The organism is Streptomyces sp. NPDC001880 (assembly GCF_053594575.1).
In genome coordinates this window covers 20898-133269 of record NZ_JBSFET010000013.1, presented here as the reverse complement: position 1 = coordinate 133269, position 112372 = coordinate 20898, and the positions used below count along the sequence as shown (strand labels likewise).

The window sequence follows — 112372 nt, the reverse complement described above, 5'->3', positions numbered from 1 at the left end:
GACGGCCTGGGAGGTGGCGGTGACGGCACTCAAGGACGCGACGGCGATAGCCGGCATAGGACAGACGGCCTTCGCGAAACAACTGCCGGAGTCCGAGAAGACCTTGGCCTGCCGGGCCATCGTCGCGGCGCTCGACGACGCGGGCATCGCCGCGTCGGAGGTGGACGCGTTCGCCTCGTACACGATGGAGGAGACCGACGAGGTCGAGGTCGCCAAGGCCGTCGGGGCCGGCGACGTCACCTTCTTCAGCAAGGTGGGGTTCGGCGGCGGCGGCTCCTGCGCGACGATCGCGCATCTCGCCGCCGCGGTGGCGACGGGGCAGGCGAGCGTCGGGGTCGCCTGGCGGTCGCGGAAGCGGGGGTCGGGGCCCCGGCCCTGGAAGAACACCGCGGTGCAACTGCCCACCCCCGCCCAGTGGACCCGCCCGTACGGGCTGCTGCGGCCGGCCGACGAGATCGGAATGCTGGCCCGGCGGTACATGCACGAGTACGGGGCGACCCGCGACCACCTGTTCAACGTCGCCCTCGCCTGCCGCAACCGCGCCAACCAGAACCCGGACGCGGTGATGTACGAACGGCCGCTGACCCGCGACATGTATATGACCTCGCGGTGGATCAGCGAGCCGCTCTGCCTCTTCGACAACTGCCTGGAGACGGACGGGGCACTGGCCTGCGTCATCGTCTCCGCCGAGCGGGCCCGGGACTGCCGGCAGAAGCCCGTCTACATCCACTCCGTCGCCCAGGGACTGCCCGCCCAGCACCACGGGATGGTCAACTACTGGAACGACGACCCGCTCAGCGGGCCCGCCTGGACGGCCGCCCGGCAGCTGTGGAAACAGGCCGACTTCGGCCCGGACGATGTCGATGTGGCGCAGATCTACGACGCGTTCACCCCGCTCATCCCGCTCTCCCTGGAGGGCTACGGCTTCTGCGGGCGCGGCGAGGGCGCCGCGTTCACCGAGGGCGGGGCGCTGGAGAGCGGCGGGCGGCTGCCCATCAACACCGGGGGCGGCGGGCTCAGCGAGGCGTATGTGCATGGCTTCAACCTGATCAACGAGGGCGTCAAGCAGCTGCGCGGCGTCTCCACCGCCCAGGTCCCGGATGCCGGGACCTGCCTGGTCACCGCCGGTGAGGGCGTGCCCACATCCGCCGTACTGCTGAGGAGTTGAGGAGTTGACCGGGATGGATGCTCTGCTGCTGCCCGTCGTGGACGAGGACGGCGCCCCCTTCTGGGAGTACGCGGCCCGCGGCGAACTCCGCGTCCAGGCGTGCGCCGACCAGGAGTGCGGACGGCTCCGCTTCCCGCCCCGGCCGTGCTGCCCGCACTGCCAGTCCTTCGAGAGCGAGTGGCGGCCGATGAGCGGACGCGGCCGCATCTGGTCCTACGTGCTGCCGCATCCGCCGCTGCTGCCCGCGTATGCCGCGCAGGCCCCGTACAACGCCGTCGTGGTCGAGCTGGCGGACGCGCCGCAGATCCGGCTGGTGGGGAATGTGGTGAGCGGTCCGGACGCCCCGCTGGACTCGGTCGATCCGGGGCGGCTGCGGATCGGCGCGCCGGTGCGGGCGGTGTTCTGCCCGGCCGGTCCCGGGGTGACCCTGGTGCGCTGGCTGCTGGAGCGGTGAGGGGCGATGGCACTGCGCACGGAGACGGACAAGGAGACCGGGGTCGCGCTCGTCACCCTCGACCGGCCCAGGAGGCTCAACGCGATCGACCTGGTCACGGCCGGTGAACTGGCAGCCGTCTGGCGGGCGTTCCGCTTCGACGACGGGGTGCGAGCAGTGGTTCTCACCGGTGCGGGCGGCCGGGCCTTCTGCACCGGGATCGACCGGGACGTGGACGTGCCGCAGCCCTCGTCCCCGTATACGATCGACGATCCGCTGCTCACGATCGGGCCGAAGGCGAACGACCTGTGGAAGCCGGTGATCGCGGCCGTGGAGGGGATGGCCTGCGGCGGGGCGTTCTATCTGCTGGGCGAGGCGGAGTTCGTGATCGCGTCCGAGGAGGCGACGTTCTTCGACCCGCACACGACGTACGGCATGGTCAGCGCCTACGAGGCGATCTCCATGGCGCAGCGGATGCCGTTCGGCGAGGTGGCCCGGATGTCGCTGATGGGGACGGCCGAGCGGGTCTCGGCCCGTCGCGCGTACGAGACCGGGCTGGTCAGCGAGGTGACGGCGCCCGGCGGCGCGGTGGACGCGGCGCTGCGGGCGGCGGGTGTGATCGCCTCGTACCCGACTCAGGCGGTGCAGGGGACGGTACGGGCGGTGTGGTCCGCGCGGGAGGCGGCCAGAGCGCAGGCCATGGCCCACGCCCCGCACCTCATCGCACTCGGCAATCTGCCGCCGGAGCGGCAGGCCGAACTGTTCCGGGGGCGGGGCACGGGCGGATTCCGGACACGCTGACGGACCGGCCGACGGGGCGGCAGGTCAGTGGGTCAGTAGCTCAGCTCGGCCTCGACCCGGCAGTTCTTCACCTGGGAGACCTTGCGCGGGCTGTCCATCGGCACGGAGAGGGTCACGGTGTCGCCGCCCTCGGCGTCCACGGTGGCGTAACCGGTGTCGATAGCGTTGCCGCGTGCGTTGAGGAAGGCCACCTCGACCTCGTAGGTGTGGGAGCCGGAGGCGTTGGCGGTGAGCTTGACGGTGGAGGTGGTGACGGCCTTGCGCTTGCCCTTGCGGGGCTGGGCGCAGCGGAGGACGTACGCCTCGGGCGCGTCGGACGCCGTGGTGCTCGGGGTCGCCGTCGCGTAGTCCGTACCGCCGGAGGAGCTGCTCGACGAGTCGTAGTCATCGTCGTCGTAGTCGCTGCTGTCGTAGCTGCCGTTGCTCTTCTTGGAGTTGGAACAGCCACCGCCGCTGCTGCTCGACCCCCCGCTCTTGCTCTTGCCACTGCGGCCGCCGTGGCTGGAGGTGGAGAAGCCGGTGAGGGCGAGTACCACCACGACCAGTACCGCGGAAAGCTTTATGTGCTGCCGCATCATCGATGCAGCCCCCCTTGTGTTGTTGTCCGTCTCTGCAGTTGTCGAACGACCGTGCGTCACGCCAGGGTCTCTCGTTCGGATCATGCCGGGCTCGCGTGCCCCGGCACCGCGCCCTGATCCGGCCTGACCCGAACGAGAGACCCTAGCGCAAGGTGGCGAGCCCCAGGGGCCGGGCGTAGCGTCGAGGCCGTGAGCGGTGCAGAGCTGTGACACCGGTCCACGCACGCGCAGGAGGCCGATGGTGATGCGCAACGTCCTGGGCTCGGTGCTCGCTCTCGTCGGAGCGGCGGCTGCCGTGCTGAGCCCCTTCCGTGGCTGGTACGACGGTCGCCTCGGGCGCCACTACCGGATCGAGGAACTGTTCACCGGCATCACCCCTGGCCGGCCCGGTCCGCCGGACTCGATCCTGCTCGCGTTCCTCTTCGCCGCCCTGCTGACGGTGGTCGGTGTGGTGCTGCGGTCACGGCTGCTGGTGGCGGCCGCGGGTGCGGTGGTGCTCGGGTTCACCGTGCTGTGGATGGTGCGCCAGGGGCAGGCGCTGGGCAGTCCGGCGGTCGCGGGCGACGGTTCCGGGCTGCGGTGGGGAGTGGCCGAGGCGGCGGCGGGCGGGGTGCTGCTGCTGGTGGGTGCGGCGGTGATGTCCGGGCGGCGGACCGGTCACGGGACGCGCGATCAGCCGTACGCGGCACCCGGCTCGGAGAACCCGGACACCTGGCCGCCGACGCAGGAGCCGGGACCGTCCGTGCAGACGAGCACGCTGCCGGAGCCCGAGCCGGAGCCGTACACGGGGCCGGACCCGGCGGCCCGCCGCCCGGACGAGGGCCCGGACGCCGACGGGCGCCCGAACCGCTGAGGCCCGCCGCGGTCTACGCCCTGGCCCGGCCGCCCGTACCCGTGCCCTTCAGCGCGTCCAGCGCGTACACGCAGCGGTCCTTGCTGCACGCGTACACGACGCCGCCCTGCGCCACCGGCGACCCCGTGATCTCGCCGCCCGTCGCCAGCTTCCAGCGGAGCTGGCCGCCCGCCGCGTCCAAGGTGTACAGGACGTGGTCGGCGGAGCCGAAGTGGACCCGGCCGTCGGCGACCACCGGGGCGCCCACCACCTCGCCGCCCGCCGCGAACCGCCACTTCGGGGTGCCGGTGACCGCGTCGAGCGTGTACAGCGCGCTGCCGCTGCCGACATGGACGTTTCCGGCCGTCACCAGGACCGGTTCGATCGACTGGCGGGCCTCCGTGGCGATGCGCCAGCGGTCCTTGCCGGTCGAGGCGTCGATCGCGTACACCGTGCCGAGGTAGTCGGCGAGGTACACACCGCCGCCGGTGACGGCGGGGCCGGGCACGAACGCGGGCGGGGAGAGGAAGACGGCGGGCGACTCGAAGTGCCAGCGCACATGGCCGGACACGTTGTCCACGGCCAGGACCCGGGCCCCGGCGCTGACGTAGACGAAGCCGTCCGGGGCCGCGGTCACCCGGACCGGCACACCGCCGCAGGAGGCCGCGTCGCCGATGGGGTACGACCAGCGCTCGATGCCGGTACGGGCGTCGACGGCGCGCAGCCGGGCGTCCTGCCAGAGGTAGACCGTGCCGTCGTGGATCACGGGTCCCGCCTCCGCCGTCTCGAAGTCGGTCTGCAGTCCGGCGCTCTCCCACAGCTTCTCGCCCGTGGAGGCCTCCCAGGCCTGGACGCCGCCGCCCCGGGTGCCGGTGACGACGGTGCCGCGGTCGGCCTTGAGGGAGTAGACCCAGGCGTCCGTCTGGAGCCGCCAGCGCTCGGCGCCGGTCGCCGCGTCCAGGGCGTACAGGGACGGCCCGTCGGAGGCGTGGATACGGCCGCCCTCGACGGTCATCACCCAGGCCACGTCCCGGGTCTTGAACTGGCGGCGCCCGTTGCCGACGTCCAGGGCGTGCACCTCGAACGACGTGACGTAGAGGAGGTCCCCGGCGACGACGGGGGTACCCCACACGTCGTTGGACATCCGGAACCGCCAGGGCCGCCAGCGGTCCGGGCCGGGCGGGGGCTCCGGCGGTTGCGCGGGGCCGGGCACGGGGGCGGAGACGGGGGCGGTGGGGGCGGAACCGTTCACCCCGGCGGGCGGGCGCACCCAGCCGGTCGCGGGGCCCGCGTCCGCGGTGGTCGTGGCGGTGGCCCGTACGTCCTGGGCGCGCGGGCCGGGGCCGATCGGCACCTTCGCACCGGGCAGCCGCACCGGACCGCCCGCGTCGGGCGCGGGAGCCGGACCGGGCTGCGGGCCGGCGGCCGAGCGCAGGTCTCCGCCGCTGCGCCAGGCGGTGTCCCGGTCGACGCCCGGCGGCTGCGGGGGCGGCGGCGGCACCGGGACGGGCGCGGCGGTCTTCCGGCCGCCGCGGCGCTGCTCGATCATCGCGGTGGCGGAGGTCGGCAGCCACGCCGAGGCCGTACCGCTGTCGTCGCCGCCGGAGGCGAAGAGGTGCGGGGCCAGCTGGGCCTGGAGGTCGGCGGGGGTGGGCCGCAGACCGGCGTCCATCTGCATGCAGGACTCGATCAGCGGCCGCAGCTCGCCGGGCAGGCCCTCCAGGTCGGGGCCCTCGCGCAGCAGCATGAAGACCGTCTCGACGGGGTTGGCGCCGTGGAAGGGCGCATGGCCGGTGGCGGCGAAGACGAGGGTGGAGCCGAGCGAGAAGATGTCGCTGGCGCCGGTGACGCTGCGCGAGTCCCTGGCCTGTTCGGGCGACATGTAGGCGGGCGTGCCCACGGCGACGTTCGTCATGGTCAGCCGGGTGTTGGAGACCCCGGACGCGATCCCGAAGTCGATCACCCGGGGGCCGTCCTCGACGACGAGCACGTTCGACGGCTTCATGTCGCGGTGGACGAGCCCCGCTCCGTGGATCGACTGCAGCGCCTCGGCGATACCGGCGGCCAGCCAGCGCACCGCCTGGACCGGCATGGGCCCGCACTCGCTCACGATCTCTTCCAGCGAGGGGGCCGGCACATAGGCGGTGGCCAGCCACGGCACGGCGGCACGCGCGTCGGCGTCCACCACCGCAGCGGTGTAGAAGCCGCTGACGGCGCGGGCGGCCTCCACCTCGCGCGTGAAGCGGACCCGGAACAGCTGGTCCTCGGCGAGCTCCGTACGGACCGTCTTGATCGCCACGCGTCGGCCCGAAGCCGAGCGGGCGAGATAGACCAGCCCCATGCCGCCGGCCCCGAGCCGTCCCAGCACCTCGAACGGGCCGATCCGCCTCGGGTCGTGCTGCGTCAGCTGCTCCACCACTTGCCCTGCCACCTCCCCGTACGGGCCTCAGCAACAGAAGCCCGCGAAAACCCGCCCTGTACGGCGTCTCACCACTGGGCACCACCCGGCGGTGCGCTCCCCCGATTCTTCCTGGCTGAGGCCCTGGTTGCGAACCCGGGGGCGGATCGGGGTGTCACAGCTCACTCTGCCCCGTTCTCGGACACAAGGGGCTGAAATACAGCGAAGACGGCGCCCTGATCGTCCTGGAGGACCGCCATCCGCCCGTACGGGATGTCGAAGGGCGGTGCGGAGATCCGGCCGCCGAGGCGTACGGCGTGCCCGGCCGTGCTGTTGCAGTCCTCGACGGCGAAGTAGCTGAGGAAGTAGCTGGGCAGTTCCGCCGGGAAGGCGTCGGTGATGACCCTGCGCCCGGCGACCGCGGTGTCCGGTCCGGGCTCGGTGCCCGCCGGGGACCACATCCGGAATTCGGGGGCGGGGCCGGCCGCAACGGGTTCGCGCTGCTCGTCCCGCTCCTCCTGCTCGTCCCGCTCCTCCCGCTCCTCCCGCTCGTCCGCGCCGGGTTCACCGGGTTCGCCGGGTTCACCGGGTTCGGCGGGTTCGGCGGGTTCACCGGGTTCGGCGGGTTCGGCGGGTTCGGCGGGTTCACCAGGTTCGGCGTCCAGGTCGAGGTCGGTGCTCTGGAAGCCGAAGACCTGCTCGTAGAAGGCGTCCACCTGGTCCTTGTGGCGGGTGTGGACCTCGGCCCAGCAGAAGGAGCCGGGTTCGTTCTGCTTCTCGAAGCCCTCGCGGTCACCGGCCTGCCAGAGCCCGAAGACCGCTCCGCCGGGATCGGCCGCCTGGGCGAGGATTCCGGCCCGGCCGGCCCGGACCGGCTCGGTGATCACCTGGCCGCCCGCCTCCCTGATCCGGGCGACGGACGTGACGATGTCGTCGGTGGCGAAGTAGATCCCCCAGGCGGTGGGCATCCGGCCGTCCTGCTTGGCAGCGAGCGCGGCGACGAGCTTCCCGCCGCTGCAGGCGTCCGCGTACGGCCCCTCACCGGCCCGGAAGGTCCAGCCGAACAGCTCGCCGTAGAAGCGCTTGCCCGCTTCCAGGTCGGGAAGCTGCGCATCCACCCAGCACGGCGCGGATGGTGCGAATGCGGCCATGGGCCCGGGTCCTTCCGTGATCACGCGTCGCTCGCGATTCGCGCAGTGTCGCTCGTCACAGCCAACGTAACCGCGGGTCGCGCGCATCGCGCCCCGACCCCTCCCTATCGAACTGATTTTCGACGCGCTTCGACGGAAGACTTCCATGCTCACGGCATCACGGAAAGTTATCCACGGAAGTTATCCACAGGCTGTTGATAAGACTTGTCACTCCATGGTTCACTCCAGGTGCGCATGCGTCGAAATCCGGCCACTGCCCCCGCCGCGCCTGCGGTGATCCCCATTTGCAGTCGGCCGAATCGCGCTCCGATCACCCCTCGGTAAGCTGACGGCATGACAGGACAAGTGCGCACCGTCGACGGCCGCGTGGCCGGTCGACGCGGACAGGCGACGCGGCAGAAGCTGCTCGACTGCCTCAGCGAGATGCTCAGCTCCTCACCGTACCGGGACGTCAAAGTCATCGACGTCGCCCGGAAGGCGGGGACTTCACCCGCGACCTTCTACCAGTACTTCCCCGATGTCGAGGGCGCCGTCCTCGAAATCGCCGAGGAAATGGCCAAGGAGGGTGCCGGGTTGACCGAACTGGTCGCCGGCCGCTCCTGGGTCGGCAAGGCCGGCTGGCAGACAGCCGAGGAACTGGTCGAGGGATTCCTCGACTTCTGGCGGCACCACGACGCGATCCTGCGCGTGGTCGACCTCGGTGCGGCCGAGGGCGACAAGCGGTTCTACAAGATCCGCATGAAGATCCTGAACTCGGTCACCAACTCCCTCACCGATTCGGTGAAGGAGCTCCAGGCCAGGGGCAAGGTCGACAAGGAGGTCAGCGCCGCGGCGATGGCGGGCTCGCTGGTCGCGATGCTGGCCGCCGTCGCCTCGCACCAGAAGGGCTTTACGACCTGGGGTGTGAAGCAGGCCGAACTCAAGCCGAACCTCGCCCTGTTGGTACATCTGGGCATCACCGGCAGGAAGCCGACGAGGTAGCACCGGCGCCGACGGCCCGCCCCCACCGGGTATCGCGCGGCCGTCCCGGGCGCCCCAGGTCCTGTCTCACCGACGGCGGGCCACACATGTGGTCCGCCATCGGTGCACCCGGACCGATTCGGGAACCGCCGCGTTCAGGCGGCACCCCCGTTCAGGAACCGTCCCGTTCAAAACCGTCGCGTTCAGAAGCCGCGTTCAGGAGCCGTCGCGCCCGCGCAGTCTGAAGAGCCGGATCTCCCGGTCGACCCGCTCCTGGTAAGTCGCGTAAGGCGGCCAGAACTTCAGCGCCGCCCGCCACGCCTCGTCCCGCTCGGCACCAGCCAGCAGCGTGGCGTGCACCGGAATGTCCCGGCCCCGCCAGTTGACGACCGCCTCGTCGGGACCGGCCAGCAGATTCGCGGTCCAGGCAGGGTGCCCGGTACGGCCGAAGTTGCTGCCGACCAGAATCCAGCTCTGCTCCGCCCCCGCCTCCGGCATGCAGGCCAGCGGAGTGGTTCTGAGCTGCCCGCTCCTCGCCCCCGGCACCATCAGGATCAGCCCCGGCAGCATCCGGGAGCTGAGCAGCACCCTGCCGCGCGTGAGCCGGTGCACCGTACGGTCCATGGCGGGAACGACATGCGGGGCGATCCTCGCGAACGCGCGGGTGGAGGAGACCTTCTGGATCAGCCGGACACCGGGCGCCATCAGACCGCCATCCGTCCGGCCGGTCCCGGGACGGCCGGCTTCGTCGTCGGCCCCGTAGCCGATCCCGCCGCCTGCCTCGTCACCGCCCCCGCCACCGATCCCGCCGCCACCCCGTTCACCGCTCCCGCGAACAGCCCGGCCCGCTGCGCCGCGTGGTCACGGAGCCGGTGGACGGGACCGAAGAGCAGTTCGTCGGCCGCGGCCCGCTTGAAGTACAGATGCGCCTCGTGCTCCCAGGTGAAGCCGAGCCCGCCGTGCAGCTGGACGGCCTCGCCGGTGGTGGTCCGGAGCGCCTCCAGGGCCTGGGCGAGGGCGAGCCCCCCGGCATCGGCCGGGTCCCAGGCCGCGTAGTACGCCGCGGAGCGGGCCGCCTGCACCCATACGTACAGGTCCGCGAGGCGATGCTTCACGGCCTGGAAGGAGCCGATCGCCCGGCCGAACTGCTCGCGCGCCTTGACGTATTCGACCGTCCGCTCCAGCGCGCCCGCCGCCGCCCCCACCGCCTGGGCGGCGAGCAGCGCGGCAGTCGGGTGACCGGCCGCGGCGAGTGCGCCACCGATGTCCATGGCGTCGTCCGCGCCGAGGAGTTCGGCCTCGGTGTCGCGGAGTTCGACCCGGGCCAGCGGGCGGGTCTCGTCGAGCGAGGTGCTGCGGTTGCGGACGACTCCGGCCGCCGTGTCCGGGCGGACCAGGAAGAGAAGCGTACGGCTGCGCGGGAAGCCTCCGGCGTGGGCCGCGACCAGGAGGAGTCCGGCGCTGTGCCCGTCGAGCACCTGGGCCGCCTCCCCGTACAGCCGCCAGCCCGCCGCGCCGGCGACCGGCCTGGCCTGCATCCCGCCCGCCCGGCCGCCGCCCGCCCAGGCTCCGTCGGCTCCGTCGGCGGTGAGGCCGAGGGCGGTGGCGAGCGAGCCGCCGGGGACGGCCAGGGTCGCGGTCAGCTCACCGGCCGCGATGCGCGGCAGCAGGGCGGCGCGCTGGGTGTCGGTGCCGAGTGCGGCGATCAGGGGCGCGGCGAGTGCGGCGGTGGCGATCAGGGGCGAGGGCAGCAGGGCGCGGCCCGTCTCCTCACAGGCGACGGCGAGCTCGGTGAGACCGCAGCCGACGCCTCCGTACTCCTGCGGGAGGGCGAGTCCGGGCAGCCCGAGGTCCTGGGCGAGGCGGCGCCACAGCTCCGCGTCGTACCCGTCGGCGGTGCGCACGGCGCTTTTGACGTCGTCGGGTGCGCAGCGGGCGGCCAGCAGTTCGCGCAAGGTGCGGCGGATCTCGTCCTGTTCCGCGGTGAAGGCGGCATCCATCGGCGGACTCCTTCCCCTCAGGGGCCGGAAGCCCCTGATCTGACGGTGCGTCATGCTAGGGCCGAATCCCCGAGATGCCCAGAGCTGCGCACGGGAGGCAGCCGCGGATCCCCGCCCCGCCGGACGGTCCCCCCGCACCCGGATCTGATGTACCGTCAGATTCATGCCTTCTTCCCACCGCAAGGTCGCTGTCGTCGGCATATCCCTCGCCGACTGCGGACGCGTAGAGACGGCCACGCCGTACGCCCTGCACGCCCAGGCCGCCCGTCGGGCGCTGGCCGATTCGGGGCTGGACCGGTCCGTCGTCGACGGTTTCGCCTCCGCCGGGCTCGGCACGCTCGCCCCGGTCGAGGTCGCCGAGTACCTGGGCCTGAAGCCGACCTGGGTGGATTCCACCGCGGTCGGCGGATCGACCTGGGAGGTGATGGCGGCCCACGCAGCGGATGCGATCGCGGCGGGGCACGCCAATGCCGTACTGCTGGTGTACGGGTCGACGGCGCGCGCGGACATCAAGGCGGGTCGCCGGACCTCCAACCTCTCCTTCGGGGCGCGCGGCCCGCTCCAGTTCGAGGTGCCGTACGGGCACTCGCTGATCGCCAAGTACGCGATGGCCGCCCGCCGTCACATGCACGAGTACGGGACGACCCTGGAGCAGCTCGCCGAGGTCGCGGTCCAGGCGAGGGCGAACGCGGCTGCCAACCCGGACGCGATGTTCCGGGACCCGGTCACGGTGGACGAGGTGCTGTCGGGGCCGATGATCGCGGACCCGTTCACCAAGCTGCACTGCTGCATCCGCAGCGACGGCGGCTGTGCGGTGCTGCTGGCCGCCGAGGAGTACGTGGCGGACACGGCGAAGGCGCCGGTGTGGATCCTCGGCACGGGCGAGCACGTCTCGCACTCCACCATGTCCGAGTGGGACGACTTCACGGTCTCCCCGGCGGCGGTCTCGGGCCGCCTGGCGTTCGAGCGGGCCGGGGTGCGGCCCTCGGACATCGATCTCGCCGAGCTCTACGACGCGTTCACCTACATGACGCTGGTGACACTGGAGGATCTGGGTTTCTGCGCCAAGGGCGAGGGCGGCGCGTTCGTGGAGAAGGGCCGGACCGGGCTCACCGGCGAGCTGCCGGTGAACACCGACGGCGGCGGCCTGTCCGCCTGCCATCCCGGGATGCGCGGGCTGTTCCTGCTGGTGGAGGCGGTACGCCAACTGCGCGGCGAGGCGGGCGAACGCCAGGTGCGCAGGGCGGGCGGCCGGCTCCCGGAGCTGGCGGTGGCATCGGGGACGGGCGGCTGGTTCTGCTCGTCGGGGACGGTGGTGCTGGGGCGAGGGTGAGGGTACGGGGCTCCGTGGCCGGCCGGGTCACACCGGGACGACGGTGAGGGCCCCTCCAGCCCCTTGGAATCGGCCGCGTTGCGCGTGTAGAGCGGCAGCCCCCTGACCGAGGCGATGGACGCGATCATCAGGTCCATGCGCCGGGGCCGGGGATCATGCCGGGCGGCGATCACCAGCGCCACCAGGCTCCCGTAGCGGGCCGCGGCCTCCCCGTCGAAGGGAAGCGGCTCGAAGTCGGCCACCGAGGCACCGAGCTTCTCCATCCGGGCCACCCGCACACCGGGGTCTCGGGCCATGGCCACACCCTGCTGGAGCTCGGCCATCGTCACGGCGGTGAGCGCCGGGAGGACGGGCAGATCCTCCGCACGCGGCAGATCGAGGAACCGGCTCGCCCGCCCCGTACCGGGCGTGCGCTGCAATGGGGGCATGACCGACGCACACCAGAGCTTCCTGGACCTGCTCCATGCCCAGCGTGTCTGGGAAGTGGAGCTTCCCGGCTTCGATCCGGCCGCCGCGCCGCCGGCCCCGCTCGCTCTCTTCCACCGCTGGTTCGCCGAGGCGGTGGCCGCCGGGCAGGCGGAGCCGCACACCATGTCGCTGGCCACCACGGACGCCGAGGGGCACCCCGATGTGCGGACGCTGATGCTGCACGACGCGGACGAGCGCGGCTGGCACTTCGCCACCCACCGCACCAGCGCGAAGGGCCGCCAGCTCGCCGCCCGGCCGTACGCGGCGCTCGGCTTCTACTGGCCGGCGCAGGGCCGGCAGGTGCGGGTGCGGGGGCCGGTCACCGCATGCGCACCCGACGAGAGCCTGGCCGATCTGCACGCCCGCTCGACCGGTGCGCTGGCAGCCGCGCTGACCGGCTCGCAGAGCGAGGTGCTGAGCTCACTGGAGGAGCTGACCCGCACCGCCGACGCCGCCTGGGAGCGGGCGCGGGCCGAACCGGACGCAGAGGTCGCGACCTGGACCCGGTACGTGGTCGAGGCACGGGAGGTCGAGTTCTTCCAGGGCGACGCGGCGCGCAGGCACGTACGGCTGCGCTACCGCAGGCAGGACGCGCACTGGACCCGGGAACTGCTCTGGCCGTAGGACCTCCGGCCCACCCGTGCCCGTACGGAACCTGCCGTACGGGCACGGCCCGGCGGCCCGTCAGCCGAGGCTGATCGCCTGCACCGGGCAGACCCGGGCGGCCTCCTTCACCGTGGCGCCGTCCAGGGCCTCTTCGTAACCGGGCAGCAGTTCGCTGAACCCGTCGTCGTCCTGGGTGAACACCTTCGGTGCGGTGAGCGCGCACTGGCCCGCACCGATGCACCGGTCCTTGTCGATACTGATCCGCATTCCGGCAGAGCCTTCCGGTCGCATTCCGATCACCATGTTCCGATCACCATGTCACGGGTAGTTCGAGCAGCCCCTGAATGGTGTCACCGGGCTTGAACGGGATTTCTTCAGCGGGTACCGCGAGCCGCAGACCGGGAAAACGGTCGAAAAGCGCGGGCAGTGCGATCTCCAGCTCGGCACGGGCCAGATTCTGGCCCAGGCACTGATGGACCCCGAAGCCGAAAGCGACGTGATTGCGCGCGTTCCGCCCGAGGTCCAGTTCGTCCGGGGACGGATAGACGGTCTCGTCCCGGTTGATCACCGACGTGGTCAGGACGACACCGTCCCCCGCACGGATGGTCACCCCGCCCACCTCGATGTCCTCGACGGCCACCCGCGAGATTCCGTCGGCGATGGACAGGAAGCGGAGCAGTTCCTCGACCGCCGAACCCATCAGGCCCTCGGACTCGCGCATCCGGGCGAGCTGATCGGGATGCTGGAGCAGCGTGAACGTACCGAGCGAGATCATGTTCGCGGTCGTCTCGTGCCCGGCGACGAGCAGGATCTGGGCCAGCCGCACCAGCTCGACGTGGTCCACTCCACCGGTCTCCAGCTGCTTGACGATGAGCTCGTCGAGCAGCCCTTCGCCGGGGGCGGCCCGCTTCTGCTCGATCAGCACCCGGAAGTAGTCGTCGAGCTCGTCCCGAGCCGCCTCGACATCCGCCGCCGCCGGACCGCGGAGCAGCTTGCGCGACTGCGCCTCGAAGAACTCGTGGTCCTCGTAGGGCACCCCGAGCAGGGCACAGATGACCATGGACGGTACGGGCAGGGCGAAGGCGTCGACCAGATCGGTCGGCGGGCCCTGCTCGGCCATCGCGTCGAGCAGCCGGTCCACTGTCTCCCGGATCTGCGGCCGGAGCGCAGCCGTCCGCTTGACCGTGAAGCTCGGGATCAGCATCCGGCGCTGGGCGTTGTGCTCCGGGTCGTCGACGCCGAGCAGCTCGACGCGGCGCAGCTTGCTCGAAGCCAGCCGCTCGGCGAAGAACGGGAACGCGGGGTTCTCCCGGTCGGACGACAGCCGCTGGTCCACCAGGAGCGAACGCGCCTCGGCGTGCCCGGTCACCAGCCACACCGTGCGGCCGTCGAAGAGCCTGGCGGGAGACACGGGCCGCTGCTCCCGGTGCTCGCGATATCCCGTCGGCGGGTGGTAGGGACAGGTGCGGTTCTGCGGAAAGGAGACGGTCTCGGCATCTGCCATGACGGACCTCGCAAAGAGAGGGGGGAGTCCTACCGATCTCCACTCACTAGATGCCTGGGGCACCTAATGGGTCCAGGTGGTGTTCGGCCAAATGTCCTCGGGGAGATCCATTTTCCGCCCGCCGGGCCGAGCGAGCATTTCGAGCCACCCGGTTGCCTACGCGTTCCTTGTGAAAGGGGCAAGATGGAAGGCATCAGGGTGACTGGAGGCGAAAATGAGCCGAGCCCTTTCCCGCACCCGCACGGGCACCCGTTCCCGTTACGCCCCGGACAGCGGGCTGACCACACGCATGGTCGGCACCATGTTCCTGATCGGCCTGTTGTACGTGGTCCTGGTCGGCGTACTGCTCGCCGTGCTGCGCGGCGCCTGGCCGATCGTCCTGATCTTCGTGGGCGGCATGTTCATCGCGCAGTTCTGGTTCAGCGACCGCATCGCGGCGTTCAGCATGGGGGCCCGTGAGGTCACCCCGGAGGAGGCGCCGGAGCTGCACGGCGCCGTCGACCGGATCTGCGCTCTTGCCGATATGCCGAAACCACGCGTGGCCATCGCGCGGAGCGACGTGCCGAACGCCTTCGCGACCGGCCGCAGCGAGAAGACCGCGCTCGTCTGCGCCACCACCGGGCTTCTGCGCAGACTGGAGCCCCCGGAGCTGGAGGGCGTGCTCGCGCACGAGATGTCGCATGTCGCACACCGCGATGTCGCCGTCATGACGATCGCCTCGTTCCTCGGCGTGCTCGCCGGCGTCATCACCCGGGTCGCGCTGTGGGGCGGGCTCTCCCGCAACAGCCGCAGCAACGACCCGGTCGGCATCGCGATCATGCTGATCCCGCTGGTCAGCGCTGTCGTGTACGCCCTGAGCTTCCTGCTGACCCGGCTGCTCTCCCGCTACCGCGAACTCTCCGCCGACCGTACCGCCGCCCTGCTCACCGGCCGCCCCTCCGCGCTCGCCTCCGCGCTGACCAAGGTGACCGGTCAGATGGCCCGCATCCCGACCGAGGACCTGCGCAAGGCGGAGCCGTACAACGCCTTCTACTTCGTCCCTGCGTTCTCCTCCAAGGAGAGCCTGAGCCGGCTGCTCTCCTCCCACCCGACCCTCGAACAGCGCCTGGACCAGCTGGCCCGCATCTCCGCCGACCTCGCCCGTCCGTGAGCAACGCCCGAAGCGACGCCCGGAACAACGCCGACGCGACGCCCGGAGGAACACCCTCCCCGTCCCCGCAAGGAGCGACGCCCCATGGGTCTTCTCGACACCATCCTCGGCCGCAGCAAGCCGGTCCGCCCCGACCTCGACGAGCTCTTCGCCGTACCCTCCGCCGCCCTCACCCTCCAGGCGGGCGCGGGCTTCACACCGACCGGTCTCGGCTCGGTCTGCTTCGCGGGCGTCGAGGGCGGCGCCTTCGCCCGCCTCCAGCAGGACGTACGCGAGCTGCTCGACGCCGACACCGGCCGCGGTGGCCTCCCGGTGGAGTTCAGCCAGGACGCGTACGGCTACACCTGGCTGCTCTCCCGCCGTCCGGCCGACGACACCGCCACCCTGGTCAACGACCTGCACGCGGTCAACACCCTGCTCCAGGACGGCGGGTTCGGCCCGCACCTGCTCTGCTCGCTGGTCGGCTTCCGGGACGAGCGGGACCGGCCGCTGGCCCTGGTCTACCTCTACAAGCGCGGCACCTTCTATCCCTTCGCCCCGCTGCCCGGCGGCGGCGAGAAGCGGGACAACCAGCTGGAGTTGCAGGTCAGGGCGGCACTCGGGGACGACCTGCGGATGGAGAAGGACCTTGCCCGGTGGTTCCCGGTGTGGGGGGCTCCGGGGCTGTGACGCGGGAGGGCCGGACAGGCACTGACCGAACAGGCCGTCCGGGGCTGTGACGCGGGAGGGCCGGACAGGCACTGACCGAACAGGCCGTCCGGGCCGCAGCGCGCTGCGCCACCACTGGGATCCAGGGCTCCCCCGCCCGTATCATCGCTTCCATGACTGCTGAGCCCGCCCGTTCCGCCGCCCGCATGCGTGCTTCGGATGCCGATCGCGAAGCGGTGGTAGAGCAGTTGCGCGAGGCGGCCGCCGAGGGCCGTATCGACATGGACGAGCTGGACACCCGGCTCGGGCAGGCGCTCTCCGCCAAGACCTACGCCGAACTGGCGCCCCTCACCGAGGACCTGGTCCCCATCGAGGTGGCCGCCGGCGAGCCGCTGGTCCTCAAGGGCGGCATGCACGGTGTGACGCGCTCGGGCGTCTGGAAGGTCCCCCCGGTGATACACGCCAAGGGCGGCATCGGCGGCGTCCGGATCGACTTCACCCGCGCCGAGTGCCGGCTGCGCGAGATCGCACTGGAAGTACGCGGCGAGATGGCCGGGGTGAAGATCGTGATCCCGGAGGGCTGGACCGTGCACACCGACAACCTGGACCAGGGAATCGGCGGCCTGAAGGACAAGACCACCGAAGCGCGGACCCCCGGCGCCCCGCTCCTGCGGCTGACGGGCTCCTGCGGCATGGGCGGTGTGGTCGTACGCCACCCGAACTTCCTCGAACGACGCAAGCTGCGCGCCATCGAATCCTGAGAGCGCGCCCGGCGAAGCGCACTCAGCAGTCTCCGGGGTGGAAGACCGGAACGGCCTCCTCCCCCTCCTCCTGACGGAAGCCCACCCGCAGCGCCATGCCGATGGCGAGAGCGGACTCCTCGCACCCCACGATCTCCGTCATCATCCGCGGCCCCTCGGCCAGGTCGACCACCGCGGCGACATACGGAACGCGGGCGCCGAACGGCGGCAGGTCGTTGCGGTGGACGACGGACCAGGTGTAGAGCGTGGCGTCCCCGCTCGCCGGCTCCCAGGCGACGTCCTCGCTCCAGCAGTGCGGGCAGAACTCTCGCGGGTAGTGGTGCGCGCGTCCGCAGGCGCGGCAACGGCGCAGCAGCAACTGCCCCCGGGCGGCGGCGTCCCAGTACGGGCGGCTGAAGGCGTCGGGCTCGGGGAGGTCGAAACGTACGGCGGCCGCGGTCACAGGAAGAGTCCGATCGCTTCGTCGAGGGACCAGGTCTGCCAGGACATCGCGAACAGCGCGACGAGCGAGATGAGCGCCATCATCGTGTTCTGCCCCTGCTCGGCCCAGTCGTGGATCATCAGCACCAGATAGAGAAGGTTGAGGAGGAGCCCCGCGACCAGTGCGACGGGGGTGAGGAAGCCGGCGATCAGGCCGAGCCCGAGGGCGAGTTCGGCGTATACGACGATGTAGGCCATGACCTTGGGGCGCGGGGCGACGATCCGCCGGAATCCGGTGCGCACGGCCGCCCAGCGGTGCTTGCCCGCGACGTCCGCGGCCCAGGCGATGCCCGTGCCGCGCTCGAACCAGCCCTTCTTGTCCTTGTGCCGCCAGCTCTCCAGCCACCACAGGCCGAGGCCTATCCGGAGAACGGCGAGCCACTCGGCTCCGCCGAGCCAGATCGTCTGCATGGGGCCTCCCATGGCCTCCCGTTCGCTGAACCTGACGGTACGTCAGTTCACCCGATGGTGAGCGAATCACGCAAGAGGCATGCAGGGAGCACCCAGGAAGTGCGCAGGAAGTGGCCATAATTCGGCAAATGGCTTAGAGGTCGCGCGCATCCTCTTGAACGCGTGATCAATTCGCAATCGATTCCGGTCTTGACCGAGACCCATCAACCGGGTGCGCGATTACGCTCCGAACCATGCCCGACAGCGCCCCTACCGCCGGTAGCTCCATATCGGCCCAGACCGGCCTCACCGAGAACCGGCCCGTATACGTCATCGGTGGCGGTCCGGGCGGTCTCGCCGCCGCCGCGGCCCTGCGCGAGCTGGGCGTACGAGCGGTCGTACTGGAGAAGTCCGGGAACGTGGGAGCGTCCTGGCGCCGTCACTACGACCGGCTGCACCTCCACACCACCCGGCGCCGGTCGGCGCTGCCGGGGCTCGCGATGCCTCGCCGGTTCGGGCGCTGGGTGTCCAGGGACGATGTGGTGCGCTATCTGGACAAGTACGCCGAGCACCATGAGCTGGAGGTGGTGACGGGCGTCGAGGTGTCCCGGGTCGACCGCGCCCCGGACGGCAGGAGCTGGCAGCTGACCGCGACCGGCGGCCGGATGCTGACCGGCCGGGCCGTCGTCGTCGCCACCGGCTTCAACCACACCCCGCGCATCCCCGACTGGTCCGGACTCGACTCCTTCACCGGCGATCTGGTCCACGCCTGCGAGTACCGCAATCCCGCCCCGTATGCGGGCAAGGACGTCCTGGTCGTCGGCATCGGCAACACGGGCGCTGAGATCGCCGTCGACCTGGTCGAGGGCGGGGCGTCCCGGGTACGGATCGCCGTGCGCACCGTGCCGCACATCGTGCGCCGCTCGACCGCGGGCTGGCCCGCCCAGTCGACCGCCGTCCTGGTGCGCAGGCTGCCGGTCCGGCTGGTCGACCGGGCCGCGGGCCTGATGGCCAGGGTCGCCGTGCCCGACCTCGCCGCGCAGGGCCTGCCGCGCCCGGACACGGGCCTGTACTCACGGGTCAAGGACGGCGCCATCCCGGTGCAGGACGTGGGGCTGATCGACGCGGTGAAGCGCGGCCGGGTGGTGCCGGTGGCGGCCGTGGAGTCGTTCGACGGGGACACGGTCGTGCTGGCCGACGGCGAGCGGATCACCCCGGACGCGGTGATCGCGGCGACCGGCTACCGGCGGGGGCTGGAGGGCCTGGTCGGCCACCTGGACGTACTGGACGCCCGGGGCCGGCCGGTGGTCCACGGCGCCCGCACCCCCAAGCAGGCTCCCGGCCTGTACTTCACCGGCTTCACCAACCCGATCAGCGGCATGCTGCGCGAACTGGCCCTGGACGCGAGGAAGATCGCGAAGAGGCTGGCCCGCCGGGGCTGAGGCCGCGTGGGCCGCCGCTTGCCGAATGGGTCGCCGCTTCCGGAAACGACCGGCATGCCGATACCCGTACGCGCCGTCGCGCACCGGCCGTTGACCGCCGACGCGCGGGGCCCCTGCGCCTCGAAGCCCGCCATGCCGGCTGCGGTGAAGCGGGCCATGGCGTAGTCGTCCTCATCCGCCAGGTCAGTGCGGCTCCGCCCCCGGGCTGGTGCCGCGGCAGACAACGTTCGCCCCGTCGCGCAAACGTTGCCTGCCGCGGCACCAGGTGTACCCGGCCACCCGCCGACCGCGAACGAGTGCGATCGAGCGGAGAGAGCTGACGTGGTGCGGGGCCACTACTGCCAGGTCGCCGTGTCGGGGTCGATTCCGTGAGCGCGAGCGGCCTCGTCGATGATCTGCCGGAACCAGGAGGCCAGCCCGGCACGAACGCCGTCGTAGTGGGCCGCGAAGCCCGGGTCGGACTCGAACATTCGCCCAAGACACACCTGCATCTGCCGCGTGAGCGGGAAGAAGTTCGAGAAGACCTCGCGGTGGCGCTTGACGAGCGCGTTCGCCTCCGGACTGCCCGGAGCGACGCCCTGGTCCAGCGCATCGCCCAGATCACGCTGGAGCGTGGACATCGCCTCGGAGAGAGTCCGCCACTGTTCGCGCGTGCGGGAGGCGGAGCGTTCGGCGAACTGCGCCCACTGCGGGGAGTCTCCCCAGACGACGCGGGCCTGTCCCGGTCCGCGCGGATCCCAGTCCGGACCGAACGTTGCCGACTGCTCTTCGTCGCTCAGGAGGATTCCGCGTTCGTGTGCCTCGGCCATCCGTTCCAGGCGTTCGTCGAGCTGTTGCAGGTCGTGCATCCGCTCGGCGAGCTGGGAGCGTTGCTCACGCAAGGTGGCGCCGATCTCGGTGGTCGCGTCGTCGAGAACCCCGCGGATCGCATCCAATCCGAGGCCGATCTCTCGATAGGCGACGATCCGGTGCAGCCGCTGCAGGTCCGCGTCGGTGTAGCGGCGGTACCCGGCCGCGGTGCGGACAGATGGCGACGCCAGGCCGATCTCGTCCCAGTGGTGCAACGTGCGGACGGTCACCCCCAGGAGCTCGGCAGCCGCGCCCACCGTGAGACCGCCGTCGAGCTCGGGATCAGTCATGAACGCCATTGTCGCCTTCACCCATTGATTTCGGGGCGACGATCCCGACCGATTCGAGATCGCGTGCCTCCCGGCTGCCGGGAACGAGGCGCTTCGCGGCGGTGAACACGACCCGCGCCCGCTCGGGCGTGATCACTTCGATGTCGCGAGTGTTCCACGGAGTGTCACGCGGGCCGGTAACGCTATCGGCAACGAGTCCACGACACGCCTCGACGAGCTGATCGACCTCGCTCAGGACACACGAGAAACTCACGCTCATCGCCGGCACCTGTGTCTGCGCGGAACCACCCTCCGCCGGGACGAGCAACACGTCCTGGAACGCCCACCGGCGCAGGTGTACCACCTGGCCGGGAATGCTGAACAACTCGAAGAACCCGAGCCCTCGCACCCAGAAGTCCGTGGACACGGCCAGATCCGACGTCGGAATCGTCACGAACGCCGGCATTCCGTAGATGCCGTGAAACGGCTCCGGCGCAACCGCATCCGGCCCGGGAGTGGGCACGGGGCTCATCTCAAACGCGTTGAAGAAATCGCTCATGCACCTCATCGTTGACCCTCACGCAACGTGAGGGTCAACCCCAGCAGCAGATGCACCGACCTCTTGGCCGGGTACACCCACCAGGCGGCCTCCTTCAGGTCGGATCGGCACTCGCGGCAGCGGCCCGGCTCGGGGGCGCGGAAGGCCCGGTCGCAGCCGTCGCAGTTCTGCAGGGGGCTCGGCGCGGCGCGGCCACTTCGACCGGGGCGGTGGGCAGGGGTGGCGGCAGGAGGGTGGTGAGACGGTGAGTGAGCAGGCCCGCCGGACGTGCCGGCGGTTCTGGCAGGTCCGCGACGAGGGTGCGGCGTACGCCGATGCGGGGGTCGTCGACTCGTCGGCACCCGGCTCTCGTCCAGCCTTTGCCTGCACACCCATTCCTGACGAGCCGTCAGTTCAGTAACCTGACAGAGCGTCAGCTTTTGGCTGGCCGGGCACGATCACCCGACGGACCTAGAGCAGGAGTGGGCGGAACGATGCTTGGATCGACTCACGGCACCCTCACCACCGACTTCCGCGCCAGGGTGGTGGCCTGCGGCGAAGAGCCGCACGCCGCCGTCCACAGCATGACGGTCGATGCCGCCACGGAGTGCGTCCTGGACGTCAGCGGCCGGCCGCTGCACGCGGCCGTACCGGACCTGGACCGGTTCTTCCGGCCCGGGTCCGTGGCCGTCGTCGGCGCGTCCGACACCGAGGGACGGCCCAACACCGGCATCACCCGGCAGCTGATCGGCTGGGCCGAGCGGGTCGGGGCACGGCTGTATCCCGTGCACCCCACCAGGAAGTCCGTGTTCGGGCGGGCTTGTTCTCCTTCCGTCGCGGAGCTGCCGGAGCAGGTCGATCTGGCGGTGCTGCTGGTCGGCGATCCGCTCCCGGTGATCGAGGAACTCGCGCAGGCCAAGGTGCGGTTCGCGGTCGCCTTCGCCTCCGGGTTCGCCGAGACCGGGGAGGAGGGCGCCGCCGCCCAGGCACGGCTGGCCACGGCGGTGGAACGGTCCGGGCTGCGGCTGCTCGGGCCGAACACCAACCTCAACGCCTTCGAGAAGTTCCGGGACGATCTGGACGGGCCGGCCATCGCGCTGATCACCCAGTCCGGCCACCAGGGCCGCCCCGTCTACACCCTTCAGGAGCTGGGTGTGCGGCTCTCCCACTGGGCACCCACGGGCAACGAGGCGGATCTGGAGACCGCCGATTTCATCTCGTACTTCTCGCAGCGCCCCGAGGTCGGGGCCATCGCATGTTATGTGGAGGGGCTCAAGGACGGGCGCTCCTTCCTGCTGGCCGCGGACCGGGCGGCGCGGGCCGGGGTCCCGGTCGTGGCGGTCAAGGTGGGGCGTACGGAGACGGGGGCCAGGATGGCCGCGTCACACACCGGCAAGCTGACCGGCGCCGACCAGGTGGTGGACGCGGCGATGCGGCAGTTCGGTGTGATCCGGGTGGACGGGCTCGACGAGCTCCAGGACACCGCGGCGCTGCTCGCGCGGGCACGTAAGCCGCAGGCCGAGGGGGTCGTCGTGTATTCGATCTCGGGTGGCACGGGCGCGCACTTCTCGGACCTGGCGACCGGGGCCGGGCTGAGCCTGCCCACCCTCTCCGAGGCGAAGCAGCGCGAGCTGCACGAGTGGATCCCCGGCTATCTGAACGTGGCGAATCCGGTCGACAACGGCGGTCATCCGGTCGGCGACTGGCGCGGCCGGAAGATCATCGACGCGATACTCGCCGACCCGGACGTCGGAGTGCTGATCTGCCCGATCACCGGCCCCTTCCCCCCGATGAGCGACAAGCTCGCGCAGGACCTGGTGGACGCGGCGGAGACCACGGACAAGCTGGTGTGCGTGGTGTGGGGCTCGCCCGTGGGCACGGAGGAGGCGTACCGCACGACGCTGCTCGGCTCGTCCCGCGTCGCCACCTTCCGCACCTTCGGCAACTGCATCACCGCCGTGAAGGCCTACCTGGACCACCACCGGTTCGCCGCCTCCTACCGCTCCCCCTTCGACGAGGCGCCCCGCACGCCCTCGCCCTCGTTCCGCAAGGCGCAGGCACTGCTGCGTCCGGGCCACCAGCTGAGCGAGCACGCGGCGAAGCAGCTGCTGCGGGCGTACGGAATCCGCGTACCGCGCGAGCAGTTGGTGACCAGCGCCGCGGCGTCCGTCCGGGCCGCGGGGCTGGTCGGCTACCCGGTGGTCATGAAGGCGTCGGGCGCCCGGCTCGCGCACAAGACCGAACTGGGCCTGGTCAAGGTCGGGCTCACCTCCGCGAGCCAGGTGCGCGACGCGTACCGCGAACTGACCGACATCGCGCGGTACGAGGGCGTCGAGCTGGACGGGATCCTGGTCTGCCAGATGGTCGAGCGGGGCGTCGAGATGGTCGTCGGCGTCACTCAGGACGCGCTGTTCGGGCCGACGGTGACGGTCGGTCTCGGTGGCGTGCTGGTCGAGGTGCTGCACGACGCGGCGGTGCGGGTGCCGCCGTTCGGCGAGGACCAGGCGCGGTCGATGCTGGGCGAACTGCGCGGCCGGGCACTGCTGGAGGGCGTGCGCGGAGGTCCGCCGGTGGATGTGGACGCGCTCGTCGAGGTCGTGCTGCGGGTGCAGCGGATGGCGCTGGAACTGGGCGACGACCTCACCGAACTGGACATCAACCCGCTGATGGTGCTGGGCCGGGGGCAGGGCGCGGTGGCGCTGGACGCGCTCGCCGTCTGCCGCTGACCGGTCGTTCCCCAGCCGGCCGCGCCGCCGTCGGCGCCATCGCCCGACCCACCCGACCAGGAGCTGCCTCATGCCGTCCTCCCCCGAAGACATCACCGAGTCCGCCGACCCGCTCCACTCATGGGTACTGCACGCCACCGACAACGGCGTCTGCTGGATCACGCTCAACCGTCCCGAGGCGATGAACGCCGTCACCTGGGAGCAGCGGGAACGCGTCATCGGCCTGCTCGCCGAGGCCTCCGCCGACCCGGCGGTCCGGGCCGTCGTCCTCACCGCCACCGGCCGCGGTTTCTGTGCGGGCGCCGACCTGCGCGGTGCCCCGGCGACCGGCGAGCGGGTGCCGGGCGATGTGGCCCGTACGATCCGGCTCGGCGCGCAGCGGCTGATCGCCGCGGTCCTGGACTGCGAGAAGCCCGTCGTCGCGGCCGTCAACGGCACGGCGGCCGGCATCGGCGCCCACCTGGCGTTCGCCTGCGATCTGGTGCTGGCCGCCGAATCGGCGAAGTTCATCGAGGTGTTCGTACGCCGGGGTCTCGTGCCCGACGGCGGTGGCGCGTATCTGCTGCCGCGGCTGATCGGCCCGCAGCGCGCCAAGGAGCTGATGTTCTTCGGCGATTCGCTCCCGGCGGCGGAGGCACAACGACTGGGGCTGGTCAACCGGGTCGTACCGGACGGCGAGTTGGCGGATACCGCTCGGGCGTGGGCGCAGCGGCTGGCCGAGGGGCCGACCCGCTCGATCGCTCTCACCAAGCAGCTCGTCAACGCGTCGATGGACGCCGACCGCGCGACGGCCTTCGCCGCCGAGGCCATGGCCCAGGAGATCAACATGACGACGCAGGACGCCAACGAGGGCGTGGCGAGCTTCGTGGAACGGCGGGCGCCGAAGTACCGGGGGATCTAGGGCGTGTTTCGCCCTGTCACGCGGGTGACAGGGCGCTGGTGTCCAGGTCGAACGGACGCGCACTGGTCATGTCGGCATCTCCTCCCGCTCAGCCGCTCCGACCACTCAGAGCAACGGCCCGCAACCCGGTGCGGTCGCCATCGGGTGCGCTCACCCCGGGCCGTGCGGCTGAGGGATTCCCGGGCGCGGTACTGCTCCTCGCGGGCGCGGTTCATCTCCAGGACCATGCCGAACGACCGGCCGCCGAGGATCAGGCGGCGCGGTGGGTCCGGCAGGGCGGCCAGGCGCAGGAGCGCGGGGGCCGCCTCGCTCGGGTCCGGGCCCGCGTCGTCGCCCCACATCTCCGTCAGGCGGGTGCGTCGTCGTGGGCGGGGTCGGGAGCGGTCGCCGTGGTGTCGGAGGTGAACAGGCCCGTGGCGTAGCCGCCCATCTGCACGACGGTGACCTTGATCCCGAACTGCTCGACGTGACTTTCGGCAGTGTCGGGGCGCTCGGCGGCTGCGTACGGTCGTCCGGGTGGAGAGAGTGATGTCGATCGGTGCGGTCCGGCGAACCCTTGTCGCGCCGGGGAATCTTCTGGCCGTCGGCGCGGCGGTCTGTGTCGGGCTGAGCGCGGTCAGCGCGTGGTGGGCGCTGCCCGCTGCCGCGGCGGCGTTCTTCGCGGGCCGGGAGCCGGGGAGGACCGGGCCCGTGGTCCTCGTGCTCGTCGCGTTGGTGGCCGGCGGGGTGGTGGCGGTGGCCCTGGTGCCGTCCTGGCTGCTGATGGCGGGGCGGTACGTCGCGGTGGTGGCGGTGGCGGCGATGCTGCCGTGGTTCGCGGGGCGCTTCTGGCGCCAGTACCAGGAGCTCGTCCGGGCGGGCTGGGAGCGGGCGGCTCGGCTGGAGCGCGAACAGCAGCTCGTCGCCGAGCAGGCCCGGTCCCGCGAACGGGCCCGGATCGCCCAGGACATGCACGATGTCCTCGGGCACGACCTCAGTCTCATCGCCCTGTCGGCCGGCGCCCTCAAGCTGACCCCCGGACTCGACGAGGCGCACCGGGCCGCGGCCGGGGAGATCCGGGCCCGCGCGGCGGCGTCCGTGGAGCGGCTCGGCGAGGTGATCGGCCTGCTGCGCGAGGAGACGGACGACGAGCCGCCGCAGCCGCCCGGCACCGGCATTCCCCGGCTGGTCGAGGAGGCCGCGGCCGCCGGGCTCGCGGTGGGCCTGCGGGTCGAGGGGGACGCCGGCGCCCTGCCCGAGTCGGCCGCACGCGCCGCCCACCGGGTGGTCCAGGAGGCCCTGACCAACGCGGCCAAGCACGCGCCGCGGGCGCCGGTGGAGGTGCGGGTGACGCACACGGCCGAGGCGACGACGGTACGGGTGGAGAACGGGCCCGCCCCCGCACCGGCCCGCGCCGAGGACGTACCGGGCACCGGGCGGGGGCTGATCGGGCTCGACGAACGGGTGCGGCTGACCGGTGGCACCTTCACCCACGGCCCGTACGGGGGCGGCTTCGCCGTCACCGCACGGATTCCGCACGCCCCGCCCGCCCTCCGGCCGCCCGCCGCACCGCGGCCCACCCCGCCGCCCCTGCCCCCGGAGCACCGGCACGCCCGCAGCCGCGCCCGCCGGGCACTGGCCCTCGCGGTGGTGCTGCCCCTGGTGGCATGGGCGGGGCTGAGCGGAGCCCTGATGGCCTGGGACATCCGCTCGGCCCAGCTCTCCGTGCTGGACCCCGGCGACTACGCCCGGCTGCGGGTGGGACAGGATCGGGATGCGGTCGAGCGGCTGCTGCCCGACCGGGAGACCACGCAGCGGCCGGTGGCCGGGGAACCGGAGGGAGAGGGCATCGGATGCGCGTACTACGCGATGACGGCGGACCGCTTCGACGACCGGTCCGGGGACGCCTACCGGCTCTGCTTCCGGGACGGCCGGCTGATGTCCAAGGAGGCCCTGACCCCATGAGCGCGCCCCACGCAGAAGGAACGGTGAGCGGACGGTGATCCGGGTGCTGATCGCCGACGACGAGCCGATGATCCGCGCGGGGGTGCGCTCCGTGCTGTCCACCGACCCGGACATCGACGTCGTCGCCGAGGCCGCCGACGGACACGACGCCGTGGAGCTGGTACGCCGCCACCGCCCGGACGTCGCCGTGCTCGACATCCGGATGCCCGGGACGAACGGCATCGAGGCGGCGGCCGAGATCCGGCGCACCGTGCCGCGGACGGGGGTCGTGATGCTCACGACCTTCGGCGAGGACGACTACATCCTCCAGGCGCTCGGAGGCGGCGCCGCCGGTTTCCTGATCAAGTCGGGCGAGCCCGAGGAACTGATCGCGGGGGTCCGCGCGGTGGCCGACGGGGCCGCCTATCTGTCACCGAAGGTCGCGGCGCGGGTCGTCGCCCATCTCTCGGCGACGGGTGCGGGCGCCCTGGCCGGCCGGCGCACCGCCGCCCGGGAACGGGTCGGCGCTCTCACCGCCCGGGAACGCGACGTACTGGCCTTCCTCGGCAGCGGGCTGTCCAACGGGCAGATCGCCCGGCGGCTCCATCTGGTGGAAGGGACGGTCAAGGCGCACGTGAGCTCCATCCTGGCCCGGCTGGGCGTGGACAACCGGGCCGCCGCGGCCGTCGTCGCCCACGAGGCCGGAATCGTCGCGCCCGCGCAGCCGCCGCTCGATCGCTGACGCCGCACTCCGGGCGAGCGGCAGGAACGCGAGCAGTACGGCCGCCACCACCGAGGCCCCCAGGACCGCGCCGGCCAGCACGTCGTGCGGATAGTGCGCCCCCACCGCGACCCGCAGCAGGGCCGCCACCGCGCCCACCGGCAGGGTGACGGCGGCCAGGCGCGGGCGCAGCACGGCCAGGCCCACCGCGAGGCCGGCGGCCAGGGTGGCATGGTTGCTCGGGAAGGACCAGTCGCCGGGCGGCGGGCACTCGGCGGCCGTCTCCGCGATGCCGTGCAGGGCCCGGCAGGGGCGCTCCTCGTCCACCACCAGCTTCGTCGCCTCACTGACCGCGTACGCCGTCACGGTGCCGATGCCGGTGAGCACGGTGCCGGCGGACATCCGGGTGTCCCCCCGGCGTACGGCGCTCCACCAGGCCCACACCAGCAGCAGGCCGAGGACCACCAGGGTGCCGTCGGTGGCCGCCTCCAGCAGCGGTCCCGTCCAGGAGGGCGCGTCGGCCACCGCCCGGTTCACCGAGCGGTAGACGGAGGCCGAGGCGCCGTCCGTCACCTCCACGGCACGGTCCGTACCCAGTCCGCCCGGGGCGAGCGCCAGGACGGCCGCCGCCCCTGCGGCCAGGGCGGCGCAGGCGAGCAGGGGCCTCGGCTGCCCGGTCCGGGTTCTGCTTCCGGTTTCTCGTCTCATGGGAGGTGAACCTAGGGGCGGCGGGAGGTCGCGGACCCGGGCCGAACGGCAGGGTTCACCCCTGACGATCGTCAGGGGTGAACCCTGCTCGCGGGACTGCTGCCCGGCGTCCGCCGCTCCCGGCCCTGCGCGCGGTGCGCCTCGCCCGGATCGCCTGGTCCCAGGCAGGGCCATGCACCCTCCGCGCACCGGCATGTTCAAGCTGCCGGTCCACGCGCCTTCCCATCTGATGGAGTGTCAGCTCTAATCGAAGGATGATGGGACACGCAGGCATGGCCGCCATCGCCGTCCGGTACCTCAGGTCCGTCGGCGCCGCCACCACCGCCGGACCGGCACCGGTCGATCCGCTGCCGCGCCCGCATCTGCGAGCCGTGGCCGACGGTGAGCGGCCGCCCGTGGACCCGGGCGAATTCCGCCGCGTGCTGGGGAGCTTCGCCAGCGGCGTCACCATCGTCACCGCGCACGACCCGGACGACGCGCAGGGCCCGGCGGGCTTCGCCTGCCAGTCGTTCGCCTCGCTCTCCCTCGACCCGCCACTGGTCACGTTCATGGTCGCCCGTACGTCGACGACCTGGCCGCGCATCGCACGCGCCGGGGTCTTCTGCGTCAACATCCTCGGCGCGGGCCAGGGCGCGCTGTGCCGGAGCTTCGCGGTGAGCGGCGCGGACAAGTTCGCGGGGGTGGCGTACGCACCCGCCCCGGTGACCGGGTCTCCGCTGCTGGACTCCGTACCGGCCTGGGTCGACTGCCGCATCCAGGCCGTCCACACCGGGGGCGACCATCTGATCGTCGTCGGCCGGGTGGAGGCACTGGGCGCGGTGGACGAGGCCGATCCGCTGCTGTTCCACCGGGGGGTGTTCGGGCGCTTCGGGCCCCTCGACGGGTGAGCGCGCGGTGAGCGCGCACCGGGGCCCCACCCCGTGACACACGCAGCCCGAAGGGCCCGTCGTCGGCCGGGCCCGACGACGGTGTCCGACGGCGCCTTCACCCGGCGGATCCCAGTGCCGTCGGCGCCGCCGTCGCACACAGCGCCCCCGACGCGTACCGGACCACGTCGTACGAGCCAGCGGTGAGGGGTCGGGGCGCTCCCCTCGGCCCGGTCCACCCGGAGGGCGGGCTCACCGGCGAACCGGCCGCCGCACCTTCCGCGCCAGGAAAAGGGCCTGAGGGGCGCCGCCCGGGGGGGGTCAGAACACCAGCACGCCCCGTGCCACCCGGCCGTGGTGCGCGTCGTCCGCCGCCTTGGCGAAGTCCTCCACCGGGTAGGTGGCGGTGACGAGTTCGTCCAGGAGCAGCCGGCCCTCCCGGTACAGCTCCGCGTAGAGCGCGATGTCGCGCTGCGGGCGCGAGGAGCCGTAGCGGCAGCCGAGGATCGACTTGTCCAGGTACATCGACGAGACGAGGAACGAGGCCTCCGCCGTCGCGGCCGGGACGCCCAGCAGGATCGCCTGGCCGTGCCGGTCCAGCAGGTCGATCGCGGTACGGATCAGTTCCGTACGGCCCACGCACTCGAAGGCGTGGTCGGCGCCGCCCGGCAGAATCTCCCGCACGCCGTCCGCCGAGGTCAGGAAGTGCGTCGCGCCGAACTGCCGGGCCGCCGCCTCCTTCGCCGGGTTGGCGTCGACGGCGACGATCGTCAGCGCGCCCGCGATCCGGGCGCCCTGGATCACATTGAGCCCGATGCCGCCGGTGCCGATGACCACGACCGTGTCGCCCCGGTCGACCTTCGCCCGGTTGAGCACGGCTCCGACGCCCGTCAGCACCCCGCAGCCGATCAGGGCCGCGGAGGTCAGCGGGATGTCCGCCGGGATCTTCACCGCCTGCACGGCCTTGACCAGGGTCCGTTCGGCGAAGGCCGAGTTGGACGCGAACTGGTACAGCGGCTTGCCGCGCCGTACGAACGGCTGCCCCGGCATCCCGATCGCCTTGCGGCACATGGTCGGGCGCCCCCGGTCGCACTGGGCGCAGGCCCCGCAGTTGGCCAGTGTGGACAGCGACACATGGTCGCCGGGCTTCACATGGGAGACGCCCGCGCCGACCGCCTCGACCACGCCCGCGCCCTCGTGCCCGAGCACCACCGGCGACGGGAACGGGATCGTCCCGTCGATGACCGAGAGGTCGCTGTGGCACAGCCCGGCCGCGGCCACCCTCACCAGCACCTCGCCGGGGCCCGGACCGCGTATCTCCAGATCGTCGACGACCTCGGTCCGCTTGCCGTCGAAGACGACGCCTCTCATCTCGGCTCCCTCGGTAGGCCGAGCACCCGCTCGGCGATGATGTTCCGCTGGATCTCGTCCGAGCCGCCGTAGATGGTGTCGGACCGGGTGAACAGGAACAGGCGCTGTGCCTCGTCGAGTCCGTACGGTTCCTTCGCCGACCAGTCGTCCGGGCCGACGGCCGCCGCCGCGCCCCTGACCTGCACGGCCAGCTCGCCCAGCCGCTTGTGCCAGCCGCCCCAGAGCAGTTTGGCCACGCTGGGCGCGCCGGGGTCGCCGGTGGAGCCGAGGGTGCGCAGGGCGTTCCAGCGCATGGTCCGCAGCTGGGCCCACTGGTGTACGAGGCGTTCGCGCAGGACCGGGTCGGTGACGGCGCCGCTGTCGACGGCCGTGCGGACCACCCGGTCCAGTTCGGCGGCGAAGCCGATCTGCTGGACGAGCGTGGAGACGCCGCGCTCCAGGGCCAGCAGGCCCATGGCGACGGTCCAGCCGTTGCCCTCGCCGCCGACGCACTCCTCGGCGTGCGCCCCGTCGAAGAAGACCTCGTTGAACTCGCTGGTCCCCGACATCTGACGGATCGGCCGCACCTCGATCCTGCCGGGCTGGTCCATCGGCACGAGCAGGAACGACAGGCCGTGGTGCCGGCGGGAGCCCGGCTCCGTACGGGCCAGCACGAAGCACCAGTCGGCCTCCTGCGCGAGCGACGTCCAGATCTTCTGCCCGGTCACGCGGTGGCCGCCGGTGCTCCGGTCGGGCACCGCGGCCGTGCGGACCGCGGCGAGGTCCGATCCGGCGTCCGGCTCGCTGTACCCCTGGCACCAGAGCGCGTCGCCGCGTGCCACGGCGGGCAGGAAGCGGCGCTGCTGTTCCTCGCTGCCGTAGGCGATCAGGGTCGGGGCGAGGAGGTTCTCGCCGATGTGGCCGACCCGGGCGGGGGCGGCGGCGCGGGCGTACTCCTCGGCCCAGACGACCTGCTGGGTGAGGGTCGCACGGCGGTTGCCGTGACCGGCGCCGTGGCTCTCCCAGCCGAGGCCGACCCAGCCGTCGCGGCCCAGTTCGCGCTCCCAGGCGCGGCGGACCGCGAAGCCCTCGTGCTCGCTGCCGGGTCCGCCGGTGCCGGCCGCCGCCGCGTACGCGCCGACGAGGTGCGCTTCCAGCCAGGCACGGGCTTCCTCGCGGAAGGCGGTGTCGTCGGGGCCGAAGCTGAAGTCCACGGTGCCTCCTGACCGTTGCCGCTCGCCGTCCAGGGCCTCACGCGTTCGGCCGGGCCTTCGCCGCCGCCGCCGCGGCCATCTCCTCCAGCCGGGCCAGCATCGGCATCGGGTCGGTGCCCACCGTCCCCGGCAGGAAGTCCGCGATCCGTTCCGGGGTCCACGCCCCCTCCACGTATCCGGCCCGCAGCTCCCTCGGCTGGGCCCAGACCGCGATCTTCGGCCCCGCCACCGTGTACACCTGGCCGGTGATCTTCTCCTGGCGGGCCCGGTCGCTGAGCAGGTAGACGACGAGCGCCGCCACGTCCTCCGGCTCGCCGATCTCCTTGAGTTCCATGGGGACGTTGGCGGACATCCGGGTGCGGGCGACCGGGGCGACGGCGTTGGCCGTGACGCCGTACTTGTGCAGGCCGAGCGCCGCGCTCCGGACCAGCGAGATGATCCCGCCCTTCGCGGCGCTGTAGTTGGCCTGGGCGACGCTGCCCTGGTGGTTGCCGCTGGTGAAGCCGATCAGGGTGCCGCCGCCGTCCTGCTTGCGCATCACCGCCGACGCGGCCCGGAAGACGGTGAAGGTGCCCTTGAGGTGGGTGGCGACCACCGGGTCCCACTCCTCCTCGGACATGTTGAACAGCATCCGTTCCCGCAGGATCCCGGCCACGCAGACGACCCCGTCGATCCGCCCGAACCGTGCGAGCGCCGTGTCCACGATCCGCTGTCCGCCGGCCATCGTGGAAATGTCGTCGGCGACCGCCACCGCCTCGCCGCCCGCCGCCTCGATCTCCTTGACGACCGACTCGGCGACCTCGCTGCTCGGCTCGCCGCCCTCGATGGAGACGCCGTAGTCGTTGACGACGACCCGCGCCCCCTCGGCCGCCGCCGCGAGCGCGACCGCCCGCCCGATGCCGCGCCCGGCACCCGTCACGGCCACCACCTTGCCTGCCAAGAAGTTCCCCATGCCCGGCCCCTTCCCGCGGTTTCTGACGGACCGTTAGATTTTATGGGCCATCAGGTCCACGAGCACAAGCCCCAGGAGGCGCCATGTCACTGCCGGCCGAGTTCCACGACATCGCGAAGCGGGTCAACAACTGGGGCCGCTGGGGCGCCGACGACGAGATCGGGACGCTCAACCTGATCACCGACGCCGTGGTGCGCGAGGCCGCCGCCACCGTCCGCAGCGGTCTGCGGATACCGCTCGCGCTCCCCCTCCGGCAGGACGGCGTACAGAGCGGGCTGATCCCCGGGCGGATCAATCCGCTGCACACCATGGTCCAGATCAACCAGGAACTCTTCGGCCCCGGCACCGTCGCCACCAGCGACGACACCGCGGTCCTGAGCCTGCAGACGGCCACCCACTGGGACGCCCTCACCCATGCCTCGCACTCCGGGAGGATCTACAACGGCCGCCCTGCCGCGACGATCACCGCACACGGCGGCGCGGAGTTCAGTGGGATCGACAAGGCCCCGCACATCGTCTCGCGCGGGGTTCTGCTGGATGTGGCGCGCGCCCTGGGTGCGGACCGGCTGCCCGGCGACCACGCCGTCACCCCCGAGGACCTGGAGGCGGCCGAGGAGCTGGCGGGGGTACGCGTCCGGTCCGGCGACATCGTGCTCGTACGGACGGGGCAGGTGCAGGTGTTCCTGGCGGGCGACAAGCACGCGTACGGCTACCCCTCGCCCGGCCTTTCGGTCCGGACGCCCGAGTGGTTCCGCGCCCGCGATGTGGCGGCGGTCGCCAACGACACCCTGACCTTCGAGATCTTCCCGCCGGAGATCGACGATCTGTGGCTGGGGGTGCACGCGCTGGACCTGGTCGAGATGGGCATGCTCCAGGGCCAGAACTGGAACCTGGAGACGCTGTCCACAGCCTGTGCACAGGAGCGGCGGTACGCCTTCCTGCTCTCCGCGATGCCGGAACCGTTCGTCGGCGCGACCGGTACGCCGGTGGCGCCGGTCGCGATCCTCTGACCGCCCGGAACGACTGCTTTAACCTTTATGCAAGTGCTTTAACCTTTATGCAAGATGTGTCGCAGCGCGCGAAACCTTGCGCACATCGCGGTCCGCCTCGCCCGTGCCCTGCGCGCCGAAGTGCGAGGGCAGCTGGATCAGCGGCGCGCCCCGGTCGACCTCGCACCAGATGCGCTTGCCCGCGCCCTCCGGCTGCCAGCCCCAGCGGTCGGCGAGGCCGTCGACCAGCTCCAGGCCCCGGCCGTTGGTGTCCTCGCCCGCTGCGTGGCGCGGCTGCGGCGGGCGGCAACTGGCGTCGGCCACCTCGACCCGGACGGTCCCGGCCACACCCGCCGCGCCGGTCAGGCCGAACAGCATGCGCAGCACGGCCGGACACCCGGTGTGCACCACCGCGTTGGTGACCAGCTCCGAGATCAGCAGGATGAGCGTCTCGGCCAGCGGCTCGTCATCCCGTATCCCGGACCCGACCAGTCTCGACCGGGCCCATCTACGGGCCCGCCCGACCTCCGCGGGATCCGGCCCGACTTCCAGCTGAACCTGAAGCACCTGCACCGCTCACACCATCCGAACCGGCGGACACATCGCCTCGCGCCTCCTCGGGGTCACGGAACGTGACTCCCCTGCGAGACAGCATGGTTGACGTACAGTCACCGCAACAAGCGCTTCGGGCATATTCCAGCGCGAAGGAGTACGCGTGATGCATACTGTGCGACGCACGTTGCGGGGAGTCGAACAGAGGCGCACGCAGGCGGCCGCGGAAGCCGCCTCCCGGGCACGTCCGACGCTTCTGCCTGGACAGCGAGCAGAGCGCCTCTGCCGGGCCGGAGTCACCGCACGGGCAACACCCGGATCGCCCGGTTCCAGTTCCTGTCGCATCCCACGGAGCGTACCCGAGCCCGGCGCCGACTCCGCCCCGTGACGGACTACGTGATGGGCGCAGGAAGGCGCCCGCGCCCATCGACTGCACTGCGTAACTCCGCAGCGTGAAGCTCACGGCGCTGCCTGTCACCTTCCCGCGTCAGGCGTTGCCCCGCTTCCGGGCGCCGGAAGCCTGCACGGAACCCGTCCGGCTTCAGCACAGGTCCCCCGCAAGCACCTCCTCGGCCGCCGCCGCCGTCAGCCACTGCCCGGACCGCAGCCAGGCCCGCTTGAGGTGCAGATGTACGTCGGACTCCCAGGTGAAGCCCATGCCGCCGTGCACCTGGAGGCAGTCGCGCGCATTGCGGACCGCCGCGTCGTCGGCGAGCAGTTTGGCACCCGCGATCTCGACCGGGTCCGCGGTCACGGCCGCCGCGTACACGGCGCTGCGGGCCAGTTCGGCGCGGACGAGCATCCCGGCGCACAGATGTTTGACCGCCTGGAAGGAGCCGATGGGCGCGCCGAACTGTTCGCGCGTACCGGCGTGTTGGACCGCCATCTCGGTCGTCCGGGCGGCGCTGCCGAGCTGTTCGGCGGCGGCGAGCAGGGCGCCCTCCTCGCGCAGCCGCCCGGCCCCGGGCAGCTGCTCGCCCGCCTCCACCGGGTCCGCGACCCGCCACAGGGGCGTGAACGGGTCGGCCGACCGTACCGGGCCCGCCGCGTCCCGTACCGGTGCGGCGTCCCGCAGCGTGCCGACCGAGGCCCGCGTCGCGTCCCCCGAGGCGAGTACGAGCAGCGCGTCCGCCTCCCCCAGGTGCGCCACCGGCTGCCCCGCGTCGAGCACGGCGACCACCGCCTCACCGCGCGCCGCGCCCTTCACCGAACCGGCGGCGAGATGGGTGGCGATCAGCGGCCCCGGCAGCAGCGAGCGCCCCGCCTCCTCGAAGAGCAGGACCGCTTCGGGCAGCCCGAGACCGACACCGCCCTCCGCCTCCGGCAGCCGCAGCGCGAAGAACCCGGCTTCGCCGAGCTCCCGCCACAGCGCCCGGTCGACGCCGGTACCGGCGTCGAGCGCGGCCCGCATCCGGTCCCTGCCGAAGCGCCCGGCGAGGAGTTCGCGCACCCCCGCCCGCAGGGCCCGCTGGTCGTCCGAGAGCTGGAAGTCCATGAGTGCGTCAGCGCCCCTTCGGCAGGCCGAGTATGCGTTCGGCGACGATGTTCCACTGGATCTGCGAGGTGCCGGCGGCGACGGTGTACGAGAGCGAGGAGAGCCGGTCCAGGACCCACTCCCGGTCCAGGTCCGCACCGTCCGCGCCGAGCACCTCGGCCGCCGCCTCGTACAGCTCCTGGCGGGCGTGCGAGTAGCGCAGCTTGAAGACCGAGCCGCCGGTCCCGGGCACGCCGCCGCCCCCGGCCCGCTGCGCCTCGCTCACGTTCCACTGGGTGAGCCGCCACAGCGCCCGGAACTCGGCGTTCAGCCTGCCCAGCCGGCGGCGCAGGACCGGGTCGTCCCAGCGTCCGGTGCTCCGGGCCTCGGCCGCCAGTGCCGCCAGGGTGCGGCGGCAGGCGACGACCTCGCCGACGAAGGCCGTGCCGCGTTCGAAGGAGAGGGTGACCATGGTGACCCGCCAGCCGTCGTTCTCCGCGCCGACGCGGTGGGAGACGGGCACCCGCACCTCGTCGAGGAACATCTCGGCGAACTCGGTCGACCCGGCGAGGGTGCGCAGCGGGCGGACGGTGACCCCGGGGGCGTCCATCTCCATCGCGAGCCAGCTGATCCCGCGGTGCCGGGGCGCCGCCGGGTCCGTACGCACCAGCAGCTCGCACCAGTCGGCGACCTCGGCGTGCGAGGTCCAGATCTTGCTGCCGCTCACCACGTAGTGGTCGCCGTCGCGCACCGCCCTGGTCCGCAGCGCGGCGAGGTCCGACCCGGCCTCGGGCTCGCTGAACCCCTGGCACCAGATCTCGTCGCCGCGCAGCACCGGCGGCAGCCAGCGGGCCCGCTGCTCCGCGGTGCCCTCGGCGGCGATCGTCGGGCCGGCGTGCAGCAGCCCGACGAAGTTCGCGCCGACGTACGGGGCCCCGGCCCGTTCCGTCTCCTCCAGGAAGATCAGGTGCTGGGTCGGGGTCGCGCCCCGGCCGCCCGCGTCGACGGGCCAGTGCAGGCCCGCGTAGCCCGCGTCGTACAGCATCCGCTGCCAGGCCGTGTCGTACGCGCGGCGCCCCGGCCAGTCGTCGGGGCCGGGCTTCGCCGGCAGACCCGGGAGCACGGCGGCCAGCCACTCGCGCAGCCGCGCCCGGAACTCCTGTTCCTCCTCCGTGTACGCGAGGTCCATCGCGGGCCTACTTCTCGCGGTCCCGGTCCAGGTCCAGACCGAGCATCCGGATCGCGTTTCCGCGCATCAGTTTGTAGACGGTCTCGTCGTCCAGCCCCTTGACGTGGTCGAGGGCGACCTCCTTGGTGTGCGGGAAGGTCGAGTCCACGTGCGGGTAGTCGGTCTCGAAGGTGGCGTTGTCCCGTCCGACGACGTCGAGCGAGGCGACGCCGTGCTTGTCGCGGAAGAAGCAGCAGAAGATCTGCCGGTAGTAGTACGTGGACGGCGGCTCGGGGATCAGACCGCGCACCCCGCCCCAGGCCCGGTGCTCCTCCCAGACGTCGTCGGCGCGCTCCAGGGCGTAGGGGATCCAGCCCATCTGGCCCTCGCTGTAGGCGAGTTTCAGCCGGGGGTACTTCACCAGGACCCCGCTGAACAGGAAGTCCATCATCGAGGCCATGGCGTTGTTGAAGGAGAGGCTGGCCTGCACGGCGGGCGGGGCGTCCGGCGAGGCGGCGGGCATCTGGGAGCTGGACCCGATGTGCATGTTGACCACCGTGCCGGTCTCCTGGCAGACGGCGAAGAACGGGTCCCAGTAGCCGGTGTGGATCGACGGCAGTCCGAGATGGGTGGGGATCTCCGAGAAGGTCACCGCCCGCACCCCGCGTGCCGCGTTCCGCCTGATCTCGGCGACGGCCAGGTCGATGTCCCAGAGCGGGATGATGCAGAGCGGGATGAGCCGGCCGCCGCTGTCGCCGCACCACTCCTCCACCATCCAGTCGTTGTAGGCGCGCACGCAGGCGAGCGCGACCTCCTTGTCGTGGGCCTCGGCGAAGGTCTGGCCGCAGAAGCGCGGGAAGGTGGGGAAGCAGAGGCTCGCCTCGACGTGGTTGAGGTCCATGTCCTTGAGCCGCTCGGCCGGGTCCCAGCAGCCGGGTCGCATCTCCGCCCGGGTGATCCCCTCCAGCGTCATGTCGTCGCGGTCGAAGCCGACGGCCGCGATGTTGCGCTTGTACGGGAACTTCAGGTCCTCGTAGATCCACCAGTCGGTGGGCGGGCCGTCCGGGTCCATCGTGATGACGTACTTGCCGCCCGTGTACGCCAGCTCGCCGATGCCCGCGGTGAGCGGCTGCGGACCGCGCTCGCGGTACTTGGCGGGCAGCCAGGTCGAGAAGAGGTGCGGCGGCTCGATCACATGGTCGTCGACGCTGACGATCCGAGGCAGTTCCGTCATGGTGTCCCCTTCGGCGCACACATTTCTGATGACCCGTCAGATTGACGTCGACCTCAGGCTAGCCCCGCACCCCTGGACCGACAAGGCGCAGCGCTCTACGCTCTCCGCACTATCTGACTGTCCGTCAGCTGTGAGGGGTTCGCCGTGACCGAAACCGCGCACGCCCTGGGTGCATCGGGCACCTTCTGGGAACTCGTAGAACGCCGGGCCGGCCTGACCCCGGACCGCCCGTTCCTGATCCAGGACGACCGCACCCTGACCTTCGGCGAGCTGCGCACCCGCGGCGAGCGGGTCGCGGCCGGGCTGTGGGAGATGGGCGTGCGGCCCGGCGGCGTCGTCGCCTGGCAGCTGCCGACCCGGATCGAGACGGTGCTGCTGTCGTTCGCGCTGACCCGGATCGGGGCGGTGCAGTCGCCGGTCATCCCCTTCTACCGGGACCGCGAGGTGGGGTTCGCGCTGCGCGAGTCGAAGGCGGAGTTCTTCGCCGTACCGGGTACCTGGCGCGGTTTCGACCACATCGCGATGGCCGGACGGCTGGCGACGGACCGGCCGCCGGTGGTGTTCGAGGCGTACGCCTCCCTGCCGGACGGCGATCCGTCGGTGCTCCCGCCGCCGCCCGCCGACGGCACGGCGGTGCGCTGGATCTACTGGACCTCGGGCACCACCTCCGACCCGAAGGGGGTGCTGCACACCGACCGCAGCCTGATCTCGGCCGGCTCCTGCCTGGCCCACGCGCTGCGTCTGTCGGCCGACGACATCGGCTCGATGGCGTTCCCCTTCGCCCATGTCGCCGGGCCCGACTACACGGTGATGCTGCTCCTGTACGGCTTCCCCGCGGTCCTCTTCGAACACTTCGCGATGCCGGACGCGCTGGAGGGCTACCGCCGGCACGGGGTGACGGTCGCGGGCGGCTCCACGGCGTTCTACTCGATGTTCCTGACCGAGCAGCGCAAGGCCCCGGACCGCAGACTGATCCCCACCCTGCGGCTGCTGGCGGGCGGCGGGGCACCGAAGCCGCCGGAGATCTACCACGCGGCGGTACGGGAGATGGACGTCCAGCTCACCCACGGATACGGGATGACCGAGGTCCCCATGATCACGATGGGCGCCCCCGACGACACGGTGGAACACCTCGCCGAGACGGAGGGGCGGCCGCCCGCGGGCATGGAGATCCGGATCACCGACGAGGACGGCAAGCCGCTGCCCTGCGGCACGGACGGCGAGGTGCGGCTGCGCGGGGAGGCCGTCTGCGCGGGCTATCTGGACCCCGCGGCGTCCACGGCGGCGTTCGACGCGGAGGGCTTCCTGATCACCGGCGACGTCGGCCATCTCAGGGAGAGCGGGCATCTGGTGCTCACCGGGCGGCTGAAGGACATCATCATCCGCAAGGGCGAGAACATCTCCGCCAAGGAGATAGAGGACCTGCTGCACCGTCACCCGGACGTCGGGGACGCGGCGGTGATCGGGCTCCCGGACCCGGAGCGGGGCGAGCTGGTCTGCGCGGTCGTGGAACAGCCGACGGGCGCAGCGCCGCTGACGCTGGCGCAGATCACGGGGTATCTGCGGAGCGAGGGGCTCTCCGTGCACAAGCTGCCGGAGCGGCTGGAGGTGGTGGCGGCGCTGCCGCGCAACGAGGCCCTGCGCAAGGTGCTGAAGTACCGGCTGCGGGAGCAGTTCGCCTGACGGGAGGGGCGGGGCGGCGCCCCGCCCCTCCCGGCCCTACGCGTCCGGGGCGAACACCGTGAAGTAGTCGGCGAACGCCGACACCGCCTGGTCCTCGGTGATCGTGCCGTCCTGGTCCGCGTCCAGGGCCCGTGCCGCGAGCTGTGCCGTCCCGGCGTCGGCACCCAGCACCCGCAGCACCCGCTCCACGGCGGGGACGGAGGCGGCGCTCCGGTGGTCCCGGTCCGCCACGGCGATCGCCGCGCGCAGGAAGGGGCGGGCGATCTCCGCGAAGCGCTGCGGGTTGTCGCGCAGCCGTTTCACGGCCCCGCCCACGAACTCCTCACGGGTGACGCGCTGGTCCCCGTCGACATCGGCGATGCCCGCCATGCCCTGCCAGAACGCCTCGGCCCCGGTGTAGAGCGCCTGGCCCTCGTCGCAGCGCGCCGTCGTGCCGAATTCGGCGAGCAGACGGGCGGCGGCGGCATTGAAATCGGCGCGATCGATGTATCCGTTGCCGTCCTGGTCGAAGGCGGCGAAGCGGAAGGCGATCTTGCGCTCGTACTCTGCGCTGTCCATGCGGGGAGCGTACGACGCCGGGAGGCGTCACGTGTCAATTACTCGCTCCGCCGATGTCACGAACCGGCCATCGCGCCCCGGTCCGGTCCGCCGCGCCCGGGACGGCCTCACGCGGAGAGCGGCCGGGACCGCTCGTCGACGGCCGCGTACCGGTCGGGGTAGACCTCGAAGAGACGGCGTACGCCGAGGGCGGCGAGGACCCGGTTGACGTGGGAGCCCTCCTCCGCGCCCCGGGCCGGCAGGATCAGCCGCAGCCGGCCCCCGCAGGAGCGCATCAGCCGGCGGGCGGCGATCAGCACGCCGACGCCGCTGGAATCGCAGAACAGGACCTCGGAGAGGTCGAGCACCACGTCGTGGCGGCCCTCGGCGACCGCGTCGTGGACGGACTGGCGCACGGCGGGCGATGTCACCAGATCCAGCTCGCCGCGTATGCGCAGTACGGTCCATCGGCCCTGCACGCTCTCGGCCACTCTCAGCGCGTTCCGGGAATGTTCCTGGGTGAGCCAGGGGGCATGGATGGTTGCGGCCCGGGGGCGGTGTCCAGGAGGACAAGGTTTCCTCACGCGACTGGCCCTCTCACTCCGGGGATTCCGGCGATCCGGAAGTTTCCGTTCCTTCTCGCGGCTGCCCCGGCCGCACCGCTGTGAAACACCGGGCGACCTGTCAGGACACAACGGGATTCGGGCAGAAGTCATCACTTCGACTCGAATTCCATCGATGCTTGCGGACGCATTCCCTACCATGCCGGGCCTCTTCGCGGGCGTACTTGCCACAAAGAGACGTGCATCTTCGGTGCCGCCGACTACATTCGGTGTGACGAGGGGAACAGGGCTGGGGGTCGCATGGCTGGAAACGCACCACCTCGCTGGGACCACAAGATGCAGCAGCGGCTGGCACGCGGTGAGGCGGCTGCTCTCGGCGAGCTCTACGACCGGTTCGCCTCGCTCGTGCACAGCCAGGCCCACCGCATGCTCGACGACGAGACCGCCGCCGACCTGGTGACCCGCGAGGTCTTCGGCTACGTGTGGGAGAACCCCGACGCCTACGACCCCCAGCAGGGCTCGATGCGTTCCTGGGTGACCCGGCTCACGCACCGCCAGTCCGTGCGGCGGCTGCGCGAGGAGGACGGCCCGCGCGACGACGCGGACGAGGACGGAACCGGTCTGGAGGAGCGGGTGCACCGGGCCACGGCCGCGGCACGGGCCGACTACATCGTCGCGTCCATGCCCGCCCCGCTGCGGGCCGCACTGGAACTCGCGTACATCCAGCGCCGGGACTACCGGCAGACCGCGGCCGACCTCGGGGTCACCGAGGACGAGGCCCGCCGCCGGCTCCGGCTCGGGCTGCAGTTGCTCTCCACCGCGCACACCCGCCCGCTCGAAGGGACGTCGCCGCCCGGATACGGACGGCCCCTGTGACCGGCGACGACCCGAACGGACGCGAGGACGGCGGACGCGACGACGAGGTGCGGGGCGCACGGCGCATACCGGCACCACGGTCCGCCGCGGACGACCTCGACCTCTCCGCCGTCCCGCTGCCGCCCGTCCCCGCGCCCCCGCCCGAGGCGCCGCGGACGGGCCCGCGGCCGAGCCCGGAACCGACCCCGCGGCCGCCGACATCGGAACCGGAAACCGCCGTGGCACCACCGGTCCCATCCGACCCGACGGACCCGCCCGGCCCGCTGGTGCTGGGGCACCGTGTCCTGAAAGCGCTCCTCGGCGCGTGGGCCCTGGCGGCCTGCTCGGCAGCGGAGACCGAGGCCGTCGAGGCGCATCTGACCGAGTGCGCCGCCTGCGCGGACGAGGCCCTGCGGCTGCGCGACGCGGTCGGGCTGCTGCACACCGACCGCAGCCTGGACCTCGACCCGACGCTGCGCACCCGGGTGATCGACGCCTGTCTGAGCCGCCGCCCGGCCGATATCCCGGTGCCGGACTGGGCCTCGCCGTACGACGCGGAGACCGCGCGGCTCGACGCGCTGCTCCGTGACATCGGCGACTCGGAGTGGCACGCCCCGGTCCGGCTGAAGTGGTTCGAGAGCGAGCAGGAGACCACCCGCAAGACCACGGTCGCGGGCGTCATCGGCCATCTCATGGCCGTCGACGGACTGGTCTCCGCCGCGCTCGGCCTCGACACGGCGCCCGGCGACGGCACCCGCGATCCGGACGCCGACTGGCCGCTCTCACCCACCGCACGTACCGAGAAGTACTGGTCGGCGGCGCGGCGACCGCCCACCCGGCAGATCCGCGAGCCGTGGCGCGAGCAGAGCCACACCCTCATCCGCACGGTGTCCTTCGCCGGCCGCAGGGTCTCCGAGCTCTCCGTCTCGTACGGGGACTTCGCCCTGCCGATGCACGACTCCCTGCTGGACCGGGCCTTCGAATGCTGGGTGCACGGCGGCGACATCGCGAACGCGGTGGACTATCCGTACAAGGCACCGTCCGCCGCCCACCTCAACCGGATGATCGACCTGGCGGCCCGGCTGCTGCCCGCCGTACTCGCCGAGCGCCGCAGGGCCGGTCTCGCCGGGCCCGCCCGCCATCTGGTGACGGCCGGTTCACCGGGCCGTTCGCTGCATCTGGAGGTCGAGGGCTCGGGCGGCGGCGACTGGTACATCCCGCTGGACTCCCCGGCCGCGCTCGGCTCCCCCGCGCACACCGTGGCGCAGGTTGCACTCGACGGTGTGGAGTTCTGCCAACTGGTGGCCGGGCATGTGCCACCGGTGGAGGCGGCGGCCGGTCAGCAGGGCGACCGCGAGGCGATCCGCGACGTGCTCTTCGCGGCGGCCTCGCTGAGCCGCCTGTAGCGCCTGGGGCCGCGAGCCCGCCGGAGGCGGCCCCTACGCGAAGATCACCGTCCGGTGGCCGTTGAGCAGGATGCGGCGCTCGGCGTGCCACTTCACGGCCCTCGCCAGCGCCTGGCACTCCACATCGCGCCCGATGGCGACCAGCTGGTCCGGCGTGACGCCATGGCCCACCCGCTCGACCTCCTGCTCGATGATCGGCCCCTCGTCGAGGTCCGCGGTCACATAGTGCGCCGTCGCCCCGATCAGCTTCACACCACGGGCATGCGCCTGGTGGTACGGCTTCGCGCCCTTGAAGCTCGGCAGGAAGGAGTGGTGGATGTTGATGATCCGGCCGCTCAGCTGCTTGCAGAGGTCGTCCGAGAGGACCTGCATGTAGCGGGCGAGGACGACCAGCTCGATGTTCTCCTCGCGGACCAGCTCCAGCAGCTGTGCCTCCGCGGCGGCCTTGGTCTCCTTGGTCACCGGGATGTGCCGGAAGGGAATGTCGTACGAGGCGACGAGTTCGGCGAAGTCCGTGTGGTTGGAGACGACGGCGGCGATCTCGACCGGCAGCGCCCCGATCCGGGAGCGGAACAGCAGGTCGTTGAGGCAGTGCCCGAACTTGCTGACCATCAGCACGATCCGCATCCGGTCCGAGGAGCGGTGGATCTGCCAGTCCATCCGGAAGGAATCGCCGACCGCGGCGAAACTGTCCCGCAGCTTCTCCAGCGTCACCGGGGCGTCCGCCGAGAAGTGCACCCGCATGAAGAACAGACCCGTGTCGTGGTCGCCGAACTGCTGGCTGTCCTCGATATTGCAGCCAGTCATGAAGAGATAGCTCGACACGGCGTGCACGATGCCCTTCTTGTCAGGGCAGGAAAGGGTGAGGACATACTCCTCGGGGGCGGTCTCAGCAGGCTGCGGCGCGGTCATCCCCGTAGCGTGCCACACTCGGCAGCCCTCAGGCCGACCTGGTCAGAATGCGGAGCACGTCGAGGGAGCGCGGCGGCGTGTCGGGGTCCTCGCCGTCGTTGCCGGCGAGCAGCACATGCGCCTCGCGGGCGGCCCGTACGGCCTCCTGCCAGCCCTGGTGCTCCAGGTATGCCGAGACGGGGGCGTCCGCGCCGACCTGGTGCATGATGCGCAGCACCCGGAGCACCGCGACGTCCACGAGGGCGGCCTCGCCCGCGTCGCGGAAGATCGTCCCTATGTATTTCTCGGCGGACCAGTTGTCCAGCCAGGTGTCCTCGACCAGGCGGTACACGGCGTCGGTGACGTCTCCGTACCCCTCCCTCCCGGCCAGCCAGCACTCGTGGTGGAAGACGGGGTCGGAGAGCATGTGCAGCGCCGAGCGCACGTTGCTGCGCCAGCGCCACCAAGGCATGTCATTCAGCGGCATGCCGCCCATGGTGGAGGAGCGACGGCCGCGACGGGAAGAGTTCTCCGAACCTTGCTGCACGGTCATCGATCGTACGTTCCCTTTTCGGCCCCCCCCGCACCGGCCCCTGCAATTCACCCGGATGTCACCGAGCGTTGAGCGGGGCACACTGCGGCGTTACCCCGCGACCGGAAATGTCCATACCCATGACCGGACGGCGACGCCCCACCTCCCCCCGCCCCTACAAGTTCCTCACGAGTACGGCGGCGGCCGGGGCGTTGCTGGTCACCGGCTGCGGCGTGCTCCCTGGGGCCACGGGGGACTCCAGGGAGCCCGTCACCGTCATGACATGGGCCCCCAGCGGGGTCTCGGGACCGGACGCGGTGAACATGGCGGGCATGACCGCCATGGCGCGCACCTATGCCCGCTGGGCCAACGACAACGGCGGGCTGGACGGCCACGAGCTGCGCGTCGTCACCTGCGACGAGGAGGACACCTCGATCGGGGCGGCGAACTGCGCCCGGCGGGCCGTCAAGGAGAAGGCGGTCGCGGTCGTCGGCTCGTACAGCCGGCACGGCTCGGCGTTCATGCCGCCGCTGGAGGCCGCCGGAATCCCCTACATCGGCGGATACGGCGCTTCCGACGAGGAGTTCAGCAGCTACAACTCCTATCCGGTCAACGGCGGCCAGCCGGCCCTGCTCGCCGGCAACGCCCGGCAGCTGGCCCGCAGTTGCGAGCGGGTGTCCGTGGTCCGGCCCGACACCCTGAGCGGAGACGACCAGGCCTGGCTCCTCAGGACCGGGCTCACCGAGGCCGGCCGGCCCGCGCCCGCCGACATCCGGGCTTCGGAGTCGGCCACTTCCTACGACGACGCCGCCGGGCCGGCGCTTGAGGCGGCGGGGGCGGCCGACGGCTGTGTGACGGCCGTGCTCGGGAAGCGCACGGAGACCTTCTTCGACTCCTTCCGGCGGCTCGAACCGTCGTACGGGAGCGGCAGCGTACGGATCTCCTCCGTGCTCGGCAGCGTCGACCAGCCGCTGATCGACAGCACCGGCGGCCGGAACAGCCCGTTCGAGGGGGCCTACATCACCGGCTGGTACCCGGACGCGGGCGACGCCCGCTGGGACGTGATGCGGGACGTGATCCACGAACACGCCTTCGGCGACAACCGGATCGACCCGGACGACACGGGCGTGCAGACCACCTGGATCGCGTTCACCGTGCTGAAGGAGATCGTGGAGGCGATCGACTCCCCGCAGATCACCGCCTGGAAGCTCACCTCCGCCCTCAACAAGGGCACCCCGGCCGACACCGGCGGTCTGACCCCGGTGCTGCGCTGGAGCTTCGACGACGTGCTGGGCTCGTCCGCGTATCCGCGGATCGTCAACACCCGGGTGACGTTCCAGGTGGTACGCGACGGGCGGCTCGTCGCGGACCGGAAGGGCTTCGTGGACGTCACGAAGACCCTGTCGGACGCCAGCGCGAGGATCTGACCGACGCGCTCCGGCGTATCCGCGCGGCGCGGGGCGACGGGTCCGTTCCGGACTCCCCCGCCCCGCCCGGTGTCACAGCTCGGTGGCCGCCCGAGGGGTCAGCCCGTACTTCGACGCGATCGAGTTCCACAGCTTGGAGGCCTGTTGCTTCGCCTTGCTGGCCTCGCCGCTCCGCACGGTGGCCTGCTGCGTCTCGGAGGTCGTACGCGCCTTCCCGTGCTTGCACACCTTCTTGCCGTGCTTGGCCTGCGCGGCCCATGCGGCGTAGTGGTCGTCGGCGGCGGCCGAGGCCTGCCACGCCTCGGTGAGGGAGGCGGTGAGCTGCACGTGGTCGGGCAGCTTGTCGACGGACAGTGCCTCCAGCCGGGTCACCAGATCGCGGCGCTGCTGGGCGGCGCTCTTCAGGTCGGTCACGGCCTGGTCCAGATCCGTGCAGCTCTTGGTCTTCTCCACGGCCCCGATGACCGCCGCGCGGCTGTTGTTGCTGTCCGCGAGCAGCTTGTCGAGCGCCTCGGCCTGCTGCTTCGCGGGATCGGGCGCGGCCTTCGGCGCGGGCTCCCCGCCGGGTGAACTCGCCGCGGCCACCGGCTGCTTGTCGTCCTCGCCCTTGTCGCCGCCGCCGCTCATCAGCGCACCCGCGCCGAGACCGACGACGGCGCAGCCGGCCACGACCGCCGCGATGAGGGTGACGTGCGCCCGCTTCTTGCGCGGCCGCTGCGGCTCCTCGTCCACGGGCCGGTACGGGGGCTGCGGAGCCTGCGGGGGCTGCTGGGCGCCCTGGTACCGGGGCCCGGGGTCGAGATGGGGCATCTGCTGGGTGGCGCCCGCCGGCTCGTCGCTGCGGAACAGGTTGTCGAACTCGGCGGGCGGCTGCCGGTCCCCGGGGGCTCCGGGCCTGATGCCGTACGGGGTGCCGCCGGGGACCGGCGGGATGTGCTGGGTCGCCTCGGCGTCGCCGCCCTGACCGGGCTGCTGCTGGTACGCCTGGGCCTGCTGCTGCGGCACCGAGCCGTCGAGGAACCGGGTCGCCTCCGCGGGGTTCTCCGGCGGCAGCCCGCCCGGCGCGGGACCGCCGGCCACCGGCGCGATGTACTGCGTGGCGTCCCCGCCCGCGCCCGCCCCGGGCCCGGCCTCGGGCGGCAACGGCTGTGCGAAGGACTGCGGTTGCTGCTGCGGCAAGTGGGGCTGCGGGGGCTGGTAGAACTGTGGTTGCTGCGGGGGCGAGTAGGACTGCGGGGACTGTGGTTGCTGCTGCGGCAGGTGTGGCTGCTGAGGCTGCACCGGCGGCAGCGGCTGGGCCTGCGGCATCTGCGTGTGCTGCGGAGCGGGCGGCTGCCCGTATCCCTGCCCCGGCTGCGTCTGGCCGTACTGTCCCTGCCCGTAGGCTCCCGGCCCCTGGGCGGGTGCCTGGGGCTGCGGCAGCGGCTGGGACTGATGCGAGGCGTCCTGGTGCGCCGCCTGCGGCCCCCAGGGCTGCCCCCACGGCTGGCCGCCCGCCGGGGCGGCCTGATCCGCGGGCCCCCCTGGCATCCAGGGCTCGCCGCCACCCGCGGGCAGCACGACACCTTCGTGCGCGGGCCGTACAGCAGGGAGCTGCTGCTCGTCACCCTGTCCGCTCTGCGTCACCGGGACTCCTACGTGTAAACCTACGGAATCGTCGGCTCACGCTATCGGGTGGTTGCCGCCGTTCGCCAAGCGCGTGTTGTCACTCACCAGCCCTTCACAGGCGCTGTAACACTCAGCGCCCTCAAAACGCAGTTAATGGGCGACTTCACGCGCACCACCGGTCAGGCCGCCTGGAGCTCCAGCCGCGCACCGAACTCGCGCACCGCCGCCTCGTCCCCGTACGGGAGCAGCCGCTGCTGCAGATCGTCCAGGTACTCCGCGCCCCGGCTGGAGCGCACCGACCCCAGCAGCTCCATCGCCCGCGTGCCCGTGTGGCAGGCCTGTTCCACCTCGCGCATCTGGACCTGGGCCGTGGCCAGGAGCACCAGGCCGATGCCCCGCCGGCGGGCCCGGGACTCCGGGTGGCCGGCCAGGGACTCCTTCGCCCGGCGCGCGGCGGCCTCCGCCTGACCGAGGTCGCGGTGACAGTGCGCCAGCTCATCCGCGAGATAGGCGTGGTCGAAGTGGGCGATCCAGTCGGGGTCGTCGCCCGTGCCGGATTCGGCCTGCTCCATGGCCGTCAGCGCGCGGCCCGTCACGGCCTGGCAGGTACGGGCGTCGCCGAGCAGGGCGTGGCCGCGGGCCTCCGCCGCGTAGAACATCGCCTCCGTCCTCGGGGTGACCCGCCCGCGGGCGCCCTCCTGCGCGGCGCGGGCCAGTTGGGCGATCTCCCGGGGATTGCCGAGCTGCGCGGCGAGATGGCTCATCGAGGCGGCCAGTACATAACCGCCGTACGCCCGGTCGCCCGCCGCCTGGGCCAGGCGCAGCGCCTGGATGTAGTAGCGCTGGGCGAGCCCCGGCTGGCCGGTGTCGACCGCCATGTACCCGGCGAGTTCGGTGAGCCGCGCGACCGCCCCGAACAGCTGCCGGCCGACCGATTCGCGGTACGCCCCCGAGAGCAGCCCGGAGACCACGCTGTTCAGGTAGTGCACCAGGACCGGCCGCACATGCCCGCTGCCGAAGCGGTGGTCGAGGTCGACCAGCGCGGCCGTCATCGCCCGCACCGCCTCCACGTCCGGCATCCCGACCCGGGACCCGGCGGTCCGGGCCACCTGCGGGTCGGCGCCGGTGATCAGCCAGTCGCGGCTGGGTTCGACGAGCGCGGAGGAGGCGATCGTCGAACCGGACAGGAAGTCGCGGCGGCCGACATCGCTGCGCCACAGCTCGCAGACCTGCTCGATCGCGCCGATCACGGTCGGGGCGAACTGCAGGCCGACGCCTGATGCCAGATTCTTGCCGTTGGCCATCCCGATCTCGTCGATCGTGACCGTACGGCCGAGTTTGCGGCCGAGTGCCTCGGCGATGATTCCCGGTGCCCTGCCGCGTGGTTGCTGTCCGCGCAGCCAACGGGCCACGGACGTCTTGTCGTAGCGCAGGTCCAGCCCGCGTTCCGCGCCGACCATGTTGACGCGGCGGGCGAGGCCGGCGTTGGAGCATCCGGCTTCCTGGATGAGCGCCTGGAGCCGTTCGTTCGGCTGGCGTGCGACGAGAGGCCTGGCTGCCATGTTTCCCCCTGAGGCCGCAGAGATCATTGAGCCGATCACTGCCCGGCGAATACGCGGAAAATGCACAGATTCATAGTGTTCGTCAGGTGCGTCGTGTTCCTTGTCATTCCTGTCGGCATATGACAGAGGCCGACCGTTCCGGACCCGGGCTTCGGCCGCCCGGCGGTTGCACCGTATGTGGCTACCCGCCCCGCCGGGCACCGCCTCACACGCGCCCCCGCCCATGCATCCATGCGCCCCGTGTGCCGGAGCGATGCGCCGCGTCCGCGCCCGACGCGCCCGTAACCCCGGTCGTTGGCCGTAGTTGTGCTCTGCGTGGAAGAGCCCATCGGAGTCGAAGAGCCCGTCGTAGTCACGGAAGCCGCGAAGGTCCCCCGACAGCGGGGCGAACAACTGCTGGACGCGGCGGTGCGGTACGCGGAGGAGCGGCACTGGGACGTGTGCCCGGGGACCTGGCTGGAGGCGGCGGAGGGGACCGAGCGGTGCTCCTGCGGGGACACCGGCTGCGCCGCTCCCGGCGCCCATCCCACCGGCCCCGACTGGGCGGGCCGGGCGACCGGCAGCGGTGCCGCGGCCCGCCGGATGTGGTCCAGGCACCCGAAGGCGTCGATCCTGCTGCCCACCGGGCGCAGCTTCGACGCCATCGACGTGCCGGAGTCGGCGGGCTTCCTGGCGCTGGCCCGGATGGAGCGGATGGGCCTGCGCCTCGGTCCCGTCACCTGCAGCCCCGACCGGCGGATGTTCTTCTTCGTGCTGCCGGGCGCGGCGGCCAAGTCGGAGGAGCTGGTAAGGAAGTTGGGCTGGCGGGCCGCCGTCATCGATCTGGTCGGCCGCGGCGACGGCCAGTACGTGACCGGTCCGCCGACCCGGGTCGGCGGGCGCGGGGCGGTGCAGTGGGCCCGCCGGCCCACCTCCGCCAACCGGTGGCTGCCGGACGCGGAGGAGCTCATCAGCCCGCTCGCCTACGCCTGCGCCAGGGAAGCGGCCGACGCACGGACCCGCCCCCGGCAGAGCCCCCTTTCGTAGGGTGGTCCCGGAAACGGGGCCACCGAAAGGCAGTGCATCATGCAGGACCGGGCAGAGACCGACAGAGCGGCGCGGGCGGGTGAGGCGGGCGGACCGGCCACGCCACCGCCCGCCGTGCGCGTACAGGGGCTGTGGAAGCGGTTCGGGGAACAGACCGCGGTGGCCGGGATCGATCTGGAGCTGCCCGCAGGCAGGTTCATCGGTCTGGTCGGGCCCAACGGCGCCGGTAAGACGACCACGTTGTCGATGGTCACCGGGCTGCTCCGCCCCGACCAGGGGACCGTCGAGGTGGCCGGTCACGACGTGTGGCGCGACCCGGCCGAGGTGAAGAGCAGGATCGGCGTGCTTCCGGAGGGACTGCGGCTCTTCGAGCGTCTGTCGGGGCGCGAACTCCTCGCGTACACCGGCAGACTGCGCGGGCTGCCGGGCGCCGAGGTCGACAAGCGCGCCACCCAGCTCCTGGACGTGCTCGATCTGGCGGGCGCCCAGCACAAGCTGGTCGTCGACTACTCGACCGGCATGCGGAAGAAGATCGGGCTCGCGGCCGCGCTGCTGCACAACCCCGACGTGCTGTTCCTGGACGAGCCGTTCGAGGGCGTCGACCCGGTCTCCGCGCAGACCATCCGCGAGGTCCTTGAGCGCTACACCCGCTCGGGGGCGACCGTCGTCTTCTCCAGCCATGTGATGGAGCTCGTCGAGTCCCTCTGCGACTGGGTGGCCGTCATGGCGGCCGGCACGATCCGGGCCCAGGGCACCCTCGCCGAGGTGCGCGGCGAGGCGTCCTCGCTGCAGAACGCGTTCCTCGAACTCGTCGGCGCGGGCTCCCGATCCGGCGGCGACTCCCTGGACTGGCTGGGCGGCAGGCGATGAGCGTGCTCGACGCCCCCGCGGGGGCCGCGCCCGGACCGGCCGGCACCGGCGAGGGGCTGGTCGGTGTCTTCGTACGGCTGAAGCTGACCCTGCTGCGCAACGGGCTGCGGCAGTCGGCCGGCCGGCGGGCCGCCTACATCACCTCCGTCGTCTTCAGCCTGCTGATCGCAGCGGGCCTGCTGCTCGGGCTGATCGCGCTGCACGGGCACGCCCACGCCGCCTCCCTCGTCGTGCTGCTGGCGGGAGTGGTGGCGGTCGGCTGGGCCGTGATGCCGCTGTTCTTCCCCAGCGGCGACGAGACCCTCGACCCGAGCAGGCTGGTGACGCTGCCGCTGCGGCCGCGTCCGTTGATCGGGGCGCTGCTGGCGGCCTCGCTGATCGGGATCGGTCCGCTGTTCACGCTCTGCCTGGCGGCCGGATCGGCCTTCGCGGTGGCGAGCGGTGCGGCCGGGGCGGTGTTCGCCCTGGTGGCCGCGCCGCTCACGCTGCTGGTGTGCGTCGCGCTGACGCGGGCCGTGGCCACGGCCAACACCCGGCTGCTGACGTCACGCAAGGGCCGCGACCTCGCAGTGCTCAGCGGGCTGGTGATCGCGGTGGGAATCCAGGTCGTCAACTTCGGTGCGCAGCGGCTCGGCCGGGCGGGCGGGCTCGCCGCGCTCGACCCGGCCGCGGACGTGGTGCGCTGGCTGCCGCCCGCCTCGGCGGTCGGCGCGGTGGACTCGGCGTCACGGGGCTTGTACGGGCAGGCTCTCGTACAACTGCTGCTGTCCGTCGCGGCGCTGGCCGCGCTGCTGTGGCTGTGGCAGCGGAGCCTGGCAAAGCTGATGACGGCCCCGGACGGTTCGACCCTGGCCGCCGCCGGGCCGGGCCGCGAGAAGGCAGGCAAGGGTGGCTCCAGGCTTTCCGCGCTGCTGCCCCAGGGACGCACGGGGCCGGTGATGGAGCGCAGTCTGCGGTACATCGCACGCGATCCGAAGACCAAGGCCGCCTGGGTCACGGCGCTGGCGATCGGGCTGATCGTGCCGGTCCTCAACGCGCTCCAGGGCACCGGGTCGATCTACTTCGCCTGCTTCGCCGCCTGGATGCTCGGTATCCAGATGTACAACCAGTTCGGGCAGGACACCTCCGCGTTCTGGATGGTGGCCCAGACGATCTCCTCGACCCGTGACGCCTATCTGGAACTGCGGGCGCGGGCCCTAACGTTGCTGCTGATCACGCTGCCCTACACGGTCCTGGTGACGGTGGTGACCGCCGGGATGCTCGGTGACTGGGGCGATCTGCCGGAGGCCATGGGGCTGTCGTTCGCCCTGCTGGGCGGGATGCTGGCGACGGGCGCGGTGGCGTCGGCGAACTTCCCGTACTCGATCCCGCAGGACGGGGCGTTCAAGAACGTGGCACCGGGACAGGCCGGGCTCGCCTGGATCTCGATCTTCGGCGGCATGATCTCGGCGGGACTGCTCTGCGCACCCGTGATCGCGATGACGATCTGGCTGCATGTCGCCGATCTGGAGCAGTGGCTGTGGCTGCTGCTGCCCGTGGGGGCCGTGTACGGGGCGCTGATCACCTGGGCGGGGCTGCGGCTCGCCGCGCCCCGCACGGCGGACCGGCTCCCGGAGATCCTGGCAGCGGTCAGCAAGGGCTGAGGGCCTGTCGGGCGGACCGCGCCCGCCGCCCGGCCGGAGGTCAACCGGCAGGCCCCCTGAGGGCCTGTCGGATGACCTCGGCCGGACCGCGGGCGCGGTCCGGTGCGTGCGATTCCAAGGCGGAGGAGTCAGGCGGACGGGGTCTCCCTTGCTCGAGCGGAGCCGAGAGCTCGGAGAAGGAGCGTCGTCGACCGACGACAACGCGGGAAGCGTGCGTGCCGGGGCGTGGTCGCCGGGTCCGAGGTCACCCGACAGGCTCTGGGGGCCGCGGTGCGGCTCAGGCCGGACAGGCCCCGGGCCGCCGCCGGACCCGTCCGCATCGCCCTGACGCCCTGTCACGACGGGACGGGCTCGCGGTCGTCCCGGGGGTTCTCGGCGAACTGCTCCAGGAAGGGCTCGACCGCCGCGCGCCAGCCCTCGGGCTGGTCGTAGTGGACGAGATGGCCGGCGTCGGCCACCTCCGCGTACTGCCCGCGCGGCAGTACGCGGACCATCTCCTGGGCCTCCGCCCGGCCCAGCTCGCCGTCGAGGCCGCGCAGGACCAGGGTCGGGCAGCGGACCTGCGCCAGCTCCTCCCAGTGTGCGTCGAACACCCAGGTCGCGCGGGACCTGAGCATCTGACGGCGGGAGAAGACGGGGCGCCAGCCGTCCGCCCGCTCGGCCATCACCTCGGCGAAGAACTCGCCGCGGGCGGGGTTGGGCCGCTCCACCCAGGGGTCGTCCTCGCCGAACCACTTCCGCACATCGGAGAGCGTCGCGAACGGCACCGGCCAGGTCTTGAACCAGTCCTCCCACTCGCGTTGCGAGGCCGCGCCGAGCGCGGAGGCCCGCATGTCGCAGATGACCAGGGCCCGGACCAGATCGGGGCGCTTCGCGGCGAGCTGCCAGGCCGTCAGCGCGCCCATCGAATGCCCGACGAGGGTGACGGGAGCGAGGCCCAGCTGTTCGATCGCCGCCTCGGCGTCGGCAACGTACACGTCACGGGTGAACGGGCCTTCGGCCGGTTTGTCGCTGCGGCCGTGCCCGCGCTGGTCGAGGCCGACGGCGCGGTACCGCTCGGCGAGCCAGCGGGCGGTGGGGGCCCAGTGCGCGGCCCTTCCCATCAGGCCATGGAGCAGTAAGACCCCGGGGGCGCGCTCGCCCTCCGCGCGCCCCTTGGGCGGGTCGGCGAACTCCCAGGCCGCTAGGCGTACGCCGCCGGTCCCGGTCACATCGATGCGCCGCACCATATGTCCTGGCACCCCCTTCTGGTCCTCGATCACCGCTTGATCCACTGCTCGATCACCGCGTGGCCGCGTCACGCCAGACTATCGAACTTGTATTCGAAAACCGGTTCCGCCATCCGACACCGCTCGTTCGAGTGACCGCCGTCAATGATTGACCGCGACGGCGGAGGGGAGATCTTCTCCGGGAGGCGGGCCACTCGGGGATGAGGGCCCGTGGGGATCGACCTCGAGAGCTCGGGGCTCCAGGTCGAAGCGGGGGAGGACAGGCCCCGGCGCCGCAAGGCGCCGGGGCCTTCTGTCTTCCGGGAGGCCGCCGAATCCGGTACGCGGCGACGGGCGGCGGCCCGTTCTCGCGGGCGGCGGTGGGCGATGCGCGGGTACTTGGGCGGACGCTGCCGCGCGGCGCTCGGGCGGCCGGGACCACGGCCAGCACGCTCCGGTACATGCGCCGGACGTGCCGGACGCGCCAGTACGACGGGTGCATGCGCCTGCTCCCTCCCCGACCGCGCGGCCGAGTCGGCCGACACTCTCAGGTACGCCTCAGCCACAGCCTGGCATGCGATCCGTCCGGGCGCTGCAATTCCGGACGGAAAAAGGGAAAGCGGAATGCACACCTGCGCGCCCGCCGACGGCATCCGGCCAAGCCTTGGTACACGGTGACGAAGCGCTCAGCGCTTGCCCACGAACACGTGCGAGGCGACCTCGGCGTCCAGCTCCGCCGCCTCGCCGCTGCTCCCGACCAGCACGCCACCGGGCGACTGGGTCACGCTGACCACGGAGCCGGGCTGCACACCCGCACGCCGCAGCGTGTACATCAGCTGGGCGTCCGTCTGGATCGGCTCACCGATCCGGCGCACGACCACCGTCTTGCTCTCGGCACCCGGGTCGAGCTCGGACAGGCTCACCATGCCCTCGTCGAGGAAGGGATCGGCCTCGGCCTTCTCGCCCAGCTCCTCCAGGCCCGGGATCGGATTCCCGTACGGCGACTCCGTCGGATGACGCAGCAGCTCCAGCACCCGCCGCTCCACGGCCTCGCTCATCACATGCTCCCAGCGGCATGCCTCTGCGTGGACCTGCTCCCACTCCAGGCCGATCACATCGACGAGCAGGCACTCGGCGAGCCGGTGCTTGCGCATCACGCGCGTCGCCAGGCGGCGCCCCTCGCCGGTCAGCTCCAGGTGCCGGTCGCCCGCGACCTGTACCAAGCCGTCACGCTCCATGCGCGCCACCGTCTGGCTGACCGTCGGACCGCTCTGGTCCAGCCGTTCCGCAATCCGGGCGCGCATGGGGACCACGCCTTCCTCTTCGAGTTCGAGGATGGTGCGGAGATACATCTCCGTGGTGTCGATCAGTCCGGACATTCGTGCCCCTCGATGCTGTGACATGAAAAACGTCGTGCGTGCGCTGGCCCTGCCCCAATTCTGACGCATACCGCTGACAACCGTGCCGCACCGACCGAACACCGTGCAGCAAAGCCGCAGGGCCGGTGTTGACAGGTCACTGGTCCAGACCGCAACGTGATCCGCGGCACGGACCCCGTGAACACTCTCCTCTCCCGCCGGAAGGGCCTCCTCGATGAGCGACAGCAAGCTGGCCGGTCAGTTCTTCGACGCAGCGATCGGTCTGCTGGAGCGGGTACGCGACGAGGAGCCCGGCAACATCGCGGCCGCCGGTGCCGCGATCGCCGACGCCGTCGCGGCGGGTGGCCGGCTCTTCGCCTTCGGCGCCGGGCACTCCTCGCTCGCCGCACAGGACGTCGTCTACCGGGCGGGCGGCCTCGCCCTGATGAACCTGCTGGCCGTGCCTGGGACGGTCGGCGTCGACGTCATGCCCGCGACCCTCGGCTCCGCGCTGGAGCGGGTCGACGGACTGGCGGGCGCCGTGCTGGACTCCAGCCCCGCCCGTGCCGGCGACGTACTCGTGGTCATCTCGCTCTCCGGGCGCAACGCGCTCCCGGTGGAGATGGCGCAGCACGCGCGGGCACTCGGCCTCAAGGTCATCGGCGTGACATCGGTGGCGTACGCGGACGGCACCCGCTCCCGGCACGCCTCGGGCGGCTTTCTGCGGGACCACTGCGACATCGTGCTCGACAGCAAGATCGCCATCGGTGACGCGGAGCTGACCCTCGACGGGATCGAGGCGCCGTTCGCCCCCGCGTCGACGGTGGTCACCAGCGCCCTGATGCAGGCGATGATGGCCGCCGCGGCGGAACAGCTCGTGGAGCGGGGCGTGGAGCCGCCGCTGCTGCGCTCGGCGAACGTCGACGGCGGCCACGAGTGGAACGGGCGCGTGATGACGGAGTACCGGGACCGGATCTTCTACCGGCAGTGAAGTCCGGCGGTGAAGTCCGGCCGTGAAGTCCGGCCGTGAAGTGGTGACGGGTGACGGGCCGCGGAACGCACCGTCACCCCGTCGGCGCCAGCACCTGCGCCAGGTCCACCGCCGCGGCCACCCGCACTGCCACGCTCTCCGCGTACAACGCATCCGGACGCTCGAAGGCCGCGCGGTGGGCCGAGCGCAGGAACGTCACCACACCCAGCGTGCGCCCCCTGCTCCGCAGCACCGCGCACAGCGCGTGCACCGAGTCGCCCGGCCACTGCCGCTCCGCCGCCCACACCCCGGCCCCGGGCCCGGTCCCCGCGCTGGCCCGCACCGAACCCGTCCGGTCCACCGCCTGGAGCGCCGGGTGCCCCGCCGCGTACCGCAGCGGAATGGCACCGCCCGCCACCGGCAGGCACGGGCCCGGCTCACCGGACGGGGTCGCCGCCACCCGCACCAGCCGCTCCCCCGCCACCAGATCGACCAGCGCATGGTCCGCGAAGCCCGCCAGCGCGTAGTCCAGATAGGACATCGCCGCCTCCATCGGGTCCTCGCACTCGGACGCCGACCGCGAGGCCCGGTGCAGCTGGTTCGACCGGAACCTCATCCGGTCCGCCTCCTGCGCCGCCAGCTTCTCGGCCGTCACGTCCTGGAACAGCCAGCCGACCCCGAGCGGCGCCGGCTCCTCGGCGAGCGGCGACGCCAACTGCAGAAAGCCACTGCGCCAGCAGCGCCGCCGCTTCCCCTCCGCCGTCCGCAGCGTCACCCACAGCTCGGCGGGCGCCGGTAGTGCGCCCTCGGCGAGCACATGCTGCAACGCGCCCTCCAGATCCTCGACGCCCTGCACGATCAGCTCACCCAGCGGGCGCCCCAGCAGCTTCGTACGGCCGCAGCCCAGCGCTCGGGCCGCATGCGCGTTGACGACCGTCGGCCGCAGATCCGCGTCGACCAGCACCACACCCCAGGACGCGTCCTCGAACAATGCCTCGCTCAACGCGATCGACCGCTCCAGATCGATCTGCGCATGCACCTCGCTGAACACGCAGTACACCCCGGCCGGTCCGCCGTCCGCACCCCGCACCCCGGCGGACTGGGTCCGCACCAGCACCCGCCCGCCGTCCTTGCGCAGCAGCGCGAACTCATGGACCCGGCGGCCCGCCCCGTCCATGGCCGCCATCAGCCGCCCCTGCACCTCACCCGCGTCCGCCGGCCGCACCGCCCACCCGGCGAACCCGCACCGCCCCACGGCCTCCCCGGCGGACCAGCCCAGAATCCGCTCGGCCTGGCGGTTCCAGTGGGTGATCGTGCCGTTCGCGTCGAAAGCGCAGAGCGCGGCGTCCATCCCGTCGAGCAACGCGGCGAGCAACTCGGCCCCGGGCCCCGCCCTCGGCCCCTCGTCGGGCCCGGGCGCCTCGGTCGTTCCACTGCTTGTGGACGCACTCATCCCGTACCCCCCGCAGGACGCATCCGGCATTTCCGCACGTCAGACCATTGAACTCGAAGGTGACCCAGCACACACCGACTTCCCGGAAATCAACCTCCGCATTAATTCGCTTGTGCGGTGCCAGAGACGTTCCTAGGCTGCTGCCAGCGAAGAAAGGAGGTGTTCCGGAAGTGATTTCTTCTCGGACTCGTGAGGTGGCTGCGGGCTGACGCCCGTTGTCGCGCTCTTTGCAGTGCAGGCCGGTCGTCGGCCAATCCCAAGCAGTCACCGACCCGCAGGCTCGCCGGTAAGTCCGGCCGGCTCCTCCGCAAGGAGGGACCAGAGCCTGCGGGTCTCTGCATGTCCGAAGGGATTCGTGCCGGAATATCCGGAGGAGTTCTGCCGGACAGGCCCCTACGGTCCTACGGGCACAGGCGCTCGACGCGCCACTGCTCGCCCTCGCGTACATACCTCAGCCGGTCGTGCAGCCGGTTCGCATGGCCCTGCCAGAACTCGATCGTGTCGGGGACGACGCGGAAGCCGCCCCAGTGCGGGGGTGCGGGGACCTGTTCGCCCTCGGGGTAGCGGGCCTCCAGTTCCTCGTAGCGGGCGAGCAGCTCCTCGCGGGAGCCGATCACCGTGGACTGCGGGCTCGCCCAGGCGCCGAGCTGGGAGCCGTGCGGGCGGGTGCGGAAGTAGGCGACCGTCTCCTCGCGGCCCACGCGGTCGGCCCGGCCGGTGACGATGACCTGGCGGGCCATCGGGTGCCAGGGGAAGAGCAGCGAGACGTACGGGTTGGCGGCCAGCTCGCGGCCCTTGCGGGACTCGTAGTTGGTGAAGAAGACGAAGCCGCGCGCGTCGTACTTCTTCAGCAGCACGGTGCGTGAGGACGGCCGGCCCTCGGGGGTGGCGGTGGAGACCACCATGGCGTTGGGCTCGTGGAGCACCCCGCCGACGGCGACCTGCCGGAACCAGTGGGCGAACTGCTGAATCGGGTCGGCGGCCAGCGTGTCCTCGGTGAAGCCCTCGGAGCGGTACTGCTCGCGCATCGCGGCCGGATCGGTGGTGGAATCGGAGGGGGAGTCTGCGGTGGGCACGGGGTCATCCTGCCGCAGCGGTCGAGTCGGCCCGGCAAGGAGGGGTAGGGAGCGGGGTGGCAGTGGTTCGGGGCGGTGCCGTTCCGGGGCGCTGTGCCGGATGTCACGCTTCCCCGCGTCGGGGGAAGCCGCCAATATCTTGGGGCGGGCCACTGTGGCCGCCGCAGAGCCGTCGACCGAGGGAGCCGCCATGTCCGACTTCGTACCGGGACTAGAGGGAGTCGTCGCGTTCGAGACGGAGATCGCCGAACCGGACAAGGAAGGCGGTGCGCTCCGTTACCGGGGTGTCGACATCGAGGATCTCGTCGGCCATGTGTCGTTCGGCAACGTCTGGGGCCTGCTGGTCGACGGGGCGTTCAATCCCGGTCTGCCGCCGGCCGAGCCGTTCCCGATCCCGGTGCACTCCGGGGACATCCGGGTCGATGTGCAGTCCGCGCTGGCGATGCTCGCCCCGGTGTGGGGTCTGAAGCCGCTGCTCGACATCGACGAGGAGACCGCGCGCAACGATCTGGCGCGGGCCGCCGTGATGGCGCTCTCGTACGTCGCCCAGTCGGCGCGCGGGCAGGGGCTGCCGATGGTCCCGCAGAGCGAGATCGACAAGGCGCAGTCGGTGGTCGAGCGGTTCATGATCCGCTGGCGGGGCGAGCCGGACCCCAAGCATGTGAAGGCCGTCGACGCGTACTGGACGTCGGCCGCCGAGCACGGCATGAACGCCTCGACGTTCACCGCCCGCGTCATCGCGTCGACCGGCGCCGACGTGGCGGCGGCGCTGTCGGGTGCGGTGGGTGCGATGTCGGGGCCGCTGCACGGTGGTGCGCCGTCCCGGGTGCTCGGCATGATCGAGGAGATCGAGCGGACCGGTGACGCCACCGCTTACGTGAAGAAGGCCCTGGACAAGGGCGAGCGGCTGATGGGCTTCGGGCACCGGGTCTACCGGGCCGAGGACCCGCGGGCGCGGGTGCTGCGGCGCACGGCCAAGGAGTTGGGCGCGCCGCGCTTCGAGGTGGCGCAGGCGCTGGAGAAGGCCGCGCTGGAGGAACTGCACGCGCGGCGCCCGGACCGGGTGCTGGCGACGAACGTGGAGTTCTGGGCCGCGATCATGCTGGACTTCGCGGAAGTTCCGGCGCACATGTTCACCTCGATGTTCACCTGCGCCCGTACGGCGGGCTGGTCGGCGCACATCCTGGAGCAGAAGCGGACGGGGCGGCTGGTGCGTCCCTCGGCGCGGTACGTGGGTCCGGGCACGCGCGACCCCCGGGAGATCGAGGGGTACGACCAGCTCGCGGATCTGGCGAACTGAGGCCCGGGTCCGGACGGACGGGAGACGCCCTCCGAGCCATGCCGCGCCCGTCACGCACCTGTGCCGCACCCCTCGCGCGCGCCCTGTGCCATGCCTGTGCCGTGCCTGTGGCGAGTCTGTGTCATTCCCGCCCCAGTCTGAGATGGCTTCGCGGCGCGCCTCGTTGACGCACCGCCGTCGTCGTGCCGCGTCGGCGCGTCCGGTCACATGGCCGGGCGCTTCGCCCAGTTGAACGTTCCGGCTGCCGTATGGGCAGCCCTCACTGCCAGTTAGGCCAAAATGACACACAAGGGACGTATCGTCTCCGCAGTTGCCCTCACCACCCTGGCGCTCGGGCTCACGGCCTGCAACGACGGCGAGGACGCGGCATCGGTGCAGGACTCGCCGCCGGCCTCCGCCCCGGCGTCGTCCGACCCGGGCAGCAAGAGCCCGTCCGCGGACCCCGGCGACGACGCTGCCGCTCCGGCCGGTGGTGACGTCGCCGCACCGGGCACGAAGTTCAAGATAGGTGACCGAGCGGTCCTGCCGTTCAAGTACGGGACCGACAAGAAGGGCACCGTCGCCGTGACCGTCACGGCGATCGAGAAGGGCGCCGAGGCCGACATGGCCTCCTTCGGTGACAAGGCGAAGGGCATGACGCCCTACTACATCCGGATGAAGGTGGAGAACGTCGGCGGCACCGACCTGTCGTACGCGTCGCTGAGACTGCGCGGCAAGCTGGAAGGCGGAGGCCCCACGGGCGTCATTCTGATCGGCGATCTCCCGGGCAAGTGCGACAGCGAGACGGCACCCCGCGACTTCACCACCAAGGGCGCGTCGTACGAGACCTGCTCGCTCAGCGCCACGAAGACCGATCCCATCGCGGTTGCCTCGTTCGAGGAGGGTGACGCGTACAGCGACAGCCCGGTCCTCTGGACCAGCTGATCAGCCGTTCCCGTGTCCGCGGGCTGGGCATCCCGTCCCTGACGGCATGCCCGGCCCGCGGCCCACGCTCTACAGCTTCCCGGCGAGGAGCACGGTGCGGTGGCCGCCCAGCTTGCGGCCGATCTCCCGGGTGAAGTCGGACGTGAGCTCCGCCCGGCCCCAGAACGTGAACCCGAGGTGCCCGCACGCGTAGTAGCCGTACTCCCAGCTCCACCGGTCGATCCCGGACGGCCGGGCACCTGCGGCGCGTCCGCTGCACGATCGGCGTCGGCGACGGGGTGCGGTGGGTGTTCCGCACCTTCTGGTCCCGTACCGCCCGGGACAACGAGTGGTGGGCGAACCGCCTCACGCCGGGAACGCCCCAGCCGGTGCAGACACCCGTGTCGACCACGCGCCTGCCCTCGGAGGGGCCCCTCACCCCAGCGCGTCCTCCACCAGCGCAGCCCACTGCGCCACGACCCTGCGGCGCCGGGCCGTGTCGTCGGTGAGGACGTTGGCCAGGCCCAGGCCGCGGGCCATGTCGAGGAGGCCCTGGACGGTTTCGCGTACTCCGGGTTTCGTCTCGTCGGCGGCGAGGAGTTCGACGGCGATGCGGTGGGTCTCGCGGCCGACGCGGGCTTCGAGTTCGGTGACGCGGGGGCGGAGTTGTGCCTCGTTGGAGGCGGCCACCCAGAGCTGGAGCGCGGCGCGGAAGAGCGGGCCGGTGTAGAGGTCGACGAGGGCGGCGATCACGTCCGTGCGGGCCTGGACGGGCAGGGCGCGCAGGGCGGCGGAGCGTTCCTCGGCGACGTATTCGACGGCCGCGGTGAACAGGTCCTCGCGGGTGGGGAAGTGGTGCTGGGCGGCGCCGCGCGAGACGCCCGCGCGTTCGGCGACGACGGAGACCGTGGAGCCCGCCCAGCCGTGTTCGGCGAGGCAGGCGACGGCGGCTTCGAGGAGCCTGCGGCGGGTGGCGCGGCTGCGGTCCTGCTTGGGGGTCCGGTCGGTGGGGGGCGTCACAACACCCATGCGGGGTCCCGTCGTTCGAGGAAGGCCGTCATTCCTTCCCGGGCCTCGGCGGAGGCGAAGAGGGCCGCCGAGCGGGCGATGAGGTCTTCGGCGTGCTGGTCGAAGTTGCTCAGCACAGTAGCTGTGACCAGCTCCTTCGATGCCGCCAGCCCCTGGGCGGACGCCTTGCGCAGTCCGTCCAGGACGGGTGCGAGTGCCTGGTCGATGTCCTCGGTGGACCCGACGGCGAGCGTGATCAGGCCGATGCGGGCGGCTTCGGTGGCGTCGAAGCGTTCTCCGGTGAGGTAGTAGCGGGCGGCGGCGCGCGGGTCGGTGCGGGGCAGCAGCGGCAGGGAGATGACGGCGGGGGCGAGGCCGAGCCGGGATTCGGTGAGGGCGAAGGAGGCTTCGGGGCCGGCCGCGGAGATGTCGCAGGCTGCGAGCAGGCCGAGACCGCCCGCCCGGACGTGGCCGGTGACCCGGGCGACGACGGGCTTGGGCAGGGCGACGATCCGCCGCATCAGCGCGACGAAGGCCGCCGGGTCGGACGGTGCGGTCAGGTCGGCGCCGGCGCAGAAGGTGTTGCCGGTATGGGTGAGGACGACGGCCCGTACGGTGTCGTCGGCCGCGCAGGCGTCCAGGGCGGCGGTGAGCTCGCTTACCAGGGCCGCGGAGAGCGCGTTGCGGTTGGCGGGCGAGTCGAGGGTGAGCGTGGTGATGCCCCGGTCGTGGGTGGGGTCGGCGAGCGCCGTCATGGTCGGTGGTCTCCTTGGCCGTTCGTGGTCCTGCGGATCTTCTCCCGGTCGCGCAGTTCGCGGCGGAGGATCTTGCCGGAGGTGGCGCGCGGGATCGCGTCGATGAATTCGGCCTGCCGGATCTTCTTGTACGGGGCGACGCGCTCGGCGACGTACGCCATGACGTCGTGCGGCGTGAGGTCCGGTGCGGACGGCCGGCGGACGACGTAGGCCTTGGGGACCTCGTTGCCGTCGGTGCCGTACACGCCGATGACGGCGGCGTCCGCGATCGCCTCGTGGCCGAGCAGCAGCGCTTCGAGTTCGGCGGGGGCGACCTGGTAGCCCTTGTACTTGATGAGTTCCTTGACCCGGTCGACGACGTACAGCCAGCCGTCGGCGTCGACGTGTCCTATGTCGCCGGTGTGCACCCAGCCGTCGGCGTCGATCATGTCGGCGGTGGCCTCGGGGAGGCCCAGGTAGCCCTTCATCACCTGCGGGCCGCGGATCAGGATCTCGCCGTCGGTGCCGGCCGGGGCGTCCTCGGGGGCGTCGCCGCCGAGCGGGGCGATCCGCATCTCGGTGCTCGGCAGGAGCCTGCCGACCGCGCCCGGGGGCGGGTTCTCGGCGGCGAGCGGGACGACATGGGTGGCGGGCGAGAGTTCCGTCATGCCGTACGCCTGGCGCACGGGCGGCAGTCCCAGGCGCTGGGAGCAGGCGGCGGCGAGCGCGGCGTCGAGCGGGGCGGCGGCGCTGACGACGTACTCCAGCGAGGACAGGTCGTACCGCTCGACCGAGGGGTGCTTCGCGAGGGCGAGGACGATCGGCGGGGCCACGTACAGGCCGGTGATCCGGTGCTTCTCGATCGCGGAGAGGAACTGGTCCAGGTCGAAGCGCGGCAGTACGACGACGGTGGCGCCCATCCGCAGCGGGGCGTTCATCAGGGCTGTGAGCCCGTATATATGGAAAAAGGGGAGTACGGCCAGGATGCGGGCGCCGGGGCCCATGGGTACGAGGGGGCGGAGCTGCTCCAGGTTGGTGCCCATGGAGCGGTGGGTGAGCATGACGCCCTTGGGGGTTCCGGTGGTTCCGGAGGAGTAGGGCAGGGCGGCGACGTCCTCGCCGGGGTCGACGGTGACGCGGGGTTCGGGGGCGGTGGTGGCGATCATGTCGAGTACGGAGGTGTGTCCCTCGGCCCGGTCGCAGACGAAGATCTGCTCGATCGAGCCGACGAGTGCGGCGGCCTCGCGCGCCGTCGCCAGGAGCGGGGAGACGGTGACGATCCAGCGGGCGGAGGAGTCGCGGAGCTGTTTTGCGAACTCCTCCGCCGTGGCCAGCGGGTGGACGGTGGTGACGGTGGCGCCGGCCCGGGTCGCGCCGAAGAACACGGCCGGGTAGGCAATGGTGTTGGGGCTGTGCAGGGCCAGGACGTCACCCTTGCGCACCCCGGCCTCGGCGAGCGCCGCGGCGATCTTGCGGTGGAAGGCGTCGAGTTGCCGGTAGGTGAGGGCGGAGCCGTCGTCCGTCCCGTCGATCAGGGCCACGGTGTCGCCGTACGCGGCGGTGGCCTCTCCCAGGACCGCGTCATGGATGGGCAGGTCGAGTACCGGTACGGCGGGGTAGTCGCTGTGGAACACGTGCACCATGGCGGATCCCTTCGGGGCGGCGGTGTGGGCGTCCGGGCGGCGGTGTCGGAGACAGACTGCCGTGGCTCAGTAGGACTTGGGGAGGCCCAGGGACTGGTGGGAGACGTAGTTCAGGATCATTTCCCGGCTGACGGGGGCGATCCGGGCGACGCGGGCCGCCGTGACCAGGGACGCGAGGCCGTATTCGCGGGTGAGACCGTTGCCGCCGAGGGTGTGCACGGCCTGGTCGACGGCCCTGACGCAGGCTTCGCCCGCCGCGTACTTCGCCATATTGGCGGCCTCGCCCGCGCCGATGTCGTCGCCGTCGTCGTAGAGCCGGGCGGCCTTCTGCATCATCAGCCGGGCCAGTTCGAGTTCGATGTGGGCCTGGGCGAGGGGGTGGGCGATGGCCTGGTGGGAGCCGATGGGTTCCTTCCACACCTGCCGGGTCTTCGCGTAGTCGACGGCACGGGCGAGTGCGTAGCGGCCCATGCCGATGCCGAACGCGGCGGTCATGATGCGTTCGGGGTTGAGCCCGGCGAAGAGCTGGAGGAGTCCGGCGTCCTCATCGCCCACCAGGGCGTCGGCGGGCAGTCGCACGTCGTCCAGGACCAGTTCGAACTGCTTCTCCGGGGCCTGGAGTTCCATGTCGATCTGCGAGCGTCCGAAACCGGGGGTGTCGCGCGGGACGATGAAGAGGCAGGGCTTGAGCTTGCCGGACCTGGCGTCCTCGGTGCGGCCGACGATGAGGGTGGCGTCCGCGATGTCGACGCCGGAGACGAAGACCTTGCGGCCGGTGAGCAGCCAGTTGTCGCCGTCCTTGCGGGCGGTGGTGGTGATGCGGTGGGAGTTGGATCCGGCGTCGGGTTCGGTGATGCCGAAGGCCATGGTGAGGCTGCCGTCGGCGAGGCCGGGCAGCCACTGCCGCTTCTGTGCCTCGGTGCCGAAACGGGCGATGACGGTGCCGCAGATCGCCGGGGAGACGACCATCATCAGGAGGGGACTGCCTGCAGCCCCCAACTCCTCCAGGACGATGGAGAGTTCGGCCATCCCTCCGCCTCCACCGCCGTACTCCTCGGGAAGGTTCACGCCGAGGTAGCCGAGCTTGGCGGCTTCGGCCCACAGTTCGCCCGGGTGGGCGCCGTCGCGGACGACGGAGGTCATGTAGTCGCGTCCGTAGCGCTTTCCGAGTGCGGCGACGGCGGCGCGCAGGGCCTGGTGCTCTTCGGTTTCGAGGACGGTGCTCATCGCTTCGGTTCCTCCTGTACGTCTTGCACGACGGCGAGCAGGGTGCCGACCTCCACCTGGAGGCCGGGTGCGGCGTGGAGTGCGGTGAGGGTGCCGGAGGCGGGGGCGAGGATGCGGTGTTCCATCTTCATCGCCTCCAGCCAGATCAGTGGCTGTCCGGCCGTGACCGCCGCCCCTTCGGCGAGCCCGTCCGCGACGCGGACGACGGTGCCGGGCATGGGGGCGAGCAGCGAGCCGGGTTCGGTCCGGTCGGTGGGGTCGGTGAAGCGGGGCAGGGCGGTGAAGGTGTACGAGCCGGTGGCGGTGTCCACGTACGCCTTGTCGCCGTGGACGGCGATGTCGAAGTGGCGGGTGATGCCGCCGGTTTCGAGGGTGACGCGGTCGGGCCCGGCGGCGACGACGCGTTCTCCGGTCTCGGGGACGGGGCCGGTGCGGGTGGTGCGGTATACGGCCTCGTGTTCGGTGCCGTCGGGTTCGGCGCGGTAGCGCTTGGTCCGGGGCTGCGAGGAGATGTTGCGCCAGGCGCCGAGGCGGACGGGGCCCGGTCCGGGGCCGTGCTGCCGGGCGGCGGCGTCGGCGAGCGCGGCGGCCAGGGCGGCGAGGCGCGGCCCGGCTTCGTCCGGGGCCGGGGTGAGGGCGTCCAGGTGGCGGTCGTAGAAGCCGGTGTCGAGGCGGCCGGCGAGGAAGTCGGGGTGGCGCAGGGACCGTACGAGCAGGTCGCGGTTGGTGACCGGGCCGTGGATACGGGCGCGTTCCAGGGCGCGGGCGAGGAGGCGTACGGCTTCGGTGCGGGTGGGGGCGTGGGCGACGACCTTGGCGAGCATGGGGTCGTAGTGCACGCCGATGGTGTCGCCGCCGGTGTATCCGGTGTCCAGGCGCAGTCCGGGTTCCTCGGGCACCTGGAGCGTGTGCAGTGCTCCGGTCTGCGGCTGCCAGTCGCGGGCCGGGTCCTCGGCGTAGAGGCGGGCCTCGACGGCGTGGCCGTGCGGTGCGGGGGGTGCGGTGGTGGGCAGTGGTTCGCCTTCGGCGATACGGAGCTGGAGGGCGACGAGATCGAGGCCGAAGACCGCTTCGGTGACGGGATGCTCGACCTGGAGGCGGGTGTTCATCTCCAGGAAGTACGGGCGTCCGTCGGCGGCGAGCAGGAATTCGACGGTGCCCGCGCCCCGGTAGCCGACGGCGTGCGCGGCGGCCGTGGCGGCGTCGTGCAGCCGGGTGCGCAGTCCGTCGTCGAGGCCGGGTGCGGGGGCTTCCTCGACGACCTTCTGGTGGCGTCGCTGGAGAGAGCAGTCGCGGGTGCCGAGCGCCCAGACCCCGCCGTGCCCGTCGGCCATGACCTGGACCTCGACGTGCCGGCCGCGTTCCACGTACGGCTCGGCGAAGACCTCGCCGTCCCCGAACGCGGCCGCGGCCTCGGCGGCTGCCGCCGTCAGCTCGGCGGGCAGGGCGGCGAGTTCGCGTACGACCCGCATCCCGCGCCCGCCGCCGCCCGCCGCCGCCTTGAGCAGCAGCGGCAGGTCGTCGGCGGTGGCCCGTTCCGGGTCGACGGGGGCGAGCAGCGGCACCCCGGCGGCGGCCATCAGTTCCTTGGCCCGGGTCTTGGACGCCATCAGCTCGATGGCCTTGACCGGCGGGCCCACCCACACGAGGCCGGCGTCCTGCACGGCGCGGGCGAATCCGGCGTTCTCGGAGAGGAAGCCGTAGCCGGGGTGGACGGCGTCGGCACCGGCCGCGAGCGCCGCGCGTACGACGAGGTCACCGCGGAGATAGGTGTCGGCCGGGGCGGCGCCCGGCAGCCGTACGGCGGTGTCGGCCTCCCGTACGTGCAGCGCGTCGGCGTCCGCGTCGGAGTACACCGCGACGGTGGCGATGCCGAGCGCACGGCAGGTGCGGAAGATCCGGCAGGCGATCTCGCCCCGGTTGGCCACCAGGAGCGATCGAATCATGGCTGGCATGAGGGAAAACTCTTTCCACTAGGACCCGCGACCATCGACTGGGGAAGCTGCGCGGCGGGCGACCGCCTCCGCGGGAGCGGCGGCGGTTCAGGCGCAGCAGGGCCGCCTCACATCCGGAAGACTCCGAAGCCGCCGCGGGCGCCCTCGACCGGGGCGGTGTGGATCGCCGACAGGCACATCCCGAGAACGGTCCTGGTGTCGCGCGGGTCGATGACCCCGTCGTCGTACAGCCGCCCGGACAGGAACATCGGCAGCGACTCGGACTCGATCTGCTGCTCGACCATGGCGCGCAGTCCGGCGTCGGCCTCGTCGTCGTAGGGCTGTCCCTTGGCGGCGGCGGAGGCGCGGGCGACGATGGACAGCACCCCGGCGAGCTGCTGCGGGCCCATGACGGCGGACTTGCTGCTGGGCCAGGCGAAGAGGAAGCGCGGGTCGTACGCCCTGCCGCACATGCCGTAGTGCCCGGCCCCGTACGAGGCGCCCATCAGCACGGACAGGTGCGGGACCTTCGAGTTCGACACCGCGTTGATCATCATCGCGCCGTGCTTGATGATGCCGCCCTGCTCGTACTCCTTGCCGACCATGTAGCCGGTGGTGTTGTGCAGGAAGACCAGCGGAATGTCGCGCTGGTTGGCGAGCTGGATGAACTGGGCGGCCTTCTGCGACTCCTCGCTGAACAGCACCCCCTGCGCGTTGGCGAGGATGCCGACGGGGTAGCCGTGGAGCCGCGCCCAGCCGGTCACCAGGCTGGTCCCGTACAGCGGTTTGAACGCGTCGAAGTCGGAGCCGTCGACGAGCCGGGCGATGACCTCGCGGGGGTCGAAGGGCACCTTCAGGTCGCCGGGCACGATGCCGGCCAGCTCGTCCTGGTCGTACTTCGGCGGCTGCGCGGGGCCGGGATCGGCGTGCGCCTTGCGCCAGTTGAGGCGGGCGACGATCCGGCGGGCCTGGCGCAGCGCGTCCTGCTCGTCGACGGCGAAGTGGTCGGCGAGCCCGGAGGTGCGGGCGTGCATCTCGGCGCCGCCGAGCGATTCGTCGTCGCTCTCCTCGCCGGTCGCCATCTTCACCAGGGGCGGTCCGCCGAGGAAGACCTTGGACCGTTCCTTGATCATGACGGTGTGGTCGGACATGCCGGGGACGTACGCCCCGCCCGCGGTCGAGTTCCCGAAGACGACGGCGACGGTCGGGATGCCGGCCGCGGAGAGCCGGGTGAGGTCACGGAACAGCGCCCCGCCGGGGATGAAGATCTCCTTCTGCGAGGGGAGGTCGGCGCCGCCCGACTCGACGAGGCTGACGCAGGGCAGTCGGTTGGCGAAGGCGATCTCGTTGGCCCGCAGGGCCTTCTTCAGGGTCCAGGGGTTGGAGGCGCCGCCGCGTACGGTCGGGTCATTGGCGGTGATCAGGCACTCCACGCCCTCGATCACCCCGATCCCGGTGATGATCGAGGCGCCGACCGTGTAGTCGCTGCCCCAGGCGGCGAGCGGCGAGAGCTCCAGGAACGGGGTGTCCTCGTCGATCAGCAGCTCGATCCGCTCGCGGGCCAGGAGCTTGCCGCGCGAGCGGTGCCGTGCGACGTACTTCTCCCCGCCGCCGGCCTGCGCCCTGGTGTGCTCGGTGGCCAGCTCGTCGAGTTTCGCGAGCATGGCCGCGCGGTTCGCGGCGTATTCGGGGCTCGCGGTGTCGAGCGCGGTGGGCAGGACGGTCATGCGTGTGCCTCCGGTGCGTGGACGGTCTCCAGCAGCGATACGGGTATGGGCAGGTGCCGGGAGCGCAGCCACTCCCCCACCGCCTTGGCCTGCGGGTCGAACCGGTGCTGGGCGGCGACACCCTCGCCGAGCAGCCCGTGGACGGTGAAGTTCAGGGCGCGGAGGTTCGGCAGGACATGGCGTACGACGGTGAGGTCGGCGGTCTCCGGCAGCAGTTCCCGGAATCGTTCGACGGTCAGCTCGTGGGCCAGCCACCGCCAGGCGTCGTCGTCGACGGCCCATACGCCCACGTTGGCGTCCCCGCCCTTGTCGCCGCTGCGGGCGCCCGCGATCCGGCCGAGCGGGGCGGGCCGGGTGGGGCCGGGGTCCGGCAGGGGTGCGGGCAGCGGCGGTTCGCCGGCGTCCCGGAGCGGGCGCGTGGCCGCGGCAGGCGCCAGGTCCTGCCGCCGCCCGTCGGGGAGCACGGCGATGTGCGGGACCTCGCCGGCCGGTACGTACCGCGCCTCGAACACCCCGTAGGGTGCGCCCTTGCCGGGCGGGGCGGTGACGTGGAAGCCGGGGTAGCTGCCGAGCGCGAGCTCGATCGCGGCGCCGGAGAGGGCGCGTCCGACGGTCTCCTGGTCCCGGTCGCGGACGACGAGCCGGAGCAGGGCGCTGGCGCTCTCCTCGGTGGCGGCGTCGGCCCGGTCGGTCCGGGACAGCTCCCACCGCACCTCGTCGGGTTCGGCGCCGGAGCGGGCGAACGCGTCGGCGAACTGTTCCCGCACCAGCTGCGCCTTGGCCTCGATGTCGAGGCCGGTGAGCACGAAGACGACCTCGTTGCGCCAGCCGCCGAGCCGGTTCAGCCCGACCTTGAGGGTGGGCGGCGGGGCCTCGCCGCGCACCCCGGTGATCCGTACCCGGTCGGGTCCGTCCTGGGTCAGCCGCACGGTGTCGAGCCGGGCGGTGACGTCCGGTCCGGCGTACCGGGCGCCGCCGGTCTCGTACAGCAGCTGGGCGGTGACGGTGCCGATGTCGACGACGCCGCCGGTGCCGTCGTGCTTGGTGATGACGGACGAGCCGTCGGCGTGGATCTCGGCGACGGGGAAGCCGGGCCGGCGCAGGTCGTGGCCCCGGAAGAACGCGTAGTTCCCCCCGGTGGCCTGGGTGCCGCACTCCAGGACGTGTCCGGCGACGACGGCCCCGGCGAGCGCGTCGTGGTCGCCGGGTCCCCAGCCGAACCGGGCGGCGGCGGGTCCGGTGACGAGGGCCGCGTCGGTGACCCGTCCGGTGACGACGACGTCCGCGCCCGCGTCGAGGCAGGCGGCGATCCCGGCGCCGCCGAGGTAGGCGTTGGCGGTGAGGAACCCCTCGGGCACGGGGAGGCTGTCGCCCTCCACATGGGCGACGCGCACGGGCACGCCCACCTTCTGTGCCAACTCCCTTACCGCGTCGGCCAGTCCGGCCGGATTGAGCCCTCCTGCATTGGTGACGATCTTCACCCCCCGCTCGTGGGCGAGCCCGAGGCCCTCTTCGAGCTGGCGCAGGAAGGTGGTGGCGTATCCGCGAGCCGGGTCCTTGAGGCGGCTACGGCCGAGGATGAGCATGGTCAGCTCGGCGAGGTAGTCCCCGGTGAGGACGTCGAGCGGGCCTCCGGTGAGCATCTCGCGCACGGCGTCGAAGCGGTCGCCGTAGAACCCGGAGGCGTTGCCGATCCGCAGCGGTGCGTCCTGCCCGGTCACTCGGCGCCGCCCCGGGGTGCGCGGCCCGCTCCGGCGGGTCCGGCGAACGCCTGGGCGATGCCGAGCCACTGGTCGGCGTCGGGGCCGGTCGCCCGGACGGCGAGGTCGTCGCGGTGGGCGCGCCGGGTGACGAGGAGGCAGAAGTCGACGAGCGGGCCGGTGACGCGCTGCGGTGCGTCCTCGGGCCCGAACGCGATCAACTCACCGCCCGGGGCTTCGAGTTCGACCCGGAACTCCTCCTCGGGCGCCGCGATCCCCCGTACCAGATAGGCGTAGTCGCGGGCCCGCACCCCGATCCGGGCGACGTGCCGCAGCCGGGCGGTGGGGGCCCTGGTGACCCCGAGGGCGTCGGCGATGTCCTGGCCGTGCGCCCAGGTCTCCATGATCCGGGCGGTCGCCATGGACGCGACGCTCATCGGCGGCCCGTACCAGGGGATGCGGGTACCCGCCGGAGCGTCCCGCAGCACCGCCTCCAGCCGCTCCCGCTCGGCGCGCCACCGCGCGAGCAGCGCCTGAGGGGCCAGGGCGGCAACGATCTCCTCGGCGCCCCGGTCGACGAAGGACTCGGGAGCCTCCAGGGCCTTGGCCGCCTCGCCCGCGAAGGCGTCGGCATCGGTGGCGGCCAGCAGCGCGACCTCGTCGGTCCAGGTGAGATGGGCGATCTGGTGCGCGATGCTCCAGCCCGGGGCAGGCGTCGGCGCGGACCACTGCTCTGCGGTCAACTCCCGTACCAGTACGTCAAGTTCATCGCTCTCGTCGCGCAGATCGTCGATCACGGCTGCGACTTCGGACACGGTGCGCTCCCCTCGGGGCGTGGCGGTGTGCCCAGGAGCATGACAGCGGAGCAATAAACAAGCAAGCATGCTTGCATTATTTTCCGCAGGACCTTTTACTCTCACAGGGGGCGCCGGGGCCGCGCGGCGTTACGCTCGTCGCCATCGACGAACGACGCGCGGGGGCGACGTACATGGAGCGTTCGAGAGGGCCGAGCCGTCGTGCCTGGCCGGCGCTGGGCATCGGCACCGCGGCGGCGGCCGCGGTCGGGGGAACGCTGCACGCGTCCACCGACGACCCCGTGCCGGACCGCGAGCGGGTACGGACGGACGTCGCCCCGCTGCGACGCAGGTTCGGCGGGGCGAGGCGGCCGGGCGAGGCGAAGCGGCCGCGAGGCGGCCGGGTGAGGCGAAGCGGCCGCGGGGCGGCCGGGTGAGGCGAGGCGGGCAAGGCCGGGCGAGGCGAGGCGGCCGGGCAAGGCCGGGCGCGGGGCGGCCAGGCGAGGCGGGCGGGCGGGCGAGACCGGGCGGCCCGGCGAAGGGGCGGTTCCTTCTCGAACGGGCCACGGACAGCCTGTACTTCGACGCCGTCAACCCCGCATGAGCGGCAGCCGGACGGCTCCGGGCGTGCTCAGGGTACGAGGGCGATGACGACCGCCGTGACCAGGGCGAAGAAGCTGCCCGCCCCGGTGATCAGGGCCTTGGCGTGGCGCATTCCGAAGGACGGGGCCCGGGTGGTCGCGTCCTCCGGGTTCGCGGCGCCGTAGTAGACGGTCACGAAGTCGCCCAGGGCCGGGGTGAGGCGCGACTGGCGTTCCTCGAAGCTGACGGTGCGCCCGTCGTCCGTGCGGAACTCCAGGGTGGGGTGGGTGTACGCGAGGGGGCCGCCCTCGGGGCTCTGGACCTCTTCGGTGCGCAGGGAGATGCACCGGGCCTCGGCGGTGAGCCCCTCGGCCCAGGCGACCCGGAGCCGGGGGCCCTGGAGCTGCCGGTCCAGGTTCCTCCCGAACATCACGGCCGCGCCGACGGCGAGGACGAAGTAGGCGGCGGCGATGACCATGGCTCCCCCGGCGTGTTCCGTGAACGGGCCGTCATGATCCCGCGCGCGCCGCGGGTCGGCAAGGGCCCGCCCCGGGCCTCAGGCGCGTTCGCGGGGACTCGCGCGCCGCGCCTGGCTCCGCACCGCGCCCATGCTCGCCCCGATGACGAGCGCGATCGCCAGCGCGTCGGTGGCCGTGAGGGCCTGGTCGAGGACGAGGAAGCCGGCCGCGGCCGCTATGGCCGGCTCCAGGCTCATCAGGATCGCGAAGGTGGGCGCGGGCAGACGGCGCAGCGCCATGAGTTCGAGGGTGTACGGAAGCACCGAGCTCAGCAGCGCCACCGCCGCGCCCAGCCCCAGCGTGGACGGGACCAGCAGCTTCGAGCCCGACTCCGCGATGCCGAGGGGCAGCGAGAGGAGCGCGGCGACGACCAGGGCCAGGGCCAGGCCGTCCGCCTGGGGGAAGCGGCGGCCGGTGCGGGCGCTGAAGACGATGTAAGCCGCCCACATCGCGCCCGCGCCCAGGGCATAGGCGGCGCCCACCGGATCGAGTCGGTCGAAGCCGCCGCCGCTCAGCAGCACGACGCCGCCCAGCGCGAGCCCGGCCCAGACCAGGTTGATCAGGCGGCGGGACGCGAACACCGAGAGGGCGAGCGGGCCCAGCACCTCCAGAGTCACGGCCACGCCCAGCGGGATACGGTCGACCGCCTGGTAGAAGAGTGTGTTCATGCCGCCCATGGCCAGCCCGAAGGCGAGGACGGTACCCCAGTCGGCGCGCCGGTAACCGCGCAGCTTCGGACGGCAGACGACCAGCATGACGAGCGCGGCCACGGCCAGGCGCAGGGTGACGACGCCGAGCGCACCGGCCCTCGGCATCAGCAGGACCGCGACGGCGGAACCGAACTGGACGGAGAGGCCGCCCGCGACCACCAGCGCGACCGGGGCGAGCGCCGCGCCCCGGCCCCTGGGGCCCACGGGGCCCGCCGCGTCGCCCAGGGCGGGGACCGCCTCGGGTACGGCGGCGGCTGCGGCCCGCTCCATGGCGGCAACGGCCCCTGCTGCACTGCGCTGGTCGTTCACCTGCGGTGTTCCTCCCGAATACGACAGTTCAATTCAATGCACTGTTCGATTGAACGCACTGCACTATGTCCGTGCGGTACGTCCTCTTACGGTAGGTACCTCCGTGTGCCATGTGAAATGTCGATCGCGCTGCGGTTATGCTCCCCGCACATGAGCATCGGGCGTTCCGGACAAAGCGTTGGCCGCGGTATCGAAATGCGGCATCTGCGCGCCTTCCTCGCCGTGGCCGACGAGGGCAACGTCACCCGCGCCGCCGCCCGACTCCGCCTCACCCAGCCCGCGGTCTCGCGCACCCTCGCCGCCCTGGAGCAGCATCTCGGCGTCCGGCTCGTCGACCGGTCCACCCACCATCTCGCCCTCACCCCTGAAGGCGTCGCCTTCCGGGACAAGGCCGCCGCCGCGGTCGCCGCCTTCGACGAGGCGCTCGCCCCGGGCGGGCTGCACCACTGGCCGCTTCGGCTCGGACACGCCTGGTCGGCGTTCGGCCCGTACACCACGCCGCTGCTGCGCCGCTGGCAGGAGCTGTATCCGCAGACCCCGCTCGAACTATTGCGGATCGACGACCGCACCGCCGGGCTGACCCGCGGCGAGGTCGACGCCGCGCTGCTGCGGGGGCCCGTCGAGGCGCCCGGCCTCGTCACCGAGGTGCTCTACGACGAGGACCGGGTGGCGGCGGTGGCTGCGGACGGGGTACTCGCGGGCCGTACCACGCTCCGGCTCGCCGATCTGGCGGGCGAGACCGTCGTCCTCAACACCGTCTCGGGCACCACCACCGTCGATCTGTGGCCGCCGGACGGGCGGCCCGTCGCCATTCTCACCGTCGCCAACACCGACGACTGGCTGACCGCCATCGCGGCGGGGCGCGGGGTCGGGGTCTCCGCCGCGTCCACCGCCGCCATGCATACGCACCCCGGGGTCGCCTACCGGCCGCTGGTCGACGCCCCGAGCGTTCCGGTGCTGCTCGCCCGGCGGGATGTTCCGGGGCATCCCGCCCTGCCGAAGCTGGTCGCGCTGGCGCGCGAGGTCGTGGGGCGGGGCGGGGCGGGGTGACCGGTCTTCCCTCCGCCGCGGAGGAACGACGGACGGGCGGGGTGACACGGAGGCTGTCGGCGAACGTGACACCTGGGTGCGCGTTCGACACGTTCCGCCGACCAACAGAGGAAGCCGCCGCAGCCGGGTGAACACGCCCTCCCGAAGCTCAAAACCCGAGGCCCGAAACCCGAGGCCCTAAGCCCGGCTCTCGGCTCTCGGCTCTCGGCTCCCGGCTCCCGGCTCCCGGCTCCCGAAGCTCGGACCCTTGCCGCCCGCCGCCGCCCGCCCCTCAGCCGCAGGGCGCACCCGGTTCCGGCGGCAGCCCCTCCGCCAGCAGCTCCGCCAGGTGCCGTGCCCGTACGCCGCCCAGCTGGTCCAGCTGGGTCCGGCAGGAGAAGCCGTCCGCCAGGAAGGCCGTGCCCGGTTCGGACGCCCGCACCGAGGGCAGCAGGCTCTCCTCCGCGCAGGCCGCCGACACGTCCCAGTGGCCCCGTTCGAAGCCGAAGTTTCCGGCCAGGCCGCAGCAGCCGCCGCTCAACTCGCCGGTCAGCCCGGCGCGTTCACGCAGCCGGCGTTCCGCCGCGTCGCCCAGGACGGCGTGCTGGTGGCAGTGGGTCTGGCCGGCGACCGGGCGGTTCAGGCGGGGTGGCTGCCAGTCGGGGGCGTACTCCTCCAGGTACTGGGCCAACGTCCGCACCGACGCAGCAAGTTCGGCGGCCCTCGGGTCGTCGGGGAGGAGTTCGGGAAGGTCGGTACGGAGGGTCGCGGCGCAGCTCGGTTCGAGGACGACCACGGGGGCGCCGAGCGTGCCGCCCAGCCGGTCCAGGGTGCGGCGCATGACCTTGCGGGCCTTGTCCAGCTGGCCCGTCGAGACGTACGTCAGGCCACAGCACAGCCCGCGCCCGGCGGGGATCGCGTGGCGGCCCGCTGCCTCCAGGACCAGCACCGCCGCCCGGCCCGCCTCGGGCGAGAGGTGTTCGGTGAAGGTGTCGGGCCAGACCATGGCCACCTCGTCGTTCGAGAAGACGAACGTGCCTTTGCCCCGGCGCCGGTTCAGCGACCGGGTGAACGTCTCCCGCGCCAGGACCGGAATCCCGCGCTCAGGCGCGATGTCCGCCATCCGCTTGGCGAGGGCGGCGAGGAGGCGCACCCGGGCCAGGGCATTGAGGGCGGGCGCGAGCGGGGCGGCCAGGCGCAGCCAGGTCGGCAGCCGGCCCATCGTGTAGTGAGCGGCCGGGCGCAGCCGCCGCCGGTAGTGGTGGTGCAGGAACTCGGCCTTGTACGTGGCCATGTCGACGCCCACCGGGCAGTCGCTGCGGCAGCCCTTGCAGGACAGGCAGAGGTCGAGCGCCTCGCGTACCTCCGGCGACCGCCAGCCGTCCGTGATCACCTCCCCCGCGAGCATCTCGTGCAGCAGCCGGGCCCGGCCGCGGGTGGAGTGGGCCTCCTCGCCGGTCGCCCGGAACGACGGACACATCACGCCCGCGCCTTCCTGCTGTGCCGTACGGCATGCGGCGACGCCCACGCAGCGGCGTACCGCCGCCGAGAAGTCGCCGCCGTCGTGCGGGTAGCCGAGCGCGACATCCACCGGGCGTTTCGGCAGCACTCCGAAGCGGAGGTTCTCGTCGAGCCGGGCGGGGCGGGTGAGGATGCCGGGGTTCATGCCGCCGTCCGGGTCCCAGATGTCCTTGAAGCGGGAGAAGAGGGCGACCAGCTCGTCCCCGTACATGCGCGGGAGCAGTTCGGCACGGGCCTGGCCGTCTCCGTGTTCGCCGCTCAAGGATCCGCCGTGCGCGACGACCAGGTCCGCGAGGTCCTCGGAGAAGCGGCGGAAGCGGGCCACGCCCTTTGTGCTCAGCAGGTCGAAGTCGATCCGGACGTGGATGCAGCCGTCGCCGAAGTGCCCGTACGGAGTGCCGCGCAGCCCGTGTCCGGCGAGCAGGGCGCGGAAGTCACGGAGGTACGGGCCGAGGCGGGCGGGCGGCACGGCGCAGTCCTCCCAGCCGGGCCAGGCCTCCGTGCCGTCCGGCATCCGGGTCGCGGTGCCCGCCGCGTCCTCCCGGATGCGCCACAGGGCCCGCTGCCCGGCCGGGTCGGTGACGACGGTGCCGTCCAGCGCGTCGGCCTTCCGCAGGACGCGCTCGGCGTGCGCCCGCGCCTCGGCCGGGGTGGCGCCGCCCGTCTCGACGAAGAGCCAGGCACCGCCGCGTGGCAGCCCGGCCGGTTCACGTACGAGATCGGCGGCCATGCCCTCGACGGTGAGCGGTTGGTGCGGGAGCAGGCCGGGGGCGGCTTCGGCGGCCGCGGCCTCGTCGGTGTAGCCGAGTACGGCGAGGGCGCGGGCGGCCGGTGCCTCGACCAGCCGCACGGTCGCCTCCGTCACCACGCCGAGCGTCCCCTCGCTGCCGCAGAAGGCGCGGGCGAGGTCGGTCCCGCGCTCGGGCAGGAGGGCGTCCAGCGCGTATCCGGAGATGCGGCGCGGAAGTCCGGGGAATCCGGTGCGCAGCAGGGCGAGGTTGGTACGGATCAGTTCGGGAAGGCCGGTCAGGGACTCGGGGACCGTTCCCCGGCCCAGCCGCAGGGTGTCACCGCCGCAACGGGTCACGTTCAGGGCACGCACGTTGTCGGCCGTGGTGCCCCAGGCGACCGAGTGCGCACCGCAGGAGTTGTTGCCGATCATGCCGCCCAGCGTGCAGCGGCTGTGCGTGGACGGGTCGGGGCCGAAGGTGAGGCCGTGCGGGGCGGCGGCGGCGCGCAGCTCGTCCAGGACCACGCCCGGCTGGACGACGGCGGTGCGGGAGCCTGGGTCCAGCTCGACGATCCCGCGCAGATGGCGGGTGAGATCGAGCACGACGCCGGTGCCGGTGGCCTGTCCCGCGATGGAGGTGCCGCCGCCGCGCGGCACCACGGGGACCCCGTGCGCGCGGCAGACCGCGAGGGCGGCGGCCACATCGTCGGCGTCGCGCGGGAAGACGACGCCGAGCGGTACGCGGCGGTAGTTGGAGGCGTCCATTGTCGTCAACGCCCGTGCGGTGGCTTCGAAGTCGGCCTCCCCGCGGACCGCGGTGCGCAGGGCCTGTGCGAGTTCGGCGCGTTCCGTCGGATTCCGGTGTGCGGGCATGGCGCCCAGGATGCCGTCTGACCGGGCCACTGGGCCGCCCGGCACCGCTCGTTTCCCCTGAATACGTCAATACGTCGGAATACGTCGGACGCGTAGTCACATATGTAACAGAGAACGCGACAAGACCTTCCCAAAGCGAGCGTCAATTCTCATATAGTGACCGAGACTTGCCTTGGAATTGTCAGCTCCAGTTGCCGTATTCAGCCCGGCGGTTCCAAACTGTCCCGATCTGTACCGTTCAACTTGCCCGGCCTACCCTACTTGTCCGTTCCGCCCATCCGCACCCGTCCGCTCCCAAGGACTCCCATTGAGCCCCTCATCCCGGCCGACAGCAGTGGCCCTGCTGATATCGCTGGCCGTCACCGGATCCCTGTGCCTGTGGGCGGTCGTCGCCGCCCCCGACTCGGTACGGACCGCGCTGGCCTGGGGGGCGGGTGCCGCCGCCGTGGTGCTGTCCGCCGCCGTGGCCGTCGCCGTCCAGGCCCGTGCCAACGCCGGCCGTCTGCGCGCCCGGCTCAATTCGGAGACCCAGCGGTTCACCGGTGAGATCAGCCGCCTCGTGTCCGCCTCGGCGGCCGAGGGCCAGCGGTTCACCGCCGAGACCGCCCGGATCAAGTCCTCGGCGGATGCCGAGACGGCACACCTCAGGTCCGCGGCCGAGGCCGAGATCGCGCGGCTCAGCGCGTATGCCGCCGCCGAGACCGAACGGCTCACCGCCCAGATCGCGCGGCTCACCGCCCGCGCGACCCGCAGCGAGACCGAGCGCTCTGCCGCGATCGCCGCCTGCGCCAACGCCGCGGGCCGCATGCAGGCCCTGGCCACCAGCATGCTCGCCGACCTGCGCGAGATGGAGCACCGGCACGCCGCCGAGGACGTGCTCGGCGATCTCCTCCACCTGGACCACCGCACCGCCCAGGCGGGCCGGCTCGCCGACTCCATCGCCGTGCTGACCGGCGCCCGCTCCGGCCGGCGCTGGGCGAAGCCGATCGTCATGGAGTCGATCCTGCGCGGCGCGATGGGCCGGATCAGCGGCTACCAGCGGGTGCGGCTCCACTCGACCAGCGATGTCGCGGTCGCCGGCCACGCCGCCGAGGGCGTCATGCACGCGCTCGCCGAACTCCTCGACAACGCCGCCAACTTCTCGCCGCCCACGGCAGAGGTCCATGTGTACGTCGAGGAGGTGCCGGCCGGCATCGTCCTGACCGTCGAGGACAGCGGCCTGGTCATGAGCGATGTGCAGCTGCGCCGCGCCGAGCGCGCGGTGTCGGCGACCGACCAGGACCTGGCGGGGCTCTCCGGCACCCGGCTCGGCCTCGCCGTCGTCGGCCGGCTGGCCCGCAAGCACGGTCTGTCCGTCTCGTTCCGGCCGTCCGCGCGCGGTGGCACGGGCGCCCTGATGATGCTCCCGCAGGAACTTCTCACCCGGGCCCCCGCACCCGCGCCCGCACCCGCCCCGGAGCCGGTGTCCCGGCCGGTACCCGAGCCGGAGCCCAGGCACGGCGCCACCCCGGCGCAGACGGGAACGGCGGCCGAGACGGCGGCGGTCAGGTCCGACACCCGGCACCCGCAGCACGCCCCGGCCCCCGCCGAACCGGCCGCCCCCGCCGCGGAATCCCCCGCGTCCGACACCACCGGCGGCCTCCCCCGGTTCGGCGAGAGCGGGCTGCCCAAGCGCCCCCGCGGCCGTACCCTCGCCGCCGCCGAGGCCCGTGCCAACGCCCACGACGACGGCGACGCGGCCCCCCGGCCCCGCACCTCCGACCCCAAGGAACAGGCAGCCCGCTTCAGCAGCTTCCGCCGAGCTGTTCGGGCCAATTCCCCGCACCCGGAAGAAGGCAACACCCCATGACCGCCACCACCGACGAGAAGCTCAACTGGCTGCTGGAGGGGCTCCTGGAGCGCACCCCCGGCACTCGTCACGCCCTCGTCCTGTCCAGGGACGGCCTCAAGCTGTGCCGCACCCCCGAGCTCTCCGTCGACCAGGCCGACCAGCTGGCCGCGATCTCGGCCGGCATCCAGAGCCTCTCCCACGGCGCCTCCGTCGAGTTCGGTGACGGCACCGGCGGCGTGCGGTCCGCGATGGCCGAGTTCTACGGCGGTGTCCTGTTCATCGTCGAGGCGGGCGCGGGCGCCCATCTCGCGGTCGTCGCCTCCGAGGACTCCGACGTCGGCCTCATCGGCCACAACATGAGCGAACTCGTCGAGCAGCTCGGCGAGCACCTCAGCGCGCCGCCCCGTTCCCCCGCGGCCTCCGCCGCCGACGCCAACGCGGCCGTATGACCCGCCCCCGCCGCCCCGGCCGGGACGACGATCCGGACCGGCTGTACACCCTCACCGGGGGCCGCAGCCGGTCCGACTCGGACGCGTTCGACCTGGTGACGCTGGTGGTCTCCGAGTGCGAGCCGACCCCCGGCATGCAGTCGGAGCACGTCACGATCCTGCGGATGTGCCAACTGCCCACCGCGGTCGTGGAGATCGCGGCCGGCCTCGGCCTGCCCGTCAGCATCGTCCGGATCATGCTGTCCGACCTGCTGGACACCGGACGGATCAGCGCCCGCCACCCCCGTACTGCCCGTGTCGCGGACCGGCTCCCCGACCCCGAGATCCTGGAACAGGTGCTCGTTGGACTCCGCAACCTCTGACCGCGCCGCCCTGCGGGCGACGGCCGACAACGGACTGAAGATCGTCGTCGTCGGCGGCTTCGGCGTCGGCAAGACCACCATGGTCCGCTCCGTCAGCGAGATCCGTCCGCTGAACACGGAAGAGACCATGACCCGCGCGGGCGAGGCCGTCGACCACCTCGACGGCGTGCAGTCGAAGACCTCCACGACCGTCGCCTTCGACTTCGGCCGGATCTCGCTCGACGAGCGCTCCGTGCTGTACCTCTTCGGCGCCCCCGGTCAGGAACGCTTCTGGTTCCTGTGGGACCGGCTGTTCTCCGGCACGCTCGGCGCCGTCGTGCTCGTCGACACCCGCAGGCTCGCCGACTCCTGGTACGCGATCGACCGGCTGGAGCACCACGGCACCCCGTTCATCGTGGCCTGCAACGACTTCGGCGGCCCGCTCCACACCGAACAACAGATACGCGAGGCGCTCGCCCTCTCGGACGACGTGCCGCTGGTGGAGTGCGACGCCCGCGACCGTTCGTCCAGCAAGTACGTACTGATCACGCTGGTCGAGTACCTCCACACCCTGTCCCAGGGCGGGGCCGCCGCCCGCTCCGCCGCCGCCCGTCCGGAGATCGCGCCGGAGATGACCCCGGAGCCCACCCCGTGACCCAGCCCCCGGCACCATCCTCCGGCTGCCCCCTCTCCCAGGGCCGCGTGCCGCTCTCCGGCTCCCGGTTCCAGACCGATCCGGCCGGGCTCTACCGGGACATGCGCCGCGACCACGGGTCCGTGGCGCCGGTCGTCCTCGACGGCGGCGTCCCCGCCTGGCTCGTGATCGGCTACCGCGAACTGCACCAGGTCACCGGCGACCCGGTGCTGTTCAGCCGCGACTCCGACCTGTGGAGCCAGTGGGACCGCATCCCCGACGACTGGCCGCTGCTGCCGATGATCGGCCGCAAGCAGCCGTCGATCCTGTACACGGTCGGCCCCCGGCACACCGAGCGCGCCGCGATGATCAGCAACGCGCTGGAGGCCGTCGACCCGTTCGCGCTGAAGCGGTACGCGGAGGAGTTCGCCGACGGCCTCATCGACCGGTTCTGCGCCACCGGCAGCTCCGAGATCATCGCCGACTACGCGATGCTGCTGCCCGCCCTCGTCCTGGCGAAGATCTACGGCTTCAGCGACACCGTCGCCCACGCGCTCGTCGGCTCGCTCAACGACATGATCGACGGCCGGGAGCGGGCGCTGGCCGGTCAGCAGCACCTCGCCTCGTCCATGGGCCGGCTGCTGGCCGACAAGCACGCCGAGCCCGGCGACGACGTCGCCTCGCGGATGCTCGCCGACCGCGGCGGCTTCACCGACGAGGAGGTCGCCCAGGATCTGATGGTCATGATGGCCGCGGGCCACCAGCCGACCGCCGACTGGATCGGCAACTCGCTGCGGCTGATGCTCACCGACGACCGGTTCGCCGCCTCCCTCTCGGGCGGCCGGCACAGCGTCGCCGAGGCCATGAACGAGGTCCTGTGGGAGGACACCCCGACGCAGAACGTCGCGGGACGCTGGGCCTCGCGCGACACCCGCCTCGGCGGCCGCCACATCCAGGCGGGCGACCTGCTGGTGCTGGGCATCGGCGCCGCCAACTACGACCCGCAGGTCCGTACCGACGGCTCCACCCTGACCGGCGGCAACAACGCCTTCCTCTCCTTCGGCCACGGCGAGCACCGCTGCCCGTTCACCGCCCAGGAGACCGCCGAGGTCATCGCCCGTACCGGCATCGAGGTACTGCTCGACCGGCTCCCGGACATCGACCTCGCCGTCCCCGCCGAACAGCTCACCCGGCGCCCGTCCCCGTGGCTGCGGGGCCTGACCGGCCTGCCGTTGACCTTCACGCCCACCCTCGCACTGGGCCCCGCCGCGGAAACCGACACCGGAGGCCGGAGATGACCCGGATCGCCCTCGACCCCTTCGTCACCGACCTCGACGGCGAGAGCGCCCGGCTGCGTGCCGCGGGCCCGCTCGCCGAGGTGGAACTGCCGGGCGGGGTGCACTGCTACGCGGTCACCCACCACGCCGAGGCGCGGCAGCTGCTCACCGACAGCCGGATCGTGAAGGACATCAACGTCTGGAACGCCTGGCAGCGCGGCGAGATACCGATGGACTGGCCGCTGATCGGCCTCGCCAACCCGGGCCGCTCCATGCTCACGGTCGACGGCCCGGACCACCGCCGCCTGCGCACCCTGGTCGCGCAGGCGCTGACGGTGAAGCGGGTGGAGCGGCTGCGGGCCGGCATCGAGGCGCTTACCACGGCGAGCCTGGACCGGCTGGCCGCGCTGCCGAAGGGCGAGCGGGTCGACCTGAAGGCGGAGTTCGCCTACCCGCTGCCGATGAACGTGATCAGCGAGCTGATGGGCGTGGACAGCGCGGACCACCCGCGGCTGAAGGAGCTGTTCGAGAAGTTCTTCTCGACGCAGACGCCGCCGGAGGAGGTCCCGCAGATGATGGCGGACCTCGGTGAGCTCTTCACGAAGATCGTCGACGGCAAGCGGGAGAACCCGGGCGACGACCTCACCAGCGCCCTGATCGCGGCCTCCGAGAACGGTGACCAGCTCACCGACGAGGAGATCGTCAACACCCTCCAGCTGATCATCGCGGCCGGTCACGAGACCACGATCAGCCTGATCGTGAACGCGGTCGTCGCGCTCCAGACACACCCCGAGCAGCGCAAGCAGGTGCTCGGCGGACAGGTGCCGTGGGAGAACGTGATCGAGGAGACCCTGCGCTGGAACACCCCCACCTCGCACGTCCTGATCCGGTTCGCCACCGAGGACGTCGAGGTGGGCGACAAGGTCCTGCCCAAGGGCGAGGCGCTGATCGTCTCCTTCGGCGCGCTCGGCCGCGACGAGGCGCAGCACGGCCCGACGGCCGGTGACTTCGACATCACCCGCTCCCCCAACCGGCACATCGCGTTCGGTCACGGCCCGCACGTCTGTCCGGGTGCGGCGCTCTCCCGCCTGGAGGCGGGCGTGGCACTGCCCGCGCTGTACGAGCGTTTCCCGGAGCTGGAGCTGGCCGTACCCGCGTCCGAGCTGCGGAACAAGCCGATCGTCACCCAGAACGACCTGCATGAGCTGCCGGTGGATCTGGGCTGACCGGCGGCCCCCGTACGCCGTCCACGGACCGGAGCGGGCGTCTCATCCGACGGACACGGTGCTCGGCCGTGTCCGTGAGGCATTACGCTCCGGTTCGTGGCCGATATCCAGATTCCCGCTGACATCAAGCCCGCCGACGGACGCTTCGGCGCCGGTCCTTCCAAGGTGCGGACGGAGGCGCTCGACGCGCTGGCCGCCACCGGTACGTCTCTTCTCGGTACGTCCCACCGCCAGGCCCCGGTCAAGAACCTGGTCGGCGCGGTGCGTCAGGGCGTGCGCGACCTCTTCTCCCTCCCCGAGGGCTACGAGGTGATCCTGGGCAACGGCGGCTCCACCGCCTTCTGGGACATCGCGACGCACGGACTCATCGAGACGAAGTCCCAGCACCTCAACTTCGGCGAGTTCTCGTCGAAGTTCGCGAAGGCCGCCAAGCTCGCCCCGTGGCTGGCCGACCCGACCGTGATCGCCTCCGACCCGGGCACCCACCCGGACCCGCGGGCCGAGGCGGGCGTCGACGTGTACGCCTTCACGCACAACGAGACCTCGACCGGTGTCGCCGCGCCCGTCAAGCGCGTCGAGGGCGCCGACGAGGGCGCCCTGGTCCTGGTGGACGCCACCTCCGGCGCGGGCGGCCTGCCGGTCGACATCACCGAGTCGGACGTCTACTACTTCGCCCCGCAGAAGTCCTTCGCCTCCGACGGCGGCCTCTGGATCGCCGTCTTCTCCCCGGCTGCCCTGGAGCGCGCCGCGCGCATCCACGCGTCGGGCCGCCACATCCCGGAGTTCTTCAGCCTGCCCACGGCGATCGACAACTCGCTCAAGAACCAGACGTACAACACCCCGGCCCTGGCCACGCTCTTCCTCCTGAACGAGCAGCTGACCTGGATGAACACCCAGGGCGGCCTGGACTTCACCACCGGCCGCACGGCCGCCTCGGCGCGGAACCTGTACGGCTGGGCCGAGGAGTCGAAGTACGCGACCCCGTTCGTCACCGACCCGGCGAAGCGCTCGCAGGTCATCGGCACGATCGACTTCGCGGACGAGATCGACGCCTCCGCCGTCGCCAAGGCCCTGCGCGCCAACGGCATCGTCGACACCGAGCCGTACCGCAAGCTGGGCCGCAACCAGCTGCGCGTGGCGATGTTCCCGGCGATCGACCCGTCGGACATCCAGGCGCTGACCGCCTGCATCGACTACGTGATCGAGAAGCTGTAACGAGCAGCCGCACGAGGGAGGGCCCCGCGCCGGGGCCCTCCCTCGTTCACTCGGTCGGGTGGCGGAACGGCTTTCGGGCGCCGGCGAACCGGATCGGCCTACGATGATGACCTCGACATCACCCCTTCAGGAGGCCCGCAATGTCTGCAGCAGCAGTCGAGCACCCCTGTGACGGTGAGCCGGAATCGCTGCTCGAAACGGCCAACAGGCTCGCGGAGCAGAACCCGGGTTGCCGTGTCGAGATCATCGGAGGCGTCATCACCGTGGCCCCGTCCCCGGACGCTCCGCACGCCCGAGTGCTGACCAAGATCATGCGCCCCTTCATCACAGCCGGTCTCGACGACGGCGAGACGGAGGTCCTTCAGGGAATCGGCGTGTGGCTCCCCAGCGGCCCTGCGGACTTCGCCATCCCCGACCTGGCGATCGTCGACGCCGATCTCGACGAGCATCAGGTCGAGAACAACTGCTATGACCCCGCCGTCTTCCGCCTGGTCCTGGAGGTCACCTCCAGCAACTACAACAACGACCTGCGCAACAAGGTCGCCGCCTACGCCGAGGCCAAGATCCCGGTGTACGTGATCATCGACCGCAAGCACGGCCGGGTGCACGTCCTGACCGAGCCCATGGGCGGCGGTTACGACAGCCACCAGGTGTACGCCCCCGGGCAGTCGGTCGCCCTCCCCGAGTCGATCGGCGCCCCGGTGACCCTCGATGCCGACGAGCTCGTCCGGGCCGGCCGCCCCCGCACCTGATCACCCGGCCGCCGCCACCAGGACCTCCCGGAGGCGGGCGATGCCCGGGGCCCATTCCTTGTCCCCCGCCTCGTCCCACAGCTCGCGCAGCTCCGAATTCCCGCCCAGCACCGCGTCGAGGGCCTTCACCGCGAGGGGGCGCAGGTCCACCGCGAGGGCGGGCAGGGGGTTGTCGGGGCCGTACGAGGTGGTCACCGGCTCGCCGCCCGGACACTGGGAGGCGACCAGCGCGGCCGCCGCGACGGCGGGAGCGCCCTCGTCGCTGTCCAGGTAGTCCGCCTCGATCGCCACGGTCAACGCGTTACGGATCACCGCTTCCCGTCCGGCCTCCGGCGCGTCGTCGATCGTGCCGGAGAAGTCCGCGGCGGAGTCGTTGTCGAAATGGCCGGTGTCCCAGGTGCCCATGAGGTGCCTTTCGCAAGTGCTGTGCTGACGTGCGCCACTCTGGCATCCACCACTGACAACGGCGGGCCGACTCGGTTCCCCTCCGGCTCAGTTCCCCTTCCGGCGCCGCCCCATGAACACCAGGAAACCGATGCCGGCGAGCACGAGCACACCGGTCAGGGTCGTCCCCTTCCCGTTCCCCGTACCCTCGTCCCCCGCCCCGGCGGACGAGGCCGACGAGTCGCCGCCCCGGGACGGCGATGTGCCGCCGCCCCCGTTACCGCCTTCCACCTCCACCCGTTCCACATCGCTCTGCGCCCCCTCCGAGCCGAACATCAGCGCCGAGCCGTCCGCCGTGTACGTCACGGACTCCGCCTGCCCCTGGACCGGTGCCCCGATCGCGTGGTCGGCGCCGAGCCTCCCGTTCTCGAAGGCATAGCCCCGGGCGCTGAAGTACGAGCGCAGCACCAGTTCCTTGCCGTCCGGCGAGAACGCCCCGTCCGTCACCCACGGCACCTCGCCCACCCGCCGGAAGACATTGGTGGTCCCCGTGGTCAGCTTCGCCGGGCCCTCGTACAGCCCGCCGCCGTCCTCGTTCTTCGACGCGATGTAGACCCGCCCGGTCACGGGGTGGACCATCAGCGCCTCGGCGTTGCGCGGGCCGTCCGCGTACTTCACGTCGAACTGGGCGGCGTCGACCGTCGCGTCCCCCAGCTGCTTCGGCTCCGGGAAGCGGTAGATCCAGACGTGGTCCCAGCTGCCGTTCAGGTTGTCGCCGATGTCACCGACGTACAGATTGCCGTCCGGTCCCAGCGAGATGGCCTCCACGTCGCGGGGTTCGCCCACCCCCTTCATGGTGATCGTCGCGACGGTCTTCCCGGTCCGGGAGTCGACGGCGTAGACATACGGCCCGTCGTCGCTGTCGTTGTGCGTCCAGTAGATGCCGGGGTGGGCGCGGCTCGCGGCGAGGCCGCTGGACTCGGTGATCCGGGGGTCCTCGATCACGAAGCCCCGGTCGGCTCCGTCGTCGGCCACGGCCGGAGCCCCGGCGGTGAACAGAAGGAGCAGCGCGGCGGCTCCGGACACAGTCAGGTACGAACGCATGGCACAAGTGTCCATCGTCACGTCGCAGGCGGCAGGAGTGATCCGCAATGATGGCGCCATGCGGTTCACGTTTGTCGGCGATTCCATGACCATCGGCTGCGCCGGCGACTTCACCTGGCGCTACCGGATGTGGCAGCACCTCACCTCCACCCTCGGTGCGCCGTTCGCGATCGTCGGGCCGCGCAGCACGCTGTACGACACGGTGGCGGGCGCCCCGGTCAGTCATGCGTACGGCGCGCCGGACTTCCCCGCCGAGGCCCGCACCCACCTGGCCGGCTGGGGCGAGGGCTGGCTGCACATGGCCCCGGTGATCGCCGGCACGGTGGCCGGGCACCGCACGGACGTCCTGCTCGTCTCACTCGGCCTGATAGACCTCGGGTTCTACACGGACAGCGACCAGACCGCCCTGAACGCACGGGCGTTCATCACGGCGGCGCGCACCGCGAACCCGCACGTCAAGATGGTCCTCATGCCCGTGATACCGAATATCCGGGCCGAGTCGGACGCCCCGTTCGCCGCTGAGTGCGACCGTTTCAACGAGCTGCTGGCGAAGGCCGTCGCCGACCTGGACGACCCGATGTCCCCGGTCCTGCTGGCCTCCCGCCCTGCGGGGTACGACATCCACGAGGACACCTACGACGGAACGCACCCCGGCCCCAGTGGCGAGCACGCGCTGGCGGGCGCGTTCGCCGACGCGATGCATCAGGCGTGGGGGCTGGGCGGCCCGTACACGCCCCGCCCGTGAGCGGACGAGGATGGAACTGACATGACAGGAACGGCCACCCGGAACCTCTATCTCGTCCGGCACGGCGAGGCGGCGGGAGAGGACGACGGCAGCGCGCTGACGGAGGCCGGCCGCCGCCAGGCCCAGCTGCTCGGCCGGCGGCTGCGCGACCACCCGATATCGGTGGTGCGCCACGGGCCGCTGACCCGGGCCGCCGAGACGGCGAAGCTGATCGGCGAACAGCTCGACGGCGTCCCCGTCCAGGTCGCCGAGACGGCCGACGACTACGTTCCGCACTTCCCGGACCGGGCGGAACTGCCCGCCGACAGCGCCGACCGCTTCATGCGGTTCCTGGAACCGTGCACCGCCGAAGAGCGGCTGCGCGGGCCGGAGTTGGCAAGCCGGGCCCTGGCGGAGCTCACCGGCCCGCCGGAGGGCGACGAGGACGTCCACGAACTCGTCGTCACCCACAGCTTCCTGGTGTCCTGGCTGATGCGGGACGCCATGGACGCGCCGAAGTGGCGCTGGCTCGGCCTCAACCACGGCAACGCCTCGCTGACGGTGATCCGCTACGCCCCGGGCCGCCCGGCGTCGGTCCTGGTCTCCAACGACATGCGGCATCTGCCCGACGAGCTGTGCTGGACGGGTTTCCCGCCGGAACTCCGGTTCTGAGCCCAGGAGTTCCTACCGGTCGTGCGAAGAGGGCCGGGCCCGCACATGCATCCGCTCGCCCTGCTGCCCGAACAGGCTGAGGAATTCCACCGGTTCGGGCCCGGCGCTGGCCCAGGCGTGCGGCGTACGCGTGTCGAACTCGGCGACCTCACCGGCCGTGAGCACCAGGTCGTGCTCGCCCAGCAGCAGCCGCAACCGCCCCGCCAGTACGTACAGCCACTCGTATCCCTCGTGCACCCGCTGTTCCAGCGGCCCGGTGGACCCGCGCCCGCCGGGCAGGATCTGCTTGTACGCGTGCAGGCCGCCGAGGTGCCGGGTGAGCGGTACGAAGGTCATGCCGTCGCGGGTGAAGGGGCGGAAGTGGACGCGCGGGTCTCCGGTCGCCGGGGCGCCGACCAGTTCGTCCAACTGCACCCCGTACGCCTTCGCCAGCGGCAGCAGCAGTTCGAGGGTGGGCTTGCGGCCGCCGGACTCCAGGCGCGAGAGGGTACTCAGGGAGATCCCGGTCGTCTCGCTGAGCTGCGCCAGGGTCGTGTCGCGTTCCTGGCGCAGGGCCCGCAGGCGCGGGCCGACGCCCGTCAGAACGGTGGTGATCTCGTCGTCGTCCGGTCGTTCCGTGTGCTCCGCGCCGTCTTCCATGGGCACATTATTTGCCGACACGGCAACCGGACGCGTCAGGACGGCAGGATCATGGCCAGCGAGAGCCGGGTCAGCTCGTCGGTCAGCCACTCGGCGTCGACCTGGCGGGGCCGGCGGCCGTGGTGGGCCATGAGTTCGTCCACCGAATGGTTGAGCACCGTGACGGTCACCTTGTGGTCACTGGGCACCGCCTCGCCCCGGCGCACGGCACGCTCGGCCTCGGACGTCAGGAACTCGATCCACATCGCCCGCCAGGTCGCGAGGTGGTTGTCCACCTCCCGGCTCACCCCGAGCACCTCGACGAAGGCCACCCGGGCCGCGCACGGGTCCCCGGTGACCGCCTTCACATAGGCCTCGAAGAGCAGCCGGACCCGTTCGGCCGTCGGGCAGTCCTCCATGCCCTCCGCCATCAGGGCGTTCTCGGCGGCGCGCAGCCCGTGGGTCGCCACCTCGTCGTAGAGCGCCATCAGCAGCACCTCCCGGGAGAGGAACTCCTGCTGGAAGACGTGGACGGGCACCTTCGCGCGGGCGCACAACTCCTCGACGCCCGTGTGCGCGTACCCGTACGCGCCGAACAACTCGCGCCCTGCCCGCAGGAGTCGGTCCCGCGCTCCCAGGAGCTCCATGGACCTCCCGACCGTCCCGTTCCGCCGGCTCGCCACGACACCCGCCATCGGTCCTCCTTCGTCGTCCGTACCGCTGTGCCCACTCTTCCCGTTCCGCGCGGTCGGTGGTGGGTCCGCCACGCACTCAGGACTCCATCACTTCCCGTGCTCCCCCGCCTCCGGAACTCCCCAAGAAACAACCCTCGGGGGGCGCGAGACCTGCCCCTTCACGCCTCGGCGCGGGCGCCCCCGCCTCCGGATCGGGCCCGCGCGACCGGGGTTGCCGACCGTGCCTGAACCGCCCGGACGCGGCGTCGGCGAGCCTGCGGGGCGGGCGGACGCGGCGTCGGCGAGCCTGCGGGCGGGCGTTGCGGGGGCTGCCGGAACGCCCGGCCGCCGCACGGTTCACGTTCCCGCGTCGGTCCGGAGCCTCTCGTCCTGCGGACGCACCGCGGCCGGTGAAGCGCGGGCCTCACCGGCCGGGGTGCGTCCATGGGCATGGCGCCATCCGGCGCCGGACGATCAGGCCTTGCCGGTGCAGATCGCGTCGTAGGGCCGCCCCGGGCTCGGGAACAGCTCCAGGGGCTTGCTGCCGGCCGGGCACTGCTCGGCCGTCTTCGTCAGGTCGAGCACCTTGCTCACACCGCTTCCGCCGCTGCCGCAGGCGACCTCCTTGGCCTGGTCGTCCACGCAGTCGCCCTTCACCAGCTGGCCGCCGCCCGCACCGGCGTCACCGGGGTGGTCACCGCTCAGGTTGCGGCCGCAGATGGTCTTGCTGGGGATACCGGACTTGGCGTCGCCGCCGGAACCGAAGGAGACCTTCACCGAGATGATCGCGTCCGTACCGGCCGGGCACTGGATGGAGTCGGAGAACATCGCGCCGTCCTTGATCTCCAGGGCCTTGATCGTCGCCTTGGAATCGCCGCAGTCCAGCGGCTGGTAGGCGTCCTTCGCGCTGCTGTCGGGCCCTGCGCAGTCGCCGACCTTCCAGTCCTTGGCCGCATGGGTCCCGTCGCTCGGCTTGTTGCAGGCAGTGGCCGCACCGAGGACGAGCGCGACGGCCAGCACCGCCTTCGAGCCGTTCAGGAGCGCCGTACGAGAGCTGCGTCGCGGGGAGAAATCGGTGCTGCTTCGGCTGCCGCTGTGGGGGCGCGTGCTGCCGTTGACTCTCATGCTGCTCCTCGGAGTTGGGGTATGGGGCGCGTCCCGCACAGCACTCGGCGCGGCCCGCGCAGGGTGGCGCGCGCGTGATGACGACAGGACCGGGCGCCGTGGTTCCCGCTCCGGCGGATTCAGCCTCCGTGCGGGGCCGGCGCGGCGAACTCCACTTCTGCGGCGCGCGCCACGACCTCCAGATCGCTGCCGAGCGCCCATTCGGCGACCCGTGAGACCACGGCGGCCGGGACGGGCCCGCTGATCCCGGGCGCGGCCGGGATGTCGTGCGTCGCGTGCGCGTCGTGCGGCATGACGACCCGGTACCCCAGCTCCAGCGCCGTGCGGGCCGTCGCCTGTACGCACATCTCGGACATCACGCCGCAGATGGCGAGCGCCCGCACCCCCGAGTCCCTCAACAGGCCGCCCAGCGGCGTCCCGTGGAATCCGTCGTCCCTGAGCTTGCGGATCACGACCTCCGTGGGCGAGGTCTCGACGGTGTGGCGGAGCTCCCACCCGGGCGTACCCGGCTCGTCGCCCGCTCCGGGCCGCCCGTCGTTCTGTACGTGGACGACGAGCGCCCCGTCCTTGCGCGCCCGCGCGATCAGCTCCGCCGTCCGGTCCACAAGCCCGGCTGCCCCGGGCACCGCCCGGTCACCGCGGACCGCGTCCGCCTGGACATCCACAACGATCAGTGCCTGCACGGGAAGTACGCGATTGCTCATACTTCATCATGTCCGCCGGCACCGGTGCGCCTCCACATGTTTCGAGGCGGACGGAGGATGCCTCCGCACCGGCTCGGACGTCGAGGAGGACCACTTCGTCCGGGCCGGCACAGCCGCCGCGCGGACAGGAACGACCACCGCTGCCCCGCCCTACTCGCTCAGCCCCGCAACACCCCAGCCCCGCCGGGCGGCTTCGGTCAGGATGTGGCCCCACTCCGTCATCAGGCGGGCGAACGCGTCGAAGTTGCCGCCCCGGCCGTCGGGAACGGCGGAGTACACGGTGAAGGTCTCGCGCAACCCGTCGAGCCGTGGCCGTACGCCCTCCCAGGTCGCAGCCAGCTCCCGGACACTGTCCGGTGAGCGTGCGACCAGCAGGCCGTACGCGACTTCCGGGTCGTCGGAGAAGAAGTCCCGATCCGTCTCTCCCGACTCGCCATCCATACCGTCCCAGATCAGCCCGAGCAGAAAGGCGTCCAGCCCGGCCCGCACCAGCGGATCGGCGTGGTCGCGGACGCGTTCCCAGTAGTGCGTGGCCCAGAAGTGCGGTTTGTACGAGCCGAGGGTGTCGAGGAACTCGTAAATGGCGAAGAAGGCGCCGTTCGGCCCCTTCGGCCGCTTCCAGTCGCCGTCGACCACGAGGGCGTCGTCATCCCACAGGCCGGTCTCGTCGGCGTACCAGGCATTCCTCAGACGCAACAGCCGTTCGCGCTGAGGTACTTCGCCCAGCCATGACCAGTCGGCGATCACCACCGTGATGTCGAGCCCCACGGCGCGAGGTTACCGGGCACGGTCGGGTCGCGGGCCCGGACGGCCCCGGCCGACGCGGCGTGGGCGGTCGACCGTTGAACCGGGCCGTTGGATCAGGGTGTCAGGACGGGCACTCCGTCAGCTTCGGCTTGTTCGGCGGGCTCGTCCTGTTCAGCAGCGGGGCGAGGTGGCCGGCGTACAGCCGCTCCCAGACCCCGTCGGTCATGATCTTCTTCAGCGCCGAACACACTTCCCCCTTCAGCCCCTTCTCGTCCGGCTTCATGGCGACGCCGTACCCCTCCGCTCCCGGACCGCTGTCCAGCCGCTTCAGCTCGGAGGGGTTGTTCTTGACGAACCCGGCGAGGATGACGTCGTCCGTGCTCACCGCATAGACCGACGAGGCCGGGTCCAGCAGGTCGCGCACGCACCGGTCGTAGCCGTTCGGCAGCGACTCCGTCATGTTGTAGCCCGCCTTGGGCAGCCACGTCTCGTACGTCGAGCTCCTCGCGGTACACACCTCGAACTGCTCTTTCCGCAGCATCCTGGAGTCGTCGATCGACACCGTCTTCGCCTTTCTGCGGACCATGAAGCTCCGGCTGGCCACGTAGTACGGGCCGGCGAACGCGACGCTGTAGTCGGGCGCCTTCGCGTGCTTGCGCTCCGGCGTGATGCTGTAGGTGGCGATGACCAGATCCACATCGCCCTTCTGCAGTATCGTGCTCCGGTTCTCGCTGCTCACGGGCTCGAAGGTGACCCGGTCGCGGCTGTAGCCCATTTCGCGCGCGATGGCGTAGGCCACGTCGATCTCGTAGCCGCGGTACGTACCGCTCTTGGTCTTCTCGCTCAGTCCGGGCTGATCGGCTTTGACGCCCACCGTCAGTTTCGGGTGCGCTTTGATGTACGGCTCCGGCTGGGAACCCTGCCCCGGCCGGGCGTCCGTCTCCGCCTCGCCGTCCCCGCTCATCCGGTCCACGGCGAACCATCCGAGACCGGCCAGCAGAGCCCCGCACACCACGGCCGCCGAGAGCTTCTGCCATGCCGGGACGCCCTTCTTCGGCTGCCGGGGCGGCGGCGGGGGCGGCGCGGGCGGTGTCCGAGGAGGTACGGGTGGGGGCACACTCTCCGGTTCCGGCTCCGGTTCCGGTTCCGGCTTCGCAGCGGAGTTGCGGAGGATCTTCCGCAGCATCTGCTCCGCGCTCTCGGCGCTCAGGCGCCGGCTCGGATCCTTGTGCATCAGCCGGCCCACGACCTCGGCCAGGTCCCCGCCGTGCTCCATCGGCAGCGGGTCGGACTGGCAGGCGGCGACCAGGACCTCGTACTCGTTCGGCCGGTCGAAGGGGTGCCTGCCCTCGACCATCTCGTACAGCGTGACACCCAGCGACCACAGGTCGGAGGCGGGTGTCGCGGTGCTCTCCCGCGGGGTCTGGGCGAGCAGTTCGGGCGCCAGGTACTTGAAGGTGCCGATGAGTTCACCCACCCTGGTGAGCGGGGCGGCGCCGTCGAAGGTCGCGATCCCGAAGTCCGCCAGGATCGCGAAGTCGTCCTTGGCGAACAGGATGTTGGCCGGCTTCACATCGCGATGGACCACCCGCGCCTCGTGAACCGCCCGCAGCCCGCTCAGCACCTGAAGGCCGATCGCGACCGTGCGGAGCACCGGCAGCCGCTGCTCCGCACGCATCAGGTCCGCCAGCGAACGCGCGTCGAGCAGGTCCATCACGATCCAGACCTGGTTGCCGGACTCGACCCGGTCGTGCACCGCCACCACGTTCGGATGCCTGATCCTGGCGATGGCCGCGGCCTCCCGCCGGGCCCGCTGCATCATCTGCTCCTGCGTGGCCGCCCCGACGACGTCCCGGCCCAGCAGGCCCTTCACCGCGACATGACGGTCCAGGCGGGTGTCCAGCGCCTCCCAGACCTCGCCCATGCCACCGCGCCCGAGGCTGTGCAGCAACTCGTAACGGCCGTCGATCACATGATGCGGAGCGGGGGCCGCCGCCCGGTCCGGCGACCGGGACGGGTCCGACGCCGGCTCCGCCGGGGGCCACGACCGCGCGTGTCCACTCGAATCGCTCCGGAGGAAGTCGCCCGCCCAACCGCCGTCGGCACCACGGGGGGACTTCTCGCCCTGCCCGTGGTCCGGATCGCGCCCGGCCGTACCCTCGCTGTGCATGCGACCCCCTGTGGACTACATGGTGGCAACAGACTAGACGTTCGGCCATATGCGGAGCGGCCCACAGCACTTGCGATTCGGTCACCTCACGACCGCTCCCGGCCACCCTTGCGGCCTCCCGCGCTCACCCCTCGGCGAACCGCTCCCCGCACCGGCTGCAGAACACCGGCTCCGGATCCTGCGAGAGCCGGCCGCACCCCGGGCAGACCCGGTCCAGCATGCAGGGGGACTCGCCGCCCTCGTACGACAGGGCAGGGGCGGCGGACCTGATCGTCAGACCGGGGCGGCGGCGGTGGACGGTCAGGCAGGTGAGGCCGTCCGGGCCGGCGGCGAGGGCGCGGCGGGAGGTCCGGGGCAGCCAGGCGACGGTGGTGGGCGTCAACTCCAGCGAATCGTCACCCGCCTCGATCCGGCCGTTGCCCGCGACGACGACCAGAAGGACGTCCAGCACGTCCTCCTGGTGCTCTCCGACCTGGCCGCCGGGCGGCAGGCGCACCAGGTTGGCGTCCAACTCGCGCCCTCGCTCGGCCAGTTGCCACAGCGCCCCGCGACGGTCGGGGGTCGCGTCCCGGAGCAGTTCGTCGAGTACGGCCAGAACGCGCGGTACGGAAGTCACGGCACTCAGGCTACGCCCCGGTGGGGGGCGGTGCCGGGCTGTCGTACGGGCATGCGAAGCTGTGCGTCCGCTGTATGCGCGCGCCGGCACTCGTACCCCCCACTGGTCACCTGTGACCTGTGTCGTCGCATGGCACAGCGGGTCATGAACCGACATCGAAGACGATCCCTGGGGTACGACTTGAGATCGAAGCGCAGAATCCCGAACCAGCCCTTCTCGAAGCGAAGAACCTGGATCACGGCCGCCGTGGCGACCTCCGCAGTCGCCGGTGTCCTGGTCTTCGAGGGGGTGACGGGCAACTCCTCGGTGGACACCGACGCCAAGTCCGGCCCCCCGAAGGCCGATGTGCGCGCCACCTCGCTGAAGGTCGGCGACGACGGCACGTCCGCCACCCTCGGCAAGCGGGACACCGCACCGTTCAGCATGCTGGGCGTCACCTGGACCGACCCGGCGGCGAGGATCGCCGGAGCCGTGGAGGTCCGCACCAAGTCCGCCACCAGCGGGAACTGGACGTCCTGGGTGCCCCTCGAAACCGATGTGGACGGGCGTACGGAGGCCGGCCGGTCCGGCGTACGAGGCAGCACCGAGCCCCGCTGGGTGGGGCCCTCCAACGGTGTGGAGGTACGGATAAACGCGGGCGGCAAGGTCTCCGCGAAGCTGCCCGCGGGGCTGCAACTGGACACCGTTGACCCGGGCCGGAGCGGCTCGCTCGCCGCGGAACCGGTCGCCTTCGCGGCCGACCTGCCCGCCGAGGACCCGACGGCCACGCCCACCGCCGAACCGTCGGACCCGGCCCCGTCCGACCCGGCCACGCCCGGCGACGGCACGGAACCGCCCGCCGAGCCCACGCCGACCGAACCGGCGCCGCCGACCCCGTCCGAACCGGCCACCCAGGAGCCCACTGCCCCGGCGAGCCCGAGCCCCTCTGCGTCGCCGAGCTCCTCCCCGGGCGAGACCCTGCCGCCCGCGCCGCCGTCGACCGTGCCGAAGCCGCCCATCACCTCGCGTGCGGGGTGGGGCGCCGACGAGTCGATGAGCCCGGAGGCGCCGGAGTACACGGACACCGTCAAGGCGGTCTTCGTCCACCACACCGCCGGGACCAACAACTACACGTGCGCCGAATCCGCCGCCGTCGTACGCAGCGTGTACGCGTACCACGTCAAGAGCGAGAAGTGGAAGGACATCGGCTACAACTTCCTGGTCGACAAGTGCGGGACGGTCTTCGAGGGCCGTAAGGGCGGCGTGGACCGGCCGGTCTTCGGCGCACACACCTACGGCTTCAACCGGCAGACGGCCGGCATCGCGGTCATCGGCACGTACACGGACACGTCCGCCCCGAGTGCGGTGACCACCGCGGTGGCCCGGATCGCCGCGTGGAAGCTCGGCCAGTACCAGGGCGACCCGGCGGGCACCACGACGCTCGTCGCGGGCGCCACGGGCAGCAACAACTTCGGAAAGGCCTTCACCACCGGTACGAAGTACACCTTCAGCCAGATCTCCGGCCACCGCGACGGCTTCAACACCCAGTGCCCCGGCCTCAAGCTGTACGGACAGCTGCCCACGATCCGCAGCCTCGCCGCAGGCCCCGTCACCGGGCTGGCCGTCAAGTCGGTGACCGGCGCAGGGCTCTCGGGCACGACGTACTACACCAGGTCCGCGGTCACCGTGGGCTGGTCGGCGAGCACCCCGAGCACGTTCGTCTCCAAGTACGAGCTGCTGGTCGACGGCAGGTCCGTCGCCACCACCGCGGGTACCGCGACCTCCGCGCCGGCCACCCTCGCCCTCGGCTCCCACAAGATCCAGGTCCGCGCCACGCACCAGTCGGGCAAGGTCACCACGTCGGCGGCGGCCACCGTGGTAGCCGAGCAGACGGCGCCCACGTTCTCGACCAGGCCGAACCTGGCGCTGCGCACCGGCACGGTCAACACCACGGCCGTCCCGCTCACCCTGAAGTGGAAGGCGACCGACGCCGCTTCGCTCAAGGAGGTCCGGCTCACCGCGCCGGTGGCCAGGACCTACGGCCCGACGACCACCAGTGCCTCGCACACCGCCAAGTCCGGCGCGGCGACCACCTGGTCCATGAAGGCGTACGACCGGGCGGGCAACACGGCCACCGCCTCGGTCGCCGGTACGCCGGTCATCGTGCAGGAGAGCTCTGCGACGAAGTCCGGATCGTGGACGACGCGGTCCTCGTCGAGCTACCTCGGCGGCAAGTCGTACTCCAGCTCGTCGAAGGGTGCCGCGCTGAGCTGGACGTTCACCGGCCGCTCGGTCGCCCTGGTGGCCTCCCGGGCGACCACGTCCGGGCAGGTCCACGTCTATGTGGACGGGGTGAAGGTGTCCACGGTGGATCTGAAGTCCAGCACCACCAAGTACCGGGACGCGCTGTGGACGAAGAGCTGGTCGTCCAGCGCCAAGCACACCGTCAAGATCGTTGTCGTCGCCACCTCGGGCCGGCCGACGGTCACCACCGACGGCATCGTGTATCTGAAGTAGCCCGCACGGCCTGACGCACTGCCCCCGGCACCCCGCTGCTCCGCCGGGGGCAGTCGCATGCCCATCGCCCTTGCTTCGAGCGGACTCGAAGGCGTTGGCTTGACCTCCATGGAGTACACACAGCTCGGACGCACCGGACTCAAGGTCAGCCGCCTCGTCCTCGGCACCATGAACTTCGGCCCGCAGACCAATGAGGTGGACAGCCACGCCATCATGGACGCGGCGCTGGACACGGGTCTGAATTTCTTCGACACCGCGAATGTGTACGGCTGGGGCGAGAACAAGGGCCGCACCGAGGAGATCATCGGCACCTGGTTCGCCAAGGGCGGCGAGCGCCGCGACAAGGTGGTCCTGGCCACCAAGATGTACGGGAACATGGGCACCGACGGCGAGGCCTGGCCCAACCACGACAAGCTCTCCGCCGTGAACATCCGCCGCTCCGTCGACGCTTCGCTGAAGCGGCTCCAGACGGACTACATCGACCTCTACCAGTTCCACCACGTCGACCGGAACACCCCCTTCGAGGAGATCTGGCAGGCGATCGACGTCCTGGTGCAGCAGGGCAAGATCCTCTATGCCGGTTCGTCGAACTTCGCCGGTTACAAGATCGCCCAGGCCAATGAACTGGCCGCCCGGCGGGGCTCGTTGGGCCTGGTCAGCGAACAGTGCATCTACAACCTGATCGAGCGCCGCGCCGAGATGGAGGTCATCCCGGCCGCGCAGGAGTACGGCCTCGGTGTCATCCCGTGGTCCCCGCTGCACGGCGGGCTGCTGGGCGGTGTGCTGAAGAAGGAGCGCGAGGGCACGGCCGGGCGCTCGGCCTCCGGCCGCAGCGCGGACTCGCTGAAGGACGCGGCGCAGCGCGCGAAGATCCAGGCCTACGAGGATCTGCTCGAAAAGCACGGTCTGGAGCCGGGCGAGGTCGGCCTGGCCTGGCTGCTCACCCGCCCCGGGGTGACCGGCCCGATCGTCGGCCCGCGCAACCGGGAGCAGCTGGACTCGGCGCTGCGGGCGCTGGAGCTCGATCTCTCGGCGGAGCTGCTGGCTTCGCTGGACGAGATCTTCCCGGGTCCGGGGCCTTCGCCGGAGGCGTTCGCCTGGTGAGGACCGTCTGACGGACCGCCGGCCGTCGCCGCCTCGTCCCCTCGGGGGCGCGGGCGGCGGCGGCCCGTTTCCGTGCCCGGTTCAGGGCGCGTCCAGTTCCTTCGGGGCCGCCGCCGGCCGGTCCGGCTCCGCCTCGCCGGTCGCGCGGGCGATCCTCAGCGGCCCGCGCCGGAAACGGGTCGTCGTACGCCTCGGAGCCGAGCGGCCGCTCCCCCTCGTGGAAGAAGCTGCTCGGCCCGATCCGCCCGGCGGCCCCGGCCGCGTCACGCCCCGACCGCGGACGCCACGGCGACGACGACGAACATCAGTACGAGCACGGCCGCCATGACGCGGTTTCTGGTCTTCGGATCCACCCTCCGAGCCTAACCGCCGGTCTCAGTGCCCCAGCGCCCAGGATGCGACCACCTCGTACCTGGGCCGCTCGCCCGGCACCCCCGCGACCGGCAGATTGCTGCGCACGAGGGCCATCTCGCCGACCTTCCAGCCGGTGCCCTCGAAGCCTGCGAGCGCCTCGACACAGGGACGCAGATCGACCTCGGCGCGGCGGCTGCGGGCGAGGGTGAGGTGCGGGCTGTAGCGGCGGTGCTCGTCCATCGGGATACCGGAGCGGCGGGCTGCGGCTTCGGCGCGCTCGGCGAGGAGCCGCAGCGTGTCCAGCGCGCCCGCGGCCCCCACCCAGAGCGCCCGCCCACCGAACCGGCCGGCACCGTGGATGCGCAGCGGGAAGGGGTCGGTGCGGTGGGCGGCCCGGGCGAGGCGCTCCTCCAGCTCGGGCAGCAGTTCCTCGTCCACGGGCCCCAGAAAGGCCAGCGTGAAGTGCCAGCCGGGCACACCGGTCCAGCGAAGATGCTCGGCCTCGGGCAGCGCCTGCAGGGGGGCGACGGCACGGCGCAGTTCCTCGACGGCGGGGGCGGGCGGCAGCACGGCAACGAAGAGTCTGAGACGGCTCATGGGCCGAGTGTCGCACCGTACCGGCGTGCCCTGGTCTTCGTACGTATCGTTGTACTACGCGGCTGCCCGCGCCCGCGCGGCAGCGGGGAGAAGCGCCACGATGACCGTCGCAGAGACCGACAGGATCGAGATGGCCGAAGAGAGCGACGAGCGGACTCTGGACATGATGTTCGAGTGGCTTGAGCCCACCCCCGAGGGATTCAAGGTCGAGATCGTCGAGGGCAACATCTACATGTCGCCGCAACGGCGCACACACTGGCGGATCATTCTCGACATCATCGAGCAGTTGCGCGCAAGGTACCCCCGGGAGCGCTTGCTGTCCGATGTGCGCATCGACTTCCCCGGGATGCTCAACGGTTTCGCCTCCGATGTCGTGGCCCTGGCCGAAGGTGCCATGGAGGATGCCAACGGCCGATACCACTACGGGGACATCGACTTCGTGGCCGAGGTGATCTCGAAGAGCACCGCCGCCAACGACTACGGATCGAAGAAGGCCACCTAGGCCACCGCCGGTGTGCCCGTGTACCTCATCGTCGACCCGTACACCGGTACCTGGCATCTCCACACGCTCCCGAAGGAGGACGAGTACCGCAGCGTACTGAGCCTCGACTTCGGTAACCCGGTCGACCTCGTCCCGACCGTGGTGGGCCTCACCCTGGAGACCGGCGGCTTCCCCCACGACTGACGCTACGAGGCACATGGCACGGCCCCGACCGGTGCTCACCGGTCGGGGCCGTGCCATGTGCCTCGTCGGACGGCGCTCACGCCGCCGCGGCCAGCTCCTCCCGCTGGACGAGCCGGACGTGGGGGCGGCCGGGCCGCAGGTCGACGCGGAGGCGCAGGCCGCCGACGCGAGCCAGCATCAGGCCGACACCGAGCGCGGCCACCAGCGAGAACGCGCCGCCGACGGCCATGCCCGTACGGACCCCGTAGGTGTCGCTGATCCAGCCGACGATCGGGGCGCCCACCGGCGTACCACCGGCGAAGACCATCATGTACAGGCTCATGACCCGGCCGCGCATGGCCGGGTCGGCGGCCATCTGGACGCTCGTGTTCGCGCTGATGTTGGTCGTCAGCCCGATCATGCCGATCGGGACGAGCAGGATCGCGAAGAGCCAGACGGACGGTGACAGGGACGCGATGATCTCCAGCAGCCCGAACACCGTGCCCGCTGCCACCAGCATCCGCAGCCGGGAGGCGCGGCGGCGGGCGGCGAGCAGGGCGCCGGCCAGGGAGCCGGCCGCCATCAGGATGTTGAAGAACGAGTACATCCCGGCGCCGCCGTGGAAGATCTCGTCCGCGAAGGCCGTGAGCCAGATCGGGAAGTTGAACCCGAAGGTGCCGACGAAGCCGACCAGGACGATCGGCCAGATCAGCTCGGGATGGCCGGAGACGTAGCGCAGGCCCTCCCTCAGCTGGCCCTTGGCGCGGGGTACGACAGTGGTCTTGTGCAGCTCGCCGGGACGCATCATCAGCAGGCCGATGAGCGGGGCGGCGAAGGACAGGCCGTTGAACATGAAGGCCCAGCCGCTGCCGACCGTGGTGATCAGGACACCCGCGACCGCCGGGCCGATGAGCCGGGCGGACTGGAAGTTCGCCGAGTTGAGACTGACCGCGTTGCGCAGCTGTGCGGGTCCGACCATCTCGGACACGAACGACTGGCGGGCCGGGTTGTCGACCACCGTCACCATGCCGAGCAGGAAGGCGATGAGGTAGACGTGCCACACCTGGACCACGCCGGAGAGTGTGAGCACCGCGAGGGCGATCCCGCACAGGCCGAGCGCCGCCTGGCTGACGAGGAGAAGCTTCCGCTTCGGCAGACGGTCCGCGATGACACCGCCGTAGAGGCCGAACAGAAGCATGGGAAGGAACTGGAGGGCCGTGGTGATGCCGACGGCGGTGGCGGACCCGGTGAGGCTCAGCACAAGCCAGTCCTGCGTGATGCGGGACATCCAGGTACCGGTGTTGGAGATCACGGCGCCCGTGGCGAACAGGCGGTAGTTACGGATCTTCAGCGACGAGAAGGTCCCGCCGGGCTTGCTCTCGTGGGTGGAAGTCGGTGCGGGGGCGGAGTCTGCTCCGGATCCCGTACTCAAAAGGGTTCGCCTCCTCGGGCGTATGCGTTTCGCTGACTGACGGGGTGCGGAGGCAGGGGCGGTGCGCCGGCTGTGGTCCCGCGCACCGCCCCTGCCGCTACAGATGGGCGAGCTTCTCCAGCACGGGCGCCGCCTTGCGGAGCGTCTCCCACTCGTCCTCGTCCAGGCCCTCGGCGAGGGCGGTCAGCCAGGCGTTCCGCTTGGAGCGGCTCTCTTCGAGCATGGCTTCCGCCTGCTCGGTCTGGCTGACCACCTTCTGGCGACGGTCATCGGGGTGCGGTTCCAGTCTGACCAGCCCCTTGGCTTCGAGCAGCGCGACGATGCGAGTCATCGACGGAGGCTGCACATGCTCCTTGCGGGCCAGCTCGCCCGGTGTGGCCGAGCCGCACCTGGCAAGCGTGCCGAGCACCGACATCTCGGTGGGGCTCAGCGACTCGTCGACGCGCTGGTGCTTGAGGCGCCGGCTGAGCAGCATCACGGCGGAGCGAAGGGAGCTCACGGCGGCCGCACTGTCGCCGTCGTGGATCAGGTCAGGCATGTTTATTAGCGTAACTCATTACCTACCCTAAAGACCATTCGTGTTACACGCGCGCGAGGCGCTTCGCCCAATCACTCACCCGAACGAGTGAGTTGGATGCGTAAAGTGACGCGAAACGACCCACTGGCCCGTAACCCTGCTTGCCATGGGATCGACTGTGCTCAGCCTGCGGATAGACGGTGAGCTGCTCGACCGGCTCCGGCAGCATGCCGCCAAACGCGGAATGAGCGTCCAGGACTATGTCGTCCGGACGCTCATTCGCGATGACTTCGACGAGCGCTTCAAGGCGGCCGTCGACGAGACGGAGAGGTTCTACGGCCCCGAGAGGACCGCGGGGATCAGGGCCGAAGAGGTCACGTGAGGCCGAGGGCCGGCATCGCGTAGTAGAAGACGAAGACGGCCGACACCACGTACATGGGCACCGGCACCTCGCGCCAGCGTCCGGCCGCCACCCGCAGCACGGAGAAGGCGATGAAGCCGATGCCGATGCCGTTGGTGATCGAGTAGGTGAACGGCATCATCACCATGGCCAGGAAGGCCGGGATGGCGAGCGTGTAGTCGCTCCAGTCGATGTCCCGCACCGAGCCCGAGATGATCAGGAAGCCCACCGCCAGCAGCGCGGGGGTGGCCGCCTGCGAGGGCACCATGGTCGCCAGCGGCGTCAGGAACAGCGACACCGTGAACAGCAGGCCCGTCACGATGCTCGCGAGGCCGGTGCGGGCGCCCTCGCCGACACCCGCCGTGGACTCCACGAAGCAGGTCGTGGCGGAGGAGGAGCTCGCACCGCCCGCGGCGACCGCGATGCCGTCCACGAACAGCACCTTGTTGATACCGGGGAAGTTGCCCTCCGGGTCGGTCAGCTTCGCCTCGTCGCCGACCCCGAGGATGGTGCCCATCGCGTCGAAGAAGCAGGACAGCAGCACGGTGAAGACGAACAGGATGCCGGTGAGCACACCGACCTTCTCGAAGCCGCCGAACAGACTGACCTCGCCGATCAGCCCGAAGTCGGGTGTGGAGACCGGATTGCCCGGCCACTGCGGGACGGTCAGGCCCCAAGCCCCGGCCGGCAGGTCGGCGACGGCGTCGATGATCAGCGCGACGGCCGTCATCGCCACGATGGAGATCAGGATCGCGCCCGGCACCTTGCGGACGAGCAGCGCGAGGGTGAGCAGCGTACCGAGGACGAAGACCAGGACCGGCCAGCCGTTGAGGTGGCCGTCACCGCCGAGCTGGAGCGGCACGGTGGTGTGCGCGGCGTCCGGGATACGGGAGACGAAGCCCGAGTCGACCAGGCCGATCAGCAGGATGAAGAGACCGATACCGATCGCGATGCCCTTGCGGAGCGAGGTCGGCACGGCGTTCATCACGCGTTCCCGCAGGCCCGTCGCGACCAGCAACATCACCACGATGCCGGCGAGGACGACCATGCCCATCGCGTCCGCCCAGCTCATCCGGGGGGCGAGCTGGAGGGCCACGACGGTGTTGACGCCGAGGCCGGCCGCCAGCGCGATCGGCACATTGCCGATGACACCCATCAGGAGCGTGGAGAACGCGGCGGTCAGCACAGTGGCGGTGACCAGCTGGCCACCATCGAGCTGATGACCGTACATGTCCTTCGCGCTGCCGAGAATGATCGGGTTCAGCACGATGATGTACGCCATTGCGAAGAACGTGGCGAAGCCGCCGCGGATCTCGCGCGCGACCGACGACCCCCGCTCGGAGATCTTGAAGAAACGATCCAGGCTGCTTTGTGGCTGGGGAGCCGAGGGCTGCTTGGCGTCGACCGGAGCGGTGGCCGAGGGGGACATGTATGACCTCAGTCGTACGTAGAGGGGGAGTGAAAGTGGTCAGCTTTGGACTTTTACACGAATAATTCGAGTCAGCCGTAAGCAGATTCAGTATGAATACATAAGGCGAAGATCGCTATCTCCGCGCGTAGACCCTTGGGGCGACCGGCCGGGCAAGGCTTCGGCTCCGCCGTCCTCACGGGGCGGCGAAGGGGCCCCATACACTGAGGTCATGGCGAAGTGGACACCGAAGCACGAGGCACCCGAGCCCCTGGAGGGGCCCGTCGTCGCCACCATCACCGGCGGCACGATCCTCTGGTTCGTCCTCTTCCTGGTCCAGCTCCCCTTCTACGGCTGGTTCGACGACCACGGACACCTGTGGTGGCTGTGGACCTGTCTGGCCGGTGCGGGGCTCGGCCTGATCGGCATCTGGTACGTGCGGGGACGTGACGCCGCGATCAAGCGGGCAGCCGCCGCGGCCGCCGACACCGCCTCTTCCACCGGTACCGCCACGTCGGCCGACACCGGGAAGGGCGCCACCGCCTGAGGGTCCGGCACCGGCCCCGTACCACCTCAGGACCATCGCCCTCCTCCCCCGGTCTGATCTTCGGACCCCTCAGTGGGTGAACCGGACCATCCCCCCGTACCGTCGAAACCATGACGCAGCGGGCACCCCATTCCTTCGGTGAGCAGACTCCCGAAGCAACCGGCTCCACCAGCCACCCCGGTTCGGCCATGATCGACGCCGGGGCCGAGCTCGACCCGGTCCACCCGGTGAGGCTGCCCGCCCCGGCCGTGGACCCACGCGGGCTGAGCGCTGCCGAGGTGGCCGAACGGATCGCCCGCGGCGAGGTCAACGACGTACCCGTCCGCTCGTCCCGCTCGCTGCGCGAGATCGTCCGCGCCAACGTCTTCACCCGGTTCAACCTGATCATCGGCGTGCTCTGGCTGATCATGCTGGCCGTCGCGCCGTTCCAGGACAGCCTCTTCGGCTTCGTGATCATCGCCAACACCGGCATCGGCATCATCCAGGAGTGGCGGGCCAAGAAGACCCTGGACAGCCTCGCGGTCATCGGCGAGGCGAAACCCACGGTCCGCCGGGACGGGATCTCGGCCGAGATCTCCACCTCCGAGATCGTCCTCGGCGATCTCATCGAGCTGGGCCCCGGCGACAAGGCCGTGGTGGACGGCACGGTCGCCGAGGCCGACGGCCTGGAGATCGACGAGTCACTGCTCACCGGCGAGGCCGACCCGGTGCTGAAACAACCCGGCGACCCGGTGATGTCCGGCAGCTTCGTCGTCGCGGGCGGGGGCGCCTTCACCGCCACCAAGGTCGGCCGCGAGGCCTACGCCGCCCAGCTCGCCGAGGAGGCGTCCCGCTTCACCCTCGTCCAGTCCGAGCTGCGCACCGGCATCTCCACGATCCTCAAGTACGTCACCTGGATGATGGTGCCGACCGCGATCGGCCTGATCATCAGCCAGCTCTTCGTCAACGACAACGACGTCAGGGGATCGATAGCCCGGACCGTCGGCGGCATCGTCCCGATGATCCCCGAGGGCCTGGTGCTGCTCACCTCGGTCGCCTTCGCGATCGGGGTCATACGGCTCGGCCGCAAGCAGTGCCTGGTCCAGGAGCTCCCCGCCATCGAGGGCCTGGCCCGGGTCGACGTCGTCTGCCTGGACAAGACCGGCACCCTCACCGAGGGCGGCATGGACGTCACCGAGGTGCGGACGCTCGGCGGGGCGGACGACACGTACATACGCAGTGTGCTGGGCGCCATCGGCTCGTCCGACCCACGGCCCAACGCCAGCCTCCAGGCCATCGTCGACGCCTGCCCGGACGGCGAGCGGTGGCGGTGCACGCAGGCGCTGCCGTTCTCCTCGGCCCGCAAGTACAGCGGCGCCGCCTTCGACGAGGGCGGCGGCCGGCAGTCGTCCTGGCTGCTCGGCGCCCCCGATGTGCTGCTGCCCGAGCAGGACCCGACGCTCGCCGAGATCGAGCAGTTCAACGCGCAGGGCCTGCGGGTGCTGCTGCTGGCCCGCACCGAGGGTGCGCTCGACGGGCCGGACGTCGCGGCCGGGGCCGAGCCGAGCGCCCTGGTCGTGCTGGAGCAGCGGCTGCGGCCCGACGCCGGGGAGACCCTGGCGTACTTCGCCGACCAGCGGGTCGCCACGAAGGTCATCTCCGGCGACAACGCGGTCTCCGTCGGCGCGGTCGCCGGAAAGCTGGGGCTGCCGGGCGCCGAGCACACCCTGGACGCGCGCCGGATGCCCACCGAGCCGGACGACATGGCCACGGCGATGGAGGAGAACGCGGTCTTCGGCCGGGTCACCCCGCAGCAGAAGCGGGACATGGTCGCCGCCCTCCAGTCCCGCGGCCACACCGTCGCCATGACCGGCGACGGCGTCAACGACGTGCTGGCGCTGAAGGACGCCGACATCGGCGTCTCCATGGGTTCGGGCTCCGAGGCGACCCGGGCCGTCGCCCAGATCGTGCTGCTGAACAACAGCTTCGCGACGCTGCCGTCCGTCGTCGCCGAGGGCCGCCGGGTGATCGGCAACATCACCCGGGTCGCCACCCTGTTCCTGACCAAGACCGTCTACTCGGTGCTGCTGGCGGTCCTGGTGGTCTGCTCCCAGGTCGACTACCCGTTCCTGCCGCGCCATCTGACCCTGCTGTCCACGCTGACCATCGGCGTCCCGGCGTTCTTCCTGGCCCTGGCCCCCAACAAGGAACGGGCGCATCCGCACTTCGTGCGCCGGGTCATGCGGTACGCGATCCCGTCGGGCGTCATCGCGGCCGCCGCCACCTTCACGACGTATCTGATCGCCCGGCACTACTACACCGGTGCGGGCGCCCTGGAGGCGGAGACCAGCGCGGCCACGCTCACGCTCTTCCTGGTCTCGATGTGGGTGCTGGCGATCATCGCCCGCCCGTACACCTGGTGGCGGATCGGCCTGGTGCTGGCGATGGGGCTGGCGTTCCTGCTCGTGCTGGCGGTGCCCTGGCTCCAGGAGTTCTTCGCACTGAAGCTGGTCGGGACGACGATGCCGTGGGCCGCGGTGGGCATCGCGGTGGTGGCGTCGGCCGCCCTGGAGTACACCTGGCGGCTGGTCAGCCGACGCTTCCCGGCGTAGGGGCGGTCCCCCGCCCCCGCCGTCACGGCACGTCGTTGCCTCGCGTCGTCACTTCACGTCGACGAAGTCACCGGCGGTGGTGACGGCCGGGGTGGTGGACGTACCCGCGAAGCTGTAGCGCCAGTAACCGTCGACCGACGCCTTGACCGTGGTCTTCAGGTTCCCGGTGCTGTTCGTCCTGATCGTCTTCACCGTGGTGTACGTGGAGCTCGTCTTCTTGCGGAACTGGAGCTTCACCGACTGCGTCGCGTAACCGTGGTACGCGTGGTCCTCCCAGTTCGCCCGCGACAGCTTCCCCGTCACCGTGATCGTCCCGCCCTTCTTCACCGGCTCCGGCGCAGCGTTGACGGTCAGCTTCGAGTAACGCTGGACGTTCGTGGTGGCGGCGAAGTCGGAGTAGTGGCTGGAGCCGTCCTTGGCCTCGGCGCCCGCGAGAACGTGCCAGGAGCCCGCCAGCGCGTTCTTGTACAGGTCGACCCTGGGGTCGACGGTGATGGTGAGGGAGCAGGTGCTGGTGGTCGCGCTCGCGGCCTTGCAGGTCGCCTCGTCCTCGTTGGGCAGCAGGGCGCCGTCCATGCCCTCGTCCTGGTCCTTGCCGTGCCACAGAAGCAGCCAGCCGGTCTCGATGCCGGAGGCGTGCGAGGCGGTGACCGAGACGGTGATGGTCCTCGGCGCCGTCGTCCCCAGGACGGTGCTCCTGCCGCCATTGATGGTGATCTTGGAAATGACGGGGTCGGCCGATGCCGCGTGCGCCGCAGGGGCGGCGAGGGCGGACAGGACCAGGGCGCCGGAGGCTGCGGCGACAGTGGCACGTATGCGCATGGGTTTCTCCGTGGAGAAAGGCCTTGGGGGCCGGACTGGATGCACGGGACGGATGCGTGAGCAGCGGGACCCCTCACGGAGGGATCCCGCTGCTCACGGGTGACCACAGGTGGCCGGGTGCGGCCACCTGTGGGACTACTTCGCGTTGTCGCTTCGCTTTCGCTTCGCGTCGTTACTTCACGTCGACGAAGTCACCGGCGGTGGTGACGGTCGGGGTGGTGGACGTACCCGCGAAGCTGTAGCGCCAGTAACCGTCGACCGACGCCGTGACCGTGGTCTTCAGGTTCCCGGTGCTGTTCGTCCTGATCGTCTTCACCGTGGTGTACGTGGAGCTCGTCTTCTTGCGGAACTGGAGCTTCACCGACTGCGTCGCGTAACCGTGGTACGCGTGGTCCTCCCAGTTCGCCCGCGACAGCTTCCCCGTCACCGTGATCGTCCCGCCCTTCTTCACCGGCTCCGGCGCAGCGTTGACGGTCAGCTTCGAGTAACGCTGGACCCGGGCGGTGCTGTAGTAGTCGGTGTAGGCGATGTCCGTCTGGTTACCGGCGAGCACACCCGCCGAGACGTGCCAGGTGCCGGCCAGGGCGTTCTTGTACAGGTCGTAGCGCGGGTCGACCGTGAACGTCAGCTTGCACGTGGAGGTCGTCGCGTTGACCTTGGTGCACGTCGCCACGTCCTCGTTCGGCAGGATCGCGCCGTCGATGGTGTCCGGCGACGTCGGGTTCGTGCCGTGCCACAGGTCGGCGTAGGCGTCGACGATGCCGGAGGCGTGCGAGGCGGTGACGGAGATGGAGAACGTCCTCTTGGCGGTGGTGCCCAGGACGATGTTCTTGCCGCCGTTGACGACGACCTTGGAGATGACGGGTTCCGACGCGTCGGCGGTGGTGGCCGCGGCGGCCTTCGAGGCGCCCCGGGCGGCGGTGCCGAAGGCCTCGGCACCCGACGTCGGCTTGTTCAGGTTCGGAACGGAGTGGTCGCCCGCGAGGGCGGCCGGGACAGCCAGAGCAGACAGGACCAGGGCGCCGGAAACGGCTGCCACAGTGGCACGAATACGCATGTGTTTCCCCAGTGGAGAAAGGCCCCGCGGGCACGTGATGCGCCACGGGCGGGGCTGGTTCGGACGGTGAGTCTGCTGACTCGTCAAACCAGACCCGCAACGCATGTGAAGGGTTGTACACGAAAATGAACTTCTCGCGAAGATCTCTCCGTGTGAGCACCCGGACACACCTGACGATCCGTCAGTCGAACCAGCGGTCCCGGGCCAGTTCCTCCGTACGGGAGGGGTCCTCCAGCAGCGCCGCGACCTCGAAGCGGCGCGGCCACTGCCCCGCCGCCCAGGCCAGGCCCGCCGCGACACCCTCCAGCGTGGCGGCGTGCACCGTGCCGTCGGGGGTGCGGCGCCAGTCCAGTTCGACGCCGCCCGCGCGCAGTTCGCCGTGCTCGACGTACACGTCCGGGGTGCCGGCGCCGAGCAGCACCCGTACCGCGTCCGGTACGTGATGCTCCTCGCCCTCCGTCGACACCTCCGCCTCGACGCTCTCGCCGAGCCGGCGCACCTGGAACAGCTCGGCCAGCTCGGCCGCGCGCGTGGGGGCGACCGGGAGCAGCGGGAGCCCGTCGGTGAGCGGCAGCAGATCGGGGGCGTCCGCGATCACGGCGTCCGCCGCGTCGACGACCCGCACCTCGCCGTCGACCACGGCCCGCAGCTCGTCCGGCAGCGTGACCTGCTCCGGGTCGAGGTCGGCCAGGGCGGTGTACAGGGAGTGCAGTTGTACGGGGCCGACCGGTCGGTCCTCGTCCGCGAGCCGGCCGAGGAGTTCGGCGGCGCCGCCCGGCTCGTCGAGCAGGGCAGCCACGGAGGTCCGTACGCCGAGGGCGCGCAGCACCTGCGCGTCGTCGAACCCGGTCGCGTCGGCGGAGTCGTACAGCCCGGCGAGCCGGGGGTCGCCGCCCGCGGCCCGCAGCCCGGCGGGGCGGCGGCCGTCGAGCACCGGGTGGTCGCGCAGCCACCAGGCCGTGTAGGGGCGGACGGACTGTGTGGTGCCGTCCGGCAGCAGCACCCGCACCGGCTGGGTCAGCGCGTCGCGCAGCGGCGGCCGGGCGAGCATGGCCAGCGCCTGCGGCCAGGCGTCGTCGTCGACCAGGTCCAGATCGCGGACGGCGACGATCTCGGTGGCGACAGGCGGTACCGGCGTGTCCGGCAGCTGATCGAGGACGTCCTCGCACCACACGTCCACGGCGTCCAGCAGACCGGCGTCGTCGGGTTCGGCGAAGTCGCCCTCGCGCGGCTCCAGTTCGTCCGGGTCCAGCACGACGTCGGTGGCCCGCACGAGGGCGAAGGTGGCCAGCACCCCGCAGGCGGTGAGCGGCTGTTCGCCCCAGCGGTCGGCCAGTTCCTGGTCGCAGAGGGCGAGTTCGCCCTCCCGCATGACGGCCGCGAACGGGCTCGCGGGCAGCACGAGTTCCCCGGCGGGGGCCGGTTCGCCGTCCTCGTCGGGGAGTGCGAGGGCACCGAGCCAGGGCTCGTCGCCGGGTGCCAGCTCGGCGTCCCGGACGAGGGTGAGGACGGTCTCGGCGAGCTCGTCGCCGTCCAGCGCGTCCTCGTCCCAGACCTCGCCCGCGTCCAGCGAACCGGCGACGGCGGCCCGCACCTGCGGGGTCGTCAGCACGGCGCGCGGGGTGGCGGGCAGGGCGCCCAGCTTCTCCAGCAGCGGATGGGCGGCGTCCGGGTGGGCCACCTTCAGCCCGAGCCGGGCGAGGCGTTCCAGCACAGGTCCGGCAGCTGCGTCGGGGAGCGGGAGGAGCACCTGGCGGGGTCCGATGGTGGTGCGGGGCACGGCCGGGGTTCCGGGGTCCGCGGCCTGCGGTGTCCCGGCCAGCGGTACGGGCAGGCCGGAGAGACGGTCCGGGTCGATGCCGGACAGGCTGTCGTACAGCCGCCGCCACCAGCCGGGGTCGCGTTCCAGACCGGCGAGCCGGTCGATCGCCTCGGTCAGCGGGACCCGGGCGACCTGGAGCGTGCGCAGCTCGCTGCGGCGTTCCAGTCCGGCGGGCAGCAGACACGGCAGGACCTCGGCGAGCACCCGTACGGTCTCGGCGCCGACGCCTTCCAGCACCTCGGCCTCGATGGGCCGCAGCGCGGCGGTGGCCGCCCCGGGGAGGCCGTCCGCCCCCGCGTCCCAGGTGTCCCACGGGCCCGCCTCGGCGGTGGTGTCACGCGGGGCGGCGGGTGCCAGGAACGCGATGCGCGGCAGCCGCTCCAGGATCGCGCCGCGCAGCGCACCGTCCAGTTCGCCCTTGCCGAGCGGTCCCGGTACGAGGTCGATGGTGTCGACGGACACCGGCTGCCAGTCGGCGAGCAGTTCGGCGTACGCGTCGGCGGCGCGCTGCACCAGGAAGTCGGTGAGCGGTCCCGGCGCGAAGTGGCGGCGGGCGGTGTCGAGCGGCAGCGAGGCGATGAGCAGCGCGGGGATGCCGAGGGGTTCGTCGGTGGGGGTCGGCGCGTGGACGACGGGGAGGGTGCGGGGGCGGACCGGGGCGCCCTCCGTGTCGACCGGGACCGCCCAGGTGACCGACCAGTGCGGGCGCAGCCGTTCCTCGCGGGGGCGGTCGGCGAGCAGGGCGGGCTCGACGGGGCCGTGGTGGGTGACGGTGCGCCAGCGGTTGGTGCCGTGCGCGGAGTCCTCGATGTGGGTGTACGGGCCGTGCTCGGAGCGGCGCAGCGTCCGTACGGTGTCCGGGGTCTCGATCACGATCTCGTCGAGGCCGGGCAGGGTGAGCAGCAGGGCGTCGTCGACCGCGTCGAGCAGCCGGAGCACGAGGTCCTCGGCGCCGCCGTCGCGCAGCGGGAGGACCACAACGGTGTCGTATCCGTCGGGTGCGGTGCCCTCGGCGGGCAGCGGGAGCCGGAGCAGTGGTACGTGGCCGTCGCGGCGGCGCAGTTCGTCGCCGAGGCCGGGGCTGGCGACGGCCGCCCGCGCGGCGAGGTCGCGGGCCTCGGCGAGTGACCAGCGGACACCGCCGTGCCGGCCGACGACGGCGGGCTCGTCGCTCACGGCGAGCACGGCGGCGAACCCGACGCCGAACCTGCCGACCGCTCCTTCGTGCCCCTCGCGCTTGGCGGAGGCGCGCAGCGTGGAGAGCGACTCCACGCCGGTGGCGTCGAGGGGTGCGCCGGTGTTGGCGGCGGCGAGGACCGCGGGGGCGTCCGGGGCCGCCGGGTGCAGCGTGAGGCGGAGCCGGCCGGGGACCTTTGCGCGGGCGGCGGCGTCGGCGGCGTTCTGGGCCAGCTCGACGACGAGGCGGTCGCGGTAGCCGCCGAGCGCGAGGTCCTCCTCGGCGTTGGCGTCCTCGCGGAACCTGGCGGGGCCGGCGCCCCAGGCGTCGAGCACACCGCGCCGCAGCCGCGCGGTCCCGAACGGGTCGGCCCCTTCGGTCGCATTCATGCTCACGCTCTGACTCCGCTCTTCCCGGTTACTCACTGTCCATGCCGCCAAGTGTGCGCCCGAAGGTACCGGGTCCTCGCGCCGGGCGGGGGCCGTGGAACAGCGCATCGACCGGTTCAGGCCCTTGGGCTCCGCCGTTGGGCAGGAGGTTGCCGCACCGCCCTCCACGGCAAGGGTTCCGCCCTCGATCGCCGGGCGGGGGCCGTGGAACAGCGCATCGACCGGTTCAGGCCCTTGGGCTCCGCCGTTGGGCAGGAGGTTGCCGCACCGCCCTCCACGGCAAGG

Annotated in this window: 99 protein-coding genes and 3 pseudogenes; 45 read left to right on the top strand and 57 right to left on the bottom strand. The window is 71.9% G+C overall.

Annotated features, from left to right (window positions below; all coding sequences use genetic code 11):
* Positions 1 to 19: 19 nt before the first annotated feature.
* From ACWCQ6_RS11285 to ACWCQ6_RS11275, 3 genes are read left to right on the top strand one after another with little or no spacing between them, the layout of a single operon-like run.
* Complete coding sequence (locus ACWCQ6_RS11285; protein ID WP_451087827.1) at positions 20 to 1168, top strand: lipid-transfer protein; 1149 nt, start codon at positions 20 to 22, stop codon at positions 1166 to 1168.
* Between the two features lie 13 nt (positions 1169 to 1181).
* Positions 1182 to 1622 carry a Zn-ribbon domain-containing OB-fold protein gene (locus tag ACWCQ6_RS11280; RefSeq protein ID WP_451087784.1) on the top strand — a complete coding sequence of 147 codons (441 nt, stop codon included), beginning with the start codon at positions 1182 to 1184 and terminating at the stop codon, positions 1620 to 1622.
* A 6-nt stretch (positions 1623 to 1628) separates the two neighbouring features.
* Positions 1629 to 2402 (top strand): enoyl-CoA hydratase/isomerase family protein, encoded by a 774-nt coding sequence (locus ACWCQ6_RS11275; RefSeq protein WP_451087782.1) that lies wholly within the window; start codon positions 1629 to 1631, stop codon positions 2400 to 2402.
* A gap of 32 nt (positions 2403 to 2434) precedes the next feature.
* On the opposite strand, the gene ACWCQ6_RS11270 is transcribed toward ACWCQ6_RS11275, so the two are convergent.
* Complete coding sequence (locus ACWCQ6_RS11270; protein WP_451087780.1) at positions 2435 to 2980, bottom strand: hypothetical protein; 546 nt, start codon at positions 2978 to 2980, stop codon at positions 2435 to 2437.
* A gap of 241 nt (positions 2981 to 3221) precedes the next feature.
* On the opposite strand from ACWCQ6_RS11270, the gene ACWCQ6_RS11265 reads away from it, so the two are divergent.
* Positions 3222 to 3833 carry a hypothetical protein gene (locus ACWCQ6_RS11265; RefSeq protein WP_451087825.1) on the top strand — a complete coding sequence of 204 codons (612 nt, stop codon included), beginning with the start codon at positions 3222 to 3224 and terminating at the stop codon, positions 3831 to 3833.
* 13 nt (positions 3834 to 3846) lie between these two features.
* On the opposite strand, the gene ACWCQ6_RS11260 is transcribed toward ACWCQ6_RS11265, so the two are convergent.
* Positions 3847 to 6231: an outer membrane protein assembly factor BamB family protein gene (locus ACWCQ6_RS11260; RefSeq protein ID WP_451087778.1), complete on the bottom strand. Its 2385-nt coding sequence runs from the start codon at positions 6229 to 6231 to the stop codon at positions 3847 to 3849.
* Positions 6232 to 6392: 161 nt separating this feature from the next.
* A complete protein-coding gene (locus ACWCQ6_RS11255) occupies positions 6393 to 7361 on the bottom strand; it encodes a VOC family protein (RefSeq protein WP_451087776.1) in 969 nt (322 codons plus the stop codon).
* Between the two features lie 333 nt (positions 7362 to 7694).
* On the opposite strand from ACWCQ6_RS11255, the gene ACWCQ6_RS11250 reads away from it, so the two are divergent.
* Positions 7695 to 8342: a TetR family transcriptional regulator gene (locus ACWCQ6_RS11250; RefSeq protein ID WP_451087774.1), complete on the top strand. Its 648-nt coding sequence runs from the start codon at positions 7695 to 7697 to the stop codon at positions 8340 to 8342.
* Between the two features lie 195 nt (positions 8343 to 8537).
* Here ACWCQ6_RS11250 and ACWCQ6_RS11245 read toward each other — a convergent pair whose 3' ends face one another.
* Both ACWCQ6_RS11245 and ACWCQ6_RS11240 read right to left on the bottom strand, forming a co-directional pair.
* The gene (locus tag ACWCQ6_RS11245; protein WP_451087772.1) at positions 8538 to 9026 is read right to left on the bottom strand and encodes a nitroreductase family deazaflavin-dependent oxidoreductase; all 489 of its coding nucleotides are present in this window, start codon (positions 9024 to 9026) and stop codon (positions 8538 to 8540) included.
* A complete protein-coding gene (locus ACWCQ6_RS11240; RefSeq protein ID WP_451087770.1) occupies positions 9026 to 10321 on the bottom strand; it encodes an acyl-CoA dehydrogenase family protein in 1296 nt (431 codons plus the stop codon). Before ACWCQ6_RS11240 ends, ACWCQ6_RS11245 begins: the two co-directional genes overlap by 1 nt.
* Positions 10322 to 10484: 163 nt before the next feature.
* Here ACWCQ6_RS11240 and ACWCQ6_RS11235 point away from each other — a divergent pair, with 163 nt between their 5' ends.
* Both ACWCQ6_RS11235 and ACWCQ6_RS11230 read left to right on the top strand, forming a co-directional pair.
* The gene (locus tag ACWCQ6_RS11235) at positions 10485 to 11654 is read left to right on the top strand and encodes a thiolase C-terminal domain-containing protein (RefSeq protein WP_451087768.1); all 1170 of its coding nucleotides are present in this window, start codon (positions 10485 to 10487) and stop codon (positions 11652 to 11654) included.
* 426 nt (positions 11655 to 12080) lie between these two features.
* Positions 12081 to 12746: a pyridoxine/pyridoxamine 5'-phosphate oxidase gene (locus tag ACWCQ6_RS11230; protein WP_451087766.1), complete on the top strand. Its 666-nt coding sequence runs from the start codon at positions 12081 to 12083 to the stop codon at positions 12744 to 12746.
* Positions 12747 to 12806: 60 nt separating this feature from the next.
* On the opposite strand, the gene ACWCQ6_RS11225 is transcribed toward ACWCQ6_RS11230, so the two are convergent.
* Both ACWCQ6_RS11225 and ACWCQ6_RS11220 read right to left on the bottom strand, forming a co-directional pair.
* On the bottom strand, positions 12807 to 12995 hold the full coding sequence (locus ACWCQ6_RS11225; RefSeq protein ID WP_451087764.1) for a ferredoxin: 189 nt from the start codon (positions 12993 to 12995) through the stop codon (positions 12807 to 12809).
* Positions 12996 to 13038: 43 nt separating this feature from the next.
* Complete coding sequence (locus tag ACWCQ6_RS11220) at positions 13039 to 14232, bottom strand: cytochrome P450 (RefSeq protein ID WP_451087762.1); 1194 nt, start codon at positions 14230 to 14232, stop codon at positions 13039 to 13041.
* A gap of 214 nt (positions 14233 to 14446) precedes the next feature.
* On the opposite strand from ACWCQ6_RS11220, the gene htpX reads away from it, so the two are divergent.
* The 3 genes from htpX (at position 14447) to ACWCQ6_RS11205 (ending at position 16791) form a co-directional block, all read left to right on the top strand.
* Positions 14447 to 15382 (top strand): zinc metalloprotease HtpX, encoded by a 936-nt coding sequence (htpX, locus tag ACWCQ6_RS11215; RefSeq protein WP_451087760.1) that lies wholly within the window; start codon positions 14447 to 14449, stop codon positions 15380 to 15382.
* An 84-nt stretch (positions 15383 to 15466) separates the two neighbouring features.
* The gene (gene pspAB / locus ACWCQ6_RS11210) at positions 15467 to 16051 is read left to right on the top strand and encodes a PspA-associated protein PspAB (RefSeq protein ID WP_451087758.1); all 585 of its coding nucleotides are present in this window, start codon (positions 15467 to 15469) and stop codon (positions 16049 to 16051) included.
* A 152-nt stretch (positions 16052 to 16203) separates the two neighbouring features.
* Positions 16204 to 16791, top strand: coding sequence for a DUF1707 SHOCT-like domain-containing protein (locus ACWCQ6_RS11205; RefSeq protein WP_451087756.1), 588 nt, complete (start codon positions 16204 to 16206; stop codon positions 16789 to 16791).
* Between the two features lie 22 nt (positions 16792 to 16813).
* Here the strand turns inward: ACWCQ6_RS11205 and ACWCQ6_RS11200 are convergent, their stop codons facing one another.
* Both ACWCQ6_RS11200 and ACWCQ6_RS11195 read right to left on the bottom strand, forming a co-directional pair.
* Positions 16814 to 17233 (bottom strand): Zn-ribbon domain-containing OB-fold protein, encoded by a 420-nt coding sequence (locus ACWCQ6_RS11200; RefSeq protein ID WP_451087754.1) that lies wholly within the window; start codon positions 17231 to 17233, stop codon positions 16814 to 16816.
* A complete protein-coding gene (locus tag ACWCQ6_RS11195) occupies positions 17230 to 17682 on the bottom strand; it encodes a DoxX family protein (protein WP_451087752.1) in 453 nt (150 codons plus the stop codon). Before ACWCQ6_RS11195 ends, ACWCQ6_RS11200 begins: the two co-directional genes overlap by 4 nt.
* Before the next feature lie 233 nt (positions 17683 to 17915).
* Between ACWCQ6_RS11195 and ACWCQ6_RS11190 the strand changes: the two genes are divergently transcribed.
* On the top strand, positions 17916 to 19103 hold the full coding sequence (locus ACWCQ6_RS11190) for a flavin-containing monooxygenase (RefSeq protein ID WP_451087750.1): 1188 nt from the start codon (positions 17916 to 17918) through the stop codon (positions 19101 to 19103).
* 335 nt (positions 19104 to 19438) lie between these two features.
* Here ACWCQ6_RS11190 and ACWCQ6_RS11185 read toward each other — a convergent pair whose 3' ends face one another.
* The 3 genes and pseudogenes from ACWCQ6_RS11185 to ACWCQ6_RS11175 form a co-directional block, all read right to left on the bottom strand.
* Complete coding sequence (locus ACWCQ6_RS11185; protein ID WP_451087748.1) at positions 19439 to 20242, bottom strand: MerR family transcriptional regulator; 804 nt, start codon at positions 20240 to 20242, stop codon at positions 19439 to 19441.
* Positions 20235 to 20780: a VOC family protein gene (locus tag ACWCQ6_RS11180; protein WP_451087746.1), complete on the bottom strand. Its 546-nt coding sequence runs from the start codon at positions 20778 to 20780 to the stop codon at positions 20235 to 20237. The genes ACWCQ6_RS11185 and ACWCQ6_RS11180 overlap by 8 nt, the downstream gene beginning before the upstream one ends.
* 5 nt (positions 20781 to 20785) lie before the next feature.
* Positions 20786 to 21090 (bottom strand): annotated as a pseudogene (locus ACWCQ6_RS11175) (hypothetical protein); the annotation flags it as partial.
* Positions 21091 to 21253: 163 nt separating this feature from the next.
* On the opposite strand from ACWCQ6_RS11175, the gene ACWCQ6_RS11170 reads away from it, so the two are divergent.
* The 4 genes from ACWCQ6_RS11170 (at position 21254) to ACWCQ6_RS11155 (ending at position 27051) form a co-directional block, all read left to right on the top strand.
* Positions 21254 to 23485 carry an acetate--CoA ligase family protein gene (locus ACWCQ6_RS11170; protein ID WP_451087744.1) on the top strand — a complete coding sequence of 744 codons (2232 nt, stop codon included), beginning with the start codon at positions 21254 to 21256 and terminating at the stop codon, positions 23483 to 23485.
* A 70-nt stretch (positions 23486 to 23555) separates the two neighbouring features.
* Complete coding sequence (locus ACWCQ6_RS11165; protein ID WP_451087742.1) at positions 23556 to 24386, top strand: enoyl-CoA hydratase/isomerase family protein; 831 nt, start codon at positions 23556 to 23558, stop codon at positions 24384 to 24386.
* A gap of 516 nt (positions 24387 to 24902) precedes the next feature.
* A complete protein-coding gene (locus tag ACWCQ6_RS11160) occupies positions 24903 to 26330 on the top strand; it encodes a sensor histidine kinase (RefSeq protein ID WP_451087740.1) in 1428 nt (475 codons plus the stop codon).
* A 34-nt stretch (positions 26331 to 26364) separates the two neighbouring features.
* Positions 26365 to 27051 carry a response regulator gene (locus ACWCQ6_RS11155; RefSeq protein WP_451087738.1) on the top strand — a complete coding sequence of 229 codons (687 nt, stop codon included), beginning with the start codon at positions 26365 to 26367 and terminating at the stop codon, positions 27049 to 27051.
* Here ACWCQ6_RS11155 and ACWCQ6_RS11150 read toward each other — a convergent pair.
* A pseudogene (locus tag ACWCQ6_RS11150) lies at positions 27031 to 27738 on the bottom strand (phosphatase PAP2 family protein); the annotation flags it as partial. The gene ACWCQ6_RS11155 and the pseudogene ACWCQ6_RS11150 sit on opposite strands and share 21 nt — an antisense overlap.
* A gap of 272 nt (positions 27739 to 28010) precedes the next feature.
* Between ACWCQ6_RS11150 and ACWCQ6_RS11145 the strand changes: the two are divergent.
* Complete coding sequence (locus tag ACWCQ6_RS11145) at positions 28011 to 28625, top strand: flavin reductase family protein (RefSeq protein ID WP_451087823.1); 615 nt, start codon at positions 28011 to 28013, stop codon at positions 28623 to 28625.
* 300 nt (positions 28626 to 28925) lie between these two features.
* Here the strand turns inward: ACWCQ6_RS11145 and ACWCQ6_RS11140 are convergent, their stop codons facing one another.
* The 3 genes from ACWCQ6_RS11140 to ACWCQ6_RS11130 are packed head-to-tail and all read right to left on the bottom strand — an operon-like array spanning position 28926 to position 32120.
* Complete coding sequence (locus ACWCQ6_RS11140; RefSeq protein WP_451087736.1) at positions 28926 to 29975, bottom strand: Zn-dependent alcohol dehydrogenase; 1050 nt, start codon at positions 29973 to 29975, stop codon at positions 28926 to 28928.
* Positions 29972 to 31168, bottom strand: a complete 1197-nt coding sequence (locus ACWCQ6_RS11135) for an acyl-CoA dehydrogenase family protein (protein ID WP_451087734.1) — start codon at positions 31166 to 31168, stop codon at positions 29972 to 29974. Before ACWCQ6_RS11135 ends, ACWCQ6_RS11140 begins: the two co-directional genes overlap by 4 nt.
* Positions 31169 to 31205: 37 nt before the next feature.
* On the bottom strand, positions 31206 to 32120 hold the full coding sequence (locus ACWCQ6_RS11130) for an SDR family oxidoreductase (protein ID WP_072485695.1): 915 nt from the start codon (positions 32118 to 32120) through the stop codon (positions 31206 to 31208).
* Positions 32121 to 32203: 83 nt separating this feature from the next.
* On the opposite strand from ACWCQ6_RS11130, the gene ACWCQ6_RS11125 reads away from it, so the two are divergent.
* Positions 32204 to 33130 (top strand): cyclase family protein, encoded by a 927-nt coding sequence (locus ACWCQ6_RS11125; RefSeq protein WP_451087732.1) that lies wholly within the window; start codon positions 32204 to 32206, stop codon positions 33128 to 33130.
* A 45-nt stretch (positions 33131 to 33175) separates the two neighbouring features.
* Here the strand turns inward: ACWCQ6_RS11125 and ACWCQ6_RS11120 are convergent, their stop codons facing one another.
* The 4 genes from ACWCQ6_RS11120 to ACWCQ6_RS11105 form a co-directional block, all read right to left on the bottom strand.
* Complete coding sequence (locus ACWCQ6_RS11120) at positions 33176 to 33682, bottom strand: ATP-binding protein (protein WP_451087730.1); 507 nt, start codon at positions 33680 to 33682, stop codon at positions 33176 to 33178.
* Between the two features lie 520 nt (positions 33683 to 34202).
* Complete coding sequence (locus ACWCQ6_RS11115) at positions 34203 to 35156, bottom strand: acyl-CoA dehydrogenase family protein (protein WP_451087728.1); 954 nt, start codon at positions 35154 to 35156, stop codon at positions 34203 to 34205.
* Between the two features lie 7 nt (positions 35157 to 35163).
* Positions 35164 to 36324, bottom strand: a complete 1161-nt coding sequence (locus ACWCQ6_RS11110; RefSeq protein ID WP_451087726.1) for an acyl-CoA dehydrogenase — start codon at positions 36322 to 36324, stop codon at positions 35164 to 35166.
* Between the two features lie 7 nt (positions 36325 to 36331).
* On the bottom strand, positions 36332 to 37537 hold the full coding sequence (locus ACWCQ6_RS11105; protein ID WP_451087724.1) for an amidohydrolase family protein: 1206 nt from the start codon (positions 37535 to 37537) through the stop codon (positions 36332 to 36334).
* A gap of 144 nt (positions 37538 to 37681) precedes the next feature.
* On the opposite strand from ACWCQ6_RS11105, the gene ACWCQ6_RS11100 reads away from it, so the two are divergent.
* The gene (locus ACWCQ6_RS11100; protein WP_451087722.1) at positions 37682 to 39220 is read left to right on the top strand and encodes a class I adenylate-forming enzyme family protein; all 1539 of its coding nucleotides are present in this window, start codon (positions 37682 to 37684) and stop codon (positions 39218 to 39220) included.
* Between the two features lie 36 nt (positions 39221 to 39256).
* Here ACWCQ6_RS11100 and ACWCQ6_RS11095 read toward each other — a convergent pair whose 3' ends face one another.
* Both ACWCQ6_RS11095 and ACWCQ6_RS11090 read right to left on the bottom strand, forming a co-directional pair.
* Positions 39257 to 39778 carry an EF-hand domain-containing protein gene (locus tag ACWCQ6_RS11095; protein ID WP_451087720.1) on the bottom strand — a complete coding sequence of 174 codons (522 nt, stop codon included), beginning with the start codon at positions 39776 to 39778 and terminating at the stop codon, positions 39257 to 39259.
* Positions 39779 to 39885: 107 nt separating this feature from the next.
* Positions 39886 to 40254, bottom strand: a complete 369-nt coding sequence (locus tag ACWCQ6_RS11090; protein WP_451087821.1) for an STAS domain-containing protein — start codon at positions 40252 to 40254, stop codon at positions 39886 to 39888.
* 366 nt (positions 40255 to 40620) lie between these two features.
* On the opposite strand from ACWCQ6_RS11090, the gene ACWCQ6_RS11085 reads away from it, so the two are divergent.
* Both ACWCQ6_RS11085 and ACWCQ6_RS11080 read left to right on the top strand, forming a co-directional pair.
* Positions 40621 to 41196 (top strand): RNA polymerase sigma factor, encoded by a 576-nt coding sequence (locus tag ACWCQ6_RS11085; RefSeq protein WP_451087718.1) that lies wholly within the window; start codon positions 40621 to 40623, stop codon positions 41194 to 41196.
* Complete coding sequence (locus tag ACWCQ6_RS11080) at positions 41193 to 42581, top strand: maleylpyruvate isomerase N-terminal domain-containing protein (protein WP_451087716.1); 1389 nt, start codon at positions 41193 to 41195, stop codon at positions 42579 to 42581. Before ACWCQ6_RS11085 ends, ACWCQ6_RS11080 begins: the two co-directional genes overlap by 4 nt.
* A gap of 33 nt (positions 42582 to 42614) precedes the next feature.
* On the opposite strand, the gene purU is transcribed toward ACWCQ6_RS11080, so the two are convergent.
* Both purU and ACWCQ6_RS11070 read right to left on the bottom strand, forming a co-directional pair.
* On the bottom strand, positions 42615 to 43493 hold the full coding sequence (gene purU, locus ACWCQ6_RS11075; RefSeq protein ID WP_451087714.1) for a formyltetrahydrofolate deformylase: 879 nt from the start codon (positions 43491 to 43493) through the stop codon (positions 42615 to 42617).
* Positions 43494 to 43521: 28 nt separating this feature from the next.
* Positions 43522 to 43968, bottom strand: coding sequence for an SCO4402 family protein (locus tag ACWCQ6_RS11070; RefSeq protein ID WP_072485707.1), 447 nt, complete (start codon positions 43966 to 43968; stop codon positions 43522 to 43524).
* Between the two features lie 176 nt (positions 43969 to 44144).
* Here ACWCQ6_RS11070 and ACWCQ6_RS11065 point away from each other — a divergent pair, with 176 nt between their 5' ends.
* Entirely contained in the window at positions 44145 to 45431 is a 1287-nt protein-coding gene (locus ACWCQ6_RS11065) for an ABC transporter substrate-binding protein (protein WP_451087712.1), read from the top strand.
* A gap of 72 nt (positions 45432 to 45503) precedes the next feature.
* Here the strand turns inward: ACWCQ6_RS11065 and ACWCQ6_RS11060 are convergent, their stop codons facing one another.
* Both ACWCQ6_RS11060 and ACWCQ6_RS11055 read right to left on the bottom strand, forming a co-directional pair.
* A complete protein-coding gene (locus ACWCQ6_RS11060; RefSeq protein WP_451087710.1) occupies positions 45504 to 47057 on the bottom strand; it encodes a hypothetical protein in 1554 nt (517 codons plus the stop codon).
* A 161-nt stretch (positions 47058 to 47218) separates the two neighbouring features.
* Entirely contained in the window at positions 47219 to 48601 is a 1383-nt protein-coding gene (locus ACWCQ6_RS11055; RefSeq protein ID WP_451087708.1) for a transcriptional regulator, read from the bottom strand.
* Between the two features lie 315 nt (positions 48602 to 48916).
* Between ACWCQ6_RS11055 and ACWCQ6_RS11050 the strand changes: the two genes are divergently transcribed.
* Genes ACWCQ6_RS11050 through ACWCQ6_RS11040 form a run of 3 tightly spaced genes read left to right on the top strand, consistent with a single transcriptional unit; the run spans position 48917 to position 52140 of the window.
* The gene (locus ACWCQ6_RS11050) at positions 48917 to 49627 is read left to right on the top strand and encodes a bifunctional DNA primase/polymerase (protein WP_451087706.1); all 711 of its coding nucleotides are present in this window, start codon (positions 48917 to 48919) and stop codon (positions 49625 to 49627) included.
* A gap of 39 nt (positions 49628 to 49666) precedes the next feature.
* Positions 49667 to 50497, top strand: coding sequence for an ABC transporter ATP-binding protein (locus ACWCQ6_RS11045; RefSeq protein ID WP_451087704.1), 831 nt, complete (start codon positions 49667 to 49669; stop codon positions 50495 to 50497).
* Positions 50494 to 52140, top strand: coding sequence for a transporter (locus ACWCQ6_RS11040; protein ID WP_451087702.1), 1647 nt, complete (start codon positions 50494 to 50496; stop codon positions 52138 to 52140). Before ACWCQ6_RS11045 ends, ACWCQ6_RS11040 begins: the two co-directional genes overlap by 4 nt.
* A gap of 335 nt (positions 52141 to 52475) precedes the next feature.
* Here ACWCQ6_RS11040 and ACWCQ6_RS11035 read toward each other — a convergent pair whose 3' ends face one another.
* Together ACWCQ6_RS11035 and ACWCQ6_RS11030 are read right to left on the bottom strand one after the other, a co-directional pair.
* Positions 52476 to 53369: an alpha/beta fold hydrolase gene (locus ACWCQ6_RS11035; RefSeq protein ID WP_451087818.1), complete on the bottom strand. Its 894-nt coding sequence runs from the start codon at positions 53367 to 53369 to the stop codon at positions 52476 to 52478.
* A 665-nt stretch (positions 53370 to 54034) separates the two neighbouring features.
* Complete coding sequence (locus ACWCQ6_RS11030) at positions 54035 to 54727, bottom strand: metal-dependent transcriptional regulator (RefSeq protein WP_451087700.1); 693 nt, start codon at positions 54725 to 54727, stop codon at positions 54035 to 54037.
* Positions 54728 to 54941: 214 nt separating this feature from the next.
* Between ACWCQ6_RS11030 and ACWCQ6_RS11025 the strand changes: the two genes are divergently transcribed.
* Positions 54942 to 55697, top strand: coding sequence for an SIS domain-containing protein (locus ACWCQ6_RS11025; RefSeq protein ID WP_451087698.1), 756 nt, complete (start codon positions 54942 to 54944; stop codon positions 55695 to 55697).
* Positions 55698 to 55770: 73 nt separating this feature from the next.
* On the opposite strand, the gene ACWCQ6_RS11020 is transcribed toward ACWCQ6_RS11025, so the two are convergent.
* Both ACWCQ6_RS11020 and pdxH read right to left on the bottom strand, forming a co-directional pair.
* Positions 55771 to 57129 carry a PAS domain-containing protein gene (locus tag ACWCQ6_RS11020; protein ID WP_451087696.1) on the bottom strand — a complete coding sequence of 453 codons (1359 nt, stop codon included), beginning with the start codon at positions 57127 to 57129 and terminating at the stop codon, positions 55771 to 55773.
* Between the two features lie 401 nt (positions 57130 to 57530).
* The gene (pdxH, locus tag ACWCQ6_RS11015) at positions 57531 to 58157 is read right to left on the bottom strand and encodes a pyridoxamine 5'-phosphate oxidase (RefSeq protein WP_451087816.1); all 627 of its coding nucleotides are present in this window, start codon (positions 58155 to 58157) and stop codon (positions 57531 to 57533) included.
* 238 nt (positions 58158 to 58395) lie between these two features.
* Between pdxH and ACWCQ6_RS11010 the strand changes: the two genes are divergently transcribed.
* Both ACWCQ6_RS11010 and ACWCQ6_RS11005 read left to right on the top strand, forming a co-directional pair.
* A complete protein-coding gene (locus ACWCQ6_RS11010) occupies positions 58396 to 59505 on the top strand; it encodes a citrate synthase 2 (protein WP_451087694.1) in 1110 nt (369 codons plus the stop codon).
* 279 nt (positions 59506 to 59784) lie between these two features.
* The gene (locus ACWCQ6_RS11005; RefSeq protein WP_451087692.1) at positions 59785 to 60429 is read left to right on the top strand and encodes a hypothetical protein; all 645 of its coding nucleotides are present in this window, start codon (positions 59785 to 59787) and stop codon (positions 60427 to 60429) included.
* A gap of 414 nt (positions 60430 to 60843) precedes the next feature.
* Here ACWCQ6_RS11005 and ACWCQ6_RS11000 read toward each other — a convergent pair whose 3' ends face one another.
* The 8 genes from ACWCQ6_RS11000 to ACWCQ6_RS10965 form a co-directional block, all read right to left on the bottom strand.
* On the bottom strand, positions 60844 to 61437 hold the full coding sequence (locus ACWCQ6_RS11000) for a TetR/AcrR family transcriptional regulator (RefSeq protein WP_451087690.1): 594 nt from the start codon (positions 61435 to 61437) through the stop codon (positions 60844 to 60846).
* Positions 61425 to 62171: an enoyl-CoA hydratase family protein gene (locus tag ACWCQ6_RS10995; protein WP_451087688.1), complete on the bottom strand. Its 747-nt coding sequence runs from the start codon at positions 62169 to 62171 to the stop codon at positions 61425 to 61427. The genes ACWCQ6_RS11000 and ACWCQ6_RS10995 overlap by 13 nt, the downstream gene beginning before the upstream one ends.
* On the bottom strand, positions 62168 to 63793 hold the full coding sequence (locus tag ACWCQ6_RS10990; protein ID WP_451087686.1) for a 4-coumarate--CoA ligase family protein: 1626 nt from the start codon (positions 63791 to 63793) through the stop codon (positions 62168 to 62170). The genes ACWCQ6_RS10995 and ACWCQ6_RS10990 overlap by 4 nt, the downstream gene beginning before the upstream one ends.
* A 66-nt stretch (positions 63794 to 63859) precedes the next feature.
* Positions 63860 to 65020, bottom strand: coding sequence for an acyl-CoA dehydrogenase family protein (locus ACWCQ6_RS10985; RefSeq protein ID WP_451087684.1), 1161 nt, complete (start codon positions 65018 to 65020; stop codon positions 63860 to 63862).
* Positions 65017 to 66966: an acetyl/propionyl/methylcrotonyl-CoA carboxylase subunit alpha gene (locus tag ACWCQ6_RS10980; protein WP_451087814.1), complete on the bottom strand. Its 1950-nt coding sequence runs from the start codon at positions 66964 to 66966 to the stop codon at positions 65017 to 65019. Before ACWCQ6_RS10980 ends, ACWCQ6_RS10985 begins: the two co-directional genes overlap by 4 nt.
* Before the next feature lie 116 nt (positions 66967 to 67082).
* Entirely contained in the window at positions 67083 to 68681 is a 1599-nt protein-coding gene (locus ACWCQ6_RS10975; RefSeq protein ID WP_451087682.1) for an acyl-CoA carboxylase subunit beta, read from the bottom strand.
* The gene (locus tag ACWCQ6_RS10970) at positions 68678 to 70402 is read right to left on the bottom strand and encodes an acyclic terpene utilization AtuA family protein (RefSeq protein WP_451087680.1); all 1725 of its coding nucleotides are present in this window, start codon (positions 70400 to 70402) and stop codon (positions 68678 to 68680) included. The genes ACWCQ6_RS10975 and ACWCQ6_RS10970 overlap by 4 nt, the downstream gene beginning before the upstream one ends.
* Positions 70399 to 71196, bottom strand: coding sequence for a TIGR03084 family metal-binding protein (locus ACWCQ6_RS10965; protein ID WP_451087678.1), 798 nt, complete (start codon positions 71194 to 71196; stop codon positions 70399 to 70401). Before ACWCQ6_RS10965 ends, ACWCQ6_RS10970 begins: the two co-directional genes overlap by 4 nt.
* Before the next feature lie 173 nt (positions 71197 to 71369).
* Here ACWCQ6_RS10965 and ACWCQ6_RS10960 point away from each other — a divergent pair, with 173 nt between their 5' ends.
* On the top strand, positions 71370 to 71612 hold the full coding sequence (locus ACWCQ6_RS10960) for a hypothetical protein (RefSeq protein WP_451087676.1): 243 nt from the start codon (positions 71370 to 71372) through the stop codon (positions 71610 to 71612).
* 194 nt (positions 71613 to 71806) lie between these two features.
* On the opposite strand, the gene ACWCQ6_RS10955 is transcribed toward ACWCQ6_RS10960, so the two are convergent.
* Complete coding sequence (locus ACWCQ6_RS10955; protein WP_451087674.1) at positions 71807 to 72235, bottom strand: DUF3592 domain-containing protein; 429 nt, start codon at positions 72233 to 72235, stop codon at positions 71807 to 71809.
* Positions 72236 to 72313: 78 nt separating this feature from the next.
* Positions 72314 to 73294 (bottom strand): EamA family transporter, encoded by a 981-nt coding sequence (locus tag ACWCQ6_RS10950; protein WP_451087672.1) that lies wholly within the window; start codon positions 73292 to 73294, stop codon positions 72314 to 72316.
* A 150-nt stretch (positions 73295 to 73444) separates the two neighbouring features.
* Here ACWCQ6_RS10950 and ACWCQ6_RS10945 point away from each other — a divergent pair, with 150 nt between their 5' ends.
* The gene (locus ACWCQ6_RS10945; RefSeq protein ID WP_451087670.1) at positions 73445 to 74344 is read left to right on the top strand and encodes a LysR family transcriptional regulator; all 900 of its coding nucleotides are present in this window, start codon (positions 73445 to 73447) and stop codon (positions 74342 to 74344) included.
* A 271-nt stretch (positions 74345 to 74615) separates the two neighbouring features.
* Here ACWCQ6_RS10945 and ACWCQ6_RS10940 read toward each other — a convergent pair whose 3' ends face one another.
* Positions 74616 to 77447 (bottom strand): FAD-binding and (Fe-S)-binding domain-containing protein, encoded by a 2832-nt coding sequence (locus ACWCQ6_RS10940; RefSeq protein ID WP_451087668.1) that lies wholly within the window; start codon positions 77445 to 77447, stop codon positions 74616 to 74618.
* 307 nt (positions 77448 to 77754) lie between these two features.
* On the opposite strand from ACWCQ6_RS10940, the gene ACWCQ6_RS10935 reads away from it, so the two are divergent.
* From ACWCQ6_RS10935 to ACWCQ6_RS10900, 8 genes are all read left to right on the top strand, one after another.
* Positions 77755 to 79296 carry a sensor histidine kinase gene (locus ACWCQ6_RS10935; protein WP_451087666.1) on the top strand — a complete coding sequence of 514 codons (1542 nt, stop codon included), beginning with the start codon at positions 77755 to 77757 and terminating at the stop codon, positions 79294 to 79296.
* Positions 79293 to 79727 (top strand): roadblock/LC7 domain-containing protein, encoded by a 435-nt coding sequence (locus tag ACWCQ6_RS10930; RefSeq protein ID WP_451087664.1) that lies wholly within the window; start codon positions 79293 to 79295, stop codon positions 79725 to 79727. Before ACWCQ6_RS10935 ends, ACWCQ6_RS10930 begins: the two co-directional genes overlap by 4 nt.
* Complete coding sequence (locus ACWCQ6_RS10925) at positions 79724 to 80089, top strand: DUF742 domain-containing protein (RefSeq protein WP_072485746.1); 366 nt, start codon at positions 79724 to 79726, stop codon at positions 80087 to 80089. The genes ACWCQ6_RS10930 and ACWCQ6_RS10925 overlap by 4 nt, the downstream gene beginning before the upstream one ends.
* Positions 80070 to 80723: a GTP-binding protein gene (locus ACWCQ6_RS10920; protein ID WP_388587019.1), complete on the top strand. Its 654-nt coding sequence runs from the start codon at positions 80070 to 80072 to the stop codon at positions 80721 to 80723. The genes ACWCQ6_RS10925 and ACWCQ6_RS10920 overlap by 20 nt, the downstream gene beginning before the upstream one ends.
* Complete coding sequence (locus ACWCQ6_RS10915) at positions 80720 to 82000, top strand: cytochrome P450 (RefSeq protein ID WP_451087661.1); 1281 nt, start codon at positions 80720 to 80722, stop codon at positions 81998 to 82000. Before ACWCQ6_RS10920 ends, ACWCQ6_RS10915 begins: the two co-directional genes overlap by 4 nt.
* Positions 81997 to 83205 carry a cytochrome P450 family protein gene (locus tag ACWCQ6_RS10910; RefSeq protein ID WP_451087659.1) on the top strand — a complete coding sequence of 403 codons (1209 nt, stop codon included), beginning with the start codon at positions 81997 to 81999 and terminating at the stop codon, positions 83203 to 83205. Before ACWCQ6_RS10915 ends, ACWCQ6_RS10910 begins: the two co-directional genes overlap by 4 nt.
* Before the next feature lie 96 nt (positions 83206 to 83301).
* Complete coding sequence (gene serC, locus ACWCQ6_RS10905) at positions 83302 to 84420, top strand: phosphoserine transaminase (protein WP_451087657.1); 1119 nt, start codon at positions 83302 to 83304, stop codon at positions 84418 to 84420.
* Positions 84421 to 84560: 140 nt separating this feature from the next.
* Positions 84561 to 85172, top strand: coding sequence for a Uma2 family endonuclease (locus tag ACWCQ6_RS10900; RefSeq protein ID WP_451087655.1), 612 nt, complete (start codon positions 84561 to 84563; stop codon positions 85170 to 85172).
* Here ACWCQ6_RS10900 and ACWCQ6_RS10895 read toward each other — a convergent pair whose 3' ends face one another.
* A complete protein-coding gene (locus ACWCQ6_RS10895) occupies positions 85173 to 85577 on the bottom strand; it encodes a DUF4259 domain-containing protein (protein WP_451087653.1) in 405 nt (134 codons plus the stop codon).
* 87 nt (positions 85578 to 85664) lie between these two features.
* On the bottom strand, positions 85665 to 86660 hold the full coding sequence (locus tag ACWCQ6_RS10890) for a WD40 repeat domain-containing protein (protein WP_451087651.1): 996 nt from the start codon (positions 86658 to 86660) through the stop codon (positions 85665 to 85667).
* Between ACWCQ6_RS10890 and ACWCQ6_RS10885 the strand changes: the two genes are divergently transcribed.
* Complete coding sequence (locus tag ACWCQ6_RS10885; RefSeq protein WP_451087648.1) at positions 86659 to 87405, top strand: GDSL-type esterase/lipase family protein; 747 nt, start codon at positions 86659 to 86661, stop codon at positions 87403 to 87405. The genes ACWCQ6_RS10890 and ACWCQ6_RS10885 overlap by 2 nt on opposite strands.
* 21 nt (positions 87406 to 87426) lie before the next feature.
* A complete protein-coding gene (locus ACWCQ6_RS10880) occupies positions 87427 to 88056 on the top strand; it encodes a histidine phosphatase family protein (RefSeq protein WP_451087646.1) in 630 nt (209 codons plus the stop codon).
* Positions 88057 to 88068: 12 nt separating this feature from the next.
* On the opposite strand, the gene ACWCQ6_RS10875 is transcribed toward ACWCQ6_RS10880, so the two are convergent.
* From ACWCQ6_RS10875 to ACWCQ6_RS10845, 7 genes are all read right to left on the bottom strand, one after another.
* Positions 88069 to 88695, bottom strand: coding sequence for a helix-turn-helix domain-containing protein (locus ACWCQ6_RS10875; RefSeq protein ID WP_451087644.1), 627 nt, complete (start codon positions 88693 to 88695; stop codon positions 88069 to 88071).
* 35 nt (positions 88696 to 88730) lie between these two features.
* A complete protein-coding gene (locus ACWCQ6_RS10870; RefSeq protein ID WP_451087642.1) occupies positions 88731 to 89321 on the bottom strand; it encodes a TetR/AcrR family transcriptional regulator in 591 nt (196 codons plus the stop codon).
* Between the two features lie 501 nt (positions 89322 to 89822).
* The gene (locus ACWCQ6_RS10865; protein WP_451087640.1) at positions 89823 to 90473 is read right to left on the bottom strand and encodes a hypothetical protein; all 651 of its coding nucleotides are present in this window, start codon (positions 90471 to 90473) and stop codon (positions 89823 to 89825) included.
* 119 nt (positions 90474 to 90592) lie between these two features.
* Positions 90593 to 91177 carry a cysteine hydrolase family protein gene (locus ACWCQ6_RS10860; protein WP_451087638.1) on the bottom strand — a complete coding sequence of 195 codons (585 nt, stop codon included), beginning with the start codon at positions 91175 to 91177 and terminating at the stop codon, positions 90593 to 90595.
* Positions 91178 to 91327: 150 nt separating this feature from the next.
* Positions 91328 to 91945: a hypothetical protein gene (locus tag ACWCQ6_RS10855; RefSeq protein ID WP_451087636.1), complete on the bottom strand. Its 618-nt coding sequence runs from the start codon at positions 91943 to 91945 to the stop codon at positions 91328 to 91330.
* A gap of 100 nt (positions 91946 to 92045) precedes the next feature.
* A complete protein-coding gene (locus tag ACWCQ6_RS10850; protein ID WP_451087634.1) occupies positions 92046 to 94094 on the bottom strand; it encodes a serine/threonine-protein kinase in 2049 nt (682 codons plus the stop codon).
* Between the two features lie 124 nt (positions 94095 to 94218).
* Positions 94219 to 94710 (bottom strand): hypothetical protein, encoded by a 492-nt coding sequence (locus tag ACWCQ6_RS10845; protein WP_451087632.1) that lies wholly within the window; start codon positions 94708 to 94710, stop codon positions 94219 to 94221.
* Between the two features lie 246 nt (positions 94711 to 94956).
* Here ACWCQ6_RS10845 and ACWCQ6_RS10840 point away from each other — a divergent pair, with 246 nt between their 5' ends.
* Positions 94957 to 97206, top strand: a complete 2250-nt coding sequence (locus tag ACWCQ6_RS10840; protein WP_451087630.1) for a peptidoglycan recognition protein family protein — start codon at positions 94957 to 94959, stop codon at positions 97204 to 97206.
* 108 nt (positions 97207 to 97314) lie between these two features.
* Positions 97315 to 98310 (top strand): aldo/keto reductase, encoded by a 996-nt coding sequence (locus ACWCQ6_RS10835; protein ID WP_451087812.1) that lies wholly within the window; start codon positions 97315 to 97317, stop codon positions 98308 to 98310.
* Between the two features lie 375 nt (positions 98311 to 98685).
* Here ACWCQ6_RS10835 and thpR read toward each other — a convergent pair whose 3' ends face one another.
* Positions 98686 to 99261, bottom strand: coding sequence for an RNA 2',3'-cyclic phosphodiesterase (gene thpR / locus ACWCQ6_RS10830; RefSeq protein ID WP_451087628.1), 576 nt, complete (start codon positions 99259 to 99261; stop codon positions 98686 to 98688).
* 100 nt (positions 99262 to 99361) lie between these two features.
* On the opposite strand from thpR, the pseudogene ACWCQ6_RS10825 reads away from it, so the two are divergent.
* A pseudogene (locus tag ACWCQ6_RS10825) lies at positions 99362 to 99946 on the top strand (Uma2 family endonuclease).
* A gap of 76 nt (positions 99947 to 100022) precedes the next feature.
* On the opposite strand, the gene ACWCQ6_RS10820 reads toward ACWCQ6_RS10825, so the two are convergent.
* Positions 100023 to 101357, bottom strand: a complete 1335-nt coding sequence (locus tag ACWCQ6_RS10820; RefSeq protein WP_451087626.1) for an MFS transporter — start codon at positions 101355 to 101357, stop codon at positions 100023 to 100025.
* A gap of 97 nt (positions 101358 to 101454) precedes the next feature.
* On the bottom strand, positions 101455 to 101895 hold the full coding sequence (locus tag ACWCQ6_RS10815) for a MarR family winged helix-turn-helix transcriptional regulator (RefSeq protein WP_072485764.1): 441 nt from the start codon (positions 101893 to 101895) through the stop codon (positions 101455 to 101457).
* 145 nt (positions 101896 to 102040) lie between these two features.
* Here ACWCQ6_RS10815 and ACWCQ6_RS10810 point away from each other — a divergent pair, with 145 nt between their 5' ends.
* Positions 102041 to 102256 carry a ribbon-helix-helix protein, CopG family gene (locus ACWCQ6_RS10810; protein WP_451087624.1) on the top strand — a complete coding sequence of 72 codons (216 nt, stop codon included), beginning with the start codon at positions 102041 to 102043 and terminating at the stop codon, positions 102254 to 102256.
* Here ACWCQ6_RS10810 and ACWCQ6_RS10805 read toward each other — a convergent pair.
* Complete coding sequence (locus ACWCQ6_RS10805; protein WP_451087622.1) at positions 102249 to 103703, bottom strand: NCS2 family permease; 1455 nt, start codon at positions 103701 to 103703, stop codon at positions 102249 to 102251. The genes ACWCQ6_RS10810 and ACWCQ6_RS10805 overlap by 8 nt on opposite strands.
* 211 nt (positions 103704 to 103914) lie before the next feature.
* Between ACWCQ6_RS10805 and ACWCQ6_RS10800 the strand changes: the two genes are divergently transcribed.
* The gene (locus tag ACWCQ6_RS10800) at positions 103915 to 104229 is read left to right on the top strand and encodes a DUF2530 domain-containing protein (RefSeq protein ID WP_451087620.1); all 315 of its coding nucleotides are present in this window, start codon (positions 103915 to 103917) and stop codon (positions 104227 to 104229) included.
* A 110-nt stretch (positions 104230 to 104339) separates the two neighbouring features.
* On the top strand, positions 104340 to 106820 hold the full coding sequence (locus tag ACWCQ6_RS10795) for a cation-translocating P-type ATPase (protein ID WP_451087618.1): 2481 nt from the start codon (positions 104340 to 104342) through the stop codon (positions 106818 to 106820).
* A gap of 48 nt (positions 106821 to 106868) precedes the next feature.
* Here the strand turns inward: ACWCQ6_RS10795 and ACWCQ6_RS10790 are convergent, their stop codons facing one another.
* The 3 genes from ACWCQ6_RS10790 to ACWCQ6_RS10780 form a co-directional block, all read right to left on the bottom strand.
* Positions 106869 to 107642 (bottom strand): DUF5707 domain-containing protein, encoded by a 774-nt coding sequence (locus ACWCQ6_RS10790; protein WP_451087616.1) that lies wholly within the window; start codon positions 107640 to 107642, stop codon positions 106869 to 106871.
* Between the two features lie 172 nt (positions 107643 to 107814).
* Positions 107815 to 108699, bottom strand: coding sequence for a DUF5707 domain-containing protein (locus tag ACWCQ6_RS10785; RefSeq protein ID WP_451087614.1), 885 nt, complete (start codon positions 108697 to 108699; stop codon positions 107815 to 107817).
* Between the two features lie 181 nt (positions 108700 to 108880).
* Complete coding sequence (locus ACWCQ6_RS10780) at positions 108881 to 112087, bottom strand: sacsin N-terminal ATP-binding-like domain-containing protein (protein ID WP_451087810.1); 3207 nt, start codon at positions 112085 to 112087, stop codon at positions 108881 to 108883.
* Positions 112088 to 112372 lie beyond the last annotated feature (285 nt).

Bases quoted from the DNA above. Each gene is read 5' to 3' on its own strand.
- ACWCQ6_RS11280 (WP_451087784.1), top strand. From the start codon at position 1,182: ATGGATGCTCTGCTGCTGCCCGTCGTGGACGAGGACGGCGCCCCCTTC.
- ACWCQ6_RS11275 (WP_451087782.1), top strand. From the start codon at position 1,629: ATGGCACTGCGCACGGAGACGGACAAGGAGACCGGGGTCGCGCTCGTC.
- ACWCQ6_RS11270 (WP_451087780.1), bottom strand. From the start codon at position 2,980: ATGATGCGGCAGCACATAAAGCTTTCCGCGGTACTGGTCGTGGTGGTA.
- ACWCQ6_RS11255 (WP_451087776.1), bottom strand. From the start codon at position 7,361: ATGGCCGCATTCGCACCATCCGCGCCGTGCTGGGTGGATGCGCAGCTT.
- ACWCQ6_RS11250 (WP_451087774.1), top strand. From the start codon at position 7,695: ATGACAGGACAAGTGCGCACCGTCGACGGCCGCGTGGCCGGTCGACGC.
- ACWCQ6_RS11245 (WP_451087772.1), bottom strand. From the start codon at position 9,026: ATGGCGCCCGGTGTCCGGCTGATCCAGAAGGTCTCCTCCACCCGCGCG.
- ACWCQ6_RS11240 (WP_451087770.1), bottom strand. From the start codon at position 10,321: ATGGATGCCGCCTTCACCGCGGAACAGGACGAGATCCGCCGCACCTTG.
- ACWCQ6_RS11235 (WP_451087768.1), top strand. From the start codon at position 10,485: ATGCCTTCTTCCCACCGCAAGGTCGCTGTCGTCGGCATATCCCTCGCC.
- ACWCQ6_RS11230 (WP_451087766.1), top strand. From the start codon at position 12,081: ATGACCGACGCACACCAGAGCTTCCTGGACCTGCTCCATGCCCAGCGT.
- ACWCQ6_RS11225 (WP_451087764.1), bottom strand. From the start codon at position 12,995: ATGCGGATCAGTATCGACAAGGACCGGTGCATCGGTGCGGGCCAGTGC.
- ACWCQ6_RS11220 (WP_451087762.1), bottom strand. From the start codon at position 14,232: ATGGCAGATGCCGAGACCGTCTCCTTTCCGCAGAACCGCACCTGTCCC.
- htpX (WP_451087760.1), top strand. From the start codon at position 14,447: ATGAGCCGAGCCCTTTCCCGCACCCGCACGGGCACCCGTTCCCGTTAC.
- pspAB (WP_451087758.1), top strand. From the start codon at position 15,467: ATGGGTCTTCTCGACACCATCCTCGGCCGCAGCAAGCCGGTCCGCCCC.
- ACWCQ6_RS11205 (WP_451087756.1), top strand. From the start codon at position 16,204: ATGACTGCTGAGCCCGCCCGTTCCGCCGCCCGCATGCGTGCTTCGGAT.
- ACWCQ6_RS11195 (WP_451087752.1), bottom strand. From the start codon at position 17,682: ATGCAGACGATCTGGCTCGGCGGAGCCGAGTGGCTCGCCGTTCTCCGG.
- ACWCQ6_RS11190 (WP_451087750.1), top strand. From the start codon at position 17,916: ATGCCCGACAGCGCCCCTACCGCCGGTAGCTCCATATCGGCCCAGACC.
- ACWCQ6_RS11185 (WP_451087748.1), bottom strand. From the start codon at position 20,242: ATGACTGATCCCGAGCTCGACGGCGGTCTCACGGTGGGCGCGGCTGCC.
- ACWCQ6_RS11180 (WP_451087746.1), bottom strand. From the start codon at position 20,780: ATGAGCGATTTCTTCAACGCGTTTGAGATGAGCCCCGTGCCCACTCCC.
- ACWCQ6_RS11170 (WP_451087744.1), top strand. From the start codon at position 21,254: ATGCTTGGATCGACTCACGGCACCCTCACCACCGACTTCCGCGCCAGG.
- ACWCQ6_RS11165 (WP_451087742.1), top strand. From the start codon at position 23,556: ATGCCGTCCTCCCCCGAAGACATCACCGAGTCCGCCGACCCGCTCCAC.
- ACWCQ6_RS11145 (WP_451087823.1), top strand. From the start codon at position 28,011: ATGGCCGCCATCGCCGTCCGGTACCTCAGGTCCGTCGGCGCCGCCACC.
- ACWCQ6_RS11140 (WP_451087736.1), bottom strand. From the start codon at position 29,975: ATGAGAGGCGTCGTCTTCGACGGCAAGCGGACCGAGGTCGTCGACGAT.
- ACWCQ6_RS11130 (WP_072485695.1), bottom strand. From the start codon at position 32,120: ATGGGGAACTTCTTGGCAGGCAAGGTGGTGGCCGTGACGGGTGCCGGG.
- ACWCQ6_RS11125 (WP_451087732.1), top strand. From the start codon at position 32,204: ATGTCACTGCCGGCCGAGTTCCACGACATCGCGAAGCGGGTCAACAAC.
- ACWCQ6_RS11115 (WP_451087728.1), bottom strand. From the start codon at position 35,156: ATGGACTTCCAGCTCTCGGACGACCAGCGGGCCCTGCGGGCGGGGGTG.
- ACWCQ6_RS11110 (WP_451087726.1), bottom strand. From the start codon at position 36,324: ATGGACCTCGCGTACACGGAGGAGGAACAGGAGTTCCGGGCGCGGCTG.
- ACWCQ6_RS11105 (WP_451087724.1), bottom strand. From the start codon at position 37,537: ATGACGGAACTGCCTCGGATCGTCAGCGTCGACGACCATGTGATCGAG.
- ACWCQ6_RS11095 (WP_451087720.1), bottom strand. From the start codon at position 39,778: ATGGACAGCGCAGAGTACGAGCGCAAGATCGCCTTCCGCTTCGCCGCC.
- ACWCQ6_RS11085 (WP_451087718.1), top strand. From the start codon at position 40,621: ATGGCTGGAAACGCACCACCTCGCTGGGACCACAAGATGCAGCAGCGG.
- purU (WP_451087714.1), bottom strand. From the start codon at position 43,493: ATGACCGCGCCGCAGCCTGCTGAGACCGCCCCCGAGGAGTATGTCCTC.
- ACWCQ6_RS11070 (WP_072485707.1), bottom strand. From the start codon at position 43,968: ATGGGCGGCATGCCGCTGAATGACATGCCTTGGTGGCGCTGGCGCAGC.
- ACWCQ6_RS11065 (WP_451087712.1), top strand. From the start codon at position 44,145: ATGACCGGACGGCGACGCCCCACCTCCCCCCGCCCCTACAAGTTCCTC.
- ACWCQ6_RS11055 (WP_451087708.1), bottom strand. From the start codon at position 48,601: ATGGCAGCCAGGCCTCTCGTCGCACGCCAGCCGAACGAACGGCTCCAG.
- ACWCQ6_RS11045 (WP_451087704.1), top strand. From the start codon at position 49,667: ATGCAGGACCGGGCAGAGACCGACAGAGCGGCGCGGGCGGGTGAGGCG.
- ACWCQ6_RS11040 (WP_451087702.1), top strand. From the start codon at position 50,494: ATGAGCGTGCTCGACGCCCCCGCGGGGGCCGCGCCCGGACCGGCCGGC.
- ACWCQ6_RS11035 (WP_451087818.1), bottom strand. From the start codon at position 53,369: ATGGTGCGGCGCATCGATGTGACCGGGACCGGCGGCGTACGCCTAGCG.
- ACWCQ6_RS11030 (WP_451087700.1), bottom strand. From the start codon at position 54,727: ATGTCCGGACTGATCGACACCACGGAGATGTATCTCCGCACCATCCTC.
- ACWCQ6_RS11025 (WP_451087698.1), top strand. From the start codon at position 54,942: ATGAGCGACAGCAAGCTGGCCGGTCAGTTCTTCGACGCAGCGATCGGT.
- ACWCQ6_RS11020 (WP_451087696.1), bottom strand. From the start codon at position 57,129: ATGAGTGCGTCCACAAGCAGTGGAACGACCGAGGCGCCCGGGCCCGAC.
- pdxH (WP_451087816.1), bottom strand. From the start codon at position 58,157: ATGCGCGAGCAGTACCGCTCCGAGGGCTTCACCGAGGACACGCTGGCC.
- ACWCQ6_RS11010 (WP_451087694.1), top strand. From the start codon at position 58,396: ATGTCCGACTTCGTACCGGGACTAGAGGGAGTCGTCGCGTTCGAGACG.
- ACWCQ6_RS11005 (WP_451087692.1), top strand. From the start codon at position 59,785: ATGACACACAAGGGACGTATCGTCTCCGCAGTTGCCCTCACCACCCTG.
- ACWCQ6_RS11000 (WP_451087690.1), bottom strand. From the start codon at position 61,437: ATGGGTGTTGTGACGCCCCCCACCGACCGGACCCCCAAGCAGGACCGC.
- ACWCQ6_RS10995 (WP_451087688.1), bottom strand. From the start codon at position 62,171: ATGACGGCGCTCGCCGACCCCACCCACGACCGGGGCATCACCACGCTC.
- ACWCQ6_RS10990 (WP_451087686.1), bottom strand. From the start codon at position 63,793: ATGGTGCACGTGTTCCACAGCGACTACCCCGCCGTACCGGTACTCGAC.
- ACWCQ6_RS10985 (WP_451087684.1), bottom strand. From the start codon at position 65,020: ATGAGCACCGTCCTCGAAACCGAAGAGCACCAGGCCCTGCGCGCCGCC.
- ACWCQ6_RS10980 (WP_451087814.1), bottom strand. From the start codon at position 66,966: ATGATTCGATCGCTCCTGGTGGCCAACCGGGGCGAGATCGCCTGCCGG.
- ACWCQ6_RS10975 (WP_451087682.1), bottom strand. From the start codon at position 68,681: ATGACCGTCCTGCCCACCGCGCTCGACACCGCGAGCCCCGAATACGCC.
- ACWCQ6_RS10960 (WP_451087676.1), top strand. From the start codon at position 71,370: ATGGAGCGTTCGAGAGGGCCGAGCCGTCGTGCCTGGCCGGCGCTGGGC.
- ACWCQ6_RS10955 (WP_451087674.1), bottom strand. From the start codon at position 72,235: ATGGTCATCGCCGCCGCCTACTTCGTCCTCGCCGTCGGCGCGGCCGTG.
- ACWCQ6_RS10945 (WP_451087670.1), top strand. From the start codon at position 73,445: ATGAGCATCGGGCGTTCCGGACAAAGCGTTGGCCGCGGTATCGAAATG.
- ACWCQ6_RS10940 (WP_451087668.1), bottom strand. From the start codon at position 77,447: ATGCCCGCACACCGGAATCCGACGGAACGCGCCGAACTCGCACAGGCC.
- ACWCQ6_RS10930 (WP_451087664.1), top strand. From the start codon at position 79,293: ATGACCGCCACCACCGACGAGAAGCTCAACTGGCTGCTGGAGGGGCTC.
- ACWCQ6_RS10925 (WP_072485746.1), top strand. From the start codon at position 79,724: ATGACCCGCCCCCGCCGCCCCGGCCGGGACGACGATCCGGACCGGCTG.
- ACWCQ6_RS10910 (WP_451087659.1), top strand. From the start codon at position 81,997: ATGACCCGGATCGCCCTCGACCCCTTCGTCACCGACCTCGACGGCGAG.
- ACWCQ6_RS10900 (WP_451087655.1), top strand. From the start codon at position 84,561: ATGTCTGCAGCAGCAGTCGAGCACCCCTGTGACGGTGAGCCGGAATCG.
- ACWCQ6_RS10895 (WP_451087653.1), bottom strand. From the start codon at position 85,577: ATGGGCACCTGGGACACCGGCCATTTCGACAACGACTCCGCCGCGGAC.
- ACWCQ6_RS10885 (WP_451087648.1), top strand. From the start codon at position 86,659: ATGGCACAAGTGTCCATCGTCACGTCGCAGGCGGCAGGAGTGATCCGC.
- ACWCQ6_RS10890 (WP_451087651.1), bottom strand. From the start codon at position 86,660: ATGCGTTCGTACCTGACTGTGTCCGGAGCCGCCGCGCTGCTCCTTCTG.
- ACWCQ6_RS10880 (WP_451087646.1), top strand. From the start codon at position 87,427: ATGACAGGAACGGCCACCCGGAACCTCTATCTCGTCCGGCACGGCGAG.
- ACWCQ6_RS10875 (WP_451087644.1), bottom strand. From the start codon at position 88,695: ATGGAAGACGGCGCGGAGCACACGGAACGACCGGACGACGACGAGATC.
- ACWCQ6_RS10870 (WP_451087642.1), bottom strand. From the start codon at position 89,321: ATGGAGCTCCTGGGAGCGCGGGACCGACTCCTGCGGGCAGGGCGCGAG.
- ACWCQ6_RS10865 (WP_451087640.1), bottom strand. From the start codon at position 90,473: ATGAGAGTCAACGGCAGCACGCGCCCCCACAGCGGCAGCCGAAGCAGC.
- ACWCQ6_RS10860 (WP_451087638.1), bottom strand. From the start codon at position 91,177: ATGAGCAATCGCGTACTTCCCGTGCAGGCACTGATCGTTGTGGATGTC.
- ACWCQ6_RS10850 (WP_451087634.1), bottom strand. From the start codon at position 94,094: ATGCACAGCGAGGGTACGGCCGGGCGCGATCCGGACCACGGGCAGGGC.
- ACWCQ6_RS10835 (WP_451087812.1), top strand. From the start codon at position 97,315: ATGGAGTACACACAGCTCGGACGCACCGGACTCAAGGTCAGCCGCCTC.
- thpR (WP_451087628.1), bottom strand. From the start codon at position 99,261: ATGAGCCGTCTCAGACTCTTCGTTGCCGTGCTGCCGCCCGCCCCCGCC.
- ACWCQ6_RS10815 (WP_072485764.1), bottom strand. From the start codon at position 101,895: ATGCCTGACCTGATCCACGACGGCGACAGTGCGGCCGCCGTGAGCTCC.
- ACWCQ6_RS10810 (WP_451087624.1), top strand. From the start codon at position 102,041: ATGGGATCGACTGTGCTCAGCCTGCGGATAGACGGTGAGCTGCTCGAC.
- ACWCQ6_RS10805 (WP_451087622.1), bottom strand. From the start codon at position 103,703: ATGTCCCCCTCGGCCACCGCTCCGGTCGACGCCAAGCAGCCCTCGGCT.
- ACWCQ6_RS10800 (WP_451087620.1), top strand. From the start codon at position 103,915: ATGGCGAAGTGGACACCGAAGCACGAGGCACCCGAGCCCCTGGAGGGG.
- ACWCQ6_RS10795 (WP_451087618.1), top strand. From the start codon at position 104,340: ATGACGCAGCGGGCACCCCATTCCTTCGGTGAGCAGACTCCCGAAGCA.
- ACWCQ6_RS10790 (WP_451087616.1), bottom strand. From the start codon at position 107,642: ATGCGCATACGTGCCACTGTCGCCGCAGCCTCCGGCGCCCTGGTCCTG.
- ACWCQ6_RS10785 (WP_451087614.1), bottom strand. From the start codon at position 108,699: ATGCGTATTCGTGCCACTGTGGCAGCCGTTTCCGGCGCCCTGGTCCTG.
- ACWCQ6_RS10780 (WP_451087810.1), bottom strand. From the start codon at position 112,087: ATGAATGCGACCGAAGGGGCCGACCCGTTCGGGACCGCGCGGCTGCGG.